This is a genomic window from Pedobacter suwonensis, assembly GCF_044762335.1.
In the GTDB taxonomy this organism is placed as follows: domain Bacteria; phylum Bacteroidota; class Bacteroidia; order Sphingobacteriales; family Sphingobacteriaceae; genus Pedobacter.
In genome coordinates this window covers 1-113065 of sequence record NZ_JBIWEB010000015.1, presented here as the reverse complement: position 1 = coordinate 113065, position 113065 = coordinate 1, and the positions used below count along the sequence as shown (strand labels likewise).

At 39.7% G+C, this 113065-nt stretch carries 103 protein-coding genes and 1 pseudogene; 46 read left to right on the top strand and 58 right to left on the bottom strand.

The genetic code is table 11. From position 1 onward, the window contains the following. The 8 genes from xth to ACIQXP_RS19725 form a co-directional block, all read right to left on the bottom strand. The coding region (gene xth, locus ACIQXP_RS19760) for an exodeoxyribonuclease III (protein WP_387507092.1) at positions 1 to 835 on the bottom strand (835 nt) is incomplete at its 3' end. Next, on the bottom strand, positions 832 to 1605 hold the full coding sequence (locus ACIQXP_RS19755; RefSeq protein ID WP_387507089.1) for a DNA-formamidopyrimidine glycosylase family protein: 774 nt from the start codon (positions 1603 to 1605) through the stop codon (positions 832 to 834). The genes ACIQXP_RS19755 and xth, both read right to left, overlap by 4 nt. A gap of 4 nt (positions 1606 to 1609) precedes the next feature. Beyond that, positions 1610 to 1966 carry a DUF3606 domain-containing protein gene (locus ACIQXP_RS19750; RefSeq protein ID WP_387507087.1) on the bottom strand — a complete coding sequence of 119 codons (357 nt, stop codon included), beginning with the start codon at positions 1964 to 1966 and terminating at the stop codon, positions 1610 to 1612. Next, the gene (locus ACIQXP_RS19745) at positions 1917 to 2225 is read right to left on the bottom strand and encodes a hypothetical protein (RefSeq protein ID WP_387507084.1); all 309 of its coding nucleotides are present in this window, start codon (positions 2223 to 2225) and stop codon (positions 1917 to 1919) included. The genes ACIQXP_RS19750 and ACIQXP_RS19745 overlap by 50 nt, the downstream gene beginning before the upstream one ends. Continuing rightward, positions 2212 to 2403: a DUF3606 domain-containing protein gene (locus ACIQXP_RS19740; RefSeq protein ID WP_387507081.1), complete on the bottom strand. Its 192-nt coding sequence runs from the start codon at positions 2401 to 2403 to the stop codon at positions 2212 to 2214. Before ACIQXP_RS19740 ends, ACIQXP_RS19745 begins: the two co-directional genes overlap by 14 nt. A gap of 98 nt (positions 2404 to 2501) precedes the next feature. After that, entirely contained in the window at positions 2502 to 3323 is an 822-nt protein-coding gene (locus tag ACIQXP_RS19735) for an SOS response-associated peptidase (protein WP_387507078.1), read from the bottom strand. A gap of 2 nt (positions 3324 to 3325) precedes the next feature. Then, entirely contained in the window at positions 3326 to 3562 is a 237-nt protein-coding gene (locus ACIQXP_RS19730) for a hypothetical protein (protein WP_147273668.1), read from the bottom strand. 37 nt (positions 3563 to 3599) lie between these two features. Continuing rightward, positions 3600 to 4232, bottom strand: coding sequence for a hypothetical protein (locus ACIQXP_RS19725; protein WP_387507075.1), 633 nt, complete (start codon positions 4230 to 4232; stop codon positions 3600 to 3602). A gap of 252 nt (positions 4233 to 4484) precedes the next feature. On the opposite strand from ACIQXP_RS19725, the gene ACIQXP_RS19720 reads away from it, so the two are divergent. Genes ACIQXP_RS19720 through ACIQXP_RS19710 form a run of 3 tightly spaced genes read left to right on the top strand, consistent with a single transcriptional unit; the run spans position 4485 to position 9979 of the window. Beyond that, positions 4485 to 5222, top strand: coding sequence for an ImuA family protein (locus ACIQXP_RS19720; RefSeq protein ID WP_056095144.1), 738 nt, complete (start codon positions 4485 to 4487; stop codon positions 5220 to 5222). Positions 5223 to 5227: 5 nt separating this feature from the next. Next, positions 5228 to 6736, top strand: coding sequence for a Y-family DNA polymerase (locus ACIQXP_RS19715; RefSeq protein WP_387507072.1), 1509 nt, complete (start codon positions 5228 to 5230; stop codon positions 6734 to 6736). A 12-nt stretch (positions 6737 to 6748) separates the two neighbouring features. Further along, positions 6749 to 9979 (top strand): error-prone DNA polymerase, encoded by a 3231-nt coding sequence (locus ACIQXP_RS19710; protein WP_387507069.1) that lies wholly within the window; start codon positions 6749 to 6751, stop codon positions 9977 to 9979. A gap of 69 nt (positions 9980 to 10048) precedes the next feature. Here ACIQXP_RS19710 and ACIQXP_RS19705 read toward each other — a convergent pair whose 3' ends face one another. Continuing rightward, entirely contained in the window at positions 10049 to 10534 is a 486-nt protein-coding gene (locus ACIQXP_RS19705) for a very short patch repair endonuclease (protein ID WP_387507066.1), read from the bottom strand. Between the two features lie 239 nt (positions 10535 to 10773). Here ACIQXP_RS19705 and ACIQXP_RS19700 point away from each other — a divergent pair, with 239 nt between their 5' ends. From ACIQXP_RS19700 to ACIQXP_RS19675, 6 genes are all read left to right on the top strand, one after another. Next, entirely contained in the window at positions 10774 to 12348 is a 1575-nt protein-coding gene (locus tag ACIQXP_RS19700; RefSeq protein WP_387507064.1) for a DNA cytosine methyltransferase, read from the top strand. 26 nt (positions 12349 to 12374) lie between these two features. Then, a complete protein-coding gene (locus tag ACIQXP_RS19695; protein ID WP_387507061.1) occupies positions 12375 to 13913 on the top strand; it encodes an ATP-binding protein in 1539 nt (512 codons plus the stop codon). Next, entirely contained in the window at positions 13914 to 17090 is a 3177-nt protein-coding gene (locus ACIQXP_RS19690) for a Z1 domain-containing protein (protein WP_387507059.1), read from the top strand. Next, positions 17091 to 18071: a PD-(D/E)XK motif protein gene (locus ACIQXP_RS19685; RefSeq protein WP_387507056.1), complete on the top strand. Its 981-nt coding sequence runs from the start codon at positions 17091 to 17093 to the stop codon at positions 18069 to 18071. Continuing rightward, positions 18062 to 20446: an AIPR family protein gene (locus ACIQXP_RS19680; protein ID WP_387507053.1), complete on the top strand. Its 2385-nt coding sequence runs from the start codon at positions 18062 to 18064 to the stop codon at positions 20444 to 20446. Before ACIQXP_RS19685 ends, ACIQXP_RS19680 begins: the two co-directional genes overlap by 10 nt. A gap of 323 nt (positions 20447 to 20769) precedes the next feature. After that, positions 20770 to 24177: a sacsin N-terminal ATP-binding-like domain-containing protein gene (locus ACIQXP_RS19675; protein ID WP_387507051.1), complete on the top strand. Its 3408-nt coding sequence runs from the start codon at positions 20770 to 20772 to the stop codon at positions 24175 to 24177. Positions 24178 to 24676: 499 nt separating this feature from the next. On the opposite strand, the gene ACIQXP_RS19670 is transcribed toward ACIQXP_RS19675, so the two are convergent. From ACIQXP_RS19670 to ACIQXP_RS19655, 4 genes are all read right to left on the bottom strand, one after another. Beyond that, on the bottom strand, positions 24677 to 25042 hold the full coding sequence (locus tag ACIQXP_RS19670; RefSeq protein ID WP_387507048.1) for a hypothetical protein: 366 nt from the start codon (positions 25040 to 25042) through the stop codon (positions 24677 to 24679). 124 nt (positions 25043 to 25166) lie between these two features. After that, complete coding sequence (locus tag ACIQXP_RS19665) at positions 25167 to 25412, bottom strand: hypothetical protein (protein ID WP_387507045.1); 246 nt, start codon at positions 25410 to 25412, stop codon at positions 25167 to 25169. Between the two features lie 80 nt (positions 25413 to 25492). Then, positions 25493 to 26341 (bottom strand): ImmA/IrrE family metallo-endopeptidase, encoded by an 849-nt coding sequence (locus ACIQXP_RS19660; protein WP_387507042.1) that lies wholly within the window; start codon positions 26339 to 26341, stop codon positions 25493 to 25495. A 34-nt stretch (positions 26342 to 26375) separates the two neighbouring features. Further along, positions 26376 to 26735 (bottom strand): helix-turn-helix domain-containing protein, encoded by a 360-nt coding sequence (locus ACIQXP_RS19655; RefSeq protein WP_387507039.1) that lies wholly within the window; start codon positions 26733 to 26735, stop codon positions 26376 to 26378. Positions 26736 to 26959: 224 nt separating this feature from the next. On the opposite strand from ACIQXP_RS19655, the gene ACIQXP_RS19650 reads away from it, so the two are divergent. From ACIQXP_RS19650 to ACIQXP_RS19625, 6 genes are all read left to right on the top strand, one after another. Continuing rightward, on the top strand, positions 26960 to 28018 hold the full coding sequence (locus tag ACIQXP_RS19650; RefSeq protein WP_387507037.1) for a helix-turn-helix domain-containing protein: 1059 nt from the start codon (positions 26960 to 26962) through the stop codon (positions 28016 to 28018). Between the two features lies 1 nt (position 28019). Next, positions 28020 to 28478: a hypothetical protein gene (locus tag ACIQXP_RS19645; protein WP_356985587.1), complete on the top strand. Its 459-nt coding sequence runs from the start codon at positions 28020 to 28022 to the stop codon at positions 28476 to 28478. 315 nt (positions 28479 to 28793) lie between these two features. After that, positions 28794 to 29468: a multiubiquitin domain-containing protein gene (locus ACIQXP_RS19640; RefSeq protein ID WP_387507034.1), complete on the top strand. Its 675-nt coding sequence runs from the start codon at positions 28794 to 28796 to the stop codon at positions 29466 to 29468. Continuing rightward, entirely contained in the window at positions 29443 to 30624 is a 1182-nt protein-coding gene (locus ACIQXP_RS19635) for a ThiF family adenylyltransferase (RefSeq protein ID WP_387507031.1), read from the top strand. The genes ACIQXP_RS19640 and ACIQXP_RS19635 overlap by 26 nt, the downstream gene beginning before the upstream one ends. Further along, a complete protein-coding gene (locus ACIQXP_RS19630) occupies positions 30605 to 31045 on the top strand; it encodes a ubiquitination-like system serine protease family protein (RefSeq protein ID WP_387507028.1) in 441 nt (146 codons plus the stop codon). Before ACIQXP_RS19635 ends, ACIQXP_RS19630 begins: the two co-directional genes overlap by 20 nt. A 565-nt stretch (positions 31046 to 31610) precedes the next feature. Continuing rightward, positions 31611 to 31667, top strand: coding sequence for a hypothetical protein (locus ACIQXP_RS19625; protein ID WP_387507097.1), 57 nt, complete (start codon positions 31611 to 31613; stop codon positions 31665 to 31667). 294 nt (positions 31668 to 31961) lie between these two features. On the opposite strand, the gene ACIQXP_RS19620 is transcribed toward ACIQXP_RS19625, so the two are convergent. From ACIQXP_RS19620 to ACIQXP_RS19555, 14 genes are all read right to left on the bottom strand, one after another. Continuing rightward, the gene (locus ACIQXP_RS19620) at positions 31962 to 34505 is read right to left on the bottom strand and encodes a heavy metal translocating P-type ATPase (RefSeq protein ID WP_387507026.1); all 2544 of its coding nucleotides are present in this window, start codon (positions 34503 to 34505) and stop codon (positions 31962 to 31964) included. 10 nt (positions 34506 to 34515) lie between these two features. Further along, complete coding sequence (locus ACIQXP_RS19615; RefSeq protein ID WP_387507023.1) at positions 34516 to 37143, bottom strand: multicopper oxidase domain-containing protein; 2628 nt, start codon at positions 37141 to 37143, stop codon at positions 34516 to 34518. Positions 37144 to 37164: 21 nt separating this feature from the next. Then, positions 37165 to 37632 (bottom strand): heme-binding domain-containing protein, encoded by a 468-nt coding sequence (locus tag ACIQXP_RS19610; RefSeq protein WP_387507021.1) that lies wholly within the window; start codon positions 37630 to 37632, stop codon positions 37165 to 37167. Between the two features lie 5 nt (positions 37633 to 37637). After that, complete coding sequence (locus ACIQXP_RS19605; protein WP_387507018.1) at positions 37638 to 38210, bottom strand: DUF3347 domain-containing protein; 573 nt, start codon at positions 38208 to 38210, stop codon at positions 37638 to 37640. Between the two features lie 158 nt (positions 38211 to 38368). Further along, positions 38369 to 38857 (bottom strand): DUF3347 domain-containing protein, encoded by a 489-nt coding sequence (locus ACIQXP_RS19600; RefSeq protein WP_387507015.1) that lies wholly within the window; start codon positions 38855 to 38857, stop codon positions 38369 to 38371. A 109-nt stretch (positions 38858 to 38966) separates the two neighbouring features. After that, positions 38967 to 39401, bottom strand: coding sequence for a hypothetical protein (locus tag ACIQXP_RS19595; RefSeq protein ID WP_387507013.1), 435 nt, complete (start codon positions 39399 to 39401; stop codon positions 38967 to 38969). Between the two features lie 110 nt (positions 39402 to 39511). After that, on the bottom strand, positions 39512 to 40078 hold the full coding sequence (locus tag ACIQXP_RS19590) for a DUF3347 domain-containing protein (RefSeq protein ID WP_387507011.1): 567 nt from the start codon (positions 40076 to 40078) through the stop codon (positions 39512 to 39514). Positions 40079 to 40101: 23 nt separating this feature from the next. Beyond that, positions 40102 to 41331: an efflux RND transporter periplasmic adaptor subunit gene (locus tag ACIQXP_RS19585; protein ID WP_387507009.1), complete on the bottom strand. Its 1230-nt coding sequence runs from the start codon at positions 41329 to 41331 to the stop codon at positions 40102 to 40104. 4 nt (positions 41332 to 41335) lie between these two features. Further along, positions 41336 to 42580 (bottom strand): efflux RND transporter periplasmic adaptor subunit, encoded by a 1245-nt coding sequence (locus ACIQXP_RS19580; RefSeq protein WP_387507007.1) that lies wholly within the window; start codon positions 42578 to 42580, stop codon positions 41336 to 41338. Next, positions 42558 to 43778, bottom strand: coding sequence for a TolC family protein (locus tag ACIQXP_RS19575; protein ID WP_387507005.1), 1221 nt, complete (start codon positions 43776 to 43778; stop codon positions 42558 to 42560). The genes ACIQXP_RS19580 and ACIQXP_RS19575 overlap by 23 nt, the downstream gene beginning before the upstream one ends. 16 nt (positions 43779 to 43794) lie before the next feature. Then, on the bottom strand, positions 43795 to 45732 hold the full coding sequence (locus ACIQXP_RS19570) for an efflux RND transporter permease subunit (protein WP_387507002.1): 1938 nt from the start codon (positions 45730 to 45732) through the stop codon (positions 43795 to 43797). After that, positions 45729 to 47027, bottom strand: a complete 1299-nt coding sequence (locus ACIQXP_RS19565) for an efflux RND transporter permease subunit (RefSeq protein ID WP_387506999.1) — start codon at positions 47025 to 47027, stop codon at positions 45729 to 45731. The genes ACIQXP_RS19570 and ACIQXP_RS19565 overlap by 4 nt, the downstream gene beginning before the upstream one ends. Positions 47028 to 47072: 45 nt before the next feature. After that, positions 47073 to 47441 carry a heavy-metal-associated domain-containing protein gene (locus ACIQXP_RS19560; RefSeq protein WP_387506997.1) on the bottom strand — a complete coding sequence of 123 codons (369 nt, stop codon included), beginning with the start codon at positions 47439 to 47441 and terminating at the stop codon, positions 47073 to 47075. A 101-nt stretch (positions 47442 to 47542) separates the two neighbouring features. Beyond that, positions 47543 to 47941 (bottom strand): HYC_CC_PP family protein, encoded by a 399-nt coding sequence (locus ACIQXP_RS19555; protein ID WP_387506995.1) that lies wholly within the window; start codon positions 47939 to 47941, stop codon positions 47543 to 47545. Positions 47942 to 48167: 226 nt separating this feature from the next. Here ACIQXP_RS19555 and ACIQXP_RS19550 point away from each other — a divergent pair, with 226 nt between their 5' ends. The 3 genes from ACIQXP_RS19550 to ACIQXP_RS19540 are packed head-to-tail and all read left to right on the top strand — an operon-like array spanning position 48168 to position 49357. After that, on the top strand, positions 48168 to 48533 hold the full coding sequence (locus ACIQXP_RS19550) for an ArsR/SmtB family transcription factor (RefSeq protein WP_387506992.1): 366 nt from the start codon (positions 48168 to 48170) through the stop codon (positions 48531 to 48533). Beyond that, positions 48530 to 49135: a mercuric transport protein MerTP gene (gene merTP / locus ACIQXP_RS19545; RefSeq protein WP_387506990.1), complete on the top strand. Its 606-nt coding sequence runs from the start codon at positions 48530 to 48532 to the stop codon at positions 49133 to 49135. The genes ACIQXP_RS19550 and merTP overlap by 4 nt, the downstream gene beginning before the upstream one ends. A 6-nt stretch (positions 49136 to 49141) precedes the next feature. Beyond that, positions 49142 to 49357, top strand: a complete 216-nt coding sequence (locus ACIQXP_RS19540) for a GDCCVxC domain-containing (seleno)protein (protein WP_387506987.1) — start codon at positions 49142 to 49144, stop codon at positions 49355 to 49357. Here the strand turns inward: ACIQXP_RS19540 and ACIQXP_RS19535 are convergent. The 11 genes and pseudogenes from ACIQXP_RS19535 to ACIQXP_RS19485 form a co-directional block, all read right to left on the bottom strand. Continuing rightward, on the bottom strand, positions 49354 to 49770 hold the full coding sequence (locus tag ACIQXP_RS19535; protein ID WP_387506984.1) for a VOC family protein: 417 nt from the start codon (positions 49768 to 49770) through the stop codon (positions 49354 to 49356). The two genes, ACIQXP_RS19540 and ACIQXP_RS19535, sit on opposite strands and share 4 nt — an antisense overlap. A gap of 137 nt (positions 49771 to 49907) precedes the next feature. Further along, on the bottom strand, positions 49908 to 50648 hold the full coding sequence (locus tag ACIQXP_RS19530) for a metallophosphoesterase family protein (protein ID WP_387506982.1): 741 nt from the start codon (positions 50646 to 50648) through the stop codon (positions 49908 to 49910). Continuing rightward, positions 50649 to 51419 (bottom strand): metallophosphoesterase family protein, encoded by a 771-nt coding sequence (locus tag ACIQXP_RS19525; RefSeq protein ID WP_387506980.1) that lies wholly within the window; start codon positions 51417 to 51419, stop codon positions 50649 to 50651. It abuts the gene before it with no gap. A gap of 19 nt (positions 51420 to 51438) precedes the next feature. After that, positions 51439 to 52518, bottom strand: a complete 1080-nt coding sequence (gene arsB / locus ACIQXP_RS19520) for an ACR3 family arsenite efflux transporter (RefSeq protein ID WP_387506977.1) — start codon at positions 52516 to 52518, stop codon at positions 51439 to 51441. Further along, positions 52515 to 52940 carry an arsenate reductase ArsC gene (locus ACIQXP_RS19515; RefSeq protein ID WP_387506975.1) on the bottom strand — a complete coding sequence of 142 codons (426 nt, stop codon included), beginning with the start codon at positions 52938 to 52940 and terminating at the stop codon, positions 52515 to 52517. Before ACIQXP_RS19515 ends, arsB begins: the two co-directional genes overlap by 4 nt. Positions 52941 to 52956: 16 nt before the next feature. Continuing rightward, on the bottom strand, positions 52957 to 53442 hold the full coding sequence (locus ACIQXP_RS19510; RefSeq protein WP_387506973.1) for a GNAT family N-acetyltransferase: 486 nt from the start codon (positions 53440 to 53442) through the stop codon (positions 52957 to 52959). Positions 53443 to 53451: 9 nt separating this feature from the next. Next, the gene (locus ACIQXP_RS19505) at positions 53452 to 53919 is read right to left on the bottom strand and encodes a DUF6428 family protein (RefSeq protein WP_387506970.1); all 468 of its coding nucleotides are present in this window, start codon (positions 53917 to 53919) and stop codon (positions 53452 to 53454) included. Positions 53920 to 53975: 56 nt separating this feature from the next. After that, the gene (locus tag ACIQXP_RS19500; protein ID WP_387506967.1) at positions 53976 to 54305 is read right to left on the bottom strand and encodes an ArsR/SmtB family transcription factor; all 330 of its coding nucleotides are present in this window, start codon (positions 54303 to 54305) and stop codon (positions 53976 to 53978) included. A gap of 948 nt (positions 54306 to 55253) precedes the next feature. Then, positions 55254 to 57113 (bottom strand): COR domain-containing protein, encoded by a 1860-nt coding sequence (locus tag ACIQXP_RS19495; protein ID WP_402759958.1) that lies wholly within the window; start codon positions 57111 to 57113, stop codon positions 55254 to 55256. Continuing rightward, the gene (locus ACIQXP_RS19490) at positions 57103 to 59331 is read right to left on the bottom strand and encodes a leucine-rich repeat domain-containing protein (RefSeq protein WP_387506963.1); all 2229 of its coding nucleotides are present in this window, start codon (positions 59329 to 59331) and stop codon (positions 57103 to 57105) included. The genes ACIQXP_RS19495 and ACIQXP_RS19490 overlap by 11 nt, the downstream gene beginning before the upstream one ends. An 18-nt stretch (positions 59332 to 59349) precedes the next feature. Next, a pseudogene (locus tag ACIQXP_RS19485) lies at positions 59350 to 60327 on the bottom strand (HsdM family class I SAM-dependent methyltransferase); the annotation flags it as partial. Between the two features lie 275 nt (positions 60328 to 60602). On the opposite strand from ACIQXP_RS19485, the gene mobA reads away from it, so the two are divergent. From mobA to ACIQXP_RS19395, 18 genes are all read left to right on the top strand, one after another. After that, entirely contained in the window at positions 60603 to 61040 is a 438-nt protein-coding gene (gene mobA, locus ACIQXP_RS19480) for a conjugal transfer protein MobA (RefSeq protein ID WP_078677422.1), read from the top strand. Between the two features lie 2 nt (positions 61041 to 61042). Continuing rightward, positions 61043 to 62332 (top strand): conjugal transfer protein MobB, encoded by a 1290-nt coding sequence (mobB, locus tag ACIQXP_RS19475; protein ID WP_387506959.1) that lies wholly within the window; start codon positions 61043 to 61045, stop codon positions 62330 to 62332. Between the two features lie 101 nt (positions 62333 to 62433). After that, entirely contained in the window at positions 62434 to 64431 is a 1998-nt protein-coding gene (mobC, locus tag ACIQXP_RS19470; protein ID WP_427429442.1) for a conjugal transfer protein MobC, read from the top strand. Positions 64432 to 64539: 108 nt separating this feature from the next. Then, positions 64540 to 64935: a hypothetical protein gene (locus ACIQXP_RS19465; RefSeq protein ID WP_019977011.1), complete on the top strand. Its 396-nt coding sequence runs from the start codon at positions 64540 to 64542 to the stop codon at positions 64933 to 64935. Between the two features lie 479 nt (positions 64936 to 65414). After that, entirely contained in the window at positions 65415 to 69755 is a 4341-nt protein-coding gene (locus ACIQXP_RS19460; RefSeq protein WP_387506956.1) for a CusA/CzcA family heavy metal efflux RND transporter, read from the top strand. A 12-nt stretch (positions 69756 to 69767) separates the two neighbouring features. Next, entirely contained in the window at positions 69768 to 70937 is a 1170-nt protein-coding gene (locus ACIQXP_RS19455; RefSeq protein WP_281031990.1) for an efflux RND transporter periplasmic adaptor subunit, read from the top strand. After that, on the top strand, positions 70927 to 71301 hold the full coding sequence (locus ACIQXP_RS19450) for a diacylglycerol kinase (RefSeq protein ID WP_019977008.1): 375 nt from the start codon (positions 70927 to 70929) through the stop codon (positions 71299 to 71301). Before ACIQXP_RS19455 ends, ACIQXP_RS19450 begins: the two co-directional genes overlap by 11 nt. A gap of 13 nt (positions 71302 to 71314) precedes the next feature. Further along, a complete protein-coding gene (locus ACIQXP_RS19445; RefSeq protein ID WP_055132637.1) occupies positions 71315 to 73285 on the top strand; it encodes an LTA synthase family protein in 1971 nt (656 codons plus the stop codon). 70 nt (positions 73286 to 73355) lie between these two features. After that, the gene (locus tag ACIQXP_RS19440) at positions 73356 to 73796 is read left to right on the top strand and encodes a thioredoxin family protein (RefSeq protein ID WP_012026433.1); all 441 of its coding nucleotides are present in this window, start codon (positions 73356 to 73358) and stop codon (positions 73794 to 73796) included. Continuing rightward, complete coding sequence (locus ACIQXP_RS19435) at positions 73793 to 74722, top strand: FAD:protein FMN transferase (RefSeq protein ID WP_012026434.1); 930 nt, start codon at positions 73793 to 73795, stop codon at positions 74720 to 74722. Before ACIQXP_RS19440 ends, ACIQXP_RS19435 begins: the two co-directional genes overlap by 4 nt. Continuing rightward, on the top strand, positions 74719 to 74937 hold the full coding sequence (locus tag ACIQXP_RS19430) for a DUF4266 domain-containing protein (RefSeq protein WP_019977004.1): 219 nt from the start codon (positions 74719 to 74721) through the stop codon (positions 74935 to 74937). The genes ACIQXP_RS19435 and ACIQXP_RS19430 overlap by 4 nt, the downstream gene beginning before the upstream one ends. Positions 74938 to 74968: 31 nt before the next feature. After that, positions 74969 to 76147, top strand: a complete 1179-nt coding sequence (locus ACIQXP_RS19425; RefSeq protein WP_387506949.1) for a DUF3570 domain-containing protein — start codon at positions 74969 to 74971, stop codon at positions 76145 to 76147. Between the two features lies 1 nt (position 76148). Continuing rightward, positions 76149 to 76904, top strand: a complete 756-nt coding sequence (locus tag ACIQXP_RS19420) for a phosphatase PAP2 family protein (protein WP_055132627.1) — start codon at positions 76149 to 76151, stop codon at positions 76902 to 76904. Between the two features lie 9 nt (positions 76905 to 76913). Beyond that, positions 76914 to 77483: a cytochrome b/b6 domain-containing protein gene (locus ACIQXP_RS19415; protein WP_228434558.1), complete on the top strand. Its 570-nt coding sequence runs from the start codon at positions 76914 to 76916 to the stop codon at positions 77481 to 77483. Positions 77484 to 77515: 32 nt separating this feature from the next. Continuing rightward, positions 77516 to 78205 carry a VIT1/CCC1 transporter family protein gene (locus ACIQXP_RS19410; protein ID WP_012026438.1) on the top strand — a complete coding sequence of 230 codons (690 nt, stop codon included), beginning with the start codon at positions 77516 to 77518 and terminating at the stop codon, positions 78203 to 78205. Positions 78206 to 78283: 78 nt separating this feature from the next. Then, positions 78284 to 78886: an HD domain-containing protein gene (locus tag ACIQXP_RS19405; protein WP_012026439.1), complete on the top strand. Its 603-nt coding sequence runs from the start codon at positions 78284 to 78286 to the stop codon at positions 78884 to 78886. A gap of 88 nt (positions 78887 to 78974) precedes the next feature. After that, the gene (locus tag ACIQXP_RS19400) at positions 78975 to 79817 is read left to right on the top strand and encodes an RteC domain-containing protein (protein WP_387506944.1); all 843 of its coding nucleotides are present in this window, start codon (positions 78975 to 78977) and stop codon (positions 79815 to 79817) included. 153 nt (positions 79818 to 79970) lie between these two features. Next, positions 79971 to 82487 carry a cation-translocating P-type ATPase gene (locus tag ACIQXP_RS19395; protein WP_055132624.1) on the top strand — a complete coding sequence of 839 codons (2517 nt, stop codon included), beginning with the start codon at positions 79971 to 79973 and terminating at the stop codon, positions 82485 to 82487. Positions 82488 to 82722: 235 nt separating this feature from the next. On the opposite strand, the gene ACIQXP_RS19390 is transcribed toward ACIQXP_RS19395, so the two are convergent. The 5 genes from ACIQXP_RS19390 to ACIQXP_RS19370 all read right to left on the bottom strand — a co-directional run bounded on the left by ACIQXP_RS19390 (position 82723) and on the right by ACIQXP_RS19370 (position 89486). After that, a complete protein-coding gene (locus tag ACIQXP_RS19390) occupies positions 82723 to 83565 on the bottom strand; it encodes a hypothetical protein (RefSeq protein ID WP_387506940.1) in 843 nt (280 codons plus the stop codon). Between the two features lie 495 nt (positions 83566 to 84060). Continuing rightward, positions 84061 to 85719 (bottom strand): DUF6377 domain-containing protein, encoded by a 1659-nt coding sequence (locus tag ACIQXP_RS19385; RefSeq protein ID WP_387506938.1) that lies wholly within the window; start codon positions 85717 to 85719, stop codon positions 84061 to 84063. 119 nt (positions 85720 to 85838) lie between these two features. Next, positions 85839 to 87470 carry a Na+/H+ antiporter gene (locus ACIQXP_RS19380; RefSeq protein ID WP_299569042.1) on the bottom strand — a complete coding sequence of 544 codons (1632 nt, stop codon included), beginning with the start codon at positions 87468 to 87470 and terminating at the stop codon, positions 85839 to 85841. Between the two features lie 132 nt (positions 87471 to 87602). Then, entirely contained in the window at positions 87603 to 88100 is a 498-nt protein-coding gene (locus tag ACIQXP_RS19375) for a VIT1/CCC1 transporter family protein (protein WP_299569039.1), read from the bottom strand. A 108-nt stretch (positions 88101 to 88208) separates the two neighbouring features. Then, complete coding sequence (locus ACIQXP_RS19370) at positions 88209 to 89486, bottom strand: hemolysin family protein (RefSeq protein ID WP_299569036.1); 1278 nt, start codon at positions 89484 to 89486, stop codon at positions 88209 to 88211. A gap of 257 nt (positions 89487 to 89743) precedes the next feature. On the opposite strand from ACIQXP_RS19370, the gene ACIQXP_RS19365 reads away from it, so the two are divergent. Both ACIQXP_RS19365 and ACIQXP_RS19360 read left to right on the top strand, forming a co-directional pair. Further along, positions 89744 to 90637, top strand: coding sequence for a DnaJ C-terminal domain-containing protein (locus ACIQXP_RS19365; RefSeq protein WP_387506934.1), 894 nt, complete (start codon positions 89744 to 89746; stop codon positions 90635 to 90637). A 7-nt stretch (positions 90638 to 90644) separates the two neighbouring features. Further along, on the top strand, positions 90645 to 90944 hold the full coding sequence (locus ACIQXP_RS19360; protein WP_299568862.1) for a chaperone modulator CbpM: 300 nt from the start codon (positions 90645 to 90647) through the stop codon (positions 90942 to 90944). A gap of 121 nt (positions 90945 to 91065) precedes the next feature. On the opposite strand, the gene ACIQXP_RS19355 is transcribed toward ACIQXP_RS19360, so the two are convergent. From ACIQXP_RS19355 to ACIQXP_RS19315, 9 genes are all read right to left on the bottom strand, one after another. Beyond that, entirely contained in the window at positions 91066 to 91500 is a 435-nt protein-coding gene (locus ACIQXP_RS19355) for a BRO family protein (RefSeq protein ID WP_387506931.1), read from the bottom strand. 29 nt (positions 91501 to 91529) lie between these two features. Further along, complete coding sequence (locus ACIQXP_RS19350; RefSeq protein WP_299568858.1) at positions 91530 to 91835, bottom strand: phosphoribosylpyrophosphate synthetase; 306 nt, start codon at positions 91833 to 91835, stop codon at positions 91530 to 91532. A 22-nt stretch (positions 91836 to 91857) separates the two neighbouring features. Further along, a complete protein-coding gene (poxB, locus tag ACIQXP_RS19345) occupies positions 91858 to 93582 on the bottom strand; it encodes a ubiquinone-dependent pyruvate dehydrogenase (protein WP_387506928.1) in 1725 nt (574 codons plus the stop codon). Between the two features lie 67 nt (positions 93583 to 93649). Next, on the bottom strand, positions 93650 to 94183 hold the full coding sequence (locus tag ACIQXP_RS19340; RefSeq protein ID WP_387506925.1) for a YceI family protein: 534 nt from the start codon (positions 94181 to 94183) through the stop codon (positions 93650 to 93652). 7 nt (positions 94184 to 94190) lie between these two features. Further along, entirely contained in the window at positions 94191 to 95234 is a 1044-nt protein-coding gene (locus ACIQXP_RS19335) for an aldo/keto reductase (protein ID WP_387506923.1), read from the bottom strand. Between the two features lie 49 nt (positions 95235 to 95283). Further along, positions 95284 to 95760 (bottom strand): Dps family protein, encoded by a 477-nt coding sequence (locus ACIQXP_RS19330; protein ID WP_299568851.1) that lies wholly within the window; start codon positions 95758 to 95760, stop codon positions 95284 to 95286. Between the two features lie 31 nt (positions 95761 to 95791). After that, positions 95792 to 96562 carry an SDR family NAD(P)-dependent oxidoreductase gene (locus tag ACIQXP_RS19325; RefSeq protein WP_387506920.1) on the bottom strand — a complete coding sequence of 257 codons (771 nt, stop codon included), beginning with the start codon at positions 96560 to 96562 and terminating at the stop codon, positions 95792 to 95794. 798 nt (positions 96563 to 97360) lie between these two features. Further along, positions 97361 to 98275: an AEC family transporter gene (locus ACIQXP_RS19320; RefSeq protein ID WP_387506917.1), complete on the bottom strand. Its 915-nt coding sequence runs from the start codon at positions 98273 to 98275 to the stop codon at positions 97361 to 97363. 131 nt (positions 98276 to 98406) lie between these two features. Next, positions 98407 to 99384 (bottom strand): 2-hydroxyacid dehydrogenase, encoded by a 978-nt coding sequence (locus tag ACIQXP_RS19315; protein ID WP_387506914.1) that lies wholly within the window; start codon positions 99382 to 99384, stop codon positions 98407 to 98409. Positions 99385 to 99905: 521 nt separating this feature from the next. Between ACIQXP_RS19315 and ACIQXP_RS19310 the strand changes: the two genes are divergently transcribed. Continuing rightward, a complete protein-coding gene (locus ACIQXP_RS19310) occupies positions 99906 to 100466 on the top strand; it encodes an FUSC family protein (protein WP_387506912.1) in 561 nt (186 codons plus the stop codon). A gap of 22 nt (positions 100467 to 100488) precedes the next feature. Beyond that, the gene (locus ACIQXP_RS19305) at positions 100489 to 101349 is read left to right on the top strand and encodes an AraC family transcriptional regulator (protein WP_387506909.1); all 861 of its coding nucleotides are present in this window, start codon (positions 100489 to 100491) and stop codon (positions 101347 to 101349) included. A gap of 224 nt (positions 101350 to 101573) precedes the next feature. Here the strand turns inward: ACIQXP_RS19305 and ACIQXP_RS19300 are convergent, their stop codons facing one another. From ACIQXP_RS19300 to ACIQXP_RS19280, 5 genes are all read right to left on the bottom strand, one after another. Next, complete coding sequence (locus ACIQXP_RS19300) at positions 101574 to 102356, bottom strand: HAD-IIA family hydrolase (RefSeq protein ID WP_387506906.1); 783 nt, start codon at positions 102354 to 102356, stop codon at positions 101574 to 101576. A gap of 18 nt (positions 102357 to 102374) precedes the next feature. Then, positions 102375 to 102779 (bottom strand): Rossmann-fold NAD(P)-binding domain-containing protein, encoded by a 405-nt coding sequence (locus tag ACIQXP_RS19295; protein WP_387506903.1) that lies wholly within the window; start codon positions 102777 to 102779, stop codon positions 102375 to 102377. Positions 102780 to 102878: 99 nt separating this feature from the next. Further along, positions 102879 to 103154: a helix-turn-helix domain-containing protein gene (locus ACIQXP_RS19290; protein ID WP_391527797.1), complete on the bottom strand. Its 276-nt coding sequence runs from the start codon at positions 103152 to 103154 to the stop codon at positions 102879 to 102881. Positions 103155 to 103294: 140 nt separating this feature from the next. After that, a complete protein-coding gene (locus tag ACIQXP_RS19285) occupies positions 103295 to 104344 on the bottom strand; it encodes an HlyD family secretion protein (protein ID WP_387506898.1) in 1050 nt (349 codons plus the stop codon). Positions 104345 to 104384: 40 nt separating this feature from the next. Beyond that, positions 104385 to 105794, bottom strand: coding sequence for a TolC family protein (locus ACIQXP_RS19280; protein WP_387506895.1), 1410 nt, complete (start codon positions 105792 to 105794; stop codon positions 104385 to 104387). Between the two features lie 103 nt (positions 105795 to 105897). Between ACIQXP_RS19280 and ACIQXP_RS19275 the strand changes: the two genes are divergently transcribed. Both ACIQXP_RS19275 and ACIQXP_RS19270 read left to right on the top strand, forming a co-directional pair. Further along, positions 105898 to 106707: an AraC family transcriptional regulator gene (locus ACIQXP_RS19275; protein ID WP_387506893.1), complete on the top strand. Its 810-nt coding sequence runs from the start codon at positions 105898 to 105900 to the stop codon at positions 106705 to 106707. A gap of 76 nt (positions 106708 to 106783) precedes the next feature. Beyond that, complete coding sequence (locus tag ACIQXP_RS19270) at positions 106784 to 107263, top strand: response regulator (RefSeq protein WP_387506890.1); 480 nt, start codon at positions 106784 to 106786, stop codon at positions 107261 to 107263. A gap of 1487 nt (positions 107264 to 108750) precedes the next feature. Here the strand turns inward: ACIQXP_RS19270 and ACIQXP_RS19265 are convergent. After that, positions 108751 to 109020, bottom strand: coding sequence for a hypothetical protein (locus ACIQXP_RS19265; protein WP_387506887.1), 270 nt, complete (start codon positions 109018 to 109020; stop codon positions 108751 to 108753). A gap of 185 nt (positions 109021 to 109205) precedes the next feature. Between ACIQXP_RS19265 and ACIQXP_RS19260 the strand changes: the two genes are divergently transcribed. The 4 genes from ACIQXP_RS19260 to ACIQXP_RS19245 form a co-directional block, all read left to right on the top strand. Beyond that, positions 109206 to 110225: a LacI family DNA-binding transcriptional regulator gene (locus ACIQXP_RS19260; RefSeq protein WP_387506884.1), complete on the top strand. Its 1020-nt coding sequence runs from the start codon at positions 109206 to 109208 to the stop codon at positions 110223 to 110225. A gap of 219 nt (positions 110226 to 110444) precedes the next feature. Then, positions 110445 to 111608, top strand: coding sequence for a glycoside hydrolase family 130 protein (locus ACIQXP_RS19255; RefSeq protein ID WP_387506881.1), 1164 nt, complete (start codon positions 110445 to 110447; stop codon positions 111606 to 111608). A gap of 2 nt (positions 111609 to 111610) precedes the next feature. Beyond that, positions 111611 to 112522 carry an ROK family protein gene (locus ACIQXP_RS19250; protein ID WP_387506879.1) on the top strand — a complete coding sequence of 304 codons (912 nt, stop codon included), beginning with the start codon at positions 111611 to 111613 and terminating at the stop codon, positions 112520 to 112522. Next, positions 112512 to 113065, top strand: a 554-nt coding sequence (locus ACIQXP_RS19245) for an MFS transporter (protein WP_387506878.1), incomplete at its 3' end; no start/stop codon positions are given. The genes ACIQXP_RS19250 and ACIQXP_RS19245, both read left to right, overlap by 11 nt.

Genomic DNA, 113065 nt, shown 5'->3' with positions numbered 1-113065 from the left:
AATAAACCAGCTGTCGCTGGTAACCTTTGCGTCGGAAAACCTGGTAAGGTTTCAAAGCGGAAATACTGGTAAACTTTTCTCGGAATATCCAGCAATGGTCACTGGCTCCCTGCCAGCCCCTCACATGTTTGTCGACTCCACCGTCAATCAGCTTGTCTGACAAATCCGGAGACAGCAGGAAATGGTCCAATCTTAAACCGGCATTCCTTCCAAATGCATTCCGAAGATAATCATAAAAGGTATATATAATTTCATCAGGATACAGGGCTCTTATTGCATCGGTCCAGCCCAGAGCCAAAAGCTTCTTATATGCTTTTTTCGATTCGGGAAAGAAAAGCGCATTATCCCTAAATCTATCGGGGTTATAAAGGTCAAGGTCAGTCGGTATAACATTATAGTCACCGATCAAAATTGTTGGGATGCCAAACGAAAGCAGTTTTTTCGAATGGGCAGTCAGCCTTTTGAACCATTTTAGTTTATATTCAAATTTTGGACCTGGTGCCGGATTTCCGTTTGGAAGATAAATACAACCTATAACGAGTCCACTTATAAATGCTTCGATGTATCTGCTATGGTCGTCGGCAGGATCGCCAGGAAGTCCGCGTTTCGTTTCTTTGATTTCCGTCTTAGATAAGATTGCAACACCGTTCCAGCTTTTCTGCCCCTGCCATATGGAGTGATATCCTGCATCCATCAACTTTTTGGCCGGAAAATCCTTGTCCTGACATTTTATTTCCTGCAGGCAGACAATGTCGGGCGAACGCTCCTTCAACCATTTTAGCAAAATTTCGATCCTGCCGTTGACACCATTAATGTTGTAAGTGCTCAGAATCATTCAAAAAGTTCCTGCGATTTGGTAAAGTAAGCTTTTCGCCCACCGATTTTTTCAGACAAAATCTCCTCGCCCTTTGATGTCTTTTTTAATTCTGCACCATGTACAGACATAAAATCACGCAGCTCACCTTTTAGCTCATCACCATTTGCTTCTGCGATTTTTGATATTGCCCCGCTCAAGACAGATTTTATGCTTTTGTACAATCGCTTTGCCGCTTTATCCGGAATGGCCTTGGCGATTGAAAACGGAGAAACTCCGGCATGATAAAGTATCTCATCCGAATAGGAATTGCCTATCCCGCGAATCAGATGCTGATCCATGAGCAAAGTTTTTATCGATGTTCTCTTTTTAGCCAGTAAATCAAAAAAATATTCCTCTTCCATTTCAAGCGCATCAGGGACTTCGATAGGTTCAGGATTCAAAGTGGGCGTTGCCTGCTTTTGAAGATCGATCAATGCAAATGCATCGCCCCCTTCAAAATGAAACCCTAAAATCTGGAAGCGTGGCGGCTCATCCTGATCAATAGAGATAAGTTCTCCTCTGAGCATTAAGTGAAGACCGAGAACCTGTGAACCCGAAAAAATAAGCTGAAGCGTTTTTCCGGAACGCCGGACATCCAAAAGTTCTCTACCTTCCAAAGCTTTTTTCATTTCCTTGGCGGAGACATTAATTTTTTTGGATACCGTAATTTCGAGCGTCTCCAAAGTCTGCCCTTTAAATCTTCTGGTCAATATCTGAGCGAATACGGTTAAATCAGGTAGTTCTGCCATGGAATTATGCGGATAGATATTTTTTAATTTCGTGTATGGAATTTCCCCGCAGAATTGCCGCGGATTTTAGTTCATCCGTACTGATCTGAAACTGTTCAGCCCAGTAGCGGAGCTCACCAAGATCGTCCACATTTAGCTCGCCTTCATTTGTCCCGAACTCCTGCGGCTCCAGGGAATCAAGATCGCTTTCAGTCTCATGTCTGTCCAGGCGATCATCGGGACTTACGAATTTCTCTGAAGTGCTGTCGTTGTCCGCTTCATTTCCAAACTTTGCCTGACTGTTTTGCTGCTTATCCATCACGATATTTAGATTACTGTTTTTTCCTAACCGGGTAAAACTGATCATAAAAGGACTGAACATGATCAGGCGTGGTACTGCTTAGAATTTTTTGGACATGATCCACTACAGGATCCCCAAAGGTACTGTTGCGAAGATGGGCCTTGAGTTTTTCATCCCAGTTATTGATGCCTTCGGACACAGAGCTGCCTCTTCCAAGTACTGATTCATGAACATCCTGAGGGAGCAAACAGACAAAACCCGGAGATTCACTAAAGATTTCTGCGCCAAGTTTTCCGGAAAGCCCATCAAGGGAGACATCTACCGACTTACGCCTTGGCATGAGTTTTTATATATTCGGCAATCTTCGCCCTGGAAGAACTTCCCGACGCTTTAGCCAGTTCCTTATATCGGGCAGAAGTTACTCCAGCCTGTTTTGCTGCATAAGCAACTTCGCTTGCATCGTTCAGATCAACATTTGAATCTTCTCTACCGTCCTGTTTATGTTTGTTATCGCTCATAATATTAATTTTTATGATATAACCCATCTCAACTGAAAATGGTTTTAAATGCTAAGCGATCAGTCCTTTAATGCGCTTTATGGAAGCATCCATCCGTGTTAAATCGAGTACTCGATGGCGGGCAGGTCCTCATAAATAAAGGGCGTTGATGGCTCAAGTGTCGACAAGAACTCTTTCGCAATCGTGCAGGCATCCATCTGCTTGGCAGGAAACTGACTGGATGCAATCTCGGTAATCCGCTCATCGCTCAGATCCCCGAACATCCATTCATAGGCCAGCTCATCATTTAAAATGGTAGGCATACGTTTTTTGGAATTATGGACCTGTTCCATAAGCGGATTGGCCGGCGCGGTAGTGACAGCGACCGTCTCAACTATTTCCCCTGTTTCCTGATCGGTCCACTCCTGATAAATTGCCGCCATGTAGAAGTATTCCTCGTCCTTAACAGAAATATAGTAAGGATACTTAACGGCAGTTTTCAAAGGCTCTCCTGTTTTTTTGCTCTTCGGAAATACATGGCGCCACTCATAAAATCCCGTTGAAAGTACGAGGCATCTGCGCTCGCGGGCTGCCTTTGCATAAATCGAAGGACCACCTTTTTCATTTGAAAAAAGATTTTCAGCTTTTGCATTGAGTGTTGTATATCCGATATGCCATTTACCAGCAGCATCTTTATACCCATTGCGAAAATTCTTTGCAGCCTCGCGGTTTTTGAGGTAAGGAGGCAAAAAACCCCATTCCATCTGCACGATATCAAAGTTTGTCTGCTCTGCATCTCTTTTTAATACCGCCACGGGTGAATAGGCAAAACCGTTATGAACAGCCCTGTCGAGAAACTGATAATTTTTTACTGCCTTTTCAAGTTGAAGGAGTGATATAAACTCTGCCCTTGAAACGCGTTGACCATTGTAATAACACATAATTATTTATTTTTCAAATGTTCAGCAATCTTTTTACCAAAAAATTCGGCCTCTATCTGTCTCCCCTGCGGAACAGATGTCCAGAATGGCCTGTAACCATTTGCTTCGGTTACATTTAGTGGTGGTCTTCCATCCGAGAACTCGATCCTATATATTTCACTGCCTCCGATCAGGTGCGAGGTAACGATCATCTTAATATCGGGCAGAACAATCTCAAAAGCCTCTTCTATTTTCATCATCTTAAAAATACAAAATCTTGAACCAAATAGGAAATAGTTAGTTGATGCCTATCATTACAAAATACGGATCATCTGCTTTCTTGACCATCAGGTCAAGGTGCTCCTCGAAATCAACGAGGTTTAAGACCTCATCTTTTAAGAACGTAGTGAAGACTTCCATATCTGTTTCCTTTGAAATAACCACCTCGAGGGTTTCACTACTCTTCCACTGGGTAGACTCAATTTCGGGATAAGCACCCTTCAACAGTGAGGGATATCCCTGTCTGGAAAAAGCCTCTGAAAGCTTGGATGCAATATCCCAGACGTGAGGCGCTAGTTCCTCATCGAGTGTGTCCCATTGAAGACCAAGATTTTCATCACGCCACATGCTTCCAAGGTATTTACCATCCAAACTCACCCCATAGCATTCTCCAGAGGTTTCTACGACAGCCTCTTTTATCCCGCTGTCGGTTGGGATTTCAAAAATATATCTTTCCATATTAAGTCCGGTTTCCAATGGTTTTAACTGCTTAGTCAACTTAAAATGTTTTTTTGAGAAAATTAGATAAGCTGCAGTAAGGGAAAATCCGAGAATACCGCCAATGATCAGTTCACTGCGATATGCTCTTGCCCAGCTAATGACACTTTTTTCTACCTCACTAATTAGGCTCGTTACTTCTTTTCTGTCCATTTTGTAACAACAGTTATTTGGGCAGATAGGTTTTGAAAATCAGGAAGATGGGAGTAAAATCGATTAAGAATCATTATCCATAAATAATGTTTGACACCTATTTTATCGAAGAGGGTAACCACAGTTGACAACGCAAACTTTCCACCAAAACGGGAATGTTTTCCACAAATCATTTTTTACTAACATTTTTAGCTTTATGTTTGTTGTATAATTTCATAATACTAAATATAATAGTATTTAATTCAGTAAGACATGAATGCCAAAAAAGAATTACTTCAGAAATTGCAACAGGACATCCTGTTATGGCAGGGGTTTAAACCCCATTGCACAGGCAATGCCGAACGCATCGGACTGGGAGAGATTGAAAATTCATTTCCCGGTGGTGTTTTTCCCAAAAAGGCAATTCATGAGTTTATCACAATTCAGCCGGAGCATTCGGCGGCCAGTGACGGCTTTATCGCCGGGCTACTTTCCGTCCTTATGGAAAATGGTGCGGCCTGTGTGTGGGTAAGCACGACCCGGAATCTCTTCCCCGCTTCTTTGAGCTTATTTAACGTAGAGCCTGAGCGCATTATTTTTATGGATGTCCAGAGCGAAAAGGATGTGCTATGGATTACAGAGGAGGCCATCAAATGTGAGGGGCTTGCGGCGGTTGTGGCAGAACTGAACAATGTGAGTCTTATAGAATCCCGCAGGCTGCAGCTGGCAGTTGAGACCAGTGGTGTTACGGGATTTATCCTGCGCAAGGACGGAAATAAAAAGGCGAGCACCGTGGCAACAGCAAGATGGAAAGTCAGCCCGCTTCCTTCAGTTACACAGGACGGCTTGCCCGGGATCGGATTCCCGCGCTGGCAGGTTGAGCTGCTAAAAGTCCGTAATGGAAATCCGGGAAGCTTTATACTGGAATGGGCAGGCGAAAAATTTGAGGAAATTAAGAAAACCGGTAATCAACCGATTTGGTCTGATCTGGAGGGCAGACAAATTGGATAGCTATTATGCAAAGGCGTTTTGTTTCGATATGGTTCCGCCAATTACTGGCTGACTGGCAGCTTATCCGCCGCCCTGAACTAGCCGAGGTGCCTTTTGTTTTCGCTGCGCCCGACCATGGGCGGATGATGATAACCGCAGTAAATCCATTGGCATTTAGCTTTGGAGTTGGGGTCGGCATGCGTGCAGCGGATGCGAAGGCCATATGTCCCGGGCTCGAGGTTCTGGACGACAAGCCAGGCCGCCCGAAAAACCTGCTAAGGGGACTAGGCGAATGGTGTGTGCGCTATTCGCCCTCTGTATCCATTGACGAATTCGGAATGGACGGACTGTTACTTGACGTTTCAGGCTGTCCGCATCTTTGGGGTGGAGAGCGGGAATACCTGAAAGAAATTGTAAACAGGCTTAAAAGTAAGGGATATACCGTACGCTTAGCGATTGCCGATACACCCGGCGCTGCTTGGGCCGTGTCCCGGTTTGGTAAAGTTACGCCATTGATTCCTTCCGGCGCACATGTAGATGCTCTACTCAGTCTGTCTCCTGAGGCGTTAAGACTGGAAGATACAATTCTTGCGAAACTTCGCAAATTAGGGTTCTATCAGATAAAAAGCTTTATAGGGATGCCCAGATCGGTACTCCGCAGGCGATTCGGGGAAGATTTTTTATTGCGGCTGGCTCAGGCTATTGGAACTGAAGCAGAAGCGCTTATTCCGTTAAAGGTTCCCGTAGCATTTAGCGAAAGGCTAGCCTGCATGGAACCGATCAAAACCAAAACTGCAATTGAGATAGCGATTCAAAAGATGCTTGAAAATCTGTGTAACAGGATGCAATCTGAAGGTAAGGGATTGCGAACGGGAATATTAACAGGATACCGGATCGATGGAAAAATTGTGCAGGTTTCCATCGGAACCAGTGGCGCTTCGCATAGTGTGAGTCATCTATTCAAACTTTTTCAGTTAAAGATCGATCAGATCCGACCAGCCCTGGGAATTGAACTATTTGTTCTTGATGCGCCAAAGGTGGAGGATGTCGATTTGCCCCAGGAAGAAATGTGGTCATCCAAGCCCGGCCTGAATGATAATAGTGTGATCAGGTTTCTGGACCGTGTTGCCGGAAAGGTTGGTGCGCAAGCAATCCATCGTTTTTTGCCTGCAACCAGATACTGGCCGGAACGTGCAATATCAAAGGCAGCTTTGGTAACAGAAAAGGCCTCAACTCCATGGCGAACGGATAAGCCCCGTCCGACCGAAATGCTTAAGGTTCCCGCCCCTATTGAGGTAATGGCGCTTATTCCGGATCATCCGCCAAAGTTTTTTATTTATAAAGGCGTCCGCCACCTGATTTCAAAGGCAGACGGTCCCGAGCGGATTGAGCGCGAATGGTGGATGGATAAGGGAGAGCATAGGGATTATTATCAGGTGGAAGATGAAGAAGGATGCCGCTACTGGCTTTTCCGTTCCGGACACTATGGTGGGGAACAACAACACAAGTGGTTTATTCATGGATTTTTTGCTTAAAGGAGATGGGTTATGGCTTATAGTGAATTACAGATTACCTCAAACTTCAGTTTTTTGCGCGGCGCTTCGCATGCGCACGAACTGGTTGAACAGGCCGAAATCTTCGGTTATAAAAAAATAGCCATAACCGACAGGAATACACTTGCCGGAATTGTACGTGCGCATGCTGCCTGCCGTGAGAAAAACATAAAACTAATTCCCGCCTGCAGGCTGGATCTGCTGGATGGACCGAGCCTGCTCGCCTATCCGACGGACAGGGAAGCTTATGGCAGGTTGTCCGCACTATTGACATTGGGCAATATGCGTGCGGAAAAGGGCAGCTGCCATATCTCACGTGCGGATGTTTACGCCCACAGCAAAGGGACCATCTTTGCCCTTGTAATGCCGGGCGCTTTGAACCGCCGCTTTGAATATGAGGCTAGCTTTATCGCCTCAGTTGCAGAATATCGCGAAGCTTTAGGTGGTCAGCTTTACCTTGCGGCGACAAGATCTTATCTGGGAAACGATGATAAGCTGATATTTAGAACTTCACAGCTTTCCAAATTTTACGAAATACCGGTAGTCGCAACAGGCGACATCCACTATCACAATCCTTCACGAAGAGAACTTCAGGATGTACTGACCTGTGTTAGGGAGAAATGTACCATTCAGGAAGCAGGATTCCGATTGCATCAAAATGCTGAGCGGTACATGAAAGAGGTGGCAGAGATGGACAGACTTTTCAGAAAATATCCAAGCGCAATCCACAATTCGATGGTCATTTCCGAAGCCTGTAATTTTTCCTTGGACGAGCTGAAATACGTATACCCCGAAGAAATCAATCCAAGTGGACGCAGTCCAATGGAGGAGCTCGAATTTTTAACCTGGAAAGGTGCTCATGAATTTTATGGCGAAGAGATACCCGAAAAGGTTGTCAACATGATCCATCATGAGATGGCTTTTGTGAGGCAGATGGATTATGCCAATTATTTCCTTTTTGTTGAGGATATTGTTCGTGAGGCCAGATCCCGTGGGATTCTCTGCCAGGGACGGGGCTCGGCAGCTAATTCTGCAATCTGCTTCGTGCTTGGTATTACCTCTGTCAATCCGATGAAGTTTGATTTGCTATTTGAGCGTTTCATCTCACCGGCACGAAACGAACCGCCGGATATTGATGTAGACTTCGAACATGAAAGACGAGAGGAAATCATCCAGTATATCTATACCAAGTATGGACGTGACCGTGCAGCTATAGTCGCGACGGTCACCCAGCAACACCAGAAAGGAGCCATCCGGGATGTAGGAAAGGCTATGGGGCTATCTGTCGATACGATCAATCGCCTGTCAACCTCTATCTGGGAATTTACCGATGAATGGTTCGAGGGAAAACGGGTGACTGAGCAGGGATTAAACCCCGATGATCCGCATTTAAAGAAGACGCTCGAACTTACCGCCCAGATGATGGGCTTTCCCCGCCAGCTTGGTCAGCACACCGGGGGATTTGTAGTTACGCAGGGTAAACTTACAGACCTGTGCCCTATTCTAAATGCAAGGATGGCGGACAGAACAAATATCGAATGGAACAAGGATGATATTGACGCGCTCGGTTTTTTAAAAGTTGACGTGCTTGCACTTGGGATGCTGACCTGTATCCGAAAGGCTTTTGATCTATGCAGAGATCATTATGGGAAGCAGTACACCCTGGCTAATATACCACAGGATGACCCGGAGGTTTATGATATGATCTGCCTGGCCGACACCCTAGGCGTATTCCAGATCGAAAGCCGGGCACAGATGTCCATGCTCCCAAGATTGAAGCCAAGGGAATTTTATGATCTGGTGATAGAGGTCGCAATCGTGCGCCCGGGACCTATCCAGGGAGACATGGTCCATCCTTATTTACGCAGACGCAGCGGCGAAGAACCTGTAGTTTACCCTTCGCCGGAACTGGAAAAAATTCTTGGCCGCACGTTAGGCGTTCCGCTGTTTCAGGAACAGGCAATGAAAATTGCTATAGTAGCGGCGGGCTTTACCCCTGCTGAAGCCGACGGCCTGCGTCGCAGCATGGCAACATTCAAGTTTAAAGGAATGGTAAATCAGTATGAGCAAAAACTCATCGACGGAATGATGAACAAGGGATATACAGAGGAATTTGCAAAAAGGATATTCAGGCAGCTGGAAGGGTTTGGGAGTTATGGATTTCCCGAAAGCCATGCTGCCAGTTTTGCCCTGCTAGTCTATGTATCCTGTTGGCTTAAACATTATTATCCGGACGTTTTCGCAGCTGCATTGCTAAATAGTATGCCGATGGGCTTTTATCAACCGGCACAAATCGTTATTGATGCGCAGAAGCATAACGTTCAAGTTCGCGAAGTTGACGTCAACCATTCCTTTTGGGACAACAAACTCGAAGAAAAATCAGGGAAGTATTTTGCGCTTCGGTTAGGGTTCAGGCAGATCAATGGCATTAGATTAGATGACGTGGATATTTTGGTCAATGGTCGGGGAACTGGTTATCTAAGTATTACTGCAATCAGGGATTCAGGAGTATCGATTGCCACCCTGGAGCGGTTGGCAGATGCAGATGCATTTCGTTCGATGGGAATGGACAGGCGAAAAGCACTTTGGGAAGTTTCTGCCATAAAAGATATGCCGGAGGAACTATTCAAAGGGCAACCGTCTGAAAGCGTATTGGAAACGCAGGTTGAACTTCCGCTAATGGGCAAGGGAGAACATGTCGTTCAGGATTATGCCACTACGGGACTTTCCCTAAAAGCACATCCGGTGAGTTTTGTGCGATCGCAGCTCGACATGCTCAACATCAGAACTTGCCATCACATTAACAATGATTCGACAGATGGTCAGCTGGTGAAAGTAGCCGGACTGGTACTGGTGCGCCAGCGCCCTGGAACAGCGGGAGGCGTTTGCTTTATCACTATCGAAGATGAAAGCGGATACTCTAACCTAGTTGTTTTTGAAAAGCTTTTTGAAACTTATAGGAAAGAAATTTTACATTCGCGGCTGCTCATGGTCGAAGGGCGGTTACAACGCGAAGGACAAGTTGTGCACGTAATTGTGAGCAAATGTTTTGATTTCACAAAGATGCTGGGCAAGTTGGTACAACGCGAAGTTGATCAGCTGCCATTGTTGACCTTAGCTCACAGAGGTGAGAAAGTAGAGCAGTATCCATCACAGAATAAAAGTACACAGGTTCGCGAAGATGCGACGAAAAAAGCATTTCACGAAGGCAGGAATTTCAGATAATCAAAACTTATGAGATTTATGAACTCTATGAAGCTAATTTATTCAAAGGAGAAATGAAGCAAAATATGCTCATTCTTTATTTGGAATTACTCCAATTTTACTTGATTCTATGTAGAGCATAACCTGATTCACGCATTCTTTAAGCCGTGTTTTTATCTGATGCTCCCAAAAACGCATTACAGTGAATCCTTTTTCAGCAAAATATAAATTGACCTGTTCATCCCGTTGCATATTACGCTCTATTTTCGCTATCCAGAATTCTTTGTTACTCTTTAGGCGTTCTCTGGTTGCTGCCCAATTGTATCCGTGCCAAAAGTCGCCGTCAATAAATATAACGAGTCTGTATTTAGCGATAAAAATATCAGGACTGCCCATAACCTTATCTGGATGTATCCTAAAGCGGATGTTTTTCGCCCATAAGGCGCTTCTCAAAAGCATTTCGACTTTGGTGTTTTTTGACCTGATGCGGGACATATTGTAACTTCTTGAAGGCGAAGTCACGATAGTTTTTTTACTGCCTGAAGCTCTCAGAAAGGATTTTTTTTGAACATCCATAAAAGGAAAACACTTATTATAGCTTATAGTTTCGCTAAAGACAGCTATAACAACAACTTACGGTAAAAAAACGTTATTGAATAAGAAATTTCGAGTATTGCTGGCAGAAATCCAGGTCTAATGTTATATTTGAAAACGGCTGGATACTTAAGAATACAGTAAATTTTTTATCTGCGAGCAGAACAATGACTATCGGCCGGCATATTAATTATTAAACATTTTGACAGATTAACGCTCATATGGCAATCCCTATTATAGATATTTTTGCGGGTCCGGGAGGTTTAGGGGAAGGTTTTTCAGCGTTAAAAAACGATGAAGGTGAAAATATTTTCAAAATAGCCCTCTCCATAGAAAAAGATCCGCTGGCGCACCTGACGCTAACGCTCAGAAGCTTTTACAGGCAATTCGGCGCTGACGAAATCCCGGAAGATTATTATGAACTGGTAAAAGGGAATATTGATGTTAAGGAACTCTACAGGCGCTGGCCGGAGCAGGCGGCGCATGCGCATGCCGAGGCCTGGTGTGGGACGCTGGGTGATCCAGATGAAAAGGACGCAAATGCTGTATCTGATGAGCAGGTGGACGATAAAATCAGGACTGTTCTTAGGGGAAGGACTGACTGGCTACTGATTGGGGGACCTCCGTGCCAGGCCTATTCGATAGTTGGACGCTCAAGAAGGAAAGAAAAAATCCTTAATGAGGATACTGATAAACGTGTCGGTTTATATAAGCAATATCTGCGTATTCTCGCCAAACACAGCCCCGCTGTATTCGTGATGGAGAATGTTAAAGGGATTCTTTCTGCAGAAACTTCGCAGGATAAAATATTTTCGCGCATTCTGCAGGATCTCTCTAATCCTCAGGGTTATTATCCTGCTGCAGATGGGGATGTCATATGTCCGGGCTACCGTATATATTCTCTTGTAGCCGCGCCAGAACGCTTCGATGAAAATGGAAGACCGGTATATAAGCCAGGGAAGTTTGTAATACAGGCTGAGAAATACGGCATACCGCAGACCCGCCACCGCGTTATCTTATTAGGGGTGAGAAATGACATTGACATCCAGCCTGCAGTATTGCAGGAGCAGGAGGAGGTGCCAATAAAATCTGTAATTGGCAAACTTCCAAGACTGAGAAGCGGATTATCGAAAAGGGCGGATAGTTATGAGGCTTGGAAGGCACTTTTGGGAGAACTAGCAATAGCCGGAACGAATCCCGTTGCCCTTAGCATGTCCGAAACTTTAAAAAAACTGGAAGATACCCCTTTCGGTAAAGGCAAGGATTATTTAAGTACTGAACATCAGGAAATAGATTATAAGGGCGGCTGGTATCTGGACAGGCGGCTGGCCGGGGTGGTAAACCACGCATCGCGCTCCCATATGGACAGCGATATCCACCGTTATTTATTTGTATCCAGTTTCGGTAAGGTTAAAGCGCATTCGCCAAAGCTTTCGGATTTCCCAGAAAGCTTACTTCCTGCGCACAATAACGTGAAAGAAGGTATAGACGACAAGAAATTTGCCGACCGCTTCCGTGTGCAGCTTGAAGGCAAAGCAAGCAAAACCATTACTAGCCACATCTCTAAAGACGGACACTATTATATACATCCCGACCCCAGCCAGTGCAGGAGCCTGAGCGTAAGGGAGGCGGCAAGGATACAGACCTTTCCTGATAATTACTTTTTCTGTGGCCCAAGAACCTCGCAGTTTCATCAGGTGGGCAATGCCGTACCTCCACTACTCGCCTACCAGATTGCCGGTAGTGTGGGCGAAATTTTCCGGCAGGCGGGTTTACTACAGCTCGCTGAACTATAATCACCAACATTAACGCACTCAAACTAATGCAGGACAACCAAAACCAAAAACAATACGAAGAACATTACGAAGAAGTAAGCCCACATCCCGAACACCTGATTAAATCCATAGCTGAACAGGGCTACAGTCTTGAAACTGCCCTAGCTGATTTGATGGACAATTCCATCTCCGCCACTGCCGATAAGATTGAAGTGCTCATCAGAATGGACAAAGAACCCTTTACGCTATATCTGGCGGATAATGGCCTCGGCATGGATGAGGACTGTCTTCGTACCAATATGCGCTTTCCGAGCAATTCCCCGGATTCAACCAGGGCGGAAATTGACTTAGGGCGCTTTGGGCTTGGTATGAAAACCGCATCCTTTTCCCAAAGCAGGTGCTTTACGGTAATCAGCCGTGAAAAAGGAACCTTGGGCTATTCTGCCAGAACCTGGGATGTCGGGCATCTCCGCGATACCGGGAAATGGCAGCTCAAAATCAATACCGCTGAAGAAATTGAGGCTATGCTTGAAGATTATCAGCGGCTGAGTGAAGGCCACCTGAATCCCCATGAAGATTTTCAGGCCAATACCATAATTGTTTGGAGGGGACTCTATAAGTTTGAAAATTACCTAGAGACTGAAAACCGGCAGACTGCACTAAAAAAGGAGATCACTGAAGTAACCTCGGACTATTTATCCCTTGTTTTCCATAGGTTTATGGAGCGAAAGGACAATCCGCTGCAGATTAGAATCAATAACAGCCAAATCCATCCCTTCAACCCCTTCCCCACCCGGGAGCCGGATTTCAGGCCAATGGAATTCCGCCAAAGGCAGTTCAGTACCGACCTTATTCGCATGGAAGGCTTTATACTGCCCTCCCGCAGTATTAGCGAAAGCCGCCAGCAGCAATCGATTTGGACAACTAAGAACAGGGGTCTAATGGATATGGAGGGTATTTACATTTACCGCGCTGACCGGATAATTCTTTTTGGCGGCTGGAATGGGCTGATTAAAAAAGGACCAAGACTGCAGCTTGCGAGACTCAGGGTTGATGTCGGCAATAGCGTGGACCACCTTTTGCATCTAAATGTAGCTAAATCTCATATCGTCATTCCCCATGATCTGAAGAATGCTTTTGAACAATATATTGAAGAACTCAGAACAGAGGCTGAAAGGGAATACTATAACCGCGGGCTTAAAAAATTTGCGGGGACAAAAAAGCAAAATACTGTGCAGCTCTTTGAAAGAATATCGACAAATAAAGGCGCTGTACTGAAATTAAATCCCGCCTTTACCCTTATCATTAGACTAAGCGAGACGATGAATAAAGAGCAGGCAACGCTTTTCAGGCTAATCTCAAGAATGATTGAAACGACCCTGAACAGCATGAAACATGCCCATCAGGAAAAAGAATATACGGGGGTGACAGAAGCCGATGGTCTGGATTATGCAGACCTTGAAGCCTGCCTAAAGGCATTTAAGGATAGCGGACTGTCCAGTGAAACCATTAAGGAGGATATCCTGCCATCTCTGGGTTTTACCTTAAGCTCCCTGCCAGAATCTATAATTAATCTCTTAAAATAAATGAACCATAACCATTACATTGAGGTCATCAAAAACCTCATCGCCAGCAAGGCAAAGGAACATGCATCTGGTGCAAAACTGGATGCCGCCTTTTTTGAAGGTCTTCCTGAAAAAATCAGGGATAGTGCTGTCACTGTTTTCAAACTCATGGGCTTCGCTGAACTCGATGAACTTACCCTGAAAGATTATTTTGCGACAGCTATTAAAGAATACCTGTCGGTAAATCCAATTGTGATAGAACCCAGCCATGCGCTTACCAGAAAAGGGTTTCAGACCTGGCTGACTCCCGAATTCTTAGGGCCAAATTTTGTCTGGAACTATACTAACCGTTACCTCACCCAGCTTTCGAAAGCCGGAAGAAGCGAGAAGGTAATAAAAGAAGTCGAAGCTTCTAGTTTATCTATCGTGGAAAAAATGGGAAACCCGCGCTCGGGCACCTCTTTTTATACAAGGGGTCTTGTGGTGGGCAGCGTTCAGTCTGGTAAGACCGGTAACTTTAACGCGGTAATCAACCGCTCGATAGATTTAGGTTATGGCCTTATCATTATCCTCTCGGGTATCATGGAAGACCTTCGCAGCCAGACCCAGCTGAGAATAGAAAGTGATGTTGTGGGCGAAGGACTAAATATTGAAACCAAAAAAAACCAGGTAAAGGGTGTTGGTAATATTAACAGATTCGGTAAGCTGGGGGAAAGTGGCGTGGAGCAGGTGATCTCAATAACCTCTTCGAAATCTGATTTCAACGATAACCTGGTAAAAGCTGACTTTTCTTTAAACCACACCAATATTCTGGTCTGCAAAAAGAATGTAAGCGTGTTAAAAAACCTGCTCATCTGGCTCCATGACTATATGGGGGAAGACCGAAAGCGGCATGATATACCCTTTTTGATAATTGATGATGAGGCGGATAATGCCTCACTTAACAACGAGGGAAAAAAAGGACGTGAATATGCCTCGAAAATTAACGGGCATATCCGCGCGCTGCTGAGCCTGTTTAATAAGAAAACTTACTTGGGTTATACCGCTACCCCATTTGCCAATGTATTACAGGATCGCAATCCCGCAGGTGAGGCAAAATGGATAATCAATACCAAAATCACTAACGATGATGGGGTTTTGGAAAAAAAGATTCTTGAACTGGAAGATTACCTTTTCCCCGATGACTTTATTGTCCTATTAAATCCCCCATCAAATTATATTGGTGCAAAGCAGATTTTCCAGACGGCTATAGAAGATTATGAGCGTGAGAAAATCCCTTTGGTGGAAGTGGTATCTGACCACCTCGCCTCTTTTCCTTCAAGGGTGATGGAGCTGGAGGATGGCTCACTGGAAGTAGTAAAGTTTTACGAAAACAAAAAAGCATTTGAAGATGGGGACGGTTATTCATATTTCGAGGATTATAACACCTACCGAAAAAGCACAAGGGCTCCAAAATCATCCGATACATTTCCCAAGGTGCTTCCCCCTAGCCTGAAAGAAAGTGTCATCTGCTTTATACTTGCCACTGCGATACGCGAGAGCCGGAAAAAAAACATGATTAAGTCTGCGCTTTATAATCCGCACAATACCATGCTTATACACATCTCTCGCTTTACCTCATGGCAGAACAATACTCTTGTTTTAGTAGAAAAGTATCTAAAGGAGCTGAGGTCTGACTTAACCTCCGAGCTCCCAAGCGATCCGGATTCCAAGTATGCTGAACTGGAAAAGCTCTGGTATAAATATTATGCAGCCATCACCGAGTCCATCCAGAATTATTTGCCGGTTAACTACGATGACCGCTTCATGGCGCCAGTGAGCTTTGAGGCGATAAAAAAATATATACCTGATGTGATAAATGAAATTGAGGTAAGGGCGATAAATAATCAAACCAGGGATAAACTGGAATATACGAATGCTTCGCCAAAGAAAATTATTGCCATTGGAGGTAACCGCCTTTCCAGGGGCTTTACCCTCGAGGGACTGACGATTAATTATTTTATCCGCTCAACCAATTATTCAGATACTCTTCTTCAGATGGGTCGCTGGTTTGGATACCGCCCAGGCTACTTGGACTGCTGTAAACTTTTCATCACCCAGGATTCTGTGGACAAATTTAACTCGACTACCAGGGCCATTGAGGAGCTGGAGATAGAATTCAAAAAAATGGAGCTCAAAGGCAAAACACCAGCAAACTTTGTGCTCAGGGTAAGAAAGCATCCTGGTACTTTAAAAATCACAAGACCGTCAATTCTCAAAAAAACAAAAGAAGTGAAGTGGTCTTATCAGGATCAGCTTGAACAGACCACAGAATTTGATGTTAAGCCAGAGAAAACAGCTCAAATCTGGTCATCTTTTAATAATGAAATCGCTGGTAAATTCCACTGGTCAGACCTCGGAAAAGGTTTTCTTACGGCCGTAGTCTCACCCGAGGATATTATTAGGATACTGGAAACTGGCTGCACGCACTTTTCAGATGAGGATGCCCAGAGTATGGCCAAATTCATCCAGCTCTGTAATGAGCAAAAACATCTTGAAAAATGGACCATTGCCATAAAAAATACAGGACAGGCAAAGGCTGATAGCGGAAAAGGATTCTTGACAGCAGCGGAAACCGGAATTGATTCGCAGATTGGCCTAAGTATAAGACGGGGTCCCAATAAACCAAAAGACGGCACGACCAATATTTACCGCCAGCAGTTTTTAGAAGGTTTTAAATTTACTGCCTCCGGCCGTTCCGCCAACATCATATCCTCAGGTGCTGACCTAAGTATTCTCCTCAGTGATACAGAAAAAGCTGAGGCCGTGGAGAAATTCAGGCAAGAGCGCATGGTGGCATTGCTAAGGGAAAACAAGGACTGGACCCCAGAAAAAGCAAGGTCTGAAGCAGAAAAGAAAACCATACCTGAGCGCGTTTACCGGGAAAAAATGAGTACAAATGAGGGGCTTATGATAATCTACCTTTTTGACTCCTGGTATACTTTCCTGCAGGAACGGGATAAGAAAGATGATGAGTTCTCTGAACTTGTGGAGAAACACAATATAGATCTTAATATCCCTATAGTAGGGACCGCGATTGGCTTCCCTCCGATTGAGCCAGACCCAGGGGGTGAATACCTGCACGGGGATTATGGCTTTGAAGAAGAAGACGATCTGGACTATGTAGAAGAAACCGATCTGGCTATTCCTAACGATTAGATGATGAGAGCAGAACAACTTGAGCAGCAGTGGCTGAAGATTTCCGCCGATGTGCCGGAAATTGGACTGAGTTCTATCAGGATATCATCGATCTGCATACCTGATTTATTCCTGGGCATAGATAGCGAGGGCTTCCGGAATCTTATTCTCTCGGTGCCAAAAGCTTATAAACTAAGCTTCAGGGCGATTGTAAAGGAAAACCTTTCCATTGATTTTTTCAGGGAAAGCCATCATATAGTGCTAAAGCTCATAAACGATCCTTTCCGGGATCTTTTCAACGATTTAATTCTATCGCTATACTCCAAAATTGGACAGATCGCGGCTCCGGATGAATATGTCCAAGAATTTATAAGAGCATTCCACCGCTGGAACGGTTTTTTTAGTCGTAGAAGCATGCAAAGTCTGAGCGATGAAGCCCTGAAAGGCCTTTTTGGTGAAATGATTGTACTTAAAAATGATCTTGAAACTTCTGAGCCATATTTAACGGACCAAGTTTTGGAGAGCTGGAAAGGACCTTATGATGCGAGACATGATTTTGAGACCGATACAGACTGCACTGAGGTAAAAACTATGGAGCAGCATAAAACCCAAGTCAGGATTTCCAGTGAATTCCAGCTAGAAAATGTTCCAGACAAAGCGCTCAGGCTTTGCATAGTCTCCCTTGCAAATGATAGCGAAAACGGGAAAACGGTATCGGAGCTGATAACTACCATACGTGAAATTATATATAACCGGGGAGGCGACTTGTCTATTTTTGTTGCTGCTCTTTCGCGTAAAGGCATCTTTGGCGCTATATTATCGGAATATGACCACTTAAGATTTATCCCCCTGCAGCTTAGCCTTTATGACTGCTCAAGGGAACTATTTCCTAAATTAACCCCACAAAACCTGGCGGACGGTATTACTGAAGTAATTTACAGTATTCTGTTAAGTCAGCTTGAACCCCATAAAATATCTGAACACGCACTCACATGGAAATAAAAGAATTATTAAAATACAGGGAAAACCTGATTAATGGCAGCCTGGACAGTAACCGTTTCACTGACCAGCATACTTTTTTATCGCAGGTACTTCCGCTGATGTATGATGCCAAGCTAATTGACAGCGAGGATTATAATGAAAGCTACTACGTTTACGCCCAGGATAACCTTAAAGTCAACGGTTATGCCGTGAATGAATCCGGGGAAAGGCTTCAGCTGTTTATCGCGGATGAAACTAAACTGGATTTCTCAGTAAAGGCTGATGACCTTCTGGTATCGACCAGATCCAGTTATGAAAATCAGTTCAAAAGGGCTACCAAGTTTGTAAACAAGGCCATCAAAGGCCATATTTCGGAGGAACTGCAACTATCAAGTCCCGTGGGTGCACTAACCTCAAAACTATCTTCTTCTGAAGGCGCTGACCAGTTCGATGTCGTTGAGATATTCCTGATATCTGCTTCTGCAACCGTAGAAACGCGGGGAAATGAACCACAGCCTAAAAAGTTTGAATTCGACGATGAGGAAATCAGCATCAGCTACAACAAAAACAGAGATAAGCACAGCAAAAAAATTCTCGTTATAAAAAGACTCATTGACCTGAACTTTTTATACTCTGTGGAAATCTCCCGGGGAGCGAGGGAGGCATTGGTGATAGATTTCCAGAAAGACTTTTCATATAGCATCGAGGCCATCAAAGCAGCTGATGAAGAAAACTTTGAATCTTACCTTTGCGTTCTTCCAGCCACTATTCTAGCGGATTTATACAAAAGGTACAGCACTAGGCTTCTTGAAAAGAACGTTAGATCATTCTTACAGTTCAAGGGTGTAAATGCAGGTATTAGGGAAACCATCAGGATAAGTCCTGAAAAATTCATTGCCTTTAATAACGGTATCACCATTACCTCGACCGGAAAAACAACTACAGAGAAAAACGGAAAAACCTATATAAGCTCATTAACCGACTTTCAAATTGTGAACGGCGGGCAGACTACTGCCAGTATTTTCTTTACCAGAAAAGACGGGTTTTCTGTTGACAAAGTAAAAGTGATGGCTAAAATAAACATAGCCAAGAACGTGTCCGAAGAAGGTCTTGATGACCTTATTTCAAAAATTAGTCGTTTCTCTAATTCGCAGACAAAGGTATCAACGGTAGATTTGGGTTCAAGAAATCCGCAACTGACCAAGATCAAATCGCTATCGGATAGCGTTATGATGCCGAGTGGAAAGAAATGGTTTTTCGAAAAATCCAAAGGGGAATTCAGCACCCTTGTCCGTATGGGCGGAAAAGCAGAAAAAGATTTTCCAAAGGAAGTCCGTTTTTCAAAAGAGCAGCTCGGCAAATATTATACCGCCTGGGGTGACCAGCCTTATATTGTAAAAAAAGGTGGTGATAAGGTATTCAAGTATTTTATTGATGCCATCTCTGGTGATGAAAACGGTAAGGGCAAAGCAGAAATCGACAGGAATTTTTATGAGATGTTAATCTCCAGAGTTATACTTTTCCGCAGGATGGAAGACCTATACGGCGCGGGTAAAAATGCTATTGGCCAGATTAGGTCTGCTGTTGTACCTTATAGTATATCAGTCCTTTATGACTGGATAGATGGCAGCAAAAATGGAAAGGTATTTGATTTTGGAAAACTCTGGCTAAAAGAAAGCTTGGAGGATGATCTGGCTACTTTTATGGAGGAGCTAATGAAGCTTATGAATGACCTTATCAAAAAATATGCGGCCAGTGATGATTATGGTGAATACTCAAAACGTAAGGAACTCTGGGACAGTATCTCTTCGAGCAAAGAAATTGAAGCGTATATGTCAGGGAACAACGCTGGGAAGATTTTAGAAAAATACAGTATCGGCAAGGATGAACTAAAAGCAAAGCTTGCAAAAAAATCAAAACAGAAATTTGCCGACCTTGGTGCACTGCAGCAGAATGTGATGATATTTACGAGAACAGCCGAGTATTACAAGAAACTTGGACTGATAGTATCAGAGGAAATCACTAGCTCGCAACGAGGGAAAATGGATCACATAATTAACTGTATTGTAAATAAAAATGACATCAGCCAGGAGTATTTGGATTTTGAGCGCGAAACCATTCATCATGTGCAGTCTTCAAAACCTGAAATCTTTGATACTATAGAGATTAGAGCTGACCAAGGCTGGCAGGATGCTTTTGATCTCGTTAGTAAAATATATAATCGCAGTCTTGAAGAATCGGGGAATGTGCAGTCTGCATTCCAGCGCCAGCGAGAAATAGCAAAATTGAAAGGTGCTAAATTTTATTCTGTTTATGACGAAATCGGAAAATTACTAAATGAGGGAAAATCTCCAACAATGAGGCAGCTCTACAGCGTGAAAACAACTATCTCTTAGTTTTATACAATAGACGATAAAGGCTTGAATACTTTAAACTAATCTTGATTCAATTCAATCAAGATTAGTTTAATGGCTTGTTTCATGGTTAGACGCTTATAAAGTTTGTTTGATTTTCTATCTGCGTAGAAATTATGCTGCTTTTAAAAACTTCTTTGAGTTGTGTTTGCTTCGAGCCACTGGTCCTTTCTCGATAGAATAGGTCTATCGTTATAAAATTTTAGAAATTTTGGAATTTGGAACTTATTTGCAACGTCAATGAGTTTGTAATTCCATAGAAAATTTATTAATCGATAATTAAGGAAAACATTAAATTTTGCCAAATGTCAAATTCAAAAAATAGAGATGCAGCAATAATAGCCGAAAAAGAAATACTTCAAAAAGTGACAATTGCAATGAGAAGTAGCGCAGGTCCTAAAAGATGGTTCTGGGAATTGTTACAGAATGCAGTTGATACAATTTCTGATTATGATGATAAAAAGGTAAACATTGATATAACTTTTAAATTGAATGATGATGTTTCTGGCGCAACAATGCGTTTTGAACATGATGGAGAGCCTTTTTTGGAGTCTGAAAACCCAAATAAATTTGACGACTTCAAAAATCTTATATTGCCTAGATCTGGAAAAAAGAGTTCTGACATCAAGAAGGTTGGTAAATTTGGGACAGGCTTCTTATCAACACATAACCTCTCACTCAAAATCGATGTTGAAGGGGTTTATCAATCCTTATCGGGAGATAAATTTGAAATTAACACGCAACTCGACCGTACTTACTTCATGGATGAAGATGACAGATTTGATGGTGAGAGAATAAAAAGTATCACAGATGGTTTAGACAGATATGATGAATCGCTAGAGGCTAAAATAAAGACAGATAAGTCAAAAACGAGTTTCCTTTATCAATTAAATGACGCCAATTCAATTGAAAAGGTAAAGACAGGATTAAAAGATATTGATCAATCTTTACCAATAGTTTTCGTCCTTAATTCCAAAATCGAATCTGTCAGAATCCAAAACCTAGTAAGCGCCGAAGATTATACTTACACGCCTGCTGATCTTAAAGTTTTTGATGGTTTTTCTGTACAAAACTGTCAAAAAAGAGGCATAGGACTTCACGAAATTTCCTCGGTAGTTTTTAAAAGTTCTGGCTCGGTAACATTGTGTTGGCCGGTAGAAGCTTTCGAATCCGGACCAATTAAGTTTAAAAATTCAATAACCGACTATAAGAAATTAATTGGAGATAAGATACCACTTATTTACAGCACATTTCCTATGATCGGGAGTAATGGTGTTAAATTTCCAATGATTGTGCATTCAAAGTCCTTCAAGCCAAATGAAAAAAGGGACGGTGTTTCCCTTACAGATGAGCAATATACTGATGATGTTACGAGAGAGGCCATTTTGTTAGATTCATCTAATAAACTTATCATGGAGGAGGCTGTCGGGTTATATCGCGATTTTTTAGAAGCGGTATCGTCAACGGCAGAAAACCTATTTTATATAACGAAAATTGTCAATATTCCTCAAGTCGAATGGATAAGTAAAAATTGGTACAAAGACAAAATATCATCCCCATTGGCATGTGCCGTTGCAAGTGCAAAAATAATCGATGTTAGTGACAATAAGATAGAGCGTAAATCTATATTGGATGAAGAAGGAAAGATCCAGATATTCTTCCCGTCTGTTTCGATTGGTGAAGCTGGCGAAAATCGAGAGCGACAAAATGAAATTTTCTATGGCTTCTGTAGGGATTTCTTTACAGACAAAATTCCAGTCCAAAAAGATCTCAAACATTGGCACGAAATACTTTGGAGTGATGAAAATGTTATAAAAATTTTGGAAATTGAGGATTTATTTAGCGCGATATCCAAAGAATGCACATCACTTCGCACCTTGAGCGAAAAGCTGGAAATGGATCGAGAAAAAACCTTCACTTGGCTTAATGAAATATACAAATTAGTTGATGATACGGCCAGCAACGATTTGTTCGATAAATATGCAATTATTCCAAATCAAAAAGGAGATTTTAAATTAGCCAAAGATCTGAAAATTGAAAGTCCGGAATCCATGATCGATCCAAATATAATTTGTATTTTGAGAAATCTGGATCCAGAAGAAGATTGGTTTAAAATTCTAATTCACCGTAAAATTACCAATTGTAAATATGACTTTGATTCCTACAAGATGGAAGATGCAAGTCATAAAATAAATGAATTATTGCTTGCCCCAAAAGACTATAATGAACTCCTGAATATCAAATCCACTGAAAAAATACTGCAGCGTTTATTGAGTTTTCAGTCAGATACGGAAACTGGCAATAATCTCAAGAAACAAATGCTAGCCTACAGCCAAGACATATTTAATGAGATAAGTAAGAAAACGATACCATTTTTCAATTATTTTAAAATTGATAATACAATCAAACATATGATTCGCCTTATCAACAATAAAATTGCTGAAACCCAGAATATATCCGGGCTTTCATCCCTACTTGGTAAAGAAAAAAATGAAACGATTATCTGGTTGAATGATTTTTTAAATTTCCAAGACAAAAAGGACTTTGAAGCACTTATGCATTGGAACAATATAATACCAAATCAATATGGAGATTTTTGTGCGCATGGTGAAGAAGGTGACAAGGAAAGAATGTACCGCCCATACGGGTTCAATAACGGCTTATATGCTGAACATATCGCTCTTCCAAAGCAACTCATAAAAAATCTTTTATTCTTCGATAAAAGTCAAGACTGGAATTCTTTTTTACTACTGGATGGCATAAAGTTAGCTACTTTACCAGCCAAATCGATGTTCGAACTCGCTGCTGCAATAGATGGATGTGTCCTAGATATTTCAAAACGCATTTTATCGGATAGCGAACAACACAAAGAGGTATATAGAAATGATTTATTAGAATTATTGCAATGGTGGGACTCCAATAAAAGCTGGGAACGATATTTCAAAGAATTGCCTTATCATGCAGACAAGCTATATTCATTGATATCGTTCTCAAAAGACCTCGTTGATATTCTTAAAAACAAGGAAAAATTTGGACTTGCCAAAAAGATCAATAACTCTAATCTTTCGGCTGCTACGATTGAAAAGACTATCAATAAAATTGAAGACATGCAGAGTCAGCTGGGTGAGCGGGGCGTAGAAGAATTTCTTCGGAAGGCAGAAATATTCATGGAGAAAAAGGAAGTTTTTAACAAACGATTGCAAATAGGTCAAAATATAGAGCAGTTATTAAAGACCGCTTTGGCGTCTGAAAATTTAGATATTATCCCAGACAACTCTAACTCCGGGTCCTTTGATATTGGCATATTCCGTAAATCTGATCCAACCCGAGTACTTAAACTGGAAGTAAAATCCTATAAATTTGGAACTGACCTTCCATTCAGCTTTTCGCCAACGCAAGTCATGGAATCAGAGAATGACGCCTCAAACTACATTGTTTGTACTCTTCAGCGTCCGTTGAACGAAGATGCTAGTATTGAATATATTAAATCAAATCTCACCATCCATACATCCCTTTCACGTTTAACTGAGATTCACAATGAAAAAATCCGCACGTTCTATAATATATACCAAGAAAGTAAAACAGGAAAAATTCCTCTGGAGATTCCCTGCATAACTGATCCAAGGGTAAAAATACCATTTGATGAACTTTCTCAGAGTGGAAAGCACTACAGTGAACTTATAGAAATCATAAAGAACAAGTTCTCAACTTAAACTGGACATTTCGCATTTTCGACCAATTCACTACAGAATTTAAGTTCCCATAGTTTGATTAAATTCAATATTTTAAAATATTAGTGAATCATTTAAGATTAGAAATGATAAAAAACTTTCGATTAGTCCTTGTATTGCAATAATTTGCTCGAATATTTCATAGCAAGTATTCCAACAACTAAAATTGGAATATATTGACAAAAAAAGCACTACTCAAAAACTTATTTATACCTAGATCACCTCTTTAGTTTACACCATCATGGGAAGTTATTGTTTCTATAATTGTTCATTCTGGGGTAAACTAAGATTTGAAACTAGATAAGTCCGATCAAACGAGTAATATATTTTTTCAACAGCTAAGCCGCTACCTCGAAAACGGGCTATGCATATCAGTAAAGAGATGAAAGAAAAAAATGTAGATAAATAGTTGAAAAACTGCTTTCTAGATTATAAAATCCTGCTCCTTATGAAGTGGGATTTCATGGTAAATAAGGTGTTATTATTCATTGGAAAATTGCTTGACATACTCATCGAATAATGCCTTGATGGCTTCACTGTCTGGATTGTTTGTAAGCACAAGAAATCCATTGTCGGGAAACCCGTTGTCAAACTCATAGTTGTAGCAAGTAATTTCTTCACCAAGCTGATCCACGATGCTTGCGAACCGTTTTTTTCTTGCCGCTTGTTGTCCTTTCTGAGTGGAAAGTAGGTACAGCAGTATTTCTTTTGGACTGCTATTAAAAAATTTCTTGATAGCAGTGACCATTGCGGTATTGATTTCATCTCGGGGTTTACCATTGCTAAAACCAAGTTCTTCCTCAGTGTAAGGTTGTGGAACTCCTGGTATCGGCGATAAACCGATCATTATTTTATCTTCAGATCTTAGCGCTCCGTTTTCTTCCAGTTCTATAGTATAGACACTAAAATAGATATTAAAATACCTCTTGTCGCTGGTATAGAAAAAATAACCTGATTCGTAAGAATATAACTCAGAAGGGCTTAACAAACCTGATGCCTTTGATTTGAGTTATTGATTCTCCTTTTTGTAGTGCCAGAGCAATAACCTGTTTTTGTTTAATCATGCCGACAAACGATTTTTTTGCCACACCTGAAACAACCGAAGATTTTTTGACTTTGCCCTTAATCGCAGTTCCAGGCACACCTTTCAAAACCACTTTCACAGTTTTTAACTGTTTAGGTTGGCGGGTACTGGTAGTGATATGTGCTTTCTTCAATGGCATATACAAATTTAACAATTGTTATGAAAGAATCAAATAATATACCAAGATTGAATTTATTTAAGATGCTGATTAAGTTATAGTTGGTTCTGCAATAAAATCTTCGTTCTTGTTTTTTGCATTTCTCCCACGGGGAATATAAAAACAAACCCATTATAGTTGTTATCAAAAAAATGGTAACTGAAATCAACTTTGCCTTCGGCAGTATCAAGGGTTATCTGGCCATCTTCGTGAAACTTCTTCTTAAACATATAATCTCTGGCAAAATTCCATTTGTATCCGAATTCATCAGGAATATCTAGCTCTCCAAAGTCTGCCGTAAAGTTTTTAGATTGAAATAGATCCTTTTTACCACATTGAGGCTTATTTTTAGGTACATCAGTAAACCTTTCGAGTACAATCAACGCACATCTCTTCTTGGTCTGTTCAACCAGTCTGCGTAATGCCGCATGAGTAGAGCCTCCAAAAAGTTTCCCTAGTGCCATACCTGCCTTTAGGCTCAATTCAAGTTTATCCATTTCGCTATTGAAACGGTCATGCTGAAATAAAGTTAGAGAGGAGAAATAATTAGCCTCCACCTCGAATTCTTCTTTAGTGAGGTGGCTTAGGGTACTGTCGTTATCCAAATGTTGCATAATCTGCTTTTGCCATGGTAGCACATAGTGTCCCACTTCATGAAGCTTTACAAAGTTTTGCCTAGTAGGCAATTGCTTTAAATCTATATAGATAGTTCTTTCGGTACGATCTAGAAAACCCCTGACCATGTTCCAAATGCTGGCAAAATTAGATGATAGCCTTTCCATAAATGATGGGTCTGCATCAGACAAATCTACACTGCCTTCAAAAACAAGTTCCGAGAACTGAACGATCTGGTCCACTGGTGTCGGAAATATATCGAGGCTTTTTGACTGTTTTAAGATGTCCATTGAAAGCCTCTCAATGTCCTTCCGGGTATGGAGATCAACCATTCTTATTCTTGAATTTCATGTATTTAATGAACTCCAATATTTCGTTCTGTTGTTGCTCGGTAAAATCTTCCGAATAAAATGCGAGCCTATTTAACCATTTATTATCTGGTTTATCAGCATTCTCTGGGTTTGTAGATTTTTCTATAATGCCCGAAGCACTCAGAAGCATATTAAGTTCGATTTTATAAACAGATGCCAACTTATACAGTATGTTAGCGGATGGCTTTTTTATCTTATCATTTTCAAGCTGACTTAAGTAGGCATTCGATATCCCTGTAGCCTCCTCTACTTGTCGTAAAGTGAAAGGCACCAATTCTCTTGCTTCTTTTAAAGTTGCGCCAAGTGATTTCATTGATCAAAGTTAGTGAAATAATCTAAATTTATCAAACAGCACTAATTATAAAAATAAATTTATCAATTCTTGCTTGATAGATTTAGATTTTATATTTTTGGGCCATTATGGTTTTAGTAGGAAACAGATTTCAGGGTGTTACCGTTTTATCAAAAAATAATAAAATAAATTTTTGTAGACAAATTTTAAATTCCTATATTTGTCTATAACAAATAAAGGATAAAATGGAAAATGTAGTTGCTACCAACCTGACGAGAGCTAGAATGCTGCGTGGGTTAACAATGGAGGAGCTTGCTAACATGATTGACTATTCAAAACAGGCTATAGGTCATTGGGAAAGCGGCGTGAGAACGCCAGATAGTAAAACATTGCTTGCTATAGCGCAAGCATTGGAGCTGGAGCTCGATTATTTTTACAATGATTGCAATGTTCAGTTCACTATGCATAATGTAAATTATAGAGAGGGAATGTTGCTTACTAAAAACCAGCGGGCAGAAATTGAAAATTTAACAAGCACAATGCTGAACGATTATCTAGAGTTAGAAGCTATTGCTAAGGAATTCATTGATTTTCAAAATCCTTTGGAGGATATTCTGATCAACAATGCCTCCGACGCTGAGAAAGCTGCAAAACAACTGAGAAAGCGCTGGAAACTTGGGGATGGGCCAATTTACAATATATCCAACTTGCTTGAAAAGAGAGGGATAAGAATTATTAAAATTGATTTTGGATTTAACTATAATCATGAGGGATTGTCTGGTTGGGCTGAAAACAGGAAGGTGCCTGTTATAGTACTAAACGGTCGCCAGCAGGATATTTCCAGAGTTAGATTTACCATTTTACACGAACTTGGCCACCTTTTGTTAGTGATGTCAGAAACTTTAGATCTGGACACTATCGAAAAGCTTTGCGATGCCTTTGCAGGCGCTGTATTGCTTCCTTCAGAAATATTGCTTCAGGAGTTTGGCAAAAACAGGACAGCTATCTCGATGCCAGAACTGCGAAGAATAAAGGAGCTGTACGGGATATCAATTGCGGCAATCATGGTTCGAGCCAGAGTAACGAATTTAATTACTTATGAGGCTTACACAAAATGGAAAAATTATGATTTCCCTGATCGTGACTACGGACAGTTCAATGGGACTGAGGAACCTCAGAAGTTCTTGCAGATGCTATATCGATGCCTTAGTGAAAGAAAAATAGGTTTTGATAAGGCGGCTAAACTTGCAAGGAGGGATGAGTCTGAGTTCAGACAAGTATCTAGACAGCAATTAGAGTTTTAAAATGAATAGCATAGTTATAACAGAGATACATCTTGCAGCAAGGTTATTCCGTTCTGGCATACTGAAGTACTTCAATAACCAGGAGCTCAATTTTTATATAACGGATTTCTGTTATGACCATGTGCCAACTACACATAACTATGATAAGTCCCACGCGAAACTTATGCTTCAGGAGGGAATGCTTAAGGTTGTGGGGTTGGATGAGCACCAAATGAAAACTATTTCAGCATTGCACCAGCAGTACAGGCCAAAGTTTATTATTAAAACTGTGTCAGCTCTAGTTCTTGCAAAGGAAAATAAGTTTAAGCTTGTAAGTGAGGACGAACTGCTGAGAGAGATCGCCAGAAAGGATTTAAATATTCAGTCCTTCAACAAGGAGTGGTTAGTGACAACCTTAGTAAATGAGATAACAATGATGGGAGGATCAATAGATATTAATGATGTAAAACAAATTATATAGACATAAAAAAGCCAAGGCAGAAAGCACCCTGGCTCGTAGAATTTTCGATTAAGACAAAAGCTTTGTTAGCTCTAGACTTAAAGGTAAATTGATTTCGCACTTCAAACTTACCCCCTTTTTCGCAATTCTGCAAGTCATCACGGTAATTTCAACCAGCTCAGACAAATACAAATGTCATGATTGGGCCTGTATTGTTGAATTTAAAATTTAAAAAAGTAACAAAAAAATCAATTGAAATGCCTGGTACGCCAGTTTTCGCCTTCGAAATGATAGAACGGCGCGTGTTAGTTTTTTTAAAAAATAAAATCTGAAAAGATGGAAGGTAAATTAAAAGTCCCTTTAAAATTCGTAATTGAGGGCAAAGAATATGAAACTTATGATCAGTATAAGACTGGTGCTGAGTTAAAAAAGTTAGGCAATATCCCTTTAGATACCGAATTGTACCTATCGATTAGCAAGCCTTACAAAGACGAGCTTATAGAAAATGATACCAGGTTAAATCTGGCAAGACCTGAGACGGAGTACCTCTTCGTAAAAAGGAAGCTACACTTTACTATCAATAAGCAACCCTTTACTTGGTATAAGCAATTTATTAGAGGTATCCAGATCAGGGAACTTGGAAAAATTCCTGAGCATGATTTGCTCTACTTGGACATCAAAGGCGACTGGCAAGATGATCTGATTGAAAACGATGAGGTTGTTGACTTGGCACGTGACGGAAAGGAAAATTTCATTTCTGTTTCTAAACCATTTGAGGTAGTTATCAGCGTAAATGGTAGAGACAAGACGTGGAAAGAGAAAACTATTTCCCATGATCAAGTTGTTGCTATTGCCCGTGAGGGTAAACCTGATAATGGTGCAGAAAAGGCATATTTGGTAACTTATTTTGACGGACCGCCCCAGAATCCAAAGGGCGAATTGGCCAAAGGTGTGAGTGTATTTGTAACTAATAAAATGATGTTCAATGCAGCACCAACTGATAAGTCTTAGTCCCGATCTGAAGCAGATAAGGGACGAAGGGTATGAAATTGAAATCAATGGTGGATACGTTTGTATCCACCATATACCCTATCTCAATAGCGAACGCGAAATAAAGCATGGAAAATTGGTATGCGCTTTAAACTTAGCCACTCCAACACTTGCAGGATCACCAAATGATCATACGATGTATTTCTGTGGAGAGCAGCCGTGCCATTTTACCGGTCAGCCTATGAGCGAAATTATCAATTCGATGCAAAATGCACCTTTGGTGAATGGCTTAATTGGCAATTATTACCTGTCCAGCAAACCGGCAAGTGGCAAATATGCGAACTACTATGATAAAATTGTGCGATATGCCAGCTTGATCAGTGTAGCGGCCAAAGCTGCAGATCCATCAGCTACGGCCAGAACATATAAGCCAATGGAAGACGACGAGAAAGAGGGCGTATTTATGTATTATGATACCAACTCAAGCCGTGCAAATATTTTGCAGCTGACAGAGAAGTTTAAGGGGCTTAAAATTGGCATCATTGGACTTGGTGGGACTGGTTCTTATGTACTTGACTTTGTTGCTAAAACGCCTGTTCAGGAAATCCATTTATTTGACGGGGATGAGTTTAACGTACATAATAGTTTTAGGGCTCCGGGAGCAACCTCTATCATTGATCTTGAAATGCGTAAGGCAAAGGTGGATTATTTCTTCGAAATCTATTCGAAGATGCACAAAAGAATAGTTCCGCATCACAGTTACATAACTTCTGCGAGTGTTCAACTTCTACAAAACCTGGATTATGTCTTCATTTGCGTAGATAAGAACTCGGTACGCAGGGAGATCATAGACCTGCTGCTGCCGCTAGGAATTTCTTTCATCGATACTGGAATGGGTGTGACCTTAGTGGACGGTGAATTAACTGCTCTGCTCAGAACTACTACCGGAACCACTGAAAAAAATGATCATCTGAGCGAAAGGATACCAACCGGTGACGTAGAGGATAATGAATATGATGAGAATATCCAGATTGCTGAGCTGAATGCTCAAAATGCGATTTTTGCTATCCTTAAATGGAAGAAACTCATTGGCTTTTATCAAGATCGTCGTCGTGAACATCATTCTTCGTTCACCTTAAATGTAGGAGAGATTTTAAATGGAGACACTCAGTCATAAGTTTGTAGAAGCAATCCCTGATCACTTGGAAGAGGGAGTTCTTTACATATCTGGATCAAGGCGCACTGCTATCCATCTTTGTGTTTGCGGTTGTGGCAATGAAGTTGTTACGCCAATTTCCCCTACAGACTGGCAACTGAAATTTGACGGAGAAACAATTTCACTTAGTCCATCTATTGGACTTTGGGAGTTCAAATGCCGATCTCACTATTGGATAACCAGAAGTAAGATAAGGCATTCTGGGTCATGGACCGATCAACAGGTGAAAGATGGAAGAAAAAGGGAACAGAAACGGAGAGATGAATTCTATGATTCAAAACCTGAAGCGCATATTGAAAAGCCAAATATTTCATTTCAAAATGATATTCCTAAACGGAAACGCAGTTGGCTTGAGTTTATAAAGGCATTGTTTAATTTTTAATTATTAGAACCAAGAAAGGAGGTATGATGCGATGGCCAAGATCACAGTGAAGGTTAACAAAAGTGCAATCACCGGTAGATTTGTTTCAAATCAGCAGGTTAAGCGTAGTCCTAAAACTACATATGTCCAGACCGTAAAAAAGTCTAAGTAAAATTTACGCCCCATGGAATACCCGTGGGGCGTGTTTATTTAAAATCTATATACTCTCATTGCGTGATGTGCTGCCAATGAGGAAGAATATTTTTGTAATGGCGATATATTAAAGCGTTAAAACTTTTTCTTACGATACTAACCCACAATTTTATATTTTACCAATTTGTCAAAATTTACGACAGCTTCACAATGTTCAAATAAGGTCGAACTTCCGCGGATTGACTCTGGAGAACAGGCGATTTTTTTTGTGCAAATTTTGTGCAATACTTTAGATGGTTTGAAATCAATCGACAATCCAAGGACATGGTAATAGATTGTCCCAGTGATATATATATTTACCCTCTGCCTAAAGGTAACATCGGCTAGTTATTAAGACAGACCGCTTTGGTGCGGAATTATCGGTGCGATCGTCTTGGTTGCTTATGGCATTGTTGCTACTTTTCATACAGCAAACTTTGGCAGGGTTTAGGTGACATACTGTGGTATTTTTATCTCGTTAGCTTTGTTATCTGCTTGGAAAGTTGATGGTTTTAAACCTAAGGGACAGGTGGGATATTATCGAAACAGGCATAGGCCTATTTGGAGCCTATATTATTATTTATATGCCTAGAGGCAACACATAATGTACTGGCAAGCAATCATTTTTAGACCTATATCAAAAGAGTAGGGTTTGAAGCGTTTTTAATTCTCTGATTCGAAAAGACTATACAAAAGCATTTTAAAACTTTTATATAGCCCTGTAAACTATGGGATAACTTAGGTATTACTTAAGTTTTACGCTTTTCAAGCGTAAGGAATTTAAAATAACAGATACTGAACTGAAGCTCATCGCTAGTGCTGCAATCATTGGAGATAATAAAATTCCAAAAACCGGGTACAAAAGTCCCGCAGCTACAGGTATTCCCAATACATTATATCCAAGAGCGAAGAAAAGGTTACCTTTTATATTGCCCATTACTTTATGGCTCAACAACCTTGCTTTTGCAATTCCATTTAGGTCACCTTTTACCAGAGTGATTGCCGCACTTTCAATAGCCACATCTGTTCCTGTACCCATTGCGACACCAATATCTGCCTGCGAAAGCGCAGGAGCATCATTAATACCATCACCCGCCATTGCAACCTTTTTACCTTCGGCCTGTAGTTTTTTAATTTCGTTCAACTTATCCTCTGGGAGCATGCCTGCTTTGAAGCCATCAAGGTTTAGGGTTTCACTTACCGCCCTTGCCGTATCTTCATTATCCCCAGTAAACATAATTACCTTTAAACCTTCTTGTTGAAGTTTAAGAATAGCTTCTTTGCTCGAAGCCTTAATTTTATCAGAAATCACCACAAACCCAATTGCCTTATTTCCAACAGCTAGATAAGAAATCGTTTTCCCTTGCTTTTGAGCAGATTTGACTTGATTTTCCAAATCAGGCGCAATTTCGGCTTTAACATATTCCATTAATTTTTGATTTCCCAAAGCAAGTTCCTCCTTGCCAAGCTTACCTATAACTCCTTTACCAGTTACCGCCTCAAAATTTGAGATTGGTTGAACCCTTACTTTGTTTTCTTCGCCATAACGCATGGTTGCCTGCGCCAAAGGGTGCTCACTGCTACTATTTAATGCCACTATTTTTTCAAGAACTTCTTTTTCAGTAAATGCTGGATTTACACTAATTACTTTTTCAACTGAAGGTTTCCCTTCTGTAACCGTTCCCGTTTTATCAATGATTACAACATCTATTGCATTCATTTTCTCTAAAGATTCTGCATTTTTGATAAGTATACCAGACTGGGCGCCTTTTCCTACACCTACCATTACCGACATAGGCGTAGCCAAACCAAGCGCACATGGACAGGCAATAATCAATACTGCAATAGCATTTACAAATGCGTAAACATAAGATGGTTCAGGCCCGTAGATTGCCCAAACTATAAATGTGGCTATAGCAATCAATACCACAACAGGCACAAAATATCCCGAAATTTTATCGGCCATCTTTTGAATGGGTGCTTTTGAACGACTGGCAGAATTAACCATTTCTATGATCTGGGACAACAGAGTTTGCGAACCCACTTTTTCAGCAAGCATTACAAAAGTCTTATTTCCGTTGATTGTACCTGAACTTACCTTGTCTCCAGTCTGTTTCTCCACTGGGACAGGTTCACCGGTAATCATGGATTCATCAATGATGGCTTCCCCTGTTTTAATACTACCATCTACTGGTATTTTTTCGCCTGGCTTTACTCTTAACAAATCTCCTTTTTGGATATCATCAATAGAAACTGATATTTCTTTATCTCCCACCACCTTTGTAGCCGTATTAGGAGCAAGTTTTAATAATTCTTTAATGGCGCTATTGGTTTTGCCATGCGCCCTAGCTTCCAAAAGCTGACCTAGCAAAACCAAAGTCAGAATCACGGTTGCCGCTTCAAAATAAACATAGACTGTACCATGGTGGGTTTTAAACTGATCGGGAAAAATATCAGGAAATAGCAGGGCAACAAGACTAAAAAGCCAAGCCACCCCCGCACCAATACCAATCAAGGTAAACATATTGAGTTTCCATGTAATTATAGATTGCCACGCACGTTGAAAGAACATCCATGTTGCATAAAAAACTACCGGAATGGAAAACGCAAATTGAACCCAGTTCCAATATTTAAGCTCCATTAACTTAAAGATCGGATTACCCGGTATCATTTCTGACATTGCAATCAAAAAGATAGGCACGGTAAAAACCGTTGCAATCTTAAACTTGCGTAAAAGCGTTTTATAAGTTTTATCTTCCTCTTCTAGATTAGCTCCTGTGGGCACCAAATCCATTCCACATATTGGACATGCACCTGGTTGATCCCTAATAATTTCGGGGTGCATTGGACAGGTAAATTGTGCGGCTTGCTTTAATGTAGGTTGCTTTAGCAAATCCATTCCACAAACTGGGCAATGCCCAGGTTTATCATAGGTTTTATCTCCTTCACAATGCATTGGGCAGTAGTAGACCCCACCAGTTTCATTTTTACTGACCTTTACGGGAGCTACGCCATGGTGTCCATGGCCTGATTGATGAGGAAGATGATCAGAGTGCTTGTGCATGGGCTTATGTGGCTCATGAGTTTTCTTTTCAATGCTGTAATTTCCCACAGCTGATAATGCCTCCTGCAATTTTTCAATCTGGATATGCTTATCCATAGTTATTATTGCCTCTGCAGGCTCCAATGTAACCTCAGCAGAAATGCCATCAATTCCATCCAATGCTTTTTCAACCTTGGTTCGGCAACCCTGGCAGCTCATTCCGGTTATTTTATAGGTATGCGTCATAATGTGATGATTAATAACTTAATGTAAGTCCGGCACCATAGCCCATGTCACTATCATAGTGGGTAGATAATCCAAAGTACTTAGTGACGATATATCTAAATCCGGCCATATATTCCTTGTCTGTATTCACCATAAATTGAAACCGCAGTCTTTTGGAAATAGGAACATCTTCTCGCATCAACTGAAACCTCACATTTCCTTTATGGTCGACAGAGGCATCAGCAATAATTAGCATCGGCAGGGTATACTGTACCCCTAAATGAAATACCTGTCTGAAGTTCTTGGTATTGCGCTGTCCAAAAACGTTGTTTCCTGGTGATAGGGATTGTCCAAAAATATTTTTGTCCAATGGATTAATAGTCCTTTTTCTAAAGTCCCAGCCAACATAAGGTAATAGCCATTGGTTTCGCCCGATGTACCTTCCAAAGTGACTTTCGCTTTCATAGCCCATTTCTTTATCAAAGCCAATTCTCCATTCTGTTGTGAAACGATAGCGGGTATTGGCCAGCATAATTTCACCATCACTACCATTGGTTTCTATTCCAACCCTTGCCATTGGATGAAATTCCCTATCATCACTGAACAATTTGCGTTGCGCTAATTTGGGATTAGGGATTTCGGGGTTAGGTGGCGAATTTTCATAACTGAATACCCTTCCCATACCGCTCATCATGTGGTAAAGGATATGACAATGGAAAAACCAATCACCCCCTGGTTCGGTAGCAGCAAATTCAATTGTGTCTCGCTCCATTGGCATGATATCGATAACGTTTTTCATAGGGGCATTTTCACCTTGTTCATTTAGCACCCTAAAATCATGCCCATGAAGGTGCATAGGATGGCGCATCATGCTGTTGTTGAATAGGATGATCCTCACATTTTCGCCTTTCTTGATGAGTATTTTATCACTTTCAGAAACCGTTTTGTCATCCAAAGTCCAGACATAGCGGTTCATATTACCGGTAAGGTCAAACTTCAGCTCTTTCCATGGGCCTTTAGGCAAAGTTGTTTTCTTAGGATCGCGGAGCATTCCATAGTTTAAGGTAACGATGTCCGCATTATCAGCACCCATATTCATTCCTGCTATACTTTTATCGTTCGGCATCTGCATACCTGGCATTGCTGCTTTTTTGTTTTCTTTTTTCGGATTTTCCTCTCCGGTTACTTCTGGATACATCACGGTATTCATATCCATGGCCTGGTTCTGCATTTTCATACCTTCCATTTGGACCATGTTACCGCTCATGTCCATCATGTCGTTCATCATTTTCATCCCGGCAAAATATTTCAGTTTTGGCAGTTTCTGGGCAGGGACTTTTTCACCCTTACCTAGCCATAAAGAGGCTGATTTGGTACGATCTTCTGGTGTTACCAAAAATTCATAGCTTTTATTTTCAGGAATAGTTACTACCACATCATACGTTTCCGATACCGCTATAATCAAGCGATCAACTTCTACAGGCTCTACATCATTCCCATCGGTAGCTACCACAGTTATTTTACCACCTGAGTAGGTCAACCAGAAATAATCTGATGCCCCGCCATTGGCAATGCGCAGCCTTACTTTGTCGCCTGCTTTAAATTGTGGCTGAACATTCTGGTTTTTGCCATTGATTAGAAAGGTATCATAATATACATCACTCACATCCATCGCATTCATTCGCTTCCACTCATTGTTGATTTTGGTTTTGAAGTGTCCTGTTCTGATTGCCTCGGCATAACTTTGGGTTGTTCCTTTTTTAATGGCAAACCAATCGTTGGCGTTTTTCAGGCTTCGTTGCACCTCTGCAGGCTTCATGTCTGTCCACTCACTCAATACCACTGGAATAGTTGGAATATCCCATTCTTTTCTTTTGTTCATAATAAATGCTCCATACATTCCGATCTGCTCCTGAAGTCCGCTATGGCTATGGTACCAATGCGTGCCATGCTGAACAATGGGGAATTTATAGATATACGTAGAGTGGGGTTTAATAGGCATTTGTGTAAGGAAAGGAACTCCATCCATCTTGTTCGGCAAAAACAGGCCATGCCAGTGCAAGGCTGTCTCCTCATCCAGGTTATTATGCACATAGATCAAAGCCGTATCACCTTCTGTAAAAGTTAATGTTGGCATAGGGATTTGACCATTTACGGCAATTGCCCGCTTTGTTTTCTTTCCGAATGTTACTGTGGTATCGGCAATATAAAGGTCATAGCGAACGGTGCGAGGGGCTTGGTTATTTGTAATGGTTTTAATAGGTCCCAAATTTGCTTTTGCCTTTTTTATATTTTCCATCGTAACACTGTTATCTCCCATATCCATACCACCCATATCTTCCATTCCGTCATTCTTTTTAGGCATCTCCTTCATAGGCATTTTCATATCTCCCATATCTGAAGTCTTTGCAGGCTGCGCTTTTTTATCGGGAGCGGAAGCTTTCGGTTTAACAGTTTTTACTTTTTGAACGACGAGCTTCATACCACATTTCGGGCAATTACCAGGTTTGCTAGATTGTATTTCCGGGTGCATCGAACAGGTATAGATAGCCTCGACCGGCTTATTGTTTTCCTGTTTTGGCATTTTCATTCCCTTCATATCCTGAGCGGAAGCTACAGCATAAAAGATTAGTAAAAACGCTGTTAATAAATTTTTCATTTCATTGGTGATTAATGTTGGTTAAAAATTCTTTTTGTTTAAGCTATCTTTTGATTTTTGAACCCAATTTGTAATTAGCGATTTTTCCGCTTCGCTCAAAATGGCATTTCTATGGATGAGGGTATATGAAGAAAGGGGCATCGTACCATCTTTTAAGCTATTCTCAATAGAGCGCAATTTGCTCTGTTGTCTTCTGGAGGTATAAGCGCCAAATTCGTTGAAATTCAATTCTGCTTTACCAGATTGTACATGATTGTCCAAGAACCAATTCAAAGGTTGCACATTGGCATACCATGGGTACCTGGTGTTGTTACTATGGCAATCATAGCAGGCTTTTTTCAAGATACCCTGTACATCATCTGGCATGGCAACCATTTTGGAAATATCATTAGGCATAGCCTGCCCACTTTTGTTGCGGGCAGGTTGTATAAATTGGATAATTACAAGGATTACCAATAATCCAAGAAGTATTTTTTTTATGCCTTTCATGGCTGTTATTTTAATTCCTCTTTAACCGTACCACAAGTTGGCATCGCTTTTCCAAGATAAGGGTTTTTAATATCCTTCACTTCGCTCAACCAGATTGCGCCCTTATTTTTATTATACATTGGGCAGTGGTCAACATACACCAGTTGACCCGTTCCAAGTAGTTTAACAAGATCGTACATATCTTTGCTCAACATATCGAAATGTTCACGCTGATGTGCAATATTTCCGGCATTAGCACCAATGTGTTCAGCATGTTCTTTACCATCATCGTATATGTCGGTATAAGCTTTATCCTGCTCTGGTGTTAAGGCTTTTTTGTCAAAATTGGCAAACGCCGTTACCATTTCATTTCCGGCAGTTGCTGCGTCTTTATCGTTATCAGCTGTAAGAGCATTTTTTAATTTTAGATATGAACTTAACAGTTCCGAAGTAGAGGCACCTTTTTCTGAAGGTTCTGTTACAACTGTCTTGGTTGCTGTAGAGTCTGACAGAGCCGTTGTTTGAGTTTTATTACTGCCATTAGAGCAGGCTGCTAGAAATAGTAAGGAAAAAGCCGAGCTATAAATTAATGTTTTCATCGTATTTTAATTAAAATCTTTTAAATGGTTGATTGCCTGCTCAGGGGAACAAAGTTTATTTGTATTATCCTATAGCAGAATTATTTGATAAAATCCGAAAGTTAATTGTACAGCTAAACGTCTAAATAAAGGGCGAACTGTACAATTAACAAACGGAATTACTTTAAAGTTTCCTTTACTGCTCCACAGGTTAACATCTGTTTACCGAAATAGGGGTTTTTAATTGCTGCATTATCAGAAAGCCAATAGCTTTTTTTCATTGGGCAATAGTCGTAATAGACTGGCTCTTTGGTAAGCTTTACCGCTTTAGCTAGTTTAAAAAGATTAGTAGAGAAATTGGCAAAGTGCTCTCTTTGATGTGCGATTTCCTTTGTCTCTGAGATATGTTTAGCATCAAATTCCAGTTTATCCTGAAGCCCCATAAAGGCTGTCATTTCTTCCTTTGGCATTGATTTCATATCCATACTGCTCAATACTTTAGAAAACTCGCTGGCTTTGGAGGCAGCAGCAGTAGCATCGGAGCTTACCAATGCATTTTTGATGTCATAGTAAGACGTTAATAAAGATTGTGTTTGGCTGTTTTGTGCAAACACAGGTTTAATCCATGCAGTTGCAACTAAGGCAACTACTAAATATATATATTTCATGATGTAATAATTTAATGTTTATACTAATTTTTGGACATAGCAATAGCCATGTGAAATGTATTTGTTCACTAACAGCAGTAAACTGGCTGTTTAGCAAACCCATTAAATCTTATATCTGAAAACTTTGGATACTTATTCGAATATCTTCGTTTGGGGGTCGATACCTATGGTCTACGTAACCACTTTGATCTGGTTCGATGCTACTCACCGGAACTAGTAAAGTATAAGCGTAATTGGTAAGCCATACTACTGGTAAAACGACTAGCACCTTAGCACTTCCCGGGATTAGTTTACTTTGAATAGTCAGCTCATTTATTAGCTTTTTACAGCAAGGGTCTTCTTTTGAAAAATTCAGACCTGGTATTGAGGTAACCTGATGTTCATGGCTCTCTCCATGATTATGTTGATGATCTTTGTGCTCATGAACAGCCGCTTTTGTATGGGAATGATTATCATGATCCTCCTCCATTCCCAAAGCACAGCCAAAACCCACAACAGTGTTGAGCAAAAATATTACTAACAGAAAGATAGCTTTACTTTTCATGACTATGCAAATCTATATAAAGATGCAAAATTAAATTTATATAATTCAGTCTATTAGTTATATAATTATGCTGCTTTCCATTAAGGATAGCAGCATTTAAATCATCCATTTTATTTCAATGTTTCTTTTACTTCACCACAAGTCATCATGCTTTCACCGAAATAAGGATTTTTAATTTCTTTTTGGTTACTTAACCATGCTGCACCTTTATCATGTAGTGCCATTGGGCAATATTCTACATAGATCTCGCCAGATTTTAAACCAGAACTTTTTACTCTTTCAATAAAGTCTTTGCTCAAATCAGCATACAAAGTTCTTTGGGCATCAATATCTTTAGCTGCACCTATTTTAGCTGCTAATGTGGCCAATGTACTACCATTGCTTAACTCTTTTGAACCCAGTTCAATCGCATTAACAGCTACTTTTGCCTCAACCATATCGCCATTTACAAGTGCATTGGTAAGCAGCACATAATGTTGGTAAACTGCATTTAATTTATCGTCCTTTAAACTAGCCCCTACAGTTGTTTTTTCTGGTGAAGTGGCATCGTGACCTTCGCCCGCCGCATGCTTATGACCTGCATGTGCATCTTCTGCTACTGGTTTTTCACTGTTTCCACAAGCTGCGAATAGCGTTGCCGCAACTAAAATCATTACAAAATTGGTTATTGTTTTCATTTTTTTGTTTTTATAATTAATACTTATGATTTACTCATTTTAAGCTCTTCAACAGGATTTTTTCCTTTTTTAAGGATATACTCGCTATACAGCAAATATGCTCCGGTTACTACTACCTGATCACCCTTTTTAAGACCTTCTGCAATTTCAACCTGATCCTCATTTTCTTGTCCAATTTTTACGAGTTTGGCTTCAAAGTTGTCTTTTCCGTTTTTAACCCAAACGTGTGTTCCTTTTCCATCTCTTATTACGGCATCTACTGGCAAAGTCAACACATTAGTTTGGTGTGCAGAAGGTAAAAAGACATTGGCTTGTAAACCTGGCTGCCATTGATTTGCGGGATTAGGAATGGTTCCTCTAATTTGTGTAAGCTGTGTACCCGATTGTAAAGCTGGCGTAATAAAGCTAATCGTCATCTCTTGTGGCTGATCTTCCCAGCCGGCAACAACCACCTTAACTTTTTGACCTTGTTTTATGTTTTTAGCCTCACTTGGATAAACATCAGCTTCAACCCATAACTGGCCATAACCTTCTAGTCTTAATATCGATCCTCCTTCTGGTACATATTGCCCTTGTGTTACAGATAACTCTGCTACAACACCACTTTGCGGCGCATAAAATACAATAAATGGGTCTTTTTTCTGTCTTTTTAACAGCTGTTGAACTTGACTTTCAGATTGACCATATAGCAACAGTTTCTGTTTAGCAGCAACAACTAACTGATGTTCTATTTTATCGCCCTGAAATTGTTTCTCTTGCGCTACAGCCATTAAATACTCTTGTTGCAGGGTAGCCAATTGCTCAGAATAGAGTTGATACAAAGGCTGTCCTTTACTTACTTTAACCCCAGTTTCTCTTACATACAATCGCTCTATTCTACCAGCAATTCTGCTAGAGATATAACTACTTTGCTCGGGATCAACAGTTAACCTTCCATTTAGCTGTTTACCTCCAGAAAAGCTATTTTCACCTATGATAATGGTTGTTATATTGGCCAATGCCTGGCGTTTCTCATCTACTTTAAGTGCTTTATCATTGTTGTTCTTTTCAAAAGGCACTAAATCCATCCCACAAATGGGACAAGTGCCCATTTCATTTTTAATTACCTGTGGGTGCATTGGGCAAGTAAAGGTCTGTACCTTTTCTTTAGCAGCCCCCTCTACAGGAGTTTTCTCATTGCTGCAGGCTGCAATAAATACCGATGGAAGCACAGCCATTAAGGCAATTTTCTTTATAAATAATTTACGTTCCATAATTTTATTTTTTAATGAAGCTTTCACTATCAACCAGGTATGCTGCATTTTTACTGATTTCCCAATTGCTAATATCTTCTGTAATTTGTACCATCCCAGCTATGGTAGCGCCTGTTTTTACCGCTTTTGGAATAACTACATTGCCTTCTTTTTTAAAGAGCACTTTTTTGTCTCCTAATGATACTATCGCAGATTCTGGTAGCCACCATGAAGCAGCTAACAATACAGGTATTTTAGCAGTAAGAAGTTCCCCGATCCTAAAATTCGATTTATTGAGATAAATTCTGGCAATGGTAAAGTTCTCTCCATTTTTAAAAACGGGCTGTATCATTCCAATAGTTGCATTCTGAGCAGTGCTTTTATCGGCAGTTTTATAAAACATCAACTTATCGCCTTTTTTAATAAGAGATGCCAAAGCAGGTTTAAATGAAAACTCTGCGAGCATACTACTGGCATTATAAATCGTAAAAAGCGATTGTCCAGCACTAACATACTGTCCTTCTCGTAACATTACCGGCGAATTTGCAGGAGCACTTGCCACGGGCACAACAGGCGTTGCAGATCCACCACCCATGCTACTCATTCCATCTCCACCGGAAGAAGGTGCAGCAGCAGAAGGAGTTCCAACCGAAGCCGCAACGGATTTTTCAAGAATATATCCATCTGCACTGCTATAAATAGGAATACGATAATTAACTTTTCTTGTTTTTAACAATTGATTAACTGCTGAATTATTCATTCCCAATAACATTAACCTTTGTTTAGCACGCTCTAGCATAGACTGATCTGTTTCAGATTGATGCAAAAAAAGCAACTCTTGTTGTGCAGCTGCCAAATCTGGGGAGTAAACTTCCATAATTAACTGTCCTTTGCGAACGGGCTGATAGTTATACTTAATCAACAAACGCTCTATTCTTCCACTTACTCTACTTGCTACACTATTCTCATTACGTGTATCGTAATTAATTATGCCTTGTGCTTCTTCTGTAAATATTCTAGTGCCATACTCTGCTATAATTATGGGCAATGTTGACACCACCTGTTCATTTGTAGGTTTAAGCAAGTGTGAAAGATTACTGTCTATTTTTACTGCACCAGGATCATCATGCATATCGTGTTTAACAGCTTTATTTCGATTACAAGAACTGATCACCAGCATGCCTGCTACCATCAATAAAGCAAAGTTAAATGGGCTATACCTCATACTTTTTACGCTTCTGATCATCTTAGCGATATATTTCTTTCTCATAATCTACAATCATTAAATAAAGTTTCAGTTTCTCATCTAACACATTCGTTTGCATCATAGTTAATGTTTCCCACGAATCGATTACTTCTGGTAATTCCATTTTATTCTCACGGTAGCTCAGAAAGTTAACATCCAATGTTTTTTGTAAACTCGGAATAATTTTATCTTCCATTACCTTAATCCGTTTTTGCATAGACTGAATCTCGAATTGCATACCGTATAACATCCCTTGCGTTTCTTGAAGCATGGCCGCTTTTTCTTTTGCCATGGCCTGTACTTCATATTGCATTCCTTTTACTTCGGATTTATACATTTTTGATGACCACGGCGCAATTGGAATGCTTACCATTCCCATAATACTAAAGGCTTTGGGCATTGCTTTTGTTAAAGGAGACATGTGATCAAACCTTAGCTTAAAATCAGGTCTGCTTTGCTTTTTCATAGCTTCGATATTCAACTGCATAGATTGAATACTATAATCCATTTTCTTTATATCGTTTCTAGCTAAGGCTAAACTAGCTGTATCAATAGCTTTTGCAGCCACAAAAACTGGCTGATAAGTGGTATCAATAGCAAAGTCAGCATTTCCCTGTTGGTTCATCAAACTGTTTAACCAAGCCCGGCTTTTAGCAATATCTCCTTCTTGCATCGTGATCATGTTTCGGTTCTCTTCCAGTTTAGCAGTAGTTTTATACACACTCCCTAATTTTGACTGGTTAAAAGGATACCTGATCTCCTCGATCTTTTTCATGGTTTGCATAATCTTTTCATTCTGTGCCAGCACCTTAATCTTTTGTTGTGCAATCAACCAACCAAAATACAATCGCTTTGCTTGCGCTTTGTATTCGTTTAAGGTAACCCCCCGGGTTTCATTTTCTACTTTACCTTTCGATTCGATATACCGTTTGTTTGCATTTTGCTTAACCGGATTGGGAATATCCTGCTCTAATTGCAACATTAAAGAGCCTTTATCGCTCTCATCCATAATCATTTGACCAGGATAAGGAGTCATAAACGTACCCACACCTACCATTGGAGCCATCCAAGCTGTTGACGCTTTAGCCGTATGTTTATAGCTTTCTGCTTTTAACCCATACGATTGCAACAAAAGGTTATTCTTATCTATTCTTTGTAAAACCGTATCTAATGAGAGTACCGGTTTTTGTTGTGCTAATGCACAGAATGGCAATAGTAGCATTATCAACGTTATTTTTTTAATGCTGTACATCATGAACCTCCAATTTTCCATATTTCCTCAATTCATATTCTTTAGACATTAAAAAGATGAGTGGAGTAACCAGTAAAATGTGGGTAGATGAGGTCAATACTCCACCTATCATTGGTAACACAATGGGTTGCATTACATCTACTCCAACACCTGTAGCCCATAATACGGGCACCAAGCCAAACAGCGACACACAAACCGTCATTAGTTTTGGTCTTAACCTTTTGGCTGCACCATGAATTACATATTCTCTCAAATCTTCTTTTGTGATGGTCTCACTTGAGTTTCCTTTTAATTTAATTAGTTGCTGCATCCCATCGTTGAGGTAAATGACCATTACAATTCCCGTTTCTACAGCAATGCCAAACAAGGCAATAAAACCTACGGCTACACCAACAGATAAGTTTACATCCCAGAAGTAGATCATATACGCCCCACCTATTAAAGCAAAAGGAACTGTAATTAAGCTTAAAAAGGCTTCTCTTAGCGAGTGAAAAGCGAAATACAAGGAGAAGAAAATAATAACCAAAACAACGGGAGCAATCCACATTAAGGTTTGCTTACCGCGGATAAGGTTTTCATATTGCCCGCTCCACTCCAAAAAATAACCCTCTGGAAGCACTCCTTTTTCTTTGTTCAGCTTTTCCATGGCATCTTTAACCGTACTGCCTAAATCCCGATCACGCACATTAAACATTACAGCACCACGCAAAATTGCATTATCAGAATTGATCATCGGTGGGCCGTCTTCAAATTTTACATCGGCTACAGCTGATAAGGGAATTTCGCCAAAAGTGGCCGACTGAATAGGAATACGTTGAATACGCTCTACACTATTTCGATATTCTTGCGCTAAACGCACACTAATAGAAAAACGCTGTCTACCTTCAATGGTATTGCCAATGGTTGCACCGCCCAAGGCACTTTCTACCACTTGGTTTACATCGTCAACGTTTAAACCATAACGTGCCAGTTCTTCTCTTTTTATATCGATAGACATGTATTTTCCACCTGTAATTGGCTCTACAAACAAATCACTAACCCCAGGTGTGCCTTCTAATGCGGTTTTCACCTTTTCAGATACAGCAGCAATAGTGTCTAGATTTTGTCCAAAAACCTTAATCCCTACATCGGTACGAATACCTGTTGCCAACATGTTTATCCTGTTAATAATAGGTTGTGTCCAACCATTTACCACACCCGGAATTTGTAGTTTAGCATCTAGCTCAGTTACAATATCTTTTTTGGTAATCCCTTTGCGCCACTCACTTTTAGGCTTTAAAGTTATAATGGTCTCGATCATACTAATCGGCGAATTATCGGTAGCTGTGTTCGCTCTACCTGCCTTTCCCAAGACCTTATCAACTTCGGGCACCGATTTAATAATCTTGTCCTGAACCTGCAATATTCGCTTTGCTTCTGCATTCGACACATCTGGCAAAGTGATCGGCATAAAAAGAATACTTTGCTCATCCAATGGCGGAATAAATTCTGTTCCCAGATTTTTAAGCAATGGAATGGTAATCAACAAAGCAATAATATTAATTGCAATTGTAGTTTTTCTCCATTTTAAAACAGTCCTGATAATGGGCTCGTAAACCTTTTCTAATATCCTGTTTACAGGATTTGCATGATCTGGCTTAAATTTCCCCTTCATAAAAAAGGAAATCAGCACAGGTGCCAGCGTAATTACCAATAAAGCATCTACAATCATGATAAATGTTTTGGTATAGGCTAGCGGATGGAACAGTTTACCTTCCTGTCCGGTTAACATAAATACGGGTAAAAAAGAGGTAATGATAATGACTGTTGCAAAGAACACACCTCTTGAAACCTGCTTACTGGATTTGGTAATCACCGCAAGGCGATCTTCTTCACTAATCCAATCTGGAGATTTTTTAAATCTATTTTTAAACCACTCGATCATGATGTTGTTGTTTTATTTTGATCCTTTTCCCATAACTCGTATCGTTCTGACAAATGCTTATAGGCATTTTCGCTCATAATGATACCATTGTCTACAATTACACCTATGGCCAGTGCAATACCGGTAAGCGACATAATGTTGGATGAAATATCAAAAGCATTGAGCAGAATAAAGCTTGCCGCAATGGTAATTGGAATTTGTATAATGATGCTTAATGCACTTCGCCAATGGAATAGAAACACAAATACGATGAGCGATACCACAATCATCTCTTCTATCAAGGTATTTTTAATCGAATCGACAGATTCTTTAATTAGCTCGCCCCGATCATATACAATATCAAATTTTACGCCTTTAGGCAATCCTTTTGATACTTCTATCATCTTTGCTTTTACTTTATCTATTACCGCTGCTGCATTTTCGCCATAACGCATTACCACAATCCCACCAGCACGTTCTCCTTTGCCATCCTGATCAAATATACCCAACCTGGTTTCTCCTGTCATTTGCACCGTGGCGAGATCTGAGACCTTTATTGGCGTGCCATTTTGGTTTTTTACGGGAATATTTGAGATTTCTTCGAGCGATTTGAGGTAACCTGAAGTTTTAATGATATAGCCCATATCGCTCATCTCGAACTTACGTCCACCAGATTCGTTATTATTACTTCTTACAGCAGCAATAACCTGAGGTACACTGAGTTTGTAATACAGCAATTTATTAGGATCTATCGAAATTTGATATTGTTTTTGAAAACCACCAAATGAAGCAATCTCACTCACGCCAGGAACATTTTGCAATGCAAATTTCACGTACCAATCTTGTATGGCACGTTGCTCGCCCAAATCCATATCTGGCGCATCTAGGGTGTACCACAACACATGACCTACCCCCGTACCGTCTGGACCTAGTTGTGGGGCAACACCCTCTGGTAAGGTTTTGGCTATTGTACTAATTCGCTCCATTACACGCTCTCTGGCCCAGTATACATCTACATCGTCTTCAAAGATTACGTAAATGAAACTCATCCCGAACATAGAGGATCCCCTTACATATTTGATTTTAGGAATACCTTGCAAATTGGTAACCAAGGGATAGGTAACTTGGTCTTCTATCAATTGTGGCGATCTGCCCATCCATTCGGTAAATACAATCACCTGATTTTCGGAAAGGTCGGGAATGGCATCTATCGGATTTTTCTGTACAGCGAATATTCCCCATATAAATAATCCAGCAGAAAGCACCAGCACAATAAACCGATTGCGCATAGACCATTCTATAATTTTATGTACCATCTTTATTTTTTTCAAATCGGTGCCTGATTACTCAGGCACCTAATGTTAATGTTTGTGATCCGATTCTGGCTGTTTTGCAGGCTGACTTGCTCTATCATATTTGCAGCAACCTGGAAGTGTAGTATAAACTGCTTCAGTAGCTTTAAACTTTGGTGTATCATGCCCTACATCAGCAATCTTACGCTGTAAATCATCTAGCTTAATTTTACTAGCGTCGTAATTGATCGTTAGCATTTTGGTTTTTGCGCTCCACTCTGCAGCAGTTACGCCATCTACTTTTGCAGCTGTTTCTATGCGTTTTTTGCACATACCACAATTGCCAGATACTTTAACGCTGTCTGTTTTAGACTGTGCAAAAGCTGCACTGCCAAGGAAAGCCAACATGGCTACCAAAGAGAATCTTAATGATTTCATTGTAAATTGATTTGAAATAAAAATTTGTTTATAAAGATTTTGGGCCATAGCAAAGCTACGCCCAGTACAAGAATGTGCAGGAAATGGGTAAAGAAAAAGGCTTATATTCTATAGGTACAATTTCTGATAAAGACAGGAACACTCAGCCTTTCTGGCGGTGCATTACTGAATACAGTATTTGTTTTTAGTGCAGATAGCGCAATCTGATGCGCATCACTGTTAAATGTGTGCTGAAAAACCGCTGGAAACTGTTTGAACTCATAAACAAGTTGGGTTGCCTTTTTTGATTGGTCTACTTTGGCCTGTTTATAATCATCTTTGCAACATGAATTTTTCTTGGTTGCATTTTTAGTCATTCCACAAAGCTCACAATTACCCTCATCTGGTGTAGTTAAGCTCCATTTAACAAGCTCTCCCATACAATAATGAAGGTGCACGGTTGCGCCACTGGATACCCCAAGATAAAAAAAAGCAAGAATGGTCAGCAGTATTCTTTTCATTATTAAAGGCAAATATAAGCTACTTTAGTTATTTTTCGTTATATAATTCCATTAATTTATTACATCATTCCTGCAAAACACTATTCTTGTAATACCTATTCTATAAAAGATTTGTTATAGTTTATCAAGATTAGTTACACACCAATTCCGTTTACCTCATTTTTATTGCAAAAAAAATATATTTAAGTAATTGCTTAAATACTTATATTTGTCTTTTATTTAAAATATGAGCAGTTGCAAACGAATTTTCGCAGATCAGGGACAGATTAATAATTGTAGGGAAGTCCTAAATTCAAACCCTAATCAATTCTCCGAGCTGTCGGGATTGTTATCCCTTACTGGTAATGAGGTCAGGCTAAAGATACTTTTCCTACTGAATAGGGAAGGTGAGCTATGCCCATGTGATCTCAGTGACATACTTGATATGACCATTCCCGCAATCTCACAGCACTTACGAAAGTTAAAGGATGGGAAAATGATCCAATATAGAAAGTCTGGTCATACCATATATTATTCCATTAGTACCTCGCAACTTGAACTGCTTCGTCCATTTTTTAGCCAGATACAAAAACCATTAATAGCAATAAAATGAGTAAAAGCATACAAAAAAGTTGGATAGCAGGTTTACTTGCGGCATTTACTGCTTCAATTTGCTGTATTGTGCCCTTGCTTACCGTCATTGGTGGCGCAGGTAGTGCGTCTACCTATTTGAGCTGGGTAGAACCCTATCGCCCTTATATCATCATACTGACGGCAATCCTATTTGCACTATCTTGGCACCAAATGCTAACCAGAAAACCAGTACAAAAAGATGACTGCGGATGTGACGTGCAAACAAATGGTTTTATGAAATCCAAAAAATTTCTGCTGACCGTAACCATAATCTCTGCGCTATTGATTGCCTTTCCCTATTACTCAAACTTTTTGTATGCGGCCCAAAAAAGTACCACAAATATCAGTTCAAAATCAAAAAAACTCGAAACAGCAGAACTTTCTATCCAAGGAATGAGCTGCGCTGCCTGTACCAACCATATCGATGGAGGATTGAATGGCATTAGTGGCATCGCTAAATCCACGACCTCATTTGAAAATAGAACAACCTTAGTGAGCTATGATCCAGATAGTATATCTGCCGATAGCATCAGTAAGAAAATCAGAAAGATTGGCTACAAAAATACAGTTATCAAAAAATAATTAACCATGTCGACTACAACAACCCTCATATCTACAATTACCTGTCCAACTTGCAACTTTGCAAAAACTGAAGAAATGCCAACCGATTCGTGCCAGTACTTTTACGAGTGTGAAAACTGCAAAACAACCTTAAAGCCACTTACTGGAGACTGCTGTGTTTACTGTAGCTATGGAACGGTTAAGTGCCCACCAATACAGCAAGGAACATCCTGCTGTGGCTAATTTACCACCTCATAAAAAACAATAAGATTTCCGTATAGATCAAGTGTTGCCAAATCACGGTGTCCCCAGTATTGTTCTTCAACAACTGAATGTACATTGTGGAGCACTCCCTGCAATTTGTATTCTTGGTAGAGTTCATCAATCCCTTCAACCTCAACTCTACAGCTAGCGGTTCCAGCAATGAAGGTTTCAGCCCCAGTCCAAATAGGTTTTAAGAAAAGTGCCAAACTCCTGAATTTCCAGCTCTTATCACATGCCTGCCATAGGTGGATTTCTACATTGCCCCTGGTCATAATAGCAAATGTTTCCTCTTGGTGGCGTGCGTAAAATCCCAGTTTAGCCTGATAAAATTCTACAGCTTTGCTAACGCTGATGGCAGGAAGTGTAGGAATACTGTTTTTAAAGTTGATCATTGCAATTATTTAAACCAAAATATACTCTCTTTTCTAAAATTAATTATAATACTTGATAATTTTTCCAAACCAGACTATTATCAGTAATATGGACCTGCTAAATCACATTAGAAGAAAAACTGGGTTGAAATTAAGGGCTATTTTGATATCCTTAAAGCTTGGGCCACCTCGTTAGGCAATAGACTGTCCTCAATAGATTTTGCTGAGGCTTCCATGTCATATTCCACCCTCCTAAATTCTAATTGAATGCTATTACTAATTGATGTTGAATTGTTTTCAATTATGGTCAATAAAACATAACACCCCCTATAATCGCCATCTTTTGGCTTTCCAACCGAGCCAAGATTTACAACGTGCTTAAATCTTCCCTTATCAGTTTGAATAGTTCTATGATAAGGTTTATGTGAATGCCCCACAAAAAGAACATCAGCATCTGCCTCCTCCATCATTCCCATTACATAATGTTCATCGGTATCGATTAACACATATTCATCAATTTTTCTTGTACTACCGTGGGCAAAAACTATATTCAGTTTTTCGCCATTGAACTTAAATTCCAATTTAATACTGGCCGGAAGCGTTTTTAAGTAATCCCTGTTATCTTCACGGATCAGATGATAGGCATATTTCTTGCCCGGTTCGTTCAGGCTTTCAGGTGTGGTGATCAAATTTTCTACCTTTTCATCATGGTTTCCCTTGAGGGTTGGAATACCACGTCTTCTAATTTCATCGATTACTTCATTGGGATAAATATGGTAACCTACCAAATCCCCAAGGCAGTAAACCGCATCAGGTCTTTGGCTGTCCATATCTTTCAGCATCGCTTCAAAAGCATGAAGATTGGCATGTATGTCTGAAAAAAGTGCTATTTTCATCATCTATCCGTTACGTAACATATCTGCATATTCATTTGGCAATGGACTTTCCTCAACTGCCTTTGCTGCTTTTTCAACATCATATTCAAAGCGAATAAACTCTACTTTAATGCTATCCTTATCGGTTACGGTACTATCGGGCTTGATGGTCAAAATTACATAACCCCCTCTTGGGTTTTTATCCTTCGGCTTTCCTACTGAACCAATATTTATCGCATGCCTAAAATTATCATTTCCGTCTGTACCCGAATTTAAAATACGGTGGTAAGGCTGATGGGTGTGCCCAAAGCACAAGATATCCGCATCGGCCTGCTCCATAATCCTAAGCATGCTTTTCTCGTCACGGTCCTCAAAAAGATACTCGTTTACCTTCCTTGGACTGCCATGAACGAAAAGAATATTCCGCTTATCGTGGTTAAGCTGATACTCCAGTCTGATATGAGCTGGCAAGGTTCTCAAATAGGCACGTTGTTCATCCTTTACAACCTCATTGGTATAGGAAATGGAAACCTTTCCCATTGCTTTCTCTTCATCGGTCTTGTAGGCACAGCCACAGTCGTCACTTGAACGGCCAATGCCCCAATCGTAATTCCCTGCAATGGTAGGAATACCACGTCTGCGGATTTCATCAATCACTTCATTAGGCCAAATGTTGTAGCCGACAAGGTCGCCCAAACAATAAATGGCATCGGTATTTCTAGTTTCAACGTCTTTAAAGAATGCTTCCAATGCCGGAAGATTGGCATGGATATCAGAGAATAAAGCAATTTTCATAATATATTATGTTGTTTTTCTAATTGGTGATTTCTGCTGTAGAATAGTATTTTTTCCTGATCCAGAATGCCAGGTTGACCAGGGCGATCAGTGCAGGCACTTCTACCAATGGGCCTATTACCCCTGCAAACGCTTGTCCCGAGTTAATGCCGAATACCCCGATGGCAACTGCTATGGCCAGTTCAAAATTATTCCCTGTGGCGGTAAAGGCAATAGAGGTGCTTCTTGAATAATCTGCACCGAAGTACCTTCCAGCAAAAAAGCTCACCACGAACATAATAGAGAAGTAGATCACTAGTGGTATGGCGATACGAACTACATCCATTGGTATCTGTACAATCAAATTGCCCTTTAAACTGAACATAATGACAATGGTAAATAGCAAGGCAATCAGTGTAATCGGGGATATAAAAGGAATAAATTTGTTCTGAAACCAATCTTCTCCCTTTAGTTTGATCAGGGTATATCTAGAAATAATACCCATCGCAAAGGGCAGTCCCAGATAGATGCCCACGCTTTTGGCAATCTCTCCAATGGTGATGTTGACTTCAAGGCTTTTTAAACCAAAGAAAGGTGGTAGGACTGTGATGAATACATAGGCAAATACACTGTACAATAAAACCTGAAAAATACTGTTCAATGCGATCAGTCCAGCGGCATATTCACGGTTTCCCTCTGCAAGCTCGTTCCATACCACAACCATAGCGATACATCTTGCAAGACCGATCAGTATAAGTCCGACCATATATTCGGGATAATCTCTTAAAAATGTAATGGCCAAAAAGAACATTAAAAGCGGGCCAATTACCCAATTCAATACCAATGAAACGCTCAATACCTTGGTGTCCTTGAATACTTCGCCCATTTTTTCGTACTTCACTTTCGCAAGTGGGGGGTACATCATCAGGATCAGACCGATAGCCAAAGGTATATTGGTGGTTCCCGAAGAAAAGGAATTGATAAAGCCAGAAGACGATGGAATAAAATAGCCAATCCCTACACCAATAGCCATTGCTATAAAAATCCACAATGTTAGGTAACGATCTAAAAAGCCAAGTTTTTTTCGCTCAGCCACAGGGGCACAATTGTTAGCACTCATAATTTTTGGTTTAGGTATTGATTTATAAAATCAGCTGAATAGGTCTTGATCAGCTCACGCACCCTCCTGAACTCATCCATCACTTCTTCCTCAGAACCAATTGCCTTTGCGGGGTCTGGAAAATTCTGGTGAAAGCGCTCTACTTTTCCGGGGAAGAAGGGACATGCTTCATTGGCATTATCGCAAACAGTAATTACCGCATCAAAATCGATTCCTGCGAATTCATCTACATGGTTGGATGTATGCGATGAAATATTAATATGATCCTCCGCCATCACCTGTATGGCTTTTGGATTTACCCCATGTGTTTCAATTCCTGAGCTATAAACTTGGGCCTGATCTCCCGCATAGTGTCTCAAATAACCTTCTGCAATCTGGCTCCTGCAACTGTTCCCAGTGCACAGCACCAATATTTTTTTCATAAATCGTATCTATAAATCAACTAACAACTTTACTTCTTCTTTCCAACAGTACCGTATCCCTCCAAACCCCGTTCTGCTTGCCTATCCTTTCTCTAACACCAAGTGTTCTGAATCCAGCTTTTTCATGGATACGGAGACTACCTAGATTTTCTGGAAATATCCCTGCCTGCAATGTCCATATCCCTTCATCCTCGCTCAGCCCCACAAGCTCGTTCAAAAGCGCAAGACCAATTCCCTGCCCTGAAAATGTGGGATCAACGTACACACTTACCTCAGCTACTCCAGCATAGACACAGCGTGATGAAACTGATGTCAATGCCGCCCAACCAATAACCTTTCCATCAGTTTCAAATACGATTCTACAGGTATTAAGGTGCGAGTTGTCCCATTCTTCCCAAGAAGGTGCACTGGCCTGGAAAGTGGCATTGCCAGTAGCAATACCTTTTTCATAAATCGATTCTACATCTTTCCAGTCCGAGCGCAATAGGCTTCTGATTTTCATATTATCGAATTAGCAACAACCTCCGCCAGGAGTACAACCATTAGCTGCACCAGCCAGATTGACCATTCCTTTTTTAGGCGCATCTTCAACCCCACAGGCTTCTTTTGCAAGACAGGCTGTCTGCTTAGCAAGCAGCAAAAAGTTTGTTCCATCAAAGCCAAGATCATATTTGCCAATAGTTTCAGACTGGTATTCCACTTCAATTTCCAGATCTTCCATGCCCAGGACCTTTTCAGAAAGCGAAATGATATTCAACAGCTTTCCTGCTTTTAAACGGTGCTCGTGGTCATCTGCATCCCATAGCTGGAAATTCGCAACTTTCTCATGGCGCACCTTGCCACCACAATCAATAAAGTCTTTTGTAATGATACCAACCTCTGTAACGTGGAAATGTTCCGGTACGGTGCTACCATTTTCCAATCGAAAATTCACGGCCTCAGCAGAAGCCAAGATTTCTTTTATTTCTGATAATTTCATAATGAATATATTTAAAGTATTATTGCAATTTAACGATTGATTTACATAAAAAAAGGTTAACAGCAGGTAGTCTCACCTTTGTAGGAACCCAAGAAAGCCCCAAGCTGATCTTCTAATAATTTCCAGGTCTTTGGATTGATGCAATAGCATACGCTAACGCCATCAATTGTGCCCTGGATAATCCCTACGGTCTTCAGTTCCTTTAGGTGTTGTGAGATTGTAGCCTGCGCCAGTCCAAGTTCACCCACCAGATCACCACAGATACAGGTGTTGGAGATGATGATCCTTTGCAGGATAGCAATACGAGCGGGATGCGCAATAGCTTTCAGCAGGGTTGAAAGCCTGTTCTGCTCATCGGTAAATATTTCTGATCTTGTTAGTCCCATAATTTTATATCGCAATATTACGATTATTTTTAAACATTCAACTATTATTTGTAAAAAAGTCAAAATGGCATCACAAAGTTTGATCCAATATTCTTTAATAATTATACAATTTCAGAAAAAAATTACATATATCAGAAACACAAACTTCTACCGCTAAAATTAAGGTATTTGTATTATGAAGCTGATTGCCTATTTCTTGGTTGCCTGACTAATGCGGATAAACCCCAGCCGATTGACTCCCTCACGCCAAAAACTAAACTTAAATTAAATCATTATCTATTATTCAATTATGAATTTGGCAATAATGAGTCAGAAGATTTGATTTTCCGCTTCATTACTACATCTAAATTTAACAATCTTAAAATGCTCATAAGTGTCGAGCCTCCAGGGATTGGCTATATAAAAACGGCATGAAAATCGTGCAAATTCTGTGCAAACTGACTGTTGTTGCGTATAAAAACTAATTAATATAGCTGAATCTCTATTGATGAATTTCAATCCTGATCACTTTGAATAATGTTTTGTTAGTTAATAACTTGACTATTTGCAGGTAAAAATCTTCAATAATTAAAGTGTGCAAATTTTGTGCAAATAAAAAGCCCCACTCGGACAGAGTGGGGCTAACTGACTGGTTATCAGCTCCCTCTGCTGGGCTCGAACCAGCGACCCTCTGATTAACAGATGGAGACTGCCCATTTCTAATTATATCTTAATCAATCGATTACAAGCTATCAAAGAAATCCCGTTAAATATTTGTAACGGTCTTTAATTACTTTTAAAGTTAAGGACTTTTTTTTTGAGCCGCTTCCAAAAGTTCATTTTTTTTGCAATAAATGATTTTAAAAAATTGGCGATCTCCTACTCAAAGAAATGCGCTCTTTAAGAAGAAAATCGAGCTAATTTGATGATTTACAAAGTAAAATTCGACTGTGCAACCTTATTTAAATCCTAAGCAGAATTATTATCTAACTTTCCTTTAACTTGTCTTTCGTATATCTCTTCGAGGTCGCGCCCTATTATCTCTATTTTTCCAGGATCGAGATCCTTCTCAATCATCATTTTTACAGATGCAGTAATTGTACTCCAGGCCATTTTAGGGTTACTAAAATCACTAATTGGTTTTGCTTGATATGGCAAAGCTGAAAAACGTTGAAGATTATAAGGCTCCTTTCTACCCCAATCGTAAAACTCTAAAATTATAGGTACAATTTTTATATTTTCTCCATTATCATATCGATCAATTGCATTTTTTATTTCGTGATCAATGATGTATTTCGTGCTATAGAAATATTCACTAACCATAAAAAACACAATATCAGCTTCCTGAAATTTATGCTTAATCTTCTTATCCCAATCATCACCAGGATTTAAACTGGTACAATACCAAGGTTGTTCAATAAGTTCTGCATCTATCAATGGTTGTAAATATCTTCTAAGAATATGTATCTGAGTTAGATCTTTTTTAGAGTATGATATTACTACTTTTTTCTTTTTAACAGGAGTATCAATAAATTCCATATAATCTTTTAGCTTAAAAAGTTTTTGTTGTTCAGATTTTAAAGGCTCTGATAGTTTTTTCTCAGAAAAGACATGCTTACCTATTTCTGCATACTTTTCAAGTAATTCTTTTGATATATAATCTATCCCATCTAATGTAACCATTTCCTTTAGTTCATAGCCCTGATTAACATCTCTAATGAATTTGAGTACATCATCTCTGAATATAGGCTGATCTTTTTGAGATAAATCATAAATATCAATACAGGCGTTTCCATTTTCATTACCAAGATGAAATTTTATCATTATTATTTCATCTGTATTATGGTTTTTGATAATCAAACCGTCTTTCCAGTAATAAAATATATCTTTATTTTTATCAGAAGAAAATAGAGTTCCAAATTTCTGAAATATACTTAAAATAACATTTTTATGAATGAATCCTTTGAATTCAAATCTTCGATATGTAATCTGACCTTCATTAAGAAACAGTTTAATTTTTCCATCAGGAATTTTAGGTAAATAGAGAGGTGCTATATATACATCGGAATAAGGATTTTTGAAAATAATCTTGAATTCCTCCATCATTAATAATAGATCATCAACTTTACTATCATCTGTCCCAAGTATTCTCACAACATACTCTCTTTTAAATTCTCCTTTTCTATCCAACAGTTTTTCAAGAACTTTATGCATATTCTCGATAACCCATTTCTTATCTACATATATTTTCTCTTCAGTGTCTTTACTCGTACATAATACAAGTCCAACTTGTTCCAGATATTTAACCAATCGTTTAGCTTGAGAATCATCAATAGGATTTTTAATTATTCTATTACAATAATTCATAAATTCAGCAAATGTTAGCACTGGCTCTCCTTTATAGGAATTTAGGCTGTTCTTTATTGTCTCATAAAACTTAGGAAGAACAGCTCCAATAATGTTCATCTTATTAAGCATTTCCAAAAACAAACTATCAAAATGGTCTAAATTTCTTTTAGGCTTAATGGATATATTAATTATGTCATAAATAAAAGAATAATCTTTTGATAGGGTCTTATTCTCTTGAAATACAATTTTGGAAGCATTATCAACTTTATTCTGAATTAAGAGAAGTGGACTGTCGTAAGTAACATCCCTTTTAATTTCAAATTCAAAGTTATCTGCCTCAACATCTTTGGTATAAAACCTTACGGAATCTAACCAATATCTTATCGGATAATCTTGTGTTTCAACTTCTATTTCTAAATTTACTCTTGTTTTCTGGGTGATGTTTCTTGTATTTAAATTATCGGTTTCTTTATCCCACAATAAAAAAAAGATAAATTGTATTAGTACTGTAAAATAAATGATGAGTGTCATGATAATAGTCATGTCCACCAAAATCAAAAACGTGTAGCAAACATTCTTCTTTAATGGTATTAACTAAATACTTACTTTTTATAATCTTTTCATCCATCCAAAGAGTCGGAAGATGCTCATCTTCAAGACCATTTTCTTTATCTAAGTATTTTACCAAAGTAGATTTACCAACCTCACTATTGCCTACCAGAATTACTTTAATATCTTTATTAACGTAGCGACCTCTTTTCTCAATATCATCAAGTACTCCTAGAACCGCCTCTTTGCCTAAGGTTACGATTTCCATTGGTGGCAACTCCAAAGGATTCTTTGCTATATTTAATATGTTTTTTTCCCATTTATCGTTATTAATACCAATATTCTGAATGATTTTTATGATCGGTCTTAGATCTCTTATAATATTGTTGTGTAAGTCTATTGTTTCAATATTATCTAATCCACTAATAAAATCTACAGTTTTAATCTTATTATTACTAAGATATAGCTCTGTTAGATTATTCAGCTCGTTTAAAGACTCAACCTTCGAAATCTTATTATTATTTAGATGAACGATTTTTAGTGATTTTAATTTCTTTAAACCTATTATATTGGTCAACTCATTATTACTTAGGTTTAAATATTCAAGCTTTTTTAGTTTGGAAATTGAAGCAAGAGAAGTAATACCCCATCTGTTCCATTCTTGGTTATTATACTCATTCCAATCTCCTCCACAAACTAAGACTTTGAGCTCGGATAATTCGTTCATTGATTCCGGCAAAAATTTAATACTATTTCTATTTCCTTTGTTTTTACTGGTAAGCTTTCTCCATTTCCCATTTTTATATTCAGCCCATTCATTACTTAAAATCAATACCTCTATGTGAGTACATTCGAATAGCTCAGGTATAATCTCCAGATTTCTTAACCCACAATTCCCAAGATCTAATACTTTTGAATTGGTTCTTAAACACTCCTCAATTAAGTAGCTTGCCGATGACAAATCTGTGTATATTAAGGCATCTTCAAGAGTGTTATCTTTTGTGATGATTTCGTCCCAAATAGGCTTAATAAAAGGTAAGTAAAGAATTCGACTACAAAGGGCACCAAAATTTTTAGGGTTTTGGATTTTTATTCCTAATCTTCTAAAAAAACTCAGTACTGTTTCTTCAAACCCATCATTATAAATTCTATCAGGAAAAATATTCTCGAAAACTTTCTTTCTATGATTTTCAGAAAGCATAGTGAGGCTATAACCAGGAGATTCCAGATATGTAAATGCGTTTTTAATGCTTGGGCTCAGGAACCTATGCTTATTGGTTAATTTGAATTTGATCAAATTCAAAAACCAATCATTCTGACGAACAGCAGATTTAGCTAATACACGTTTATCAGAATATCTATTCCAGATGTTTTTATGGTATGCATTAAAATCAATGTAAGCGATTAATTCGCCACATAGTACTGTGAATTCGTATTGTTCTTTAGATAAACCAGAGTTGATGAATTCTTTGAAGGTAATTCCTGAAGACTTAAATTGATTCGATAATTGTTCATAAAAAACTTTGGGTAATTCATGCTTGATATATTCATTAAATTTTCTTTCAGCTAATTCATAATAAAATTCTTTATCATATTGAATTTTTTCTACTAATTCATTGATATGAATATTAGGAATTTCAGCTTCAATAACTAATTGACCACTAGGCGTATCCACATCTAAAGTGCGACTCTTTACCGAATAATGTATTTCTTCATCAGGAGTACAAAAAGTTAACCGAACACTTTCTACATGTTTATTTTCATAGAATGCAGAACGCATAATATTTAGACTCAAATGTGGTTGAAGTTTACCTGCTCCTGTTCCTAATATTGGAGTAGCTATTTCCCTAACATCTTTTAATTCCGTTATCTTTTCTGCGAGCCGTTTCCCTATTAATCTGATTGCATAATAAGCGCCATCATATCCATCAACCGTACAAACAAAAGCTATGAATTTACCCTTTGATTTTTTTGGTAATATTTTAATATCACCAAGTTCATAATCTTTATTTTCCCAAAGATCTGTTGCAATACCTAATTCCTCTAAACCACTTCTAAAAGAATTAGATATGGTACCAGCTGTAGAAATCGGGATTAATAATAAATCACAATCAACATCAAAAATATTCTCGCTTAAAAAATCATTCATGCAAAACGTTTTGTAGTTCTAATTCAGAGAATCCTTAATCGTTCTAAAATTGGCTAAAGCGCTTTCTATGTTCTCGATAATATCATCAATCAGCACTTCCGGATCAGGAAGGTTATCTAAATCAATCAGATTATCATCTTTAAGCCAGAAAATATCCAGATTTGTTTTATCTCTTTCGATAATTTGTTCATAAGAATATTTACGCCAACGACCTGTATCATTTTCTTCATTCCATGTTTCAGTTCTTTTTGAGATGTTTTCAGCTTTGTAGCACTGGATAAAATCCTCTAAATGCTCAAATTTTAATGGATTCTTTTTAGGAGTATGCCTAATATTTGTTCTATAATCGTAAATCCAAACTTCTTTCGTTGCAGGAGTATTTGATTCTGATTCTTTTTGGAAAAATAATACATTTGATTTCACACCTTGAGCATAGAAAATACCTGTAGGTAGTCTAAGTATTGTATGTAAATTTGTATTTTCAAGAAGCTTTTTCCTGATGGTTTCACCAGCTCCTCCTTCAAACAATACATTGTCAGGTAAAACAACCGCTGCTCTTCCATGATCTTTCAACATTGTCGCTATGTGTTGTAAGAAAGAAAGTTGTTTGTTGCTTGTGGTCACCCAGAAGTCCTTTCTTAAGAAATAGCCATCCTTTTCTGCTTGTTTTTTATCGGTAGTTGGTATATCGCTACTACTTATCCCAAAGGGAGGATTAGCGAGTACTATGTCTACTTTTTCTGATTCAGAAACCTCCCCATCAGTCCTTTTCAAACTATCCGTAACTTCTATTTCAGGGGTTTCTTTTAAATCGCCTACACCATGTAGGAAGAGATTCATCAAGCAAAGTCGAGCTGTAGCTTTCTCAATTTCCCAACCTCTAAATGTATTAAACTTCAAAAATTCCTGCTGAGGTTTGGTTAGTTTAGTTTTTCCTAAATGATTCAGAACTCCTAAGAAGAAACCACCTGTACCACATGAAGGATCTGCAACCGTTTCTTTAGGTTTTAGGCTGTATAATGATTTTTATTAATGGATTTATGCAAAATTCTTTTGACAAATCGGAGGGTAACGGGAACGGCATCGAGCCGTTTTTCCCTGTTACATTTAATCCGTCCCGAAGGGCGGATTTTTGTGTTCAACGGAACACGGCAAGTTGTGTTTTGAGGCACTCGAAACCGAGTTAGTGCCTCAAAACAACTTGCCCTTAGCAGGGGGCAGAAAACGCTCTCCGAAGTCGAGGTTTTGTGTGGATTAAAAATGGATTAGTGATGAACGAGAACAGTAACAAAAAACAGAATAAGGGCGGACGGACACCGAAAACCGACCCGAGCATCCACCGCCACGTTTTCCGTCTTACAGACGAAGAAAATGCCAAACTTTTATCGCTTTTTGAAGCATCGGGAATGCCCAACAAAGCAAAGTTTATCATTTCCCTGCTGTTCAGTAAGGAAATGAAATCGGTTAGAATTGATAAAGGAACGGTTGATTTTTATATGCGATTGACCTCGTTTCACAGTCAGTTTCGCTCCGTAGGTGTGAATTATAATCAGATTGTAAAGCTGTTGTACAAGAATTTTTCCGAGAAAAAAGCCGCAGCGTTCCTTTACAAATTGGAAAAACAGACGGCTGAAATGGCGATGCTATGCCAAAAAATCATTCAGATAACCGAAGAATTTGAAGCAAAACATCTGAAAAAACAGCCTTAGAAATGATAGCGAAAATCGGAAGAAGCGGAAATTTATACGGAGCATTGGCGTACAATCAGCTCAAAGTGGAGAATGAAAACGGAAAAATTTTGTTTGCCAATAAGATGATTGAAACCGCTAACGGTCATTATTCCGTTGCACAATTAGCCCAATCTTTTGCCCCTTATCTCATAGCCAACCGCAATACCGAAAAGCATACGTTGCATATTTCGCTCAATCCCGACCCGAAAGACAAGGTAAGTGATGACAGGTACAGGGAAATGGCAGAGCAGTATATGCGTGAAATGGGTTACGGCGAACAACCTTTTGTGGTATTCAAGCATACCGATATTGACCGTAGCCATATTCATATTGTATCGGTTTGCGTGGACGAAGAGGGCAAAAAGATTTCGGACAAATTCGAGAAAATGCGGTCTATGAATGTTTGCCGTGAACTCGAAAGGAAATACGGTTTGATACCCGCAACGGATAAGGAACACAAGCAGAACGATAAGATTTTCCGTCCGGTGGATTACAAAGCTGGAGATGTAAAAAGCCAAATCGCTTCGGTTGTTCGCCACCTGCCGAATTATTATCAATACCAAACTTTGGGAGAATACAACGCTTTGCTTTCCCTGTTCAATGTTACCACCGAAAAAGTGGAGGGCGAATTGCAGGGAAAGATGCAGCAGGGTTTACTGTATATCCCGTTAAATGAAAAAGGCGAAAGAGCCGGACATCCATTCAAGGCTTCGCTTTTCGGAAAAAACGCAGGGCTACCGACTTTGGAATTGCATTTTGCAAAAAGCAAAGAGGCTTTAAAAGACCACCCGACAAAGCCAACCATTAAAGCTGCCGTTACCATTGCCCTGCAATCAACAAATGATGAGCAGGGTTTTAAAAAGCAGTTAGGCGAACAAGGCATTAATGTAGTGGTGCGTAGAAATGACACAGGACGTATTTACGGAATAACTTTTATAGACCACAATTCTAAAACGGTCTGGAACGGTTCACGTTTAGGCAAGGAACTTTCTGCCAATACCTTTAATGATTATTGGAACAATAACATCAAACCGGAGATTAAAGAGCCAGTTGAATTACAGCCGAAAATATCTACATCAAATGATGCAGATCTTCCTTCGGAAGAACCACATCATTTGTTCGACTTCCTGAATATTAATGAAAAACACGAAGACGGTTTGATTGAAGCATTGGGCGGTTTATTGCCCGAAGCACAGGGCGAAGATTACGAGGAACAGGATTTTGCCAACAAAATGAAGAAGAAAAGAAACCGCCAAAGAGGTCAGAAATAGCAATCAGCCAAACACCGCCACGCACCGCCATTGAGTGCCACATTCTTATAGCCACTATATAGAGCCTTTAAATTCACGCCCGAACATTAAAACTAAAAATAATGCAAGGAGAAGACGATTTAAGAGGACTTGCCAAGATTATGGCATTTATGAGGGCAGTAAGTATCCTTTTGGTACTGATGCACCTTTATTGGTTCTGCTACGGTTTCTTTATAGAACGTGGCTGGACTTTAGAAATCATCAACAAAGTATTGGGCAATTTTCAGCGAACGGCAGGGCTGTTTTCGCATACCCTATATACCAAGCTGTTTGCTTTGGTATTGTTGGCATTAAGCTGTTTGGGTTCTAAGGGAGTTAAAAATGAAAAGATAACCTGGTCTAAAATCTATGTGGCTTTAGTTATTGGTGCTATCCTGTTTTTTCTGAATTTCCCTTTACTAAAGCTACCGTTATTAACCGCTACAATCCTTTATATCCTTACCACAGGTTTAGGCTATATCGCTTTAATGGTAGCCGGAGTTTGGATGAGCCGACTACTTCGTACCAATCTGATGGATGATGTTTTCAACAATGAGAACGAGAGTTTTCAGCAGGAAACTAAATTAATGGAAAACGAGTATTCCGTCAATCTTCCCACGAAGTTTTATTATAAAGGAAAATGGAACAACGGCTGGATTAACATAGTCAATCCTTTTCGAGCCTCAATTGTGTTGGGTACTCCGGGGTCAGGAAAATCGTATGCAATCGTAAACAATTATATCAAGCAGCAGATTGAGAAAGGCTTTAGTATGTATATCTACGATTTCAAGTTTGACGACCTTTCAACCATTGCATACAACCATTTATTAAAGCACAGGGATAAGTACAAAGTACAGCCTAAATTCTACGTTATCAACTTTGACGACCCACGCAAGAGCCATAGGTGTAATCCACTCAATCCCGATTTTATGACGGACATATCCGATGCTTACGAAGCTGCCTATACCATAATGCTGAACCTCAATCGAAGCTGGATACAGAAGCAAGGGGATTTTTTCGTGGAAAGCCCAATTATCCTATTGGCGGCAATTATTTGGTATCTGAAAATCTATGAAAACGGTAAGTATTGTACATTCCCACACGCCATTGAATTGCTTAATAAAAAGTATTCGGACGTATTTACTATTTTAACCTCATATCCCGATTTGGAAAATTATTTGTCGCCTTTTATGGATGCGTGGCAATCCGGAGCACAAGACCAATTACAGGGGCAAATCGCATCGGCAAAAATTCCTTTGTCAAGAATGATTAGCCCGCAACTGTATTGGGTAATGACAGGGGATGATTTTTCATTGGATATCAACAACCCACAAGAACCGAAAATACTTTGTGTAGGTAACAACCCTGACCGTCAGAATATTTATTCCGCAGCATTGGGTTTGTACAATTCAAGAATTGTAAAACTCATTAACAAGAAAGGACAGTTAAAGAGTTCAGTAATCATAGATGAGTTGCCCACGATTTACTTCAGGGGACTCGATAACCTTATCGCAACTGCCAGAAGTAATAAGGTGGCAGTATGTTTAGGATTTCAGGATTTTTCGCAATTAACAAGGGATTATGGCGACAAAGAGAGCAAGGTAATACAGAATACAGTAGGTAATATTTTCAGTGGTCAGGTGGTTGGAGAAACGGCAAAGAGCCTTTCGGAACGCTTCGGAAAAGTATTGCAGAAACGCCAAAGTATGACGATTAACCGCAACGATAAATCTACCTCTATTTCCACACAGTTAGACAGTCTTATTCCGGCTTCCAAAATTTCAACGCTCACACAGGGTATGTTTGTCGGTTCCGTATCGGACAACTTCGATGAACGTATCGAGCAAAAGATATTTCACGCTGAAATTGTCGTGGACAATGAAAAAGTTGCCGCAGAAACTAAGGTATATCAGAAGATACCGGAAATCCTATCCTTTGTTGATGAACACGGAGAGGATAAAATGAAACAGGAAATCGAAAGCAATTACCGTCAGATAAAAATAGATATTGTAAATATTATTGAAAGCGAAATGGAGCGTATCAAGAATGATCCAAACTTACTGCATTTGCTTTCACGGTAAGTAATAAAAAAGTGTCTGAATATCTAAATTCTGCAACAGTTTATCTGGATACAGTATAAATTACGGTGAAATGTGGGATTAAATGTAGTTTTCAGTAACTTTGTGTGTATGAAAAAAGTGCTCGCAATATTTTTTCTATCTACATATCTTATTTCAACAACAGAGTTAGGTCAGTTGTTGAAGTTTCCTATGCTGGTAGAGCATTATTTCGAGCATAAAGAAAAAAATCCTCAAATTTCCGTCATGGAGTTTCTGGTACTTCACTACGAAGGCAACCACCTTGAAAATCATCCTCACGATGATGACTATGATCAGGATCAAAAACTACCTTTCATTATGCACGGAGACGTATTAAGCTTTTGCTTCGTATATCCCCAACCGCTTTTTTTTGAATCAATTCATAAAATTGACATACGAGAATCGTCTAAGGTAGTTTCTTTTGACGATGCGTTTATCTCCAACCAGTTTCTTTCTTCTATTTGGCAGCCTCCAAGATCTTGTTAATTCTTTTTTAACCAATTGACTTTTCGTAAATTCTTTTTGCACTTTGCATAAAGGAAGGTTTGCTATGCAGTATTAACACGTTCTATTGAATGCGGGTTTGTGTTATACTTTGGAGAAAAATATTTTATTTCTTTTTCGAATTCATCCAAAGTTAAAAAAACATTGCCACATTGTTTTTTGTGATAATCTGCATATTGCATGGACTTTTCTTAGGCATGATTGTATAGAATTTCATCTTCAACTCAATTTTTAGGGTATTCTGTATAGTCTGCCTGAAAATTTGTTGAGGTGCGATTTTGTTATGCACTGATCTCCTACATGAAAGTGTTATATCATTATTCTTCATTCCTGTCTCCATAAAACCGGAGCTTCATGGAATGTGGTTGTCAATTGGTTAATCCTGTTATTTTATTTACGATAAATACTGCTGTATCTATTTGTAATTGTATTGAATAATAATTTGATTAACAAGTAAAACTATGCTTACTAAAATCATTGAGTTTTCCGTAAGGAATAAACTCATCATAGGGCTTTTGGTCATTGCGCTCATTGGAATTGGTGCCTACCAAACCACAAAACTACCAATTGATGCTGTGCCCGACATCACCAATAACCAGGTACAGGTTATCACGATAGCACCTTCTTTTGGTGCGACGGATATTGAACGCCTGGTTACCTTCCCCATAGAACAAGCAACGGGCAACATTTCTGGCACCAAAGAAATACGCAGCTTTTCCCGTTTTGGACTCTCGCTCGTTACCATTGTTTTTGATGATGATATAGATGTTTATTGGGCAAGACAACAGGTGGCTGAACGTTTGCAGCAAGTGCAAAGTCAAATCCCCCAGGGGATCGGCACACCGGCATTAGGACCAATTTCTACCGGCTTGGGCGAAATATATCAATATGTAGTCCGTCCCAAAAAAGGTTACGAACAAAAATATGACATCGCCGAACTGCGTACCATTCAGGACTGGATTGTGCGCAGGCAGTTATTAAGCGTAAAGGGGGTTGCTGAAGTGAGTAGTTTCGGTGGCAAACTCAAGCAATATGAAATTGCAGTAAACCCTGACAAACTCAATGCCTACGGGATTAGCATCAACGATATTTTTTCGGCTTTGGAAGAAAACAATCAAAATACCGGTGGTGCATATATCGAAAAAGGGCCTACCGTTTTATATGTCCGCAGCGAAGGCCTGATAGGCAGCCTGGAAGATATCGGCAATATTTCCATTGCCAATAAAAATAATGAAACACCTTTGTTTATCCGTGATGTGGCAAACGTGAAAATGGGTTATGCCACTCGTTATGGGGCTATGACTTACAACGATCAGGGCGAAGTTTCGGGTGCCGTAGTGATGATGCTGAAAGGTGCAAACAGCAGCGAAGTTATCAAAAATGTAAAAGCTAAAGTAGCGCAAATACAGAAAACCCTACCCGAAGGCGTAGTTGTTGAGCCTTTCCTGGACCGTACCAAAATGGTCAATAATGCCATCAGTACAGTCGAAAAAAACCTGATGGAAGGCGCACTGATTGTAGTGCTCGTTTTGGTTTTGTTCCTTGGGAATTTCAGGGCGGGGTTACTGGTAGCATCGGTTATTCCGCTGGCCATGCTTTTTGCCATCTGTATGATGAATTTGTTTGGGGTAAGCGGCAACCTGATGAGCCTTGGAGCCTTGGATTTCGGACTGATTATAGACGGTGCAGTCATCATTGTGGAATCGGTGATGCACCAACTGTCGCATAACGCCAGATTTCAGCAAATGACCAATTTATCCAAAAAGGAAATGAATAATACGGTAATTGGTTCTGCGGGAAAAATGATGAACAGTGCTGTATTCGGGCAGATCATCATTCTGATCGTTTACCTTCCCATCCTAAGTTTGCAAGGTATAGAAGGCAAAATGTTCCGACCGATGGCACAGACCGTAGCCTTTGCTTTATTGGGCGCATTTTTATTATCGCTTACCTATATCCCAATGATGAGTTCCTGGGTACTGAGCAGGAAAATCAGCCATAAACACAATCTTTCAGACAGGGTTATGCGTCGTGTAGAAGCCTTCTACCAAAAATTTTTGTTAAAAGCCATCCGCATCCCCAAACGCATTATTGCTGTTGTTTCGGTTTTATTTATTGCGGCCATTTTCGTGATGTCGAGATTGGGAGGCGAGTTTATCCCCTCTTTGGAAGAAGGCGATTTTGCAGTGGATACCAGGGTCTTAACGGGAAGTAACCTTAATACGACCATTGCAAGCACCCAAAAGGCCGCTCACATCCTAAAAACACGCTTTCCTGAAGTGATAAAAGTAGTAACCAAAATAGGTAGCGGCGAGGTACCCACAGACCCGATGCCGATGGACGCCAGCGATATGATGGTGATTCTGAAAGACAAAAGCGAATGGACATCTGCCAAAACTTTTCCGGAACTATCCGAGAAAATGAGCAAGGCCTTGGAAGATGTACCGGGAATTACCGCAGGTTTTCAATATCCGGTAAATATGCGGTTCAATGAACTGATGACGGGTGCAAGACAGGATGTGGTCCTGAAAATTTTTGGGGATGATTTGGATTCCCTGGCAGCAACGGCTGACAAATTAGGCAAAATAATCAATACGGTGGATGGCGTACAAAACCTTTATATAGAACCTATAACCGGAATGCCCCAGGTTATTATTACCTATAACCGCCCAATGATTGCCCAATACCATTTGTCTGTAGCCGGCATCAACAAGGTGGTCAATACGGCATTTGCCGGACAAAGCACCGGTTTGGTTTTCGAAGGGGAAAAACGTTTTGATATGGTTGTAAAACTAAATGCCGACGTGCGGAAGAATCTGGAAGACGTACAGAATTTATTGATCCCTATACCTTCCGGCAATCAGATTCCACTTTCACAGTTGGCAGAAGTGCAGATCAAGGATGGTCCCAATCAAATTCAGCGGGAGAATACACAACGCAGGATTATTGTCGGCTTCAATATAAAAGGCCGGGATGTGCAAAGTATTGTTCAGGAATTGCAAGCCAAAGTGAATAAGCAAATCAAGCTTCCTGCCGGGTATTCTATTACATACGGTGGCTCGTTCGAGAATCTGAACCAGGCAAAAAGCCGTTTGATGGTTGCGGTGCCTATTTCATTGGCTTTGATATTCATTCTCTTATTTTTTGCTTTTAAATCGGTGAAGGAAAGTTTATTGATTTATACCGCAATCCCATTATCCACCATTGGCGGAATTTTCTTTTTAGCGCTTCGGGGAATGCCTTTTAGCATAAGTGCCGGTATAGGTTTCATTGCACTGTTCGGCGTGGCTGTTTTAAATGGAATTGTTTTGGTCGCCGAATTCAACCGTTTAAAAAAATCAGGAATCAAAAACATTGTCCGCATCGTGGTGGACGGAACAGAATCCCGTTTGCGCCCCGTGCTGATGACCGCATTTGTGGCTTCATTGGGCTTTATTCCAATGGCGCTGAGCAATGGTGCAGGTGCAGAGGTGCAGCGTCCGCTGGCAACGGTAGTTATTGGTGGACTGATGGGGGCTACTTTACTCACATTATTCGTTCTTCCTTTATTGTTCATCGCATTTGAAAAAGGTTTTACAATGAATCTATTCAAGAAAAAAGCAATCACATTATTGATCGTTTCAGGGATTTCTTTAATGGGAATGGGTTCTGTTAAAGCACAGGAAAAAATCACATTAGACAGGGCTATTGCATTGGCTGTTCAAAATAATCAAAATTTAAAAACCGAAAAACTGAAGGCCGATTATGCCAAGGCCGTCATCAAAACTTCGGCTGATATTCCGCAGACTGGTATCACGGCTGATTACGGTCAGATCAACAGTGCATACAACGATACCAAGTTCGGAATTTCACAGAATATCGCATTTCCAACGGTTTATAAAAGGCAGAAAGAATTGTTTACACAGGAATGGAAATACAGTTTGCTGAATGTTTCGTTGAAAGAATTTGAATTAAAAAAAGCCGTTACCCAAACTTTTTATGCCATCCTGTTCTGGCAGGAAAAGGAAAGGCTGCTGCTAAAAGCAGATTCCTTATACGCTGATTTTTATGCTAAATCTTTGTTGCGCCTGCAAAAAGGAGAAAGCAATATTTTGGAAAAAACCACTGCACAGAATCAAAAGGCTGCTATCAATATCCAGTTGAAACAGGTGCAGCGGGAATTAGAAACAGCGAAGTTGCAGTGGCAATGGTTGTTAAATTCGGATACGGTCTATAAAGTGGAATCCCCTGAAAAAATAATTCCGCTACAGGTGGATGAAACCGGCAAAAATCCTGTTATACAGGTTTTGGAACAGCAGAAAAATATTGCAGTGAGCCAAACCAAAGTAGAAAAATCTAAATTACTGCCCGGTTTGATGATTGGTTACAATCTCAACAGTTTCAAGGGAACCGGAGCCGATGATAGGTTATACAACGCTTCTCCACAATTCCATTCGGTACAGGTTGGATTTTCCATTCCTGTTTTTTCACAGTCGCAAAGAGCGAAAATCAATGCTTCCAAAATCACGGAAAGTATTACCGAAAACCAATTGCAGGCTACAAGTGCTTATTTGCAGAACCGGTATAAACAACTCTCGGAAAGCTATCAGCGCAATTTGGAAATTGTAAACTATTATGAAAGTGAAGGGCTAAAAAATGCGGCAGTCGTTACCGAAACAATACAAAAGCAGTTCACCAACGGGGAAATCAATTACCTGGACTTTGTAATGCTCATAAATCAAGCCATCAGTATTCAAAGTAATTACGCTGATGCTGTCAAAATGCTGAACGATACTATTATACAAATCAATTATCTCAATTAAATTCTTATGACAATGTATTCATTCGATATAAAAAATAAAAACCTGGGCATGCTGAAAATACTGCTTCCCGTTCTGGGGATATTGTTGCTGGTTCAATGCCAAAACAAGCCTAAAGAAGATGTTAAACAAGCTGTTGTAAATGAAAGCAATACCGTAGTATTGACGGATGCCCAATTAAAAAATGCGGCTGTTGAAACGGTACGCCTTTCAGAAAAAAACATTGCCACTGTTTTAAAATTAAACGGAAAGATTGACGTGCCGCCGCAAAACCTGATTTCGGTAAGTGTGCCTTTGGGCGGTTTTTTGAAGAGCACCCGCTTACTGCCCGGAATGTATGTGCGCAAAGGGGAAACTATTGCCGTGATGGAAGACCCGCAGTATATAAAACTGCAACAGGACTATTTGCAGGCCAAATCAAAACTGCACTTTGCTCAGCTGGATTACCAGCGACAAAAAGACCTCAACCAAAGCCAGGCCAGCAGCGATAAGGTAATGCAGACTGCACAGGCAGAAGTGAATAACCAGCAGATTATGATGAATGCCCTGGCACAGCAATTACGCCTTATCAACATCAATCCCAATAGCCTGAATGCGAATAAAATCACTAAAACCATTCCGGTTTACAGCACGATCAATGGCTTTGTGAGCAAGGTAAATGTGAACATCGGGAAATATGTAAATCCTGCAGACATATTATTTGAATTAGTCAATCCCAACGATTTGCACCTCAATTTGAAAGTCTATGAAAACGACATAGATAAACTGAAAATCGGGCAAAAACTAATGGCCTATTCCAATGCAGAACCCGACAAAAAATACGAAGGGGAAATCATCCTTATCAGCAAAGACATCAGCAGCGATGGTATTTCGGAAGTGCATTGTCATTTTGACCCCTATAACAAAAGCCTGTTGCCGGGTATGTACATGAATGCCGAAATAGAAACCAAAATCTCTTTCGCTCATGCCGTTCCGGAAGAAAGCATCGTGAATTTTGAGGGAAAGGATTATGTGTTTGTGCAAACCGCCAGACAAACCTATAAAATGCTGCCCATAACTGTAGGCGGGAAAGAAAACGGCTTTGTCCAGATTGTAAATGATACAGATTTTACAGATAAAAATATCGTTTCCAAAAATGCCTATACGCTCTTAATGAAACTAAAAAATACGGAGGATGAAGAGTAAAGGAGGTTTTTTAAAGGGCAGAGCAAAAAGCTTGGTATTTACATTAAGAGGAACTTGGTATTTACTCACAACCGAAGATGCTGCGAAGGCTCAGTTCTTTCTTTGTTCTGTTTTCATTGTGATAGGATTTTATTTTGGTATCAACCGTTATGAATGGATGTTTCAATTAGCTGCTATCGGAGCGATACTCGCAGTGGAGGCGTTAAATACAGCGGTAGAAAAATTATGCGATTTCATCCATCCTGATTATCACCCGAAAATAGGTTTTATCAAAGACATCTCTGCGGGAGCTTCAGCCTTCATGGTACTGGTTTCGATAGTATGTGCTTCTATTATCTATTATCCCTATTTGTTCCATGATTAACTCAAATTCAATTATGAAAAAAATATTTTTAAGCAGATATGGATTGCTGCTTTCAACAATAATTATTTACATTATTACGTCTTTTTTGATAAGGCTTACACTTAGCATTATTTCTTTTCATAATCTTGACGGACATGTATATAATATGCTATGCACATTCGCCATTGGCTTATGTTACGATATCACGGTTGCTTTATTTATTACCACTTTCTATAATGTTTATCTGCTGCTTTTCCCAACCTGTTTTATTGGTTCTATAGCGGACAGAATACTTACTTTTTTCATACTGATCGTAACGCTCTTTATCACCTATTTTGGTTCTGTCGCAGAGTTTCCGTTTTGGGATGAATTTGGGTCACGATTTAATTTTATTGCAGTAGATTATCTCATTTATACGTATGAAGTTATAGAAAATATTAAAGAATCCTATCCTTTACCGTTACTGATCGGGGGATTGCTATTGTTAGTACTATTAACCTTGTTTTTACTAAATAAGAAGAAAATTTCCCGCGCTGCTTTTACCAATAAAATGCCTTTTAAAAAAAGGTTGGTCGTATCATCAGCCTTATTGGCAACGACCGCCCTTTTGGGTATTTCCCTGACCAATAAAAATGCGGAGTTCAGTAAAAACACAACTGTAAATGAGCTTAGCAAAAATGGTATTTTTTCCTTTTTTGCTGCATTCAGGTCTAATGAATTAGATTATGATGCTTTTTATCTGACCCTGTCACAACGCGATGCATACACTATTCTAAAAAAAGAATTAGTGCAAGGAAACCAAGAATATGTTTCAACGGATTTTGACGCCATTTCGAGAATTACCAAAGGGAACGGGCAACCGGTTCAATATCCGAATATTATTTTGGTTACCATAGAAAGTTTTAGTGCTGAATTCCTGTCTGCTTTTGGTAATAAAAAAAATATCACGCCAAATTATGATTCAATGGCAAATGAAAGCATATTTTTTAAAAATATGTATGCAACCGGAACACGTACAGTTCGTGGAATGGAAGCCTTAGCACTGTCGGTTCCGCCAACACCTGGAAATAGTATTGTACGAAGACCGAATAATAAAAACATTTATTCCATCGGTACGGTGTTAAAAGAAAAAGGGTATCAGCTAAATTTCATTTATGGCGGAGATGGCTATTTTGATAATATGAATACTTTTTTCGGAGGACAAGGTTTTGATATTATTGATAGGGACAGGGGAAATCCGCTATCTGATAATATTGATACACAGCGTTTTCCTATTCAGGATAACGAAGTCAGCTTTGAAAATGCCTGGGGTATTTGCGATGAGGATATTTACAAACAATCCATCAAAAATGCCGATTCAGAGTTTCGGCAGAATAAACCGTTTTTCCAGTTTATAATGACCTCTTCCAACCACAAACCTTACACCTTCCCCAACGGAAAAATAGATTTACCGCAAGGAGATAGAGATGGAGCTGTAAAATATACTGATTATGCACTGGGCAAATTCATCAATCAGGCAAAAACAAAACCGTGGTTTAAAAATACGGTTTTCGTAATCGTCGCTGACCATTGCGCAAGCAGTGCCGGAAAGTGGGAGATTAACATTGAAAAGCACCGTATTCCGGCTATAATCTATAATCTGAACCATCAGCAAACGCAAATAGACCGCTTGGTTTCTCAAATCGACCTCATGCCAACGCTATTGGGATATTTAAACTGGAATTACCAGTCTTCATTTTATGGCAAAGATATTAATCAAACCAAAATTGGCGATGAAAGAGCATTTATTGGGAACTACAGAACACTTGGATTATTAAAAGGAAACGTTTTTACACAACTGAATGATAAAAAAAGAGTAACACAATTCCGTTGGAATGAACGGAGTAAAACAATGTCAGAGGTTAAAGATACCAATAATCGTTTTTTAATTACTCAAACAATAGCCTGTTATCAAACAGCCAGTGAGCGATTTAAAAAAGGACGAATGAAAGAAAAGCAGCATTAGACAGCATATTTTATCGGCAAAATTCAGCACTAATGGTATCGTTAAAAACCATTTATAAAAATTAAAAACAATGAAAAAAATACTCTTAATTCTCCATGTGATGGTGATGTCCCACGCATTTGGGCAGACCGCGATAGAAAACGCAAAACAACAAGCCAAAGAACAGCACCGATTGATTCTATTGAATTTTTCGGGTTCAGATTGGTGTGTACCCTGCATCAAAATGCACAAAACTATTTTTGAAAACGGAACCTACAAACAAATGGCCGACAGCCTTTTGGTGTATGTAAATGCGGATTTTCCGAGAAAAAAGAAAAACCAGCCCTTATCCCAAACCATAAAGGAAAATGAAGCTTTGGCAGATAAATATAATCCCGGCGGCGCTTTCCCTTTTACCCTTTTACTGGATGCGGATGGAAAAATAATAAAAACCTGGGAAGGCCTCCCGAAAGAAGGTGTTGATGGGTTTACAAACGAAATCATAACCCTATACAAAAAAGTAAAAAAATGACAGCAAAGGAATTTCGCAAAACCGAAAAGCTGATGGGCAATGCCTTTGAAATCACGGTAGTGGGAGCAGATGAGGTTTTAGCCTATCAACAAATTGATTCCGCCATTGGGGAGATTAAACGGATTGAGCAATTGTTTACCACTTTTAAAACGGACAGTCAGACCAACCTGATTAATAACAATGCCGGAATACAGGCGGTGAAAGTAGATGAAGAAGTTTTTAACCTGATAGAAAGAAGCCTCCGCATCAGCCGTATTACCAATGGTTTTTTTGACATCACTTACGGAGGTGTGGATAAAAGTCTGTGGAATTTTGATCGGTCAATGACCAGACTGCCCGATGCCGAAACGGCAAAAAAACTGGTTTATCTCATTAATTATCAAAATGTAATCCTGAACAGGGAGAACAGTACGGTCTATCTCAAAGAAAAAGGGATGCGTATTGGTTTCGGTGGAATTGGAAAAGGCTATGCCGCAGAAATGGCCAAGAATGTTTTGCAAAAACAAGGTGTAGGTTCAGGTATCATCAATGCTTCAGGAGACTTAACAGTATGGGGTACACAGGCTGATGGTAAACCCTGGACAATAGGCATTGCCAACCCGGACCAGGCCCGGCTGCCATTTTCTTATTTGAACCTTACGGACACTGCCATTGCCACCTCGGGAAACTATGAAAAATATGTGAAGGTTGGCGGTAAAAAATACTCGCACACCATCAATCCGAAAACAGGTATGCCAATTACCGGGATAAAAAGTGTAACGGTTATTTGCCCCAATGCAGAAATCGCAGATGCTATGGCTACCCCTATCAGTATTATGGGCGTTAAGGCAGGATTGGAAATGATAAACCAAATCCATCAGATAGAATGCATCATCATAGATGACAAAAACAAAATATTCACTTCAAAAAATATCAATTTAATATGAAAACAAATAAAATAATCCTGCTAAGTGCTATCGGTACATTATCGCTTGGTTCCTGCACCACAGTGAAAGAATATCAGAAAAACAAACTCAACGATGCCGAAATGGTATTGAGCAACCGTACCATAGAAAAAACTGAACTTAACTTTCAATCTTACCGTGAAGGAGCCTCCGGAGCCAATGCCGGAAAAAGTGGCGGGGGTTGTGGATGTAATTAAAATCAGTGAAATAGTAACCCGAAAAAGAAAAATGAAAAGAATATATATTAGTGCATTAGGACTTTTTAGTTTTTATCAAATCCAGGCACAGCAAATAAAAACAGATTCTGCATCGGTCGGAAAATTAAAAGTTGATGAAGTAAATTTAGTGTCCAGTTATTACAAACAGGATGGGAACAATTCTGCGGTAACGGGAGGTATCGGAACAGAAAAGCTGACCGATATTTCCAATATAATCAATGTGAAACTCATCCGATATGACAAGAAAAAACGCAAACACACTTTTGGGGCAGAATTGGGCATAGACCACTATACTTCTGCCTCTTCGGATATGATAGACCTCAAGGCCAATTCCTCAGCATCCAGTCAGGACATCAGAGTTTATCCTTCCTTGAGCTGGCAGGTAGAAAATGAAGAAAAGGGAAACAGTTTTATGGCAGGCGTGTCTTCTTCCACCGAATATGACTATCAATCTTTTGGGGCAAATATTGGTTTCTCCAAAAAAACAGCCAATAAAATGGGAGAATTAACAACCAATCTTCATGCGTATATCGATCAGCTAAAACTTATTCTTCCCATAGAATTGAGGCAAGGGACAGCAGAAGACGGCGGAACAGATAGCCGGAATACTTTTGCGGCATCACTTTCTTATTCGCAGATTATCAATGCCAATTTACAGCTCGTATTTCTTGTAGATGCCGTTCAGCAAAACGGACTATTGAGCCTTCCGTTTCACCGTGTATATTTTTCGGATGGAAGCGTACATCAGGAAAAACTTCCTGATAACCGGTTCAAGCTCCCTTTGGGTTTCCGTGCCAATTATTTCTTGGGTGACCGGTTCATTATCCGAACCTATTACCGCTATTATACAGATAATTGGGGTATAAATTCACATACTTTCAATATAGAAACACCGGTAAAATTATCCCCTTTTGTTTCCCTCAGTCCTTTCTACAGGTATTATACCCAGACAGCGGTAAAGTATTTCGGTACCTACCAAACACACAACGAATCCAACGGGTTTTATACCAGCAATTATGATCTGTCCGGATTTAACAGCCAGTTCTTTGGTATGGGGGCCAGGTTCAATCTTCCCAACGGATTATTAGGAATCTCAAAATTCAATATGATTGAAATACGCTATGGGCATTATACAAAAACAACCGGTATGAAGGGTGATATCATTTCGTTGAACCTTAAGTTTAAATAAAATGAAGCGTGTTTTCTTAATATTTCTTCTATTTCCAACCTTGCTTTTTTCTCAAAACATAGAAGCAGATAGCAGCATTTTGTCTAAAACAACCAATCCTGCTTATCAGTTTTCCACTAAGAAGCTCATCATTCCCACAATTTTGGTTTCTTATGGTGTTTTAAGTCTAATGTCAGATGGTTTGAAAACACTTAACCAATCTACCCGTCACGAGAGCAGGGAACATATTTTGCCTGGTGCTAAGATTGACAACTACATGCAGTATGCTCCTGCTATTGCAGTCTATGGACTCAATCTGTCGGGGGTAAAAGGAAAACATAATTTCAGGGACAGAACCATCATATATGCAACCTCCCAACTCATATCAGCGGCAATGGTTTTGCCCACCAAACAGTTGGTTGGCGAGGAACGTCCGGATGGTTCCAGTAAGACTTCCTTCCCTTCCGGACATACGGCAACGGCTTTTTCATCCGCACATTTTATGTTCAGGGAATATAATGAAACCAATTTTTGGTTGGGTATTTCCGGCTATCCGATTGCTGCCATGACAGGAATCTACCGGATTTTTAATGACAAACATTGGGTTGGTGACGTGATGACCGGAGCAGGCATTGGCATTCTATCGACAGAAGTGGCGTATTGGTTGTTTCCAACCATTTCAAAATGGTTTGCAAATAAAAAGAATCAGGCATCACTGGTTATTCTACCTACTTATCAAACAAAACAATTTGGATTAGCAATCATTAAAACATTTTAAAATATGAAAATGGAAAACAAAAATCAGTTTACAGTAATTCACCGGATTTTACATTGGTCTGTTGCACTATTAATGTCTATTTTATTTATTACCGGATTTTTACGGATGTACTGGATGAGCAAAAAAACAATTATAGATACGGTTGAAACCGAGATGCAAAGCCACAACATTTCACTTGAAAAGGGACAGATAATACCTATCGTAAAAAGCATTCAGAAACCGATGTGGGAATGGCATGAATATGCTGCCTACATTATGTTTCTGGCATTCTTAGTAAGGATAATTTATATGCTCGTAAAGGGAATTAAATTTCCTGATCCGTTGAAGAAATCCCAATCAGTAAAGGAAAGAATGCAAGGATTTATTTATGTAATTTTTTATCTGTTCATCGCCGTTTCTATTGTTACAGGATTTTACCTGAAATGGGGTGATGGTCAATGGAAAGAACCGATGGAAGCTGTTCATAAGTGGGCCATTTATTGGTTTCCGATATTCATTTTATTGCATTTTGGCGGAATCGTAATTGGTGAACTGACAAATAAAAAAGGAATAGTATCTAAGATGATAGGTGGAGAATAAAAATAATATAAACTATATAAATAATTATAAAAATGGAATTGGAAAAACATTATGTAAACAGAGTGGGTTGGTTAAGAGCTGCTGTTTTAGGAGCTAATGACGGATTGCTTTCCACCACAAGTATTGTAATCGGAGTTGCTGCCGCAGATCCCAGCCGACATGCTATAATTTTGGCGGCTTTGGCGGGAACCATCGCAGGAGCAATGTCGATGGCCGCAGGAGAATATGTTTCTGTAAGCTCACAAGCTGATACAGAAAAATCGGACATAAACAGGGAGAAGAAAGAGTTAGAAAAAATGCCTGAAATTGAACTCCACGAATTGGCAAAAATTTATGAAAAAAGAGGTGTCAGCAAAGAAACAGCAATGCTCGTGGCGAAAGAACTTACAGATCACAATGCACTGGAAGCACATACAAAAGACGAATTAGGAATAAACGAGATTACTGTAGCAAAACCTTTTCAGGCTTCAGTAGCATCGTTTTTCTCTTTTCTTTCCGGAGCAGCGTTGCCAATGATGGTCTCCATTTTTGCTCCAGAAAAAAATATGGTGTATTACCAATATGGTTTTTCGATTATTTTCTTAATGATTTTGGGGGCTATTGCTGCCAAAACAGGGGGCTCCAATATAGGGGTCGCAATAGTTAGAATTTGCTTCTGGGGGACTATTGCAATGGTAATAACGGCAATTGTTGGGTATGTATTTGGCGTAAATATTTCCTAACAATGATGAACGGCAAAATCAAAAGAATATTTAGGTTTTAATCCCAATGTAATTGTCAATTTAATAAATATTGATACAATGGATATATCAAAGCAAAATTATTTAAAAAGAATCGCGGAGTATGTAGTAAGCCTGTTTGATTCAAAGACTACCGCTGAACTATGCTATCATAATCTGGAACACACAAAGGCTGTTGTTAAAAATGCAGCTGAAATGGCAGATTTCTATCGTTTGAAAAATATGGAAAGATTTGTTTTGTTGGCGGCAGCATGGTTCCACGATACCGGTCAATTATTTGGGCCAATGGATGGCCATGAAAAAAGAGGAGCATTTATTATGGAACAATTTTTACGTAGCCAGAAAATTGATGCCAGTATTATACTGGCAATAAACAAAGCGATTATGGCAACAGAGGCAAATACAAAACCAACCAATTTAATCGAAGATATTTTACGGGATTCGGATGTGTACCATTTAGGAACCAAAGATTTCCGTCAAATGGATGAACTTGTATGGAAAGAAACAGAACAACGATCAGGGCACATAATTCCAGATAAATTACAGAAGTCATTGGACTTTCTCAACAAACACTGTTTTTATACAGCATATTGCAAAGATAGGCTGTTAACCGGAAAGAAAGCCAATATAGAATACCTGGAAGGCTTGATAAAGTCTTTTTGAGAATCCAAAACAATTTTATTATTGAATATTTATGGTTTAGTGCAAGGAAAATCCTTTAAAGAATAGCCATATCATACTACCTTTTTAAATGAACGATTTTTGTAAAAACATAATTAGAGATTTAGATGACGAGATTAATGAGTTATCTATCGAATTTAATGGCTCTTTAGCATTATGCGAAAAAGCTATTGGCTTAACTATAGACAAAATAGCTAAATTAAAACAAGTTGTATTAAAACGTGGTTTTAAAGACATTGAGGAAGAAATCCATTTTTTCAAACATTTGAAGCCTAATGTACTTTCTAAACTAATTTATTATAATTCTATCTACAAGATAGAAACCAAAAAGCCCTATGGTGGTGAAAAGGTAATTGAAACACATTTAAACAACGAGTTATTTAATCTTAAAAGATTTTTTGATAATAATCTTGAATTCTATAAGTATTATCGAACCAACAGCACTTATCTTGACCACAAATATTTCGTTCGTGGGAAGTATGATATTAAGTTAAGTTTGGATACTTACTATTTTGAATCTGATCATAGTTTTTCAACATCCCATGACTATAAGGTCGCCAAAATTATTGCGAACGACTTAATACAGGTTTATTTGGAGGATAATCTTTCTAATAATATTAGATACAGCACACTGAAAAGTGCGGAAAAAATCAAATCTACGCTAATGTGGACAGCAAGTAAAACAGCACTGATTGAATTAATTTACGCATTACACACTCAAGGGGTTTTTGGTAATGGAACCATAGACATCAAAGTAATTGCGACTTATTTTGAGCAGACATTCAATGTTGATTTGGGAGATTTTTACCATACCTTTTTAGAACTTCGCAATAGAAAAACTAACCGAACCAAATTTATTGATACTCTAAAAGAAGGACTGTTACGGAGAATGGATGATCAAGAAGAAAAATAGAATTGATTTTAATTGCAATAAAAGATACTTATTGTATTTTAACTATTAATATATTAAATGTTTTACCAACTTACTTTCTCTGCGTTCGTGAAAGCTGTTATCAAGAATAGCTCTTAATGCCGATACTATTTAATAAACAATAATTTTAAAAATATGACAACTTATAATATACCCAATCATCTAAAAGGGCTGACGGTAAACGAGGTAAAGGTTTCCCGGGAGCGGTATGGCTACAACCGGATGGAGGCAATTGGCAAAAATTCCCTGCTGGATATGTTGATCAACATATTGAAAGAGCCAATGCTAATCCTGCTCTTTGCTATTTCAATTATCTATGTGATCGTAGGCGATTATGGCGAAGCACTGTTTATGTTTCTGGCCATTATTGCCGTATCTGCTATTTCCTTTTATCAGGACAACCGCAGCAAAAAAGCACTGGCGGAATTAGAAAAGCTGAATGAACCGCTGAGCACGGTAATCAGAAATTCGGAAGTGGTCAAAATAGCTACGCATGATATTGTCATAGGCGATTTGTGCATTACGGAAGAAGGAAGGACCATCAATGCCGACGGGCGGATTGTCCACAGTAATGACTTTTCAGTCAATGAAGCATCATTAACCGGTGAGAGTTTTTCTGTATTCAAAAACAGTGATCCGGGGAATAATAAAATTTTTAGCGGAACGATTGCCGTTTCGGGATTGGCGGTCTTTGAAGTAGAACAGATTGGAAAACAAACGCAAATCGGCAAGATCGGCGAATCTATCCTGACGATAAAAGAAGAAATTTCACCATTGCAGGTTCAGATACGGAAATTTGTAAAATGGATGGCTGTTGCCGGTATCCTCATTTTTCTAATGGTTTGGATGTTCAGTTTCATACGGACGGGTAATCTTGTTGACAGTCTGTTGAACGGTCTTACCATGGCGATGTCTGTCCTTCCCGAAGAAATTCCCGTTGCATTCACCACGTTTATGGCTTTGGGTGCCTGGAAGCTGATGCGGGAGGGCATCATCATAAAAAGAAGCAGTATCGTAGAAACGTTAGGCAGTACCACGGTTATCTGTACCGATAAAACAGGTACTATTACCGAAAACTCTATGCAGCTTAAACAGTTGTATGATTACCGATCTGACAAAACTTTTGATGAAAAAGAATTTGCCAACCCCGAACTGGCAGCATTGATAGACTATGCGATGTGGAGTAGCGAACCCGTTCCGTTTGACCCGATGGAAAAAACGCTTCACCAGGTGTATGAACAGACACAAAGAGACGATGTAAGAAAAGATTACCAGATGTTCCACGAATATCCATTGGAAGGTAAACCACCTATGATGACGCATCTTTTCGAAAATTCAGAAAAAGAAAGAATTATAGCTGCCAAAGGAGCTCCCGAAGCTATTCTTGCTGTCGCTACGCTCTCGGATACCGAAAAGGATAAAATCAGAGGCCTTATCAGGGAGTTCGGGCAGCAGGGATACCGGGTGTTGGGAGTAGCCAAATCCGGTTTTGAAGGCAATGATTTTCCGGAAAGACAACAGGATTTTGAATTTGAATTTTTGGGATTGGTTGTGTTCTATGATCCTCCGAAGGAAGGGATACGGGAAGTATTCCGTCATATTTATGAAGCAGGCATCAAGGTGAAGGTAATCACGGGAGATAATGCTGATACAACACGCAGCATCGCCTCCCAGGCAGGCATCGTCAATACCGCTGAAGTCCTGAACGGAACCGATGTGGCGGCTTACTCGGAAGAAGCATTAATACCGGTGGCTGAACGCACCGTTTTATTTACCCGGATGTTTCCCGAAGCTAAACTTAGCGTGGTGAATGCACTGAAAAAGAAAGGTGAAGTGGTGGCGATGCTGGGCGATGGTGTAAATGACGGCCCTGCTCTTAAAGCAGCTCATATAGGCGTGGCAATGGGCAACAAAGGAACAGAAATTGCAAAAGCAGCCGCATCTTTGGTGATAACCAATGACGACCTTGAAAAATTAGTTATAGGTATTGCTGCCGGAAGAAGGATTTATGCCAATATCAAAAAAGCTATACAGTACATCATTTCTATCCATATACCAATTATACTGACGGTATCTTTGCCTTTATTTTTGGGCTGGATATTTCCACAGATATTTACACCTGTACACGTTATCTTTCTGGAATTGGTGATGGGACCTACCTGCTCCATTGTGTATGAAAACGAACCGATGGAGAAAAATACGATGCAACAACCGCCCAGAGCAATGACCGATACCTTTTTGAATTTGCGTGAGTTGGCCATCAGTATCATACAGGGGTTAGTAATCACAGCAGGCGTATTATTTACCTATCAATGGTCTGTTCTGAATGGTGGCAGCGAAGAAAAAACAAGGGCAATGGTTTTTACCACACTGATTATCGCAAATATATTGTTGAGCCTCGTGAACCGTTCCTTCTCTTACAGTGTGTTTGACAGCTTCAAGAATAAGAATCCCCTCTTCCCGGTTATTACCGGTCTAACTTTGGTATTACTTTTTGCCATACTGTATATTGCACCTGCTACAAATTTCTTTCACGTAACCGGATTGGACTTACAGGAGTTAGGGATGACATTATCGGTAGCGGCGGTTTCAGTTTTGTGGTTTGAAATTTATAAATTGTTTAGAAGAATGAAAAAATCAACCCTTATGTGATAGTGAAAGGTACATATCCGGTATAACATTCTGCATTAGATAAGGATTAAAGCGATGCTCATTTTTTTATAAATTTACCAAGCTCAAAACAGTACTAACCAAATTGAAACTGCTGCTGCGGTGACTTTTATCCTACATACCTTGAATTGCGGAACAGGAAAACCAATAGGACAAAATTCCATGAGTGACGGGCTTTCAAGAAAATGGACGAGCAGGGTGACAGGGAATGACTTTCTTATAAAACCCCACGGGGTAAATGAATACCTTTTGTCCTTACAATACTCTCCGAAATATTTGAAGTTTCTTTTTGTTTTTCGGTTTGTTCCGCAGGTTCCTCTTTGGGGTCAGGCGTGATAGACAACTGTATCTTTCGTTCAACGGCAGCCAGTTCCGTTTTGAGCTCACTCAATCGGTTTTCCTTAGACCAGGTTCCATTGACCACCTCCTGAAGAACAGGTAAATCTTTTTGCAGTTCGGCAATTTTCTCCTGCTCCTGTTTGACGTAGCCGGGTAGTTTTTCCAATGCCCTTAAAAAATTCATTGAAGCGGTTTCAGGGTCTTTCGCCATTAAACCGTTATTGAATGTGTATTTGATATTGCCCTCGCCTTGTACCAAAAATCGGTTTACCCGAATATCCACGCCTTCTTTTTCGGACATTTCGGTTTTGACCAATAATGTAAATCCGTACAACGTACCGATTTCTTCATACTGACCTCCGGTGCGGGCTTTGTCCGCAAGCTGGTTGAGCTTTGCACCGATTTGTTTAATATCCGCATTGGGCGGTAAACCGTCCAACTGTACAGGATTTGCAATTGTACCGTCCGAACGTTTTTGTATGCGTTGCTGTAAGTTTTCCCAATCGAGGCTCATTCTATTTAATCGGGATTGCGTACTATCCAGCAATTCCGTAAAGTCTTGCAGCTTGTATTTGGCACTGAACTTGGAACGGTTAAACGCCTGTTTTTCGCTTTCCAATCCGGCAATCTGTTTTTCTAATTTGGCTTTATCCAACAGGTCGGTATTTCCCGAAAGGATAGCCACATATTCCGAAAAGTTCATTCCAGATTTTTCATCCATACTGCCCTCGTCAATAGTCCGTTTGCCGAGATTGTTGTTTTTTAATTGGTCTATAAATAGCTGTTTATTGTACAGCAGGTTAAACTTGTAGCTATCCAGTGATTTTTCAACGGCATAGATGATTACTTATTAAACACATGGTTTAATAAAAAAACAGATTTTTAAAGGAGATATGAAGTACCTTTTATAAAAATTAAGATCCAAATATTTCTGCCAAAGGTTAGTTATGCTCTTCACTAAACCACTAATGAAACCCTCTACCACAAATGATTATTAACCTGAGTTCGATTATTATTTTATTGATTTTTAGTCACATATACTGTTTTAAATATGGCAGACCCTGAAATAAATTTACAGGTAGCTTTCCGCTTCGCTACAGGTCAGCATCAGTTTGTACGACTTATTTTAGCCTATTTAATAATCGAACTCAGGTTATTATGATTTTAAGCTGGAAATAATAAGTTAAGACGCCTTATAATTATAGATAAGGGCCTGTTACAAGCTTATAGAGCCAATTTTCATTACCATACTCTCAAACTCTTGACGGGGCACTGCGGCTTTATTTCTTATTCTGGTTCGGTAACTATAAATGGTATTGGTAGAATAATGCAAAAAGTTAGAAATTTTAGAACTATCGGTTATTCCTAATCGGATTAAGGCAAAAATGCGTAATTCTACATTCAGCAGCTCATTAGGTTTAAGAGTAAATCTTTCTTCTTCTAATAATAGCGAGTTGAAATCGTCTATAAAATTTGGATAAAGATGTAGGAAAATATGATCGAAGTGGTCATAAAGTTCTTTGACTTCATTGTTTATCATTTCGTTTGAGCGCAGCATTTTGAAAAGCTCCTCCTTTTTGTTTTCCATGAGCTTTCTGTTAAGGCTGCTCTGGAATTTTTGCAGTTTATTGATATAGGTAGAACAAAGATCAAGGAAATGGCCTATATAAAACTCTTTTATTTGGTTCGCTTCAGTTAATTCGGAGTTTACAATAGAAAGCTGGTTGTTAACTACTTTTAGTTTATCGTTCGTTTCTTGAATATTACCATTTACTTCGTTCAGCATTAAGTTTGAATTGTGTAGCTTGGCCCGTATACGGCTAACTTTTTTCATCTGTCCGTATACATACACTACGGCCAATATCAAGAAAAAGGAGAGAATGCTGATTAAAATAAGGAAGGTTTTTAGTTCATTTTTTTGTTTAAGGGCCTTATCTTGGTATGCTTTGTCTATAATTGGGAATATCCTGGATATTTCGAAAGTCCGCAAGTGGGCATTACAAAAAATCGCATCCTCCATAGATGATTTTATACACTGATAGGCTCTCTCAATATCGCCGGTATTGTAAAGCACCGTAGCCAATGCCTGTAAAGAAGCATTCTCTTTGATGTTATTCTTAATATCAGAAATGGCAGAAATGGTATAATACTTTTTCTGCATTTCTATATTGCCTTCTTTTTTATAAATATTTGCCAAGGCATAAGCTAATACAGCTTTAAGGTGGCTTTCTTCTTTGGTATCATTTAACAATGCAATTAAAATATCCTTTGCCTCGGCCAACCTGTTGCTATCAAACAGCTTCTCTGAAAAAACAATCTTATAATGGGTTGACTGCGGATCGAGCACTTGCAGTAATGAATCGCGATAGGAAGCACTCTTTTCTAGATAACTACTGGTATGGATATTGTTTTGCGAATAATATCCGTATAACAGTTTATAGGTATCGTAATAACTAACGAGTAAATCAGGCTGAAGTTTCTTCGGATTAATGCTTTTCAGCAAATCGAGACCTTCAAAAAACATCCCGGCAACAGAATAGGTAGCGGCCAATATCAGTTTAGTTTCCAATTTGGCTTTCTCATCATTTAGCGATTCGGCTATTCTTAAATTTTCTACGGCATAAAAAATGGCCGAGTCGGAAATAAACGTTTTGTATTCATAATAAAGCTGTTTGTTTATTTCGTAAAGTTGTTTTTTACTAAGAGATGTGTTCTTCTTATGCTTTATTCTCGAAATTTCCTGTTCTTTTACCTGGGTATATATTCCTTTGTTCCGAATTAAAAAATCTAAGGTAGAATCGTCATCTTGCCTAGCAAATGAGGTCTGGGCAATAAACAAAATCAACAGACATACACAAAACGATTTTTTTTCCATCTTTAAATAAGGTGGGGATAAATATATTGATTTTTAAAGTAAATCTATTTATTTTGAAAACTACCATCATTTTGGATAGAGTTCATGCGTTTGCCCTTATGTCTGCTAACCAAAATCCGTTAGTCATCGTCCCTAACTATTTTTAACTGGCTACGTAAACGCGATTCGTCAAGGTCCATTTCTTTCTCCAATTTCCGAATATTTGCCGAACTGTAGGCCCCATCACGATATAACTTGAGCAATAGCTTTCGCTTAAAATCGGTTACTGCCAACTGCCCTTTAATAACCCGTTCCAAAAAGGTAGTATCATCGGCTTTATGCTGTATGTTTACGTCCTGTTTCTGAAAGTCTTTTCCGTTTAACCAGCCAATTCTCAACTCGTATAATTTTCTGATTTCCTGTATGACCTCTTCGTTTGGATCTTTACTTTTAAAAGTATCGTTAATATAATCTAATGAGCTATTGGCCACCAACAAGCGTAATTTCCGTTCTTCATCTTCTTGTTCTTTGCTTGAGCCAACACCAAGCATCTTAATTAGTACGGGCAGCGTTAGGCCCTGCCCTACTAAGGTTATCAGAATTACTCCGAAGGTAATAAATAGAATAACCTTACGCTGATGAAGCGGCGTTCCGTTTTCCATTACCAAGGGCAGGGCCATTGCCGTGGCCAAAGATAGTACACCCCTCATTCCCGACCATGAGAGTATGACCACGTTCTTCCAGGAAAACGTTTGTTCTTCTCGATGTATCTTATTGCCCAGCAGCGAAGGAAACCAGATGGCAGGAGCAATAAACAATATACGTGTAACAATGGCAACTACACTAATTAAAAGGCTATAAAGTACCAATTCGCTTATTTTATAACCTTCTATGGTAGCCACCACCTCTGATAGTTGCAGGCCGATAAGTATAAAGATAACGCCATTGAGCAGGAAAACAATCATATCCCATACGGCGTTAGATTGCGTGCGGCCCTGGTACGATATCACTTCAGAAGAACGCCAGGAGGTAACCAAGCCTGTACTTACCACGGCCAACACACCAGATACCCCAAACCGTTCTGCCAATGGATAAGAAACAAAGGGCACCAACAGTAAAAGTGTGGTTTCTACCGTAGGGTTATTTTGAATTCTTTTCAGGATCATGCAAAGCATATAGCCCAATACAAATCCAATTAGGACACCGCCCGAAGCTACCACCAAAAATTGAAGACCGGCTTTCCATAGCACAAAACTGCTGCTCACTACCGCAGCAATGGCATAACGGTAAACAATAAGTGCCGAGGCATCATTTACCAAACTTTCTCCCTCTAGTATGGTAACAATACGTCTGTTAAGCCCCATTCCATTAAGAATACTAGTGGCCGAAACCGCATCTGGCGGCGATACAATTGCACCTAGCACAAAAGCCACGGGCCAGCTCATTCCCGGAATAAAGTAATGCGCAACGACAGCTATAGAAATGGTGGTAAAAAGTACCAGACCTATCGCTAATCTAGAAATTGGTGCAATAGATGCCTGAAAATCTTTCCACGAAGTATTCCAACCTGCCCTGTATAATAAGGGCGGAAGAAAAAGCAGAAATACCATTTCGGGATCGAGACTAACCAAGGGAACACCCGGGATAAAACCAATAATTAGCCCGGCAAAAACTAGCAAAATGGGGTAGGGAATTTTTTTTATCCTACCGGCAATAGCCGAAAGGAATATCAGTGTAGTAACTATAAAAATAATTGGTGCCAGATTTATCATACCTGTTCATGTTAAAATGTTAGGGTCGTTATGTTTATGGTTACACTTCATACCAAAGATATAAATAGCAGGTAGTTTAGCGATTTTAAGGACAGAAAATTTTCTTTCCCAAATACGGGATATTAAGCTTCATTAGCCTGCTTTGCCAAAATATATTCCTATAAAAAACACAATTGCCCCACCAATAATAATTTCTACAATAGATTTAAGAAGCGGTGTTTTCATAAAACGATATTTGATGTACGCAATGGCCAATAGTTCAAATATCACTACGCCATAGGCAACTTTTAGCGCAATATGAATATCTGGTATTAGAAAGGGCAATGTATGAAACATACCGCCCAAGGTTGTTCCAAGGCCTGTTATTAATCCACGCAGCCAAGAAACGCCTCTTCCGGTTACCGAGCCATCGTCGGTAAGCGCCTCGGCCAACCCCATGCTAATACCAGCGCCCAATGAGGCCGCCAAGCCCACAAAAAATGCCGACATAGGTTTGCCCGTAAGACCTGCGGCAGCAAAAATTGGGGCCAAGGTAGATACCGAGCCATCCATAAAACCCAATAAGGCGGGCTGCACCTTCTGTATTACAAATTTATTTTGTTCCTTGATAGCGATGTCTTGCTGTTCCATAATGTCTTTATTTAAAAAATCGTCTTTTTCAGGTTAGCGTAGGCTTTGGTATTGTTGATGTAGATAGCGCAAAATTGGCCTAAATCAATCATGTTTTTTCGGGAGCAATTATTGTTCCTGTTCTCTTTTTTGGATTTTCACCTTTCCAACTTCCTTTTCACTAACCTGTTCTACAGTAAAAACCAGGTTATGAAGCTCTAGGCTAGCCCCATTATATAAATCTCCGTGCAACTCTCCTTCTAGTAATTCGGCCACCGTAACATATTTTGTTTCGTAGGCACGTATCCAATCTAGCGAAAGCTCTCTTCTAATTCGCTGCAGGTGTATAAAGCCTTCCGCCATCCACGTCTTATTGTCTAATTGGTAAAAATAGCTACGGTAGTCTTCTCTCTCTGGCATATCTCCAAAAACACTCTCCATAATATCCTGCATGGTTACAATACCTAAAAAATGTGTACCATCCTCTGTAACCATTCCAAAATCTGCATTAGCTTTTTTAAAGTGCTGGAAAATATCTCCCGTATCCATATTGGGGCTAAGGCGGCAAGGCTGTTGAATAAGTGCATGCCAATCTTCCTGCGGATTGATAAAAAAATCTTTAGTACTTAAAACGCCCTTGATTAGGCCTGTATTATTTTCTTTTATTGGAAAATAGGAATAGGGCCGTTTCTTGATTTGCTCTGCCACTACTGCCCTGCTACTTTCGAAATTTATCAGACTTACAATCTTTATCGGTTTCATGATCCTTTCTGCGGTAAGGTCATTATAAACAAAGATGTTTTCATGTAAAAAAAGTTCATCCTTTTCGAGTGTACCTTGCTTATGCGCCATGCTGAGCATACTTTTGATGTCGCTTTCCGTAATCTTCTCGTTCTCTGGCTTACGTATAGACAAGATATTAAGAAGAAACCGGGTGCTTAGGGTTAACAATTTTATAAACGGGAAAGCAATTTTAGAAAATATTGCTAGCGAAGGTGCAATGGAAACGGAAATTTTTAATGGTACCTGTAGGGCAATGGACTTTGGAAGCAGTTCTCCAATTACGATGGTAAGGTAGGTAATTAACCCTATGCCTAGAAACAACGATATTGCATGTGCCATGGTTGCAGAAAGCCCCGTATATTTTACTAAAAAAGGCTTTAGCATATTTGCCACCAATTCGCCACCGTATATGCCCTCAATAATACCTAGCAAGGTAATGCCCACCTGTACGGCACTTAAAAAAGCCTCGGGATCTTTGATTAGATCAAGGGCTTGCTGCGCCCCCTTGTTACCTTTCTGGGCCTCATCTTCTAACTGGCCTTTTTTTACTGCAATAAGAGCAATTTCTGCCAAAGAGAAATAAGCATTTAATAAAATCAGTATTGAAATAATAAAAATAACCATATACTACACTTAAGATGTTGACAACACAGAATTTTGTTAAATTTAGCTCATATTCGGCCAAAAAGCTAAGTATTATTGCAAATAAAATCGCAATTTTGTGATAAGGAATAGCGTGTTTTGATGGGTTTTCTTATACCCTACAAAGCACCCTGCATTTTATAGCTCTAGAACACCAAATAGCTAAATTATGGTTTGGTTATTGATAGTAATTCTATAGTACACGCATCATTAAATAAATTAAAACAAAGATATAGTTCATGGATTTTATTGATTACTATAAAGTTTTAGAAATAGATAAAAGCGCATCGGCGGATGACATTAAAAAGGCCTACCGTAAACTGGCCAGAAAACTACACCCCGATGTTAACCCTAATGATAAGGAGGCGCAGCACAAGTTTCAGCAGATTAACGAAGCCAACGAGGTATTAAGCGACCCAGAAAAAAGGAAGAAGTACGACCAATATGGCAAAGATTGGCAACATGCCGAGCAGTTTGAACAACAGCGCAACGCACAACAACAATCAAGACAGCAATACACCGGAGGTGGTGCCGAGCATTTCGCTTATGGCGATGAAGGAGATTTCTCAAGTTTCTTCGAATCGATGTTTGGTAACAGAGGGGCAAGAAGCAGCCAAACAAAATTTAGGGGACAGGATTATCATTCTGAACTGAAGCTGACATTGGCCGATGTGATGGAGACCAAAAAGCAGACCTTTACGGTAAACGGAAAGAATATTCGCATTACCATTCCGGCAGGTGTAGAAAACGGACAGGAAATTAAGTTAAAAGGATATGGTGCCCCAGGTGTTAACGGAGGGCCAGCCGGCGATTTGTACATTACCTTTGCTATTGAAAACGATCCGGCATTTAAGCGCCAGGGCAATGATTTGTACGCCAATGCCACCTTAGATTTGTACACGGCACTACTGGGCGGAGAAACTACTATAAGCACCATGACCGGAAAGATTAAGCTAAAGGTAAACCCCGAAACACAAAACGGCACTAAAGTAAGGTTAAAGGGTAAAGGAATGCCTGTTTATAAGAAGGAAGGAGAAACCGGTGACCTTTATATTACCTATGAAGTGAAATTACCGACCAACCTTACCGACCAGCAAAAAACGTTATTTACCGAATTGAGCAAACTTAAATAGAAATGATATGAAAAGTTTAGAAATGATACCGGCAGATGAATTTTGTTTGCACCATAATATTGAAATCTCATTCATTTACTCTTTAAGAGATTCGGGACTGATAGAAGTTGTTTTTACTGAAGAAAGGTTGTTTGTACCTATGGATCAGCTTGCCCATTTGGAAAAACTGGTACGCCTGCACTACAATTTAGATATTAACCTGGAGGGTTTAGAAACAATTAACCATCTATTGGGGCAAATTGATGAAATGCAGCAACGTATAATACAACTTTCAAACAGACTGGGTAGGTACGAAGATGCGTTCTGAGATAGGTTAGACTATCTAACGTGAGTTTTTGGTGTTTTTAATGATTATCAATCACTTATCTATTATCAGCTTAAAAATATCGTCATTGCAATGACGGATTAAGGCCCAAAACTCAGGTACCTTATTCTTCTGTTTTAGTCAGTTTTTCTGCTTCCCTTGCTTTTTCTAACGTTAGCAGTTGCTGCTCTACAAGTTCGGCCCTACGGGTTTGTACGGCAAAATAATTTTGGGCAAAAGCAATTTCCTCTTTCTTGCTGTCGCCGTTTTGGACAATAAGGTAACAGGCATAGCGGGTTAATGCCATATCTTCGAGCAATTTTGGGGCATCTTTGTTATTGCCAATCATTTTCTTTACTTCGGAAAAATGATTTTCAACCGGTTCGCCGGCATTTTTACAGGCTTCTTCCGCTTTTATAATTACCCTTTTAAAACTTTCCCAATTGCTGTAACCAAATAATTTTTGTAAACGCCTTGCACTCCAACATTCTACACCTTCAATTTCGGTTGCCGCAGCCTCAAATTCGTCTAAAAAATGTTTTATTTCTTCCGTTTTCATCTGTTCGTAAATAAGTTTTATCCCAATAATTAATGTTTGTGTTTGGTGAGCTTCTCTGCCAGTTCGGGTGTCATGTTTTCGGCATAGGCTCCGTAGGCATCAACTAAGATCCCTTTTTCTCCGGTATCTGAAGCTATGGCATACACTACACTGCTATCATCGGGGTTTGTTTCGCCCTCAAAACGGTAAAATTCATCCACATTAAAATGTTCGGGGTGCAACTGCAAATCTGAAGAAGTACAGCCCAGTGTTCCAGATTTAATCTCAAAGTCTTCAGTGTAACCTCTTTTTCTTAGGTCATCAATGGCTTCTATAAGGTTATCATAATTTCTCATGGTGTTTCAATTAAATAAGCTATTACCTGCGTAAAAAGTTAGAATCGAGTGTTTGCCATACTTCTCCCCCATCTCCATTCAATATCTGTTTCAGCATGTAAATTCCAAATCCTTTGGCCTGCGAAAGTTCTACTTTTGGCGGCATAGAAAGTTCGGTAGGATTAACCATCGCATTGATAATTACCGGACCGTTATGTGCTAAAGCTTTTTCAATGCCGGGAGCTACTTCTTCGGGGTTTTCTACCTTTATGCCCATCATGCCCATGGCTTGTGCCATTAATGCAAAATCTGGGTTATTAAGGTCGGTACCAAAGGGAGGTAGCCCGGCAACCTTCATTTCCATGGCTACAAAACCTAGTGAGGCATTATTAAATATCACTATTTTTATTGGCAGATTATATTGGCGTATGGTAAGGATATCGCCCATAAGCATCGCAAAGCCGCCATCGCCACAGAGGGCAATTACCTGCCTTTCGGGATATTCGAACTGTGCACCAATAGCCTGTGGCATGGCATTTGCCATTGAACCGTGGGAGAAAGAGCCCAACAGTCGCCTGCCTTCGGTCATTTTTAAATACCTTGCCGCCCATACGGTAGGTGTGCCTACATCAACCGTAAATATGGCATTTTCTGCCGCCTTTTCGTTAATTACTTTAGTTAAATACTCTGGATGAATAATTTTATCACCCGATTTTTTTGTAGCATCGGCATCTAGGTTTGCCCGGCTTTTATGGTATCGTTCTACGCATTTATCTAAAAACGAGCTATCGTTCTTTTGCTCAACCAGCGGCAACAAGGCTTTAAGGGTTTGGGCTACATCGCCCACTAATCCCAAATCTATCCTACATCTGCGCCCCAATCGTTCCGGCCGGATATCTATTTGTGCAATGGCCGATTTTGCGGGATACCAATCTTTGTAGGGGAAATCTGTCCCAAGCATAATCAGCAACTCGCTTTCTTCCATGGCATAGTAACCCGATGCAAAGCCTATAAGACCGGTCATGCCCACATCAAAAGGATTATTGTATTCTACATGCTCTTTTCCACGTAGTGCATGAACCATTGGCGATAGTATTTTTTGACCAAAAGCAATGAGTTCGCCATGTGCCCCGGCGCATCCGCTACCACATAATAAAGTTATTTTTGTGGCTTTGTTGATACTGTCTGCCAATTTATGCAGTTCTGGTTCTGCCGGTCTAACTACAGGTGTGTCTACCAGCAAATGTGGTAAGGGCACATCTTCAATTTTCTCCATGGCAACATCGCCCGATAGGCCAATTACCGCCACTCCTTTCATTCCGGTGGCATACTGTATGGCAATATGCGGTACACGTGGTACTTGGTTTGGCGAAGAAATCATTTCACAATAATGGCTACATTCCCTAAAAAGCAAATCGGGATGTGTTTCCTGAAAATATCCTGTGCCAATTTCGCCACTTGGAATATGGGCGGCTATGGCCAGTACGGGCGCCATGCTTCTATGGCAATCGTAAAGTCCGTTAATGAGGTGCAAGTTTCCGGGTCCGCAACTGCCGGCACATACTGCCAACTTTCCGGTTAGTTGTGCTTCGGCACCTGCGGCAAAGGCCGCGGCCTCTTCGTGGCGGTAGTGTATCCATTCTATATTGCTGTTGCGCCTTATTTCGTCAACAATACCATTAAGCGAATCGCCAACTACGCCGTGCACACGCTTTACACCTGCTTCTACAAGAATGCCGACCAATTTTTCTGCAATTGTTACTGCCATATTGTTATTTCATGGTGCCCCAAATCTTATTGGCTATACATTTGGAAGCCAGTTATCACGTAAATTATTATGCTTCTTGTTTTACCAACTGCACATCGGCATTAATGGTTACCGCTTCGCTAACCAATACGCCTCCAGTTTCTAGTGCAGTGTTCCAGTTAAGTCCCCAATCTTTACGGTTAATTTTTCCGGTTACAGAAAAACCTGCTTTTTCATTTCCCCACGGGTCTTTATTGATACCGCCAAATTCTACATCAAGATTAACTTCTTTACTGATGCCTTTAATGGTAAGCTGTCCTTTTAGTTGATAATTTTCTTCATCTACCTTAGTAAAAGAAATACTTTCAAAAGTAAGTTCCTTGTAGTTTTCTACATCAAAGAAATCGGCACTTTTTAAATGGGTATCACGCTGTTGATCGTTGGTAAAGATGGAAGCTGCATCAATGGTTACGGTAATTTTTGATGTTGTAAAGTCTTCGCCATCAACCTTGCCGCTAAATGTTTTGAATTCGCCTTTCACATTACTGATCATCATGTGCTTTACTTTGAAGGTGATTTCGCTATGGGCAGGATCTATTGCCCAAATGGTTGTGTTTGCCATATTTTTTTTATTTATAAAATGGAGGTAAAGGATTTAAAACTGTATTTTGCCTTTGGTGCCAATACGGATATATTGGCGGTATTTCGCTGGCTTCATCCAATTTTTTTAACTGGTCGGTGCTGAGCTGCCAACCTACCGCATCCAGATTTTGTAGCAGTTGCTCCTCGTTTCTGGCACCTACAATAATGCTCGAAACCGTTGGACGTTGCAACAGCCAATTAAGCGATACTTGCGCAACAGTTTTTCCGGTCTCGGCCGCAATGGCTTCCAGTGCATCGGTTATTTTGAAGAGGTGTTCTTTTTCTACCACATTTTCGGGGACGGGGCTACCGCCCTGCGCTACGCGACCGCTTTGTGGCCAAGGTTTGTTACGGCTAAATTTGCCGCCTAAACGGCCACCTGCCAAGGGGCTCCAAATAATGGCACCTATATTTTGATCTAAACCCAGCGGCATTAGTTCCCATTCATATTCTCTATTTACCAGCGAATAATAAACCTGGTGCACCACATATTTGTTCCAGCCGTATTTTTCTGAAATGCCCAAGGATTTCATGAGGTGCCAACCACTAAAATTAGAACAGGCTATGTAGCGTACCTTCCCGCTTTGCACCATGTCATCAAGTGTACGCAGGGTTTCTTCAACAGGGGTGTTACCATCAAAGCCGTGCATATGGTAAACATCTATATAATCTGTATTTAGCCGTTTAAGGCTACCTTCTAATTGCTTAATAAGATGAAAACGTGAAGAACCTTCGTTGTTGGGGCCTTCTTTTCCAAAAGTAAAGGTAGCTTTAGTAGATAATAGCAATTTGTCTCTTTTGCCAGCAATGGCCTTTCCTAAAATTTCTTCAGAAAGACCATCTGAATAGATATCTGCAGTATCAAACAAGTTTATGCCATGTTGCAGGCATAAATCTACCATTTTGGTAGCTTCTTTAGCTTCGGTACTGCCCCACGCTTTGAAGAAAGCGTTGCCACCACCAAAAGTGGCCGTCCCAAAACTAAGCACCGAAACCTTTAGTCCCGAATTACCTAATTGTCTGTATTCCATAAACTGGTTAGTTCTATTATATTAAACTTAAAACCAAGGTTAAAAGTTTTTATTTTTTGAAATGCGCCCTTAGCATCCATGCCATTTTTTCATGAGTTTCGATAAACCCAGTAATGTAATCGCTGGTACCTGCATCTTTATACTCATCGTTAATGGTATTGATACTTCCCCTAATAAACTCGATAATGGTCTCATGATCTGCCAAAAGATCTTTTATAAAGCCCAAGCTATCGTTTTTTCTTTCGCTGTATTCACTTAAATGCGTTAGCTCCAAAAATTCTTTCAAGGTAGCCGGGGCATAATGCCCAATGGTACGGACACGTTCTGCAACGCCGTCCATTAAATCTGCCAATTGTCCGTATTGGGTTTCAAAGAAAAGGTGCATGGAGTGAAAGTCGGGACCTTCTACGTTCCAGTGAGCGTTACGCGTTTTTGTGTAGAGTACAAATTCGTCTGCCAATAATTTTGATAAAATTTCGGCTACAGCCAATTTATTTTCGGTTTTAATTCCAATTGTTGCTTCCATGATTTTATAGGTTATAAATATTAACAATCCGTTACATGGTCATGCCACCATCTACGGCAATAGCTTGGCCGGTAATGTGAGGTGCAGATGCAATAAAAACAACCGCTTGGGCTATGTCATCGGCAGTTTGATCTACCCCCTGTGGTATGAGTGTTTTTTTATTTCGTTCCCAAGATTGTTCTTCGGTTTCTCCGGGCTGTTTCCAACGGTCGGCAATACCGCCCTCGCCACGCCACATACCGGTACCTATAATTCCCGGACAAATGGCATTAACGGTAATGCCCTCTGCGGCTACTTCTTTCGCTATGCTGTTTGTAAAACCAATTACGGCAAATTTAGAAGCCACATAATGTGAGAGATGTGCCATACCTATTTTTCCGGCTATAGATGCGGTGTTAATGATTGCTCCTTGTTTTTTAGGCTTCATCACTTCTAACTCGGCCTTGGTACATACAAAAACACCCTTAGCATTTACAGATAATACGCGGTCCCATTCTTGCTCGTCTATCTCTTCAATGCTTCCAATCCCTACAACCCCAGCATTGTTTATAGCTACATCTAGTGCCCCAAAAGTGGCAACAGCTTCTTCTACTGCCCCCTTTATTGAGGCATATTCGGCAACGTTGGCCGCTAACGAAAGTGCCTTTACTCCCAATGAAAGCACTTCTTCTGTTATGTCTTTTAGAAATTCCTTTTTTACATCTACAAGAACTAGGTTGGCTCCTTTTTTTGCAAACGCTACAGCAATGGCTTTTCCAATGCCTCCGCCTGCACCCGTAATAAGTACTGTTTTATTTTTCATTTGTTTAAAATTATTGATAATTTGTTCATTAATAATATTGTATCTATGAGCTTAAAAGCTCTATTTGTTTTTAATGGTACACAAGTGCTCTCTAGCTCTCGATTAAAGGCAGTTGGCCCCTACTGGGTGGAGTAGGCAGCATTAATATATCTTCATAGGTGTTAAACCTTCGGTGGGGAGTTCACGAGAACGCTTTGTTTAATTCATTATTTTTTGTGTGCGGTATATCTATGTTAACTTCAACAATATGTGATCTAATTTTTATTAAAGTTAGGAGGTATTATTCCAAATGTACTTGTAGATATACAACAAGTTGTTGTATAAAGAGCTTATCTAATTTTTTTTATGAACTTTACAAAAGTAAACCATACAAAGGTTTCTTAAAAAATCTGCTTTCTAATTTCTACTATGTATTAAGAGCCTGTTTAAAATTTATCTAATAACCTGAGTTCGATTATTAAATAGGCTAAAATAAGTCGTACAAGCTGATGCTGACCTGTAGCGAAGCGGAAAGCTATCTGTAAATTTATTTCAGGGTCTGCCATATTTAAACCAGTATATGTGACTAAAAATCAATAAAATAATAATCAAACTCAGGTTAATAATTTGTTTATGCTTCTTTTCGGCTGCAACTTTCCCAAAATTTCGGGACAAGCTGTTATGTTTTGTAAGGTAGAAGCCCGGCTATCTTTTCAAAACCGCAACGAAATGGAGCTTACCGAAGGTAAACAAGCCTTGTTTCGCCCTAAATAAGCTGTAAAAATTTTCACAACATAAATTAAATAGGCTCTATTTTTTTTAGATATTCATAAAATTAAGTATCCCACTCCAAAAAGCCGTACTAAGAAATCCAACCAATATACTTACCCCAATAATTAGGTTGATGAGACGTGAATTGAGGCGAAACTGCTCTGCAATAATGCTTGAAGTAATGAGCGTGGGCATTGCCGCTTCAAACACACTAATGCGGGCAATATTTCCTTTAATACCTATGGCAAGTGCAGCTATTAATACCAATGCCGGTGCAATCATTAATTTGTACAGCATGGTCATAGATATTTGAGATATTTCCTGTCTCCAGCCTTTAAACTTTAGCTGCAAGCCTACAGAAAAAAGTGCAAGAGGCCCCACGGTAGCTGCTAATTTATCAAAAAATGGTTCGGCAAAACTAAGGTCAAAAAAATGTGATAATATTAAAGCTAGGCTACAACCTATAAATGGTGGAAAAGTTAACAACCTCCTTAGAATTGTAGAGGCCTTTATACCTTCTGTTTCTTTCCTGTTTCCTTTTAACGCATTGATAATTCCCGCGGTAGAGAGCAGTACAAACATCATTTGATCGCAAATAATGGCTATACTTAAATCCTGTTCGCCAAAATAGGCTATAATTAGTGGAAAGCCGATAAAAGAAGTATTGCTATACCCACTTGCAAGTTCCAATGTGCTGCGTGAACGTTGTCCATATTTCTTATAACGGCAGTACAGTTCCATAAATATCCAGGCCCCTGCCCATACTATTACCGAAGAAACCGCTGGAAAAAGCATCTCGGTACTCCATTGTATTTTTGGGATGTACTTAAAAGATACCGCCGGCAAGGCCAGGTACAAAATCCAGGTATTTATTCCCCTATGAGCGTCTGTTGGAATTAGTTTTGTACTTCTGAATATTATTCCTGCAACGATGCAGAACGCGATCATAATAAAATTGACCATTATTTAAGGTATAAATTATTTTTTTTTAAAGGTAATGAAGCTATCCCGATTTTATCAGAATGGTTGTTTTCTTTAGTAGTTATTATATTTTAATTGCACAGGGTTTCATCGTTTTCTATGATATGGTACTATTACCGGCGATAAACTTCTGGATTAACAACATGGGGCATTTGTTCTCCTCTCAGTCCGGCAATAATATTTTTAGCCGCAATAACAGCCATGGCATTTCTAGTTTCTACGGTAGCCGAACCAATATGCGGCAATACACATACATTGCGTAGGCTTAAAAGTGGATTGTTACTGCTCATGGGTTCGGGATTAGTTACATCAAGCCCTGCGCCCCAAATTTTGCCCTGCTGTAATGCGGCCAAAAGATCTTCTTCATTGTGTATGGCACCTCTTGCGGTATTGATAAAAATAGCTGTGGATTTCATTTTTTCAAAAATCTCTTTACTAAAAAGCCCTCGTGTTTGTGCAGATAGGCCCGCATGTACCGATAGGACATCGCTTTTAGCAAGCAGCTCATCAAAAGTTACCAAGGTTGCACCTAATTCTTTTTCTACCGCCTCATTGCTATGCCTGTTATGGTAAATCAATTTCATTTGGTAGGCGGCACGGCATTTTTTTGCCAGTTCGAAACCAATTTTCCCCAAACCAAAAATACCCAGTGTTTTACCATAAAGCTCTATGCCAAGATTGGCTGTGGGCTCAAAAAAGCCCCATTCTCCTTTTGCGATGGTATTGTGCTGGTAAAAAGCATTTCTAGAAACAGCCAGCATTAATAAAAAAGCAATGTCTGATGTAGCCGCACTTAGCACCCCTGGCGTGTACCCAATAGCTATCCCCATTTGGTTGGCTGCCGAAACATCTACATTATCATAACCTGCCGAAAGCAACGATATGGCCTTTAGATGCCTACATTCGGTTAAAAAGTGCTCATCTATTTTGTTGGGGCCAACGCTAAGCAGTGCATCATAACGTTTACAGGCATATATTAGCTCTTTGGAGGTTAAATCTCGTTTTTCGGTGTATTGTGTTACCATACACCCCGCATCTTTCAAAATCTGTAAACCATTTTTAGGGATTAGCCTTGTTGTTAATACATCCATGCTAAAAGTTTTAATTATTCAATAGATCTTTCTTCATTAATTATTTTACCCACTTTAAATACCGTATTAATTTGCCTAGTATTTTAATATCGTTTAAAAGGTTGCCATTAAGGATAATAAATGACCGCCCTACCTTTTTTTCAAAGCTCCCAAGCAATCTTATTTCTTGCTATGGACCGTAAATAGTAACAAAGCTATATACCAACCCGAAAAAGTTATTTTTTTAGAGCCCACAATGAAATTGATTTGATAATTAAAATAACAATTATGCAGTTAACTGGTTTAATCATATCAAAGGCCAGAATAAGCCGTTGTTTCTTACTAACAAATTTAGCCAGATATATGTTGGCCCATTTTGTATAATTGGCATAGATATTTGTAGTTTTGTGTTACAGGTTTATTTTCATGATCATTTGTACCGCAATTGATTATTTAATAGAAGTTTTAGATATTCCTTTTGTAGGATGAGCCTTGTTGGGTTTAATCATCATAGACTTCATTTTATCACTAAAAAATGACAGATGAACTTTAACGCATTAAAGAATAAAGCAAACCCCAGCATTTTTACAAAAGCTTTGATTTTAACGATGGTTATCTTTATTTCCTATTTTTCGGGCACGGGGATTAACATGGTTCTTAAGCTGTCTGATAATTATCTTAGTGGTATTTGGTGCGCAGTTTCGGCAATTGTTGTTTTTGACGATTTGCCAGAAAATGCAAAAAAATTAATGAAAGACCGATTGCTGGGAACATTTGTAGGTGCTTTATTTACGGCATCAACTTTGTTTTTATCGGGCAACCTATTGCTATCTATCGCTATTTCCCTTTTTCTAACCTGCATATCGATTATTTTTTTTAAGTGGGATGGCGCATTAAAAATAGGATGTATTACGGTACTTATTGTGGGTATTACTTCGCATGGCAGTTACGTTAATGAGATTTGGCAATCGGGTCTGATGCGTTTTTTAGAATCGGTTGCCGGTGGGCTGATTTCACTTTTTGCCACCATAATTATCGATAAAGCAAAAAAAAGATACCTCGCGGATGCTCCACATTCCAAAAAAATGGACAACAGCAATTAAAGATTAAATTTTAAATTGATATATGCCAACATTAAAGCAGTTTAATACCCTGGTTATCCTTGAGTTTGAGGAAAAACACTTTCATTTACCAACACATAGCCATACCTATTATGAAATTGTATATATCTACAAGGGCAGCGGCATACATCAATTAAACCACAATTGCATTCCCTACAAAGCGGGCGATTTATTTGTTATCTCTCCCGAAGACGAACATTATTTTGACATCAAAAAAAGTACACATTTTGCCTATATCAAATTTACAGACAGCTATTTTAGCAGCAAAAATCATTTGGTTACCGATGAGTTTTTAGCAGCTAAACCGGAGAGCATTATGTGCAATAAGCTTTTGAAAGAAATGAAACTGGTACTTGATGAACCCTGCAAAACGATACTACGCAATACCGTGGATAATATAGTTGCCTATAACTGCCATAATAATGTGGCCTCATCTCCCTTGGTGTTTTATCAGATACTTTCAATTTTTGGATTGATCAAAGAGGCGGTTGCAAAAATGGATGTCCATATTGATCATGGGCTGGCAGACAAAGAACGGTTGATTTCTTATATTCACCAGCACATATACGAACCAGAACTTACGCAGATTAAACATATTTCAAACCATTTTAATATTGCCGTAAGTTATTTTAGTGCCTATTTCAAAAGAAACTTTGACATTAGCTACAGAGAGTATATCAATACCTACCGCACTGCCCTTATCGAAAAAAGACTGGCCTCGGGGCAGCTCACTCTGAAACAAATTGCACAAGAATTTGGCTTTACCGACGAAAGCCATTTGTCGCATTTCTTTAAGAACAGAAAAAAAATAAGTCCGGCATCTTATGCAAAAGATATTTCACCCTTACAAGAAACTGTAAATTAACGTGAATTATGGATAAGCTTAAATCCTAAAATGTCACCCCCTTCAGGGTTTTGTGGCAATTTACCCGTTTATTTTCTAACACAATTACACCACCTCGTAGTTATTTTTAAGCCCGAAGAGCCTGTTCCGATAAGTTGCAGACCGATATGATGCTAGAAAATTCATGAAATTAACGGTTTCAACCGCTAAGTGGTGATATATTTCATATCCCGAATTCATGTTATTTACTTCCTTGTCCACCATTTAAGAGGGAATTTTATTTCATCAACAGAACTGGCAATCATATCCGGTTTAAAAGCATAATGTCCTAAGCGCTCCTTGGTAGCAATGCCCGAAAGCACAAGAATTGTTTTATAGCCCATCTGTACACCTCCTTGTATATCTGTTTCCATTGTATCGCCAATAATTGTAGTTTCGGCAGTTTCCAAACCGAGGAATTTACGGGCAGAGCGCATCATTACCGGGCTTGGTTTTCCTGTAGAAAAGGCAACGCGACCGGTGGCCTCCTCTATCATTGCAGTTGTAGCGGCAATGCCTAAATTGTTCCAGCCGGGTTTTTTGGGAGACGGGTCTCTATTTGTGGTAATAAATTTAGCTCCGGCCAAAATCATGTCTACCGCACGCTGTACCATTTCTAATGAAAAGTTTCTTCCTTCTCCAAGTACCACAAATTCCGGGTCGGTATCTACCAGTTTTATCCCGTTTTCTTTTAAGCTATTCAATAAGCCGCCCTCGCCTAAAACGAAAGCGGTTCCTTCCGGATTTTGATCAGACAAGAACTTGGCAGTTGCCATTGCACTGGTATAGATGTGTTTTTCGTCAACCTTTATCCCCATTCCCTTTAGTTTTTTTATCACTTCGGCCGGTGTGCGTTGGCTATTGTTGGTCATAAAGGTAAAGGGTATGTTCTCTTCAAGCAAATATTTCACAAACCTATCAGCTCCCTGTATGAGTTCTTCCCCACTATAGATGACACCATCCATATCTATTAAAAGTCCCTGTTTCATTTTTTTCTTATTTGTAGCTCAAAAAGATAATAAATTATCCATGTATATACAAAGTATATACAAAGCTAATTCATTTACCGCATAGTTATGAAATTGTTCCAATGCTAAAGCCAATTCCTTTTTTTTAATCGGATCTTGGATGTCCATGAAATCGGCAACGCAATCGGCACCACCAAATTTGTGTTTTACCAAATCGATAAATTTAGGCAACTGGAATTTCACGGTTAGGTCTGCCTGTATAAAATATACGTTTTTCGGAGAAAATTGACCTGAAATCTCCTCAACTGATTGCCGTAGCTTTTCTCTATCCTTACCAACCAAAAGTACCTTATCGTAATCTTCCATGAGTTTCTTTGCTGCAAGCTTGCCCTTTTCAGAACTTCCATCTAATATTACGGCCAATGTATTTCTTCCTCTCATCATTTTTATGGCTATCTTAAAAATTAGCCACAAATTTAACACATACGCACTTATTGTGTTTTGTACACTAAGTATAAAAATAGGTACAATCATTATAATAACTCAAGAGGGTACACCAATGTGTTGCTTTTGATAGGCACCCGGAGAAATCATGTAATATCTTTTAAAAAAACGTGAGAGATGACTTTCGTCGGTAAAACCGAATTCTTCTACAACTTGTTTGATAGTGAATTGCCGTGAACTGATCCTTAAAGCAATTAGCGATGCCCTATATTTGTTAATATACTCGCTGTATCCAATGCCGTATACGCGTTTAAAATACGCACTGAAGTACTTTGGGGCAATATTAAAATGTGGAGCGATGACTTGTATCTTCAAATCAAACGGATTGTAGATATGTTGCATTTGAGGTATACAGGCCCAGCAAGACCATTGAGTGCAGCATGCAGAAAATCAGTGTCGTCTTCACAAGCCAGTCTGGCACCCAAGGCTTAAATACGCTCGGATTACTCATTCTTTCAGCGTTTATGGCCTGCGATTACGGTGACATTCATACCCGCTTTTAAAACCTGCGTATAGACTTCCGGGTCGATAAGTTTAATCCGGATAGGAATGCGCTGTTCAATCTTGATAAAATTCCCTGTAGCGTTATCCGCAGGCAACAAGGAGAACCTGCCTCCACTGGCAGGTGAAAAGGATTCAACAGTTCCATGATATTTACGCTCACCGGTCGCGTCTGCTTTAAATGTAACGGTCTGGTTGGCAATAATTTCACTTACCTGCGTTTCCTTGAAATTTGCGGTGACCCATTTCTCTTTACTTACTACCGAGGCCAATACCTGGCCCTCTTTTACCACTTGGCCCGGCTGTATCGTTTTTTTACCTATCCAGCCGTCGTATGGAGCAAGAATACAAGAATAGGAAAGAAACAATCGGGCATTATCCGATGCTGCTTGTTTCATTTGAATAACGGTATTTGCCTGAGGAATTCTTGCCCGCGACTCTGAAATTACTGCCGAAGTTGTATGCATGTTGCTTCTTATTTCTTTTACCTTCGCACGGGCTGCCTGATAGTTTGCCTTCATTTGCTCCACCTGCTGTTCTGTCGCAGCCTCTTCCTTTAACAAGGCCGTGTATCTTTGGTATTCCAGACCTGTTTTCCATACCTGAGTTTCCGCCGCCTCTAACTGTGACTGTTCAACCGCCATACTGCGGCTAACGGCAATGGCATTTTTTTCAGCAAGTATCACGTTCTGTTTAGCACTTTCAATATCGGCAAGTGCTGCCGCAAACTGTGTCTTATACTCCCTGTCGTCGAGGATAACCAATGTATCGCCTTTGTGTACATACTGGTTTTCCAGATATCTGATTTCTTTGACATAGCCAGTGATCCTTGTCACTATCGGGGTAACGTACTGCTCAACCTGGGCGTCGTTGGTTTCTTCATGGGTAGTGTGAAAAATGAAAGCCCAAATGCTCAATACTATTCCACCCAGGGCTATAACACTTGCAATGACCGTTATTGAGGCATGAAAAGGGCCATGCTCTGATTTTACTTTTATTTTCATCGGATCGCTTATGGGTTAAATGTGTTTAGTTTGGGGGCGTTTACAAAATTCCTGCCGCTCGTTGAAGCTCATAAAATTTCATCGCAGCATCTATTCTTAATGAAATAGTATTAAATTTGGCTTTCAGAAGTTCATTATCGGCATCTATCATTTCTGTTATTAAGGCCAGTTGATTTAAGTATTTTACGCGTACAATCCTATAGTTTTCATAGGCCTGCAATTCAGCCTGTTTGCTCAATGAAGTTTTCCCCTTGAAGTCTTCCAGCTCAGCAAAATGTTTAAAAATCCTATTAGATATCATGTTGCGTGTTATTTCCGTTTCTGCTTTTTGTTGTTGTATCCTTTTCTCTGCAATTTGCATCCTTGTTTTATTTTTATACAAATTGGCAACGTTAAACCTGGCTTCCAATCCAATCCTACCCAACGTATACAGATAAGGGCTCGGTGGGAAAAACATATAATTGGGATAATTGAGCCCATAGACTGAAAACAGGCTGATGGTCGGATAATAGGTGCTCTTTAGAATTCTTTTTTCCGTCAGACGAAGGAACTCTTGTTTTTGGGAAAGGAGCATTTCCTCATTTTCCATTGCAACTTGGAGATAGCCTTTATAACTTGTAAATGCCGGACTATCTTTAAGGACACTAACTGTATCTATTTCGAAACGTTCATCTTCAGGCAACTGGAGTAAGGTTCGAAGCTCATGATTGACGGTCGCAATATTAGTTTGATTGGTCATCAAAGCAAGCTGCATTTCTGAGCATTGCAGTTCTGCTCTCAAAATCTCATTATTAGTGACAGCGCCATGTGCCTTGAGGGATTTAACTTCTTTAAGCCTTTGGTTCTCCTCGGCGAGACTTTCTTTGATAAGTCTTGCCAGTTCAGTCATTTTGTAGATTCGCAGAAAAACATCGGCGACTTCGATTTTTACCTCCTGGCAAGCTTGTTCGAATTTCAATGCGGCAATATCATGCTCCGCCTGCGCTTTAATAATACTGTGTTTGATCTTTGATCCGGCATACAAAGGCAGGCTTGCTGAGGCCGTTAGATCGGCAATTGCTGGGATCGTCTTTGTTACATCTCGATCGGATAAACCGTGTCTGAATTCCGTAAGATTTGTTATCTGTGCATAGGCTCCGTGGATCTCTGCATCCGGAAGTCTTTGCTCTTGCTGTTCCTTGACCAGTTTTTCTGCTATTCCGCTTTCGATACGATATTTTTCTATAGTTTTATTGTTGTTTACTGCTAAGGTGAATGCCTGTTTTATTGACAAGCGAATGACTTTCTGTGCACCTGCTTCTTTAGAAAACATCCCCAGGCAACATAGAAATAAGGTCAATCGAAAACATACATGAGTATTGATAAGAGTTGCGTAATAAATCTGCTTCGGCAGCGCCTTGGACTTGATTCCATTGAGAAAGAAACTGCTCAATGCATATTTGGAATTCATTTTGATTAATTTTGTTTATGTTTTTGGAAATCCAGAGCAAAGATGACACCTTTACGCCAATTGCAATTATCGATTAAGGTCAAAATTTTATTAATTTGAGCCAATGAGTGATGTTGAGCAGTATTATCTGACAGGAGTAGACAAATTTAAAGAGACGGTATATTGCCTGCATGACAGGATTGGCGAAAATGAAATTCCTGATCATGCACATGAGAAAGGACAACTTATTTATACAGAAGGTGGTTTGGTCTATATAACCACTCCCGATAAAACCTTTTTTCTGCCGGCACGCCATTACATGTGGATTCCACCTCTCCTCTCCCACAGCATACATCCGGGTTCAGAGCATGTTGTCATGCGCAATCTTTACTTTCCGGTAAGCGTAAACGATGAGTCCTTCTTTTTCACTGTAGGCATTTACCCTGTGAACGATTTGCTTTTTGAGATGATCAACTTCACTAAAAGATGGAGTGGCGATGTTGATACGAAGGATAAATGTGCCGTTTTTTTTACTTTTGCGATTAAAGAGCTATTGCCTAAAATCAGTTCCTATAAATTACTCCTGGCACTTCCCTATTCAAATGATAAGAGACTTAAGGAAGTGGTGGATTACATGGGCGGGAACCTCGGTCAAGAGATTTCTTTCCCGGGAATCGCAGGAAAATTCGGCTTTAGTGAGCGCAGTCTATCACGGCTATTTCGTTATAATCTCGGGATGTCTTTTATTCAGTACCTTACTATACAGCGGATGATGTGTGCCCTTCAGCTTTTATTGCAGGATAATTGCGCGATAAAAGAAATTTCAGGTTTGGTTGGATATTCAAGTGTACCAACCTTTAGCAATACCTTTTATAAAATTACCGGATTCAGGCCATCGGAGTACGTCAAATTTAGCAGGAAGAGTTCACAGTAGCTTTTTCGCTCACCAGCTTCGACCTGTCATTTGAGCATTTTGAGGGTTCGGTTGCGAGAGCAGGTATGACAAACTTATGGAAGCAACAGTACGTCTTTTTTTGAAAGCATCTCGATTAAATCCATTTTTTTTTGTATCTTCATTATGCATGACAAAAAAACGGATCCTTGTAATTGAAGACAATCTGTCGAATTCGGAGATGATTGATGCAGTATTAACAGAAGACGGATATCTCACCAAGTGCCTTAGCAGTTCAGCAGGGCTAGCTGAAATGCTCACGGACTTCGTCCCCGATTTGGTATTGATGGACCTTCTCCTAGAAGGTGCCGATGGCAGGGAGCTTTGCAACTTCATAAAGGCCGAGGCAGATGAACCAAGACCAAAAGTAATATTGATGACCGCCGCACTGCTTCACCAAATACCTGAGATACCCTGTCATCCGGATGTGATTATTACAAAACCGTTTGACATCTTTTCACTTTCAGCAAATATCCGGCAACTGCTTATTTGTCAAGAAGATGCTGACGATCAGAGAGAAGATCAGGACCGACCATAAAGCTTAGCGCGACGGGAGAGGTTTGAGCAATTGCGAAGAGGTTTAAGTTTAGCCTACAATGGGAGGAGCAGCCATTTAAAGACCGGGATACTTGACTGAGGCGAGGATGGATGGCGTTATGAGCACAATTGGTATCAAAGAAAATAATTACTAGAGGTTTAAAAAAATTAAACCCCTCCAAATAGAGAAAAAATTAGCGATGAGTTGTAAAAAGGTGCTGTGCAACGTAGTCGTGGTCGGAAGATTTTCTTCCGACTTTTTGTTTTATAGCTAATCCATTTATCTTTATAAAGAGACATTACCAGATATTTAATTTTGTACTGCCCCCTTACCTGTTTATCTTATCGACTGACAATCAATTATTTGTTTAAGTTTTAAAAAAAACACAAAATCTCTTTTTAGCAAACTTTGGAGTTATTCCGATGGCTCTGCTGGACCATCTTTTAGCAAACCAGGAAGGTGGATTACCACAGGTGCATGGTGAAAAATGTTCTATCTGATCATGTTCTGTATTTTTGATAATGAAAAACTAAGTCAGAGAACCTTGTAAAATATTTTTATCAGCAACGGCTCAACGCTAGATTTGGAAAAGGCGAAGAAAAGATGAAGCCGTTCTGTCTATGAAAGGCTTTCTAAAATCGATCCCATTTATTTTAAGGAAATTCACGAGCGTTTTTTTAGTCTTTAGTATACAACAGAAATCAGGGAAATATAATTTGACAAAAATTGACAGTAAAATTGTTTCTAATGCATCAAAAGACAAGCATGAAGTAGAAGGATCGAAGTCTTTCTAGCCCTGAAAGCATTCAAAAGCGGGATGATTAGGACCCCATCAAGGATAGTATAGTGTAATATACTGGCAAAAGCAAATGATTTGAGATATAAACCAGCTAAAGACGCATCATAACGGAATTAAAAGATATGACAACAACCATTCTAGTTGTATTTGCTGGAAGAGATCCAAATAGAATATTTAAAACATAAAACATGGCCAAAAGAACTTCCGGCCACGACTACTATGCAATGGAGCTGGGTTTTTTAGAAGTTCTACCTTCTATCAAGTTGCCTATTTTTGCTGACGATAGGCCTGTGATCAATCAACTGCTAAAGGCGAATTACCTTTGAATTACGCAAGAGCCCCGCAAAAAACAATATTGCGAAGGCGAGCGAAACAAACCGAGATAGATGAGCTTTGCAGAATTTTTCCGGAGCCAGCCTCATTAATTTTGCCAACAATATTATTTTGAGCTGAAAGAGAAAAAGAGATTGCACACAATAGGCCCGTGCACAAAAGGGCAATAATTTGTAAGTATTTAGATTTCATTGAATAAAATTTGCGGCATGCACATGGCGCATGTCCCTTTGGAATGATAAAAAAATGGTGCGTACAATTATCCCGGCTTCTGTTGAAGATGAGAATTTATACACGGCATAGAAAAATTTAAACCAAAGGAGGCCTTTATTGCTGAAGCCATGAATTTCAGCATCTATTTTAAAGGGGAAAGGCGGGGAATAAATAGACTGCCCGAAACCCAAAACAAAAAATAATGAATCTGGTGGTAGACTTGAGTATAGCTATCGCTAAGCAAATCGCAGATTTCACAGCTCTTTTCCAAAGTGGTTACTTTGGCGTGCTCAATGGAAACTGCTTTTAGGGTAGAGCGTTTTGTAGAAGTATGGTGGTGAAAAATTGCAATAAACTGCGTGCTCGTTAGCACAAGCATCATCAAGGCGGCAAGCACGGGATTGAACATCATATTTTAATTTGTCGGACATAAAGATGCAACAAAGTTGCATTTAAAAACTAATATAAAAAGCAATTATATATAATCGAGCTGTTCCTTATTGTCAATGGGATAAAATTTATATTAAATCTGATAATACTCACAAGTTCAATATTTTGGTTTTATTCGTGGAAGAATAACTATTTTAGCACATGGGTTTGAAAAAGACATCGATTAGCGATATCGCAAAGCATCTGAAAGTGGCTAAATCCACCGTTTCCTTTATAATTAATGGAAAAGCAAAAGAACATCGGATCAGCTCTGATCTTGAGAAATATGTATTGGACTATGTCAATAAAATAGGCTACCGGCCGCATCACCTTGCCCAAAGTCTGGCGACAGGTAGATCAAACAGTATCGGACTCATCGTGGAGAATATTGCGGACTCGTTTTTCGGAACGATTGCAGTTGAGATTGAACAGAAAGCAAGGGACAGTGGTTATAGAATTGTCTACAGCAGTACTTTGGGCGATACCAAGGTTGCCAATTCCGCTATTGATTTTTTCCGGCAAACTCAGGTGGACGGTTATATCATCGCGCCCCCTGCCGGTGTGGAGGAGCAGGTTGAAAGCCTTATTGGTGAGGGTATTCCGGTTGTGATATTTGACAGAAAATTAAACGGAATTGACGCCGATTATGTTGGAACGAACAATATGGAAATCACCAAAACCGCTTGTGAGCATTTTGTGGAACAAGGTTTTAAAAACATTGCTTTTATTACCCTTGAATCTGAACAAAGCCAAATGGCTGAACGTCTATCTGGATATCAGAAGACCATGCGTATCAAAAATCTCCAGGAATGGGTTTTCAAGGTTCCTTATCTGGAGAACCGTGATGGCTATCATCAGTTGATCAAGAAGTACCTGCATGAGAATGAGGGAGTAGATGCTGTTTTTTTTGCAACCAATTACCTCTGTGTCAACGGGCTCCAGGCAATTCGGGAGCTAGGAAAATCAATTCCTGAAGATCTTGGGGTAATCGTTTTTGATGAAAATGACCTCTTCAGACTCTATACCCCCGGGATAACCTCTATCGAACAACCGCTAGATGAGTTGAGTGCGACAATAATTGATACGCTGTTAAAAAAAATTTCTCAGAAAAGTCCGAACACCACCCCTGTTACTACCGTAAAAGCCTCCAAACTGATTATCAGGGATTCAAGTAAAAAAAAGGCTTAAAAAATTTGCAAAACTGGTTTTCTAAGAATATATTTGAGGGATGTCGCCGAAGCGATTTTTTTTAGCTAATTTGCAAAACCGGTTTTGCAAACTTTAATTAACCATATACCAAATATAAATTTAACATGATTGTGAGCATCTAAGGCTTATTCCAAAAAGTGAACCGGATTTCTTTTGGAAGGGCAGGATTTGATTACATCATGCGAACCAACACAACTTATGAAAAAAAGAATCAGTCGAGTGGCCGTGCATGCCATGATTTTGTTGCTGCTCCAGTCTGCCTCGGTAAGCTTCGCGCAGAAAAAGGAAAATAGATTGCCTTCCTGGGCAATGGGTGGATTTGTCAGACCAAGAGCTGTTAACCCTGTAATATCGCCAATTGAAAAGACACGCTTTGATGATCCGATGTCGGGTGTTCCGGTCGCCTGGGAATCAAATGACACTTTTAATCCGGCAGCGGTGGTAAAGGGTAATGAGATTATCGTTCTCTATCGGGCAGAAGATAAATACGGAATTGGAATTGGCAAAAGAACCTCAAGGATTGGATATGCGTCGAGCAAGGATGGCCTGCATTTTAAACGCAGGGCGGCCCCTGTCCTTTACCCCGCGGCCGATGAGCAGAAGGAACTCGAATGGCCTGGCGGCACGGAGGACCCCCGCGTTGCGGTAACTGAAGGTGGTGAGTATGTTATATTTTATACGCAATGGAACAGAAAGGTGCCCCGTCTTGGCGTCGCCACTTCGAGGGATCTTCTGACCTGGAAAAAACACGGACCAATATTTGCAAAATCAACTGTCCTTCCTTCGCTGGTAAACCAGTCACATAAGTCTGCCTCCATTGTCACAAAGATTCAGAATGAAAAACAGGTGATCGCAAAGATTAATGGCAAATATTGGATGTACTGGGGAGAGCATGGGGTATATGGGGCTACGTCTGACAATTTAATAGACTGGGATCCTGTGGTTGACGAAAATGGAAAACTAAAGGCATTTATTTCCCCACGAGCGGGCTATTTTGATAGTTCTTTGACTGAGTGTGGCCCCCCGGCTATCCTGACCGAAAATGGGATTGTACTTTTATATAATGGAAAGAACGACCCCAAAAATGGCGACAAGCGTTTTAATCCGGGTACCTACAGTGCCGGACAGGTATTGTTCGACAAAAACGATCCTTCAAAACCTCTTGAAAGACTTGATGTCCCCTTTTTAAGACCTATGGAACCATTTGAAAAAAGCGGGCAATATATACAGGGAACAGTATTTATTGAGGGCATGGTGTATTTTAAGAAAAAATGGTATTTATACTATGGTTGTGCAGACTCCAAGGTTGGAGTAGCTGTCTATGACCCTGCCAAGAACGTAAATCCTGATCCGCTTCCATAAAAATGAAAATATTCAGAAACAACTCCGTTATTTTGTCGGCAGATATTGGGGGCTCGCATATCAGTGCTGCAATTGTCGATCCTTTTATCGCTGAAATCCTCCCCGGGTCATTATTGCGCAGGAGTGTCAATGCTCATTCTGAAGCACAGGATATACTTTTCACATGGACCTCTGCATTAAAATCAGTCATCGAAAACTCCGAAAAAAAACCAGATTACCTGTCTGTTAGTATGCCGGGACCTTTTGATTACAAAAATGGGATATCGTTGATAAAGGGAATGAACAAATATGAAAGTCTCTACGGTATTTCAATCAAACAGGTACTTGCCGAAGCCCTGGGGCTTTCATCCGATTCGATTAGCTTTACAAATGACGCCGAGGCCTTTCTCAAGGGAGAGGCAGAACACGGGGCAGGGAGAGGATTTGACCGTATCTTGGGTATCACCCTTGGCACCGGGCTCGGATCTGCGATATTCTGTGACGGTATTTCAGAGGATAAAAATCTTGGTTCATCTGCCTTCAATGGATGTATTGCAGAAGACTTCATCTCCACAAGGGGTTTGCTTAACTATTATAAAAGTCTTGGCGGCAATCGTGCCGAAGATATCAAAGCACTTGCAGAACTGGTATCCGAGGATCCCGCAGCAGGCAAGGCGTTTAATAAATTGGCAAGCTGGCTTTCGGACTTCTTCTCCCTCCATCTTCCACACTATCAGTCCGATCTGATCTTAATAGGTGGGAACATATCCAAAGCCAGTCATTTATTCCTGCCAAAACTGGAAAGGGACCTTGAAAATAAGGGTATTCATATCCCTATAAGAATTGCTGAACTTGGTGAAGTTGCCGCAAAGCTTGGCGCCGCCGCACATTTTAAAGATAAATCAATCAAATTCAATCCTGAACATGCAGATTAAGATAAACAAAAATTTTGCCACCTGGTTTGCGCTAATCGCGTCCCTGGGTGGATTTCTTTTCGGGTTTGAGACTGCTGTAATCTCTGGCGCGGAGAAAACGATCCAAAGGCTTTGGCATCTTGATGCATTTTGGCAGGGCTTCACGGTATCCTCATCCCTAATCGGAACGGTTCTTGGTGCACTGTTTGCCAGCAAACCGGCCCAGCGCTTTGGCCGTAAGAAAGTGTTACTTGCTGTAGCCATTTTCTACTTGTGCTCAGCTATTGGATGTGCCTACTCATTCAACTGGTATGCATTTATTTTTTTCCGTTTCATCGGCGGGCTCGCAGTGGGTGTTTCCTCTGTGGTAGGACCTATCTACATTGCCGAAATTGCTCCTGCCAAAAACAGAGGAAGGCTGACCGGGCTTTTCCAGTTCATGATCGTATTGGGAATCTTTTTGGCCTACCTGCATATACCAATAAATTTGACCCCCTTTCGCCAATTTCAAATTGACCCCCAGAGTTGTTGCTTGAAAAAAGCAGAAGTTGTTGTGCAAAAAGG

What these genes read in the sequence shown, in the direction of transcription:
- ACIQXP_RS19725 (WP_387507075.1), bottom strand. Translation starts at nt 4,232, where the DNA reads ATGGACAGAAAAGAAGTAACGAGCCTAATTAGTGAGGTAGAAAAAAGT.
- ACIQXP_RS19550 (WP_387506992.1), top strand. Translation starts at nt 48,168, where the DNA reads ATGAGCAGTTGCAAACGAATTTTCGCAGATCAGGGACAGATTAATAAT.
- ACIQXP_RS19640 (WP_387507034.1), top strand. Translation starts at nt 28,794, where the DNA reads ATGGAAGGTAAATTAAAAGTCCCTTTAAAATTCGTAATTGAGGGCAAA.
- ACIQXP_RS19655 (WP_387507039.1), bottom strand. Translation starts at nt 26,735, where the DNA reads ATGAAATCACTTGGCGCAACTTTAAAAGAAGCAAGAGAATTGGTGCCT.
- ACIQXP_RS19360 (WP_299568862.1), top strand. Translation starts at nt 90,645, where the DNA reads ATGAAAAGTTTAGAAATGATACCGGCAGATGAATTTTGTTTGCACCAT.
- ACIQXP_RS19465 (WP_019977011.1), top strand. Translation starts at nt 64,540, where the DNA reads ATGAAAAAAGTGCTCGCAATATTTTTTCTATCTACATATCTTATTTCA.
- ACIQXP_RS19430 (WP_019977004.1), top strand. Translation starts at nt 74,719, where the DNA reads ATGAAAACAAATAAAATAATCCTGCTAAGTGCTATCGGTACATTATCG.
- ACIQXP_RS19720 (WP_056095144.1), top strand. Translation starts at nt 4,485, where the DNA reads ATGAATGCCAAAAAAGAATTACTTCAGAAATTGCAACAGGACATCCTG.
- ACIQXP_RS19735 (WP_387507078.1), bottom strand. Translation starts at nt 3,323, where the DNA reads ATGTGTTATTACAATGGTCAACGCGTTTCAAGGGCAGAGTTTATATCA.
- ACIQXP_RS19355 (WP_387506931.1), bottom strand. Translation starts at nt 91,500, where the DNA reads ATGAAAACGGAAGAAATAAAACATTTTTTAGACGAATTTGAGGCTGCG.
- ACIQXP_RS19605 (WP_387507018.1), bottom strand. Translation starts at nt 38,210, where the DNA reads ATGAAAACATTAATTTATAGCTCGGCTTTTTCCTTACTATTTCTAGCA.
- ACIQXP_RS19715 (WP_387507072.1), top strand. Translation starts at nt 5,228, where the DNA reads ATGCAAAGGCGTTTTGTTTCGATATGGTTCCGCCAATTACTGGCTGAC.
- ACIQXP_RS19325 (WP_387506920.1), bottom strand. Translation starts at nt 96,562, where the DNA reads ATGAAAAATAAAACAGTACTTATTACGGGTGCAGGCGGAGGCATTGGA.
- ACIQXP_RS19445 (WP_055132637.1), top strand. Translation starts at nt 71,315, where the DNA reads ATGAAAAAAATATTTTTAAGCAGATATGGATTGCTGCTTTCAACAATA.
- ACIQXP_RS19710 (WP_387507069.1), top strand. Translation starts at nt 6,749, where the DNA reads ATGGCTTATAGTGAATTACAGATTACCTCAAACTTCAGTTTTTTGCGC.
- ACIQXP_RS19270 (WP_387506890.1), top strand. Translation starts at nt 106,784, where the DNA reads ATGGAAGCAACAGTACGTCTTTTTTTGAAAGCATCTCGATTAAATCCA.
- ACIQXP_RS19400 (WP_387506944.1), top strand. Translation starts at nt 78,975, where the DNA reads ATGAACGATTTTTGTAAAAACATAATTAGAGATTTAGATGACGAGATT.
- ACIQXP_RS19695 (WP_387507061.1), top strand. Translation starts at nt 12,375, where the DNA reads ATGCAGGACAACCAAAACCAAAAACAATACGAAGAACATTACGAAGAA.
- ACIQXP_RS19305 (WP_387506909.1), top strand. Translation starts at nt 100,489, where the DNA reads ATGCCAACATTAAAGCAGTTTAATACCCTGGTTATCCTTGAGTTTGAG.
- ACIQXP_RS19320 (WP_387506917.1), bottom strand. Translation starts at nt 98,275, where the DNA reads ATGGTCAATTTTATTATGATCGCGTTCTGCATCGTTGCAGGAATAATA.
- mobC (WP_427429442.1), top strand. Translation starts at nt 62,434, where the DNA reads ATGCAAGGAGAAGACGATTTAAGAGGACTTGCCAAGATTATGGCATTT.
- ACIQXP_RS19690 (WP_387507059.1), top strand. Translation starts at nt 13,914, where the DNA reads ATGAACCATAACCATTACATTGAGGTCATCAAAAACCTCATCGCCAGC.
- ACIQXP_RS19310 (WP_387506912.1), top strand. Translation starts at nt 99,906, where the DNA reads ATGAACTTTAACGCATTAAAGAATAAAGCAAACCCCAGCATTTTTACA.
- ACIQXP_RS19745 (WP_387507084.1), bottom strand. Translation starts at nt 2,225, where the DNA reads ATGCCAAGGCGTAAGTCGGTAGATGTCTCCCTTGATGGGCTTTCCGGA.
- arsB (WP_387506977.1), bottom strand. Translation starts at nt 52,518, where the DNA reads ATGAGTGCTAACAATTGTGCCCCTGTGGCTGAGCGAAAAAAACTTGGC.
- ACIQXP_RS19315 (WP_387506914.1), bottom strand. Translation starts at nt 99,384, where the DNA reads ATGGATGTATTAACAACAAGGCTAATCCCTAAAAATGGTTTACAGATT.
- ACIQXP_RS19530 (WP_387506982.1), bottom strand. Translation starts at nt 50,648, where the DNA reads ATGATGAAAATAGCACTTTTTTCAGACATACATGCCAATCTTCATGCT.
- ACIQXP_RS19295 (WP_387506903.1), bottom strand. Translation starts at nt 102,779, where the DNA reads ATGATGAGAGGAAGAAATACATTGGCCGTAATATTAGATGGAAGTTCT.
- ACIQXP_RS19350 (WP_299568858.1), bottom strand. Translation starts at nt 91,835, where the DNA reads ATGAGAAATTATGATAACCTTATAGAAGCCATTGATGACCTAAGAAAA.
- ACIQXP_RS19425 (WP_387506949.1), top strand. Translation starts at nt 74,969, where the DNA reads ATGAAAAGAATATATATTAGTGCATTAGGACTTTTTAGTTTTTATCAA.
- ACIQXP_RS19340 (WP_387506925.1), bottom strand. Translation starts at nt 94,183, where the DNA reads ATGGCAAACACAACCATTTGGGCAATAGATCCTGCCCATAGCGAAATC.
- ACIQXP_RS19450 (WP_019977008.1), top strand. Translation starts at nt 70,927, where the DNA reads ATGAAGAGTAAAGGAGGTTTTTTAAAGGGCAGAGCAAAAAGCTTGGTA.
- ACIQXP_RS19525 (WP_387506980.1), bottom strand. Translation starts at nt 51,419, where the DNA reads ATGAAAATTGCTTTATTCTCTGATATCCATGCCAATCTTCCGGCATTG.
- ACIQXP_RS19410 (WP_012026438.1), top strand. Translation starts at nt 77,516, where the DNA reads ATGGAATTGGAAAAACATTATGTAAACAGAGTGGGTTGGTTAAGAGCT.
- mobB (WP_387506959.1), top strand. Translation starts at nt 61,043, where the DNA reads ATGATAGCGAAAATCGGAAGAAGCGGAAATTTATACGGAGCATTGGCG.
- ACIQXP_RS19565 (WP_387506999.1), bottom strand. Translation starts at nt 47,027, where the DNA reads ATGGTACATAAAATTATAGAATGGTCTATGCGCAATCGGTTTATTGTG.
- ACIQXP_RS19615 (WP_387507023.1), bottom strand. Translation starts at nt 37,143, where the DNA reads ATGAAAAATTTATTAACAGCGTTTTTACTAATCTTTTATGCTGTAGCT.
- ACIQXP_RS19300 (WP_387506906.1), bottom strand. Translation starts at nt 102,356, where the DNA reads ATGAAACAGGGACTTTTAATAGATATGGATGGTGTCATCTATAGTGGG.
- ACIQXP_RS19515 (WP_387506975.1), bottom strand. Translation starts at nt 52,940, where the DNA reads ATGAAAAAAATATTGGTGCTGTGCACTGGGAACAGTTGCAGGAGCCAG.
- ACIQXP_RS19540 (WP_387506987.1), top strand. Translation starts at nt 49,142, where the DNA reads ATGTCGACTACAACAACCCTCATATCTACAATTACCTGTCCAACTTGC.
- ACIQXP_RS19670 (WP_387507048.1), bottom strand. Translation starts at nt 25,042, where the DNA reads ATGATCGGTTTATCGCCGATACCAGGAGTTCCACAACCTTACACTGAG.
- mobA (WP_078677422.1), top strand. Translation starts at nt 60,603, where the DNA reads ATGAACGAGAACAGTAACAAAAAACAGAATAAGGGCGGACGGACACCG.
- ACIQXP_RS19510 (WP_387506973.1), bottom strand. Translation starts at nt 53,442, where the DNA reads ATGAAAATCAGAAGCCTATTGCGCTCGGACTGGAAAGATGTAGAATCG.
- ACIQXP_RS19645 (WP_356985587.1), top strand. Translation starts at nt 28,020, where the DNA reads ATGAATAGCATAGTTATAACAGAGATACATCTTGCAGCAAGGTTATTC.
- ACIQXP_RS19405 (WP_012026439.1), top strand. Translation starts at nt 78,284, where the DNA reads ATGGATATATCAAAGCAAAATTATTTAAAAAGAATCGCGGAGTATGTA.
- ACIQXP_RS19335 (WP_387506923.1), bottom strand. Translation starts at nt 95,234, where the DNA reads ATGGAATACAGACAATTAGGTAATTCGGGACTAAAGGTTTCGGTGCTT.
- poxB (WP_387506928.1), bottom strand. Translation starts at nt 93,582, where the DNA reads ATGGCAGTAACAATTGCAGAAAAATTGGTCGGCATTCTTGTAGAAGCA.
- ACIQXP_RS19630 (WP_387507028.1), top strand. Translation starts at nt 30,605, where the DNA reads ATGGAGACACTCAGTCATAAGTTTGTAGAAGCAATCCCTGATCACTTG.
- ACIQXP_RS19500 (WP_387506967.1), bottom strand. Translation starts at nt 54,305, where the DNA reads ATGGGACTAACAAGATCAGAAATATTTACCGATGAGCAGAACAGGCTT.
- ACIQXP_RS19595 (WP_387507013.1), bottom strand. Translation starts at nt 39,401, where the DNA reads ATGAAAAGTAAAGCTATCTTTCTGTTAGTAATATTTTTGCTCAACACT.
- ACIQXP_RS19555 (WP_387506995.1), bottom strand. Translation starts at nt 47,941, where the DNA reads ATGAAAAGAATACTGCTGACCATTCTTGCTTTTTTTTATCTTGGGGTA.
- ACIQXP_RS19600 (WP_387507015.1), bottom strand. Translation starts at nt 38,857, where the DNA reads ATGAAATATATATATTTAGTAGTTGCCTTAGTTGCAACTGCATGGATT.
- ACIQXP_RS19375 (WP_299569039.1), bottom strand. Translation starts at nt 88,100, where the DNA reads ATGGAACAGCAAGACATCGCTATCAAGGAACAAAATAAATTTGTAATA.
- ACIQXP_RS19280 (WP_387506895.1), bottom strand. Translation starts at nt 105,794, where the DNA reads ATGAATTCCAAATATGCATTGAGCAGTTTCTTTCTCAATGGAATCAAG.
- ACIQXP_RS19460 (WP_387506956.1), top strand. Translation starts at nt 65,415, where the DNA reads ATGCTTACTAAAATCATTGAGTTTTCCGTAAGGAATAAACTCATCATA.
- ACIQXP_RS19535 (WP_387506984.1), bottom strand. Translation starts at nt 49,770, where the DNA reads ATGATCAACTTTAAAAACAGTATTCCTACACTTCCTGCCATCAGCGTT.
- ACIQXP_RS19505 (WP_387506970.1), bottom strand. Translation starts at nt 53,919, where the DNA reads ATGAAATTATCAGAAATAAAAGAAATCTTGGCTTCTGCTGAGGCCGTG.
- ACIQXP_RS19275 (WP_387506893.1), top strand. Translation starts at nt 105,898, where the DNA reads ATGAGTGATGTTGAGCAGTATTATCTGACAGGAGTAGACAAATTTAAA.
- ACIQXP_RS19680 (WP_387507053.1), top strand. Translation starts at nt 18,062, where the DNA reads ATGGAAATAAAAGAATTATTAAAATACAGGGAAAACCTGATTAATGGC.
- ACIQXP_RS19440 (WP_012026433.1), top strand. Translation starts at nt 73,356, where the DNA reads ATGAAAAAAATACTCTTAATTCTCCATGTGATGGTGATGTCCCACGCA.
- ACIQXP_RS19415 (WP_228434558.1), top strand. Translation starts at nt 76,914, where the DNA reads ATGGAAAACAAAAATCAGTTTACAGTAATTCACCGGATTTTACATTGG.
- ACIQXP_RS19390 (WP_387506940.1), bottom strand. Translation starts at nt 83,565, where the DNA reads ATGGATGAAAAATCTGGAATGAACTTTTCGGAATATGTGGCTATCCTT.
- ACIQXP_RS19265 (WP_387506887.1), bottom strand. Translation starts at nt 109,020, where the DNA reads ATGATGTTCAATCCCGTGCTTGCCGCCTTGATGATGCTTGTGCTAACG.
- ACIQXP_RS19380 (WP_299569042.1), bottom strand. Translation starts at nt 87,470, where the DNA reads ATGATAAATCTGGCACCAATTATTTTTATAGTTACTACACTGATATTC.
- ACIQXP_RS19660 (WP_387507042.1), bottom strand. Translation starts at nt 26,341, where the DNA reads ATGGACATCTTAAAACAGTCAAAAAGCCTCGATATATTTCCGACACCA.
- ACIQXP_RS19740 (WP_387507081.1), bottom strand. Translation starts at nt 2,403, where the DNA reads ATGAGCGATAACAAACATAAACAGGACGGTAGAGAAGATTCAAATGTT.
- ACIQXP_RS19365 (WP_387506934.1), top strand. Translation starts at nt 89,744, where the DNA reads ATGGATTTTATTGATTACTATAAAGTTTTAGAAATAGATAAAAGCGCA.
- ACIQXP_RS19250 (WP_387506879.1), top strand. Translation starts at nt 111,611, where the DNA reads ATGAAAATATTCAGAAACAACTCCGTTATTTTGTCGGCAGATATTGGG.
- ACIQXP_RS19685 (WP_387507056.1), top strand. Translation starts at nt 17,091, where the DNA reads ATGATGAGAGCAGAACAACTTGAGCAGCAGTGGCTGAAGATTTCCGCC.
- ACIQXP_RS19385 (WP_387506938.1), bottom strand. Translation starts at nt 85,719, where the DNA reads ATGGAAAAAAAATCGTTTTGTGTATGTCTGTTGATTTTGTTTATTGCC.
- ACIQXP_RS19590 (WP_387507011.1), bottom strand. Translation starts at nt 40,078, where the DNA reads ATGAAAACAATAACCAATTTTGTAATGATTTTAGTTGCGGCAACGCTA.
- ACIQXP_RS19705 (WP_387507066.1), bottom strand. Translation starts at nt 10,534, where the DNA reads ATGGATGTTCAAAAAAAATCCTTTCTGAGAGCTTCAGGCAGTAAAAAA.
- ACIQXP_RS19455 (WP_281031990.1), top strand. Translation starts at nt 69,768, where the DNA reads ATGTATTCATTCGATATAAAAAATAAAAACCTGGGCATGCTGAAAATA.
- ACIQXP_RS19580 (WP_387507007.1), bottom strand. Translation starts at nt 42,580, where the DNA reads ATGAGAAAGAAATATATCGCTAAGATGATCAGAAGCGTAAAAAGTATG.
- ACIQXP_RS19635 (WP_387507031.1), top strand. Translation starts at nt 29,443, where the DNA reads ATGCAGCACCAACTGATAAGTCTTAGTCCCGATCTGAAGCAGATAAGG.
- ACIQXP_RS19755 (WP_387507089.1), bottom strand. Translation starts at nt 1,605, where the DNA reads ATGGCAGAACTACCTGATTTAACCGTATTCGCTCAGATATTGACCAGA.
- ACIQXP_RS19330 (WP_299568851.1), bottom strand. Translation starts at nt 95,760, where the DNA reads ATGGAAGCAACAATTGGAATTAAAACCGAAAATAAATTGGCTGTAGCC.
- ACIQXP_RS19620 (WP_387507026.1), bottom strand. Translation starts at nt 34,505, where the DNA reads ATGACGCATACCTATAAAATAACCGGAATGAGCTGCCAGGGTTGCCGA.
- ACIQXP_RS19610 (WP_387507021.1), bottom strand. Translation starts at nt 37,632, where the DNA reads ATGAAAGGCATAAAAAAAATACTTCTTGGATTATTGGTAATCCTTGTA.
- ACIQXP_RS19395 (WP_055132624.1), top strand. Translation starts at nt 79,971, where the DNA reads ATGACAACTTATAATATACCCAATCATCTAAAAGGGCTGACGGTAAAC.
- ACIQXP_RS19560 (WP_387506997.1), bottom strand. Translation starts at nt 47,441, where the DNA reads ATGAAATCATTAAGATTCTCTTTGGTAGCCATGTTGGCTTTCCTTGGC.
- ACIQXP_RS19700 (WP_387507064.1), top strand. Translation starts at nt 10,774, where the DNA reads ATGGCAATCCCTATTATAGATATTTTTGCGGGTCCGGGAGGTTTAGGG.
- ACIQXP_RS19750 (WP_387507087.1), bottom strand. Translation starts at nt 1,966, where the DNA reads ATGTTCAGTCCTTTTATGATCAGTTTTACCCGGTTAGGAAAAAACAGT.
- ACIQXP_RS19285 (WP_387506898.1), bottom strand. Translation starts at nt 104,344, where the DNA reads ATGAAAATAAAAGTAAAATCAGAGCATGGCCCTTTTCATGCCTCAATA.
- ACIQXP_RS19675 (WP_387507051.1), top strand. Translation starts at nt 20,770, where the DNA reads ATGTCAAATTCAAAAAATAGAGATGCAGCAATAATAGCCGAAAAAGAA.
- ACIQXP_RS19585 (WP_387507009.1), bottom strand. Translation starts at nt 41,331, where the DNA reads ATGGAACGTAAATTATTTATAAAGAAAATTGCCTTAATGGCTGTGCTT.
- ACIQXP_RS19255 (WP_387506881.1), top strand. Translation starts at nt 110,445, where the DNA reads ATGAAAAAAAGAATCAGTCGAGTGGCCGTGCATGCCATGATTTTGTTG.
- ACIQXP_RS19570 (WP_387507002.1), bottom strand. Translation starts at nt 45,732, where the DNA reads ATGATCGAGTGGTTTAAAAATAGATTTAAAAAATCTCCAGATTGGATT.
- ACIQXP_RS19730 (WP_147273668.1), bottom strand. Translation starts at nt 3,562, where the DNA reads ATGATGAAAATAGAAGAGGCTTTTGAGATTGTTCTGCCCGATATTAAG.
- merTP (WP_387506990.1), top strand. Translation starts at nt 48,530, where the DNA reads ATGAGTAAAAGCATACAAAAAAGTTGGATAGCAGGTTTACTTGCGGCA.
- ACIQXP_RS19650 (WP_387507037.1), top strand. Translation starts at nt 26,960, where the DNA reads ATGGAAAATGTAGTTGCTACCAACCTGACGAGAGCTAGAATGCTGCGT.
- ACIQXP_RS19370 (WP_299569036.1), bottom strand. Translation starts at nt 89,486, where the DNA reads ATGGTTATTTTTATTATTTCAATACTGATTTTATTAAATGCTTATTTC.
- ACIQXP_RS19435 (WP_012026434.1), top strand. Translation starts at nt 73,793, where the DNA reads ATGACAGCAAAGGAATTTCGCAAAACCGAAAAGCTGATGGGCAATGCC.
- ACIQXP_RS19575 (WP_387507005.1), bottom strand. Translation starts at nt 43,778, where the DNA reads ATGCTACTATTGCCATTCTGTGCATTAGCACAACAAAAACCGGTACTC.
- ACIQXP_RS19420 (WP_055132627.1), top strand. Translation starts at nt 76,149, where the DNA reads ATGAAGCGTGTTTTCTTAATATTTCTTCTATTTCCAACCTTGCTTTTT.
- ACIQXP_RS19490 (WP_387506963.1), bottom strand. Translation starts at nt 59,331, where the DNA reads ATGAATGATTTTTTAAGCGAGAATATTTTTGATGTTGATTGTGATTTA.